Below are 115,343 nucleotides of genomic sequence, written 5' to 3'. Positions count from 1 at the left end.
GCCAGATACTCGCACTCCTCAAGATGTTCAGGAAGGCGAGCTTTTTAGGGTAACAGGTTGTGAGCTCAACCAGATTGCTCGCGAAATTGCAGATAATCAAATTCTGGTTTACCAGCTAAATCAAGAGCATGCGTCGCTTGAGGAAGCATATTTGGCTCTTACGCACGGCCAAGAGCAGTACGTAACAAAAGCATTGCCAAATACTACTGCTGCGACTGGAACGCAATATGTAGATGGAAGGAGCACAAAATGAGTGGGCAAATTGAACAAGCTGTTGAATATCCGGCGAGCAATTCTTACAAAACAGGCCGCAGCATGAACGCTCAGCACTTGCGTCTAACATTTATGCACACGCTTAAATCCGAGATTGTTAAGTTGCGCGGACTTGCGTCAACATGGTGGTGCATGGCATTAACAATTGTTTTGCCAGTAATCTTTAGCTTTATTATAGCGATTGTGCAAAAAGCAATGTCTAAAGTTGACATTAAGAATGGAGCAAATCAAGGCAAATCAAGCGCTGCAATTACTGTTGGGCCGAGCAATAAAAGTAGCCTTATTGCATCTCAAGATAGCATTTTCCACTTAGTTATTAGCTTTGCTTCTGTATCTTTGATTGTTTTGGCAATTTTTGCAGTGCTTGCTGTAACCGCGGAGCATTCTACAACTTCGATTCAGGCTTCTCTTACTGCTGTACCTAAAAGGGGTATGTTCTTTACGGCTAAGTTTATTGCGGTTGCAATCTATGTTTTTGTAGCCCAACTTATTGCAATGGCAGTTTCTTTAGCTGCTGCAGAATTAGCTTTTATGGGAGATAACATTTCCGGATTATCGGGAAGCAACGTGTGTAAATTGCCGCTTACTCTGTTCCTTGGCTCTCCTGCAATTATGGTTGTTGTGTCAGCAATGGCCTACGGTTTTGGCATGATTTGCAAGTCAACTGCTGGCGGAATTATGTGCGTTATTGGAGCCGTGGTGATTCTGCAGACCATTGTTAGCATTATTATGCTTGCAAGCAATTTTGCGAAGTGGACTTCAATACTTATTCAGATTTTGCCAGGCAGTGCTGTAAGCCAATTCTTAGGAGCCTCCGCTAATTCTGGGCTGCAACTTCCACCAAACGCATATGTTTTCACATGGTGGCAGTCCGGTTTAGTGGTTCTCGCTTGGGCTGTAGTCATGTACGCAATTGGCTACGTTATTGAAAAGCATCGCGATATTTAAACATAGTAAGTATAAATAAAAAATAAGCCCCGTTCGATTGCAATCATTACTGAGCAAACGAGCGGGGTTTATTTATTGCAACTTTTGCCGATACTAGTTTTAATTCTTTTTGCTAGAAGTAAAGCGCCCACTGCAAATAGCATAACGCCCCGAGCAACCATAGCAATAATAGATGGCACTAATTCTGGCACTAAGCTCATTGTGCATTTTCTTGAGAATCCTGATTGTTTTGTTTCTTTTTAGCAAATTGAGGATGAGCATACTCTGGCCCAATATATGAAGTATCAGGCAATGGTAGCTCGGTAGTAGGCTTAGCATACTGAGGTTGCGCATACTGCTGTTCACAATGCTGTGGTTCAGGATACTGATCTTGTTGCGCATACTGCTGCTCATAGTATGGTTGCTGACTGTATTGCGGATTGTAATATTGTGGCTGCGCGTACGGCTGTTGTCCGTACGGCTGTTGTGCATACGGCTGACCGTATTGGATTTGTTGCGGTTGCTCATATTGTTGTTGTGCATACTGATTTTGTTGCGCGTATGATTGTTGTGCGTACGGCTGCTGTGCGTACGGTTGTTGAGCGTACGGTTGTTGAGCGTACTGCTGATCGTATTGTATTTGTTGTGGCTGTTGAGCGTACGGTTGTTGCTCATATTGCTGTTGAGCATACGGTTGCTGTGCGTACGGCTGCTGAGCATACTGATTTTGTAAGTATTGTGGAGTCTCCTGCTGCGGTTGAATAGGTTGTGCCTTTTGAGCTGGCAAGTCAGTTTGAGAGGCTTCCTCTATTACGTTGGCGTGTAGCACAGGTGCAGGTTGTGGTTCAGTCTCAGGCTTGGCTTGAGGCTCAGGCTTGGCTTGTGGTTCAGGTTCAGGTTCAGGTTGTGGCTCGGGTTGTGGCTCAGGTGTTACTTGCACAGCAGTCTCAGGCGCTACCTTTGTTTCATGCTCTGTCATTTGCTGCGTATCAAGCTCAGGAAATACCTGTGCTTCAGGCTCAGTAGTCACATGCGTTTCAACCGCAATTGTTGCCTGAGGTTCAACTGCCTTAGGTTCTGCAACTGCTTGAGGTTCTTCCGCCAGCTGAGGCTTTACTTCTTCCTTTACTGCTGTCTCTACTTCTGCCTCCACAGTTGTATTCTCTGTTGTTAGTTGAGGTTCAGGAGTCAATTGTGGCTCAGGCTCATTTAACAATTGAGTATCTACTGCCGCATCTTGCGTTAATTGTTGTATTGAATTTAGCTGAGTCGTTTCATTGTTGACATTATTAGGGATGTGTTCCTGAGCATATGCTTCTGTAGAATTTTGGTATTTTTGTACATTGTTATAAACATATGGAGGTTTGGACACATATGCTGCGTTGTCTCCTATTGCCGCCATATACGCATCTTCGAGTGAAACACATTCTTTACTCAACTGATATGTAAGTAATTGTTTATCGTTAAAGAATTGCGCCAAATCTGCAATATTTGCATTATTTATAACGAAAGCTGCGCCTTCCTGTACGTCTTCGTTTTTGTGCTCAACTTGCATAATAGAGCATTCACTATGCTGCGATTGCATAATGTCAAATAGCTTTTCTGGTTCAGGAGTAACAACTCGTACAGTGTTCTGAGAATATGCAGTAAGCAAATCTGTCACGCTTGTTTTTTGTAGAATTTTACCATGTGCAATAATAACAAGATCGTCTGCAATAAGAGAAAGCTCACTAATGTTATTAGTGCTGATAAGTACCGCACCACCGCGTTCTGCATAGTATTTGCAGATATCGCGCATCCATCTAACTCCTTCAACGTCTAAGCCATAGAATGGATTATCGAGAATAAGATTATGAGGATCTGTGAGAAGTGCTGCAGCAATCTCAAGTCGTTTGCGCATGCCGGTTGACATTTCTTTAATTTTCATATTTTGTATAGAGTTGATTCCGGCAATATCCATAATCTCTGATACGCGCGTTTTTGGAATTTTGCAATACTTCGCGACGAATGTGAGCTTTTTTATAGCACTAGTATTTCTATAATTAGCTTTTAAATCTAATACTGTGCCGACTGTTTCTATTGGGGAATTAAGTTTTTTGTATGGGACGCCGTCGAATAATGCTTCACCTCCATTGGCTTTTATGAGTCCCAATGCGCAATATAGTGCAGTTGATTTTCCGGAACTGTTAGGTCCAACAAAACCTGTAACTTTACCATCTTCTGCTACAAAAGAAATATTATTTAGTACTTGCTGTTTTTTATAGTACTTAGATATATTTTGTATCTCTAACATAACTAAATCCTACTGCTAAAAATGTAATAAAAAAATCCTATTTGTGTAAAAAATTAAGGACTTCATCTCATAACTGGCTATAAGATAAAGTCCTTAATTTTTCAGTTTTATTTATTTATGCTCAATTGCAATATGAGTTCAGTCATTCTTTACAGTTTCAGCAACGCGAGGCCACAAGGTTGTGCCCCAGTTCTTGATTGTGCGCTGGCGAACCAACGGCAAATCAGTACGGTTGTACACTGTACGCCATGGTTCCCATACTAAGCCGGTCTTTTCTTCCAACTTAATGCGAAGATTGCGCACATTGCCCTTGAACTGAATCGTTGTGCTGAAGTGAGCGGTACGATACTTGCCGTTTCCTTCCCAAGCGCGAGAACGTACGTATGGAGTTCCGTCGATATCAGTGCCGTACTCATCCCAGTAGACGTAGTAGCGAGCTACATAAGCCCCACGATGATCCAAGGTCAAATAACCGTCACGGTAAGCAGAAACCTTAGTCTCAACATAATCGCTGTTGCTCTGGAGAGTTGCTACTTCGTTATCTTTTACGAAGGAAGTAGTGTAAGCGATTGGAACAGCTGGGCTAGAGGTGCTCAAATTTGCACCTTCCTGAATCAAAGCCTTTAGCGTATCGATATTGCCGGTAATAACCTTTGCTGCACCGTTAGCGCTGCCGCCGAGAATCACTGCAGTAACAGAAGTATTCTGGAGAATGCGATGGAATTCGGTGTTTGGCTTGATTTCTACGCCCTTAATTGCTGCTTCTACTGCAGCCTGGAAATCAGTGCTCTTGCTGGTGGTATCGAACTTTACGTACATTGAGCGACCATAAGCTACGTTTGACACGTAAACTGGTGGACGTTTGCTGTCAACGCCACGGTTCTTCAAGCTTTCTGGCGTGGTGCATGGAGCAAAGAAATCTGCTGGGCTATCTGGAGCGTCGACGCTTACTGTGTAGTAAGTTTGCTTGAAGTTCACAATTTGAGTCTGCTTCTCACCCTTGTGTACCGCATCGAAATCAATCTTCAGCGGTACGCCAATCTTTGCAAAATCAGCACCAAACTTAGCCTTGAGCTGGTTCATGCTTTGTGCGCTTGCGGAATCATACTGCATACGAGCTGCTACATGATGGCTTGCTGCATATTGTGCATTCCATTTAGAAACTAAACCGTTAACTGCTGAAGTAACGGAGCTCTTGGTTGGATGTTGCACAGTTACAGCACTCTCGCCGCCGTGGAAGCCTGGCAAATCAATGCTCAAAGTTAATGGTGCGCGATTTGCTGAAATCAAGCTTGGCATGTTATCCATCAAATTCTGGTCAGCGCGGAATAATGCACCAGGATACACGCGATCATTGTTGGCCGAAGTTACCGACAAGTTTGACGTTGTATTGGTGATGTTCTTCTTCTGATGCTCAACAACAACGAATTCGCCGTTCTTGTTGAAGCTGTCGCTGGAGAATTTATTGTTAATTGTTTCGCCGTGACGTGCGAGAATATTTGTTTTATCGTAATGCAAATCCCACAAGTAGTTGTTCAGCGAGTCCTTGCTAGCTGCGCAAGATGCAGCTGGTGCAGAAGGCTTTGTGGAAGAATCTGCCATTGCTGGAACTGCTAAGCATTGTGGAATAATAGTCGCGCCCGCGAGCAACAACATTGCTGCATTACGGTAGAACTTTGTGCTCTTCATATGTATCCTTCGATTTTTATTAGATTTTATTTCAAATTATTTTTCAGTGAGATGCCGCAAAATACGTGCTTCAGTGCATATATATGCTTCAGTGCATCAGCTTCAGCTTCTCACATCACATGATTATTACACACTTTTTATTTATGCGATAATTGTTTAAAATAATTTTTTTAAGTTTCAAACAAAAGTTTAAATAATGCTGAAATACCAACACTTTTTGGTTACGTCAGTTTTGTTGTTTCGGCGTGTTGACAGATAAAACGAGCGGATTTTACGTATTTTGATTCGTGATAATTTTGTGAAAATATATGCAAAATATTTGTGCAAGTATTATTTAGTGTTACGCATGCGCAATTTTTAATTGCTTCAGTCTTAAAAAATTAATTTGTAGTACTTTCTCAATAAAACAAAAATAATCAACAAATAACTCTCGTAAAGCTTTTATCCACATTGCTTTTTTCTACTAACGAAGGTCACGTATCACACATATAGTTGAGGTTATGCCTACATTCACACGCGAAGAAATTGAGCATTTGGGCGTTTTGTCCCAGATTGCTTTAAGCGACGAAGAAATCAGTCGCTTGCAAGGCGAATTAAACGTCATTGCAGAATCTATTAATAAAGTGCAGGAAGTTGCTGGCGAAGATGTGCCACCTACTGCAAATCCAGTGCCTTTGGAAGCTTATTTGCGTCCAGATGAGCCTGCTACACCTTTGACTCAAGAAGAAGCTCTTTCGGATGCTCCTAGAAGTGAGTCTGGCATGTTTGTAGCGCCTCGAATTTTGGGGGAGGAATAAAACATGACTAATACTCAAGATTTGGTAAAACTTTCTGCTGCCGATATGGCAAAGGCTGTAAAAGCTAAAGAAGTTTCTAGCCGTGAACTTGTTGAAGCTCACTTGGCAGTCATTGAATCTGCAGAGCCAGAAATTAAGGCATTCTTGCATGTTTCTGCAGATATTGCTCTCGAGCAGGCAGATGCTTTTGATGCTAAGAACGCTAAGGGTGAGACTGAAGGATTGCCTGAGTTGGCTGGTGTGCCAATTGCCATTAAAGACATGATTGTCACTAAGGGCATTCCTACTACTGCAGCATCGAAGATCCTCGAAGGCTGGGTTCCACCTTACGATGCTACTGTTATTGAAAAGCTCAAAGCAGCTGGCATGCCAATTCTCGGCAAGACTAATTTGGATGAGTTTGCTCAAGGTTCTTCTACAGAACATTCTGCTTATCAAACTACTTGCAATCCTTGGGATACTGAGCGTGTTCCTGGTGGTTCCGGCGGCGGTTCAGCTGCAGCTGTTGCTGCATTCGAAGCTCCTATTGCTTTGGGTACAGATACTGGTGGTTCTATTCGCCAGCCAGGTGCTTTAACTGGTACAGTCGGCGCAAAGCCAACTTACGGTGGTGTTAGCCGTTTTGGTGCAATCGCTATGGCAAGCTCTCTCGACCAGATTGGACCTGTTTCTCGTACCGTTCTTGATTCTGCGCTTTTGCAGGAAATTATCGGCGGTAACGATAGGCGCGATTCTACTTCTATTCCAGCTCCTGTTCCTCCAATGGCTCAAGCTGCTCGTGAGGGCGCTCGCCGTGATTTGAAGGGCTTGAAGGTTGGTTTAGTTAAGGAGCTTAGCGGTGAAGGCTTCCAGCCAGGCGTTGAAGCACGCTTTAATGAAGCTGTGCAATTGCTTAAGGATATGGGCGCAGAGGTTACGGAAGTTTCTTGCCCTCACTTCCCTTACTCTTTGGCTGCTTATTACATTATTATGCCTTCAGAAGTTAGCTCTAATTTGGCTCGCTACGACGGTATGCGCTACGGTTTGCGCGTCATGCCACCAGCAGACAAGCCTCAGACTGCTGCAAATATGATGGCTGCAACTCGTGAAGCTGGCTTTGGCGACGAAGTAAAGCGTCGTATTATTCTCGGCACTTACGCACTTTCCGCTGGCTACTACGATGCTTGGTATGGCTCTGCACAAAAAGTTCGTACGCTTATTATTCGCGATTTTGAAGAAGCGTTTAAGAAAGTAGATGTTCTTGTTTCTCCAACAAGCCCTACAACGGCATTTAAGTTTGGCGAGAAGATGGATGATCCACTTTCTATGTACATGAACGATATTGCTACAATTCCTGCAAACATGGCTGGAGTTCCTGCTTTGAGCCTCCCAGCTGGCTTAAGCGACGACGGTTTGCCTGTTGGCATTCAGATTATTGCTCCGCAATGCCACGATGAAAAGATGTACAAGCCTGCAGCAGCGTTGGAAGCAGCGCTCGAAGAGCAGTGGGGCGGTCCAATTTGGAAGTCGCTTAAAGCTGGTTGGCTCGATTCATTGGCTAAGTAAAGTGAAGTAAAGCTTAAGTAAGAAGGATATCTAATGGCTGAAAAACTTATGAAATATGCCGATGCTGTTGAGCAATTCGATCCAGTATTCGGTTTGGAAACTCACGTTGAGCTTTGCACTCGTACGAAGCTGTTCTGCCCAGCAGAAGTATCTTTTGGCGGTGAGCCAAATACTCAGCTAACTCCTGTAAGCCTTGGTTTGCCAGGCTCTTTGCCAGTTGTAAACAAGACTGCAGTTGATTATGCAATTAAGCTTGGTTTGGCTTTACATTGCGAAATTGCTGAGTGGAGCCAGTTCGCTCGTAAGAACTACTTCTACCCAGATATGCCTCGCGATTATCAGATCTCCCAGTACGATAAGCCTACTAATGGCAACGGTTACTTGGATGTTGAGCTGGAAGACGGCACCGTGTTCCGTGTGCCGATTGAACGTGCTCACATTGAGGATGATGCTGGTAAGAATACTCACGTTGGCGGCGCTGACGGCCGTATTGAAGGCGCAAATCACTCTTTGGTTGATTACAATCGTGCAGGTGTGCCTTTAATCGAGATTGTAACTAAGCCAATCGAAGGTGCAGGTAGCCGCGCTCCAGAAATTGCTGGTGCTTATATGCGTGCTATTCGCGATATTGTTCGCGCTCTCAACATCTCTCACGCTCGTATGGAGCAGGGCAATATGCGTGCTGACGTGAACGTTTCGCTCCGTCGCAAGCCAACCGATCCATTTGGTACGCGTTCAGAAACTAAGAATGTGAACACATTCCGCGGTATTGAAAAGACGCTGCAATATGAGATTCGTCGTCAGGCTGCTATTTTGAGCGAAGGCGGCGAGATTTTGCAGGAAACTCGTCACTGGGATGAGGCAACTCAGACCACTGCTGGTGGTCGTGTGAAGTCGGATGCTGACGATTATCGCTACTTCCCAGATCCTGATTTGGTTATGCTTCACATTACTAAAGAGCATATTGAGCGCATGAAGGCAGAAATGCCTGAAATGCCTCGCGAGCGCCGTAACCGTTTGCAAAGCGAATGGGGTATTAGCGATCTTGAAATGCGCGATATTTTGAACGCGGATGCTCTTGATTTGGTTGAAGAAACCGTTAAGGCTGGCGCAAGTGCGGCAGGTGCTAAGAAGTGGTGGCTTGGTGAGCTTGCTCGCGAAGCAAACACTCGTGGCGTGACTTTGGAAGAATTGCCTATTACTCCGCAAGATGTGGCTGAAGTTGAAAAGCTAATTGCAGACGGCAATCTTAACGATAAGCTCGCTAAGCAAACTGTTGCATGCGTTTTGGCTGGCGAGGGTAAGCCTGATGAAGTTGTTAAGAAGCACGGATTTAAGGTTATGAACGACGACGGTGCTTTGGAAGCTGCTGTTGACGCTGCTCTTGCTGCTGATCCTGAAGTTGCAGAAAAGCTTAAGGCTGGAAATATGAAGCCGATGGGTGCAATTATTGGTGCTGTTATGCGTGCAACTAAAGGTCAGGCTGATGCTAAGGCTGTTACTAAGATCGTGATGGCAAAAATCAAAGGCTGAAAAGTGCCGTAAAGGCTGAAAAATTTAATATTTGATAACGCTAATGTATAAACGTAAAAGCGTAATCAATATTCAAAAGTAAGTGCTGCGTACTTGCTGCATACTCAAATCAGATTTGTTTGTGTAGCAGGTGCGCAGAATTTACTATTTATCAACATTGCGAGGCATTTTTCGTCTTCTGGATTATCATATATTATGCGACGTGAGAATTATGCGAAGGGCTTAATTTTCAAAGGCACAATACAAGTAGGTGACTATGCAACAAACCAATGATGGTGTTATTAACTCTCGCGAGTTACCAAAATCTATAGTAATTCCTCAAATTCGTGGAGAGATGGCGCACCTTCGTCCAGCTACGTGCGATGATTTTCAAAGAATGGATGATTTGTGCGCATTTGATGGTGCTGCAGTTATTACTGGAAAGGATGCTAATTCAGAGCGTTCTATGGTTCATTCGTGGGTTGAAAGCTCTATGCAATGGACTAAAGATAGTCTTATTGGCGAAAATCCTTCTGAATCTTGTCGTTTTGCTGGCGATGTTCAATTGCGTCACACTATTGCGTGGGCTATTGTTCCTGATGTTTTGGATGATTCAAATAACGCTTCTGGCGATATTATTGGCATGATTTTCCTTATAGATATTGACGGATGGTCTCGCAGTGCTCGAATTCAAGTTGTTTTAGGCAAAAATTATCGAGGAAGAGGCTATTCGCGCGACGCAATGCCTAGAGTTATGACTTATGCTTTTGCATCAGAGCCGACTGGTCTAGGGTTGCATAGAATTTGGGTAGGAGTTCCGGCAACTAATACTCGCTCACTTTCTGTATATCAATCTCTTGGATTTGTAAAAACAGGCACTGCGCGCGACGCATTATGGGATGCTCAAAATCAAAAATATCAAGATTTTGTTGTAATGGACACTCTTGTAGATGAATATGATGCAATTCGCTCGCTGGATGCGTTTGGTCTACACGTTATTGAAGAAAATCCTGGTGTAGTTGAAGCTTTGAGCGCGCATGAGCATTCTGTGGCTATACCTGTGCATCGTGATAATCTTGATGAAGCATGGCCGTACAATGCAAACGTCTCTGAAGGAAGTTCATCAAAAAAAGCTTGGTGGCGCATTATAGGTCGTGGACGCAATCGTAATACGGAAGGTAAGTAATGAGCGCCGAAGATCTCGACAACTATGAAACCGATGCAGAACTTGCGTTATATAAAGAATACCGTGATGTTATTAAGCTTTTTACTTATGTTGTAGAAACAGAGCGACGGTTTTATTTAGCCAATAAAGTTGATTTTAATGTGCGTTCAGCAGGTCAGGATGTTTATTTTGATGTTCAACTTACGGACGCTTGGGTATGGGATGTTTACCGCCCTTCGCGTTTTGTTAAAAATGTGCGAATAGTAACTTTTAAAGATGTAAATGTTGAAGAAGTACAGAAAACAGACATTGACATTCCTGAATCTATCGCGTGATGCGCGTATGCTCAATAAGGATATATAGAAATTGCTTACCTAGCACGCAAAGTGTTTTCGTAAAAATTTGATGTATTAAGATGGAGGACAAGTGACGGATACACAATCCCCAAAGGAATCTGTGGTAATTATTGGTGGCGGTCCGGCAGGGTTGACGGCAGCCTGGGAACTCGTTAAGGATGGCGGATCCAGCCGCTACGACGTAACAGTACTCGAAGCCACGCGTGAATTTGGTGGTATTTCGCGTACTGTGAAGTATAACGGCAATCGTATGGACATCGGCGGTCATCGTTTCTTCTCAAAAGATGACCGTATTATGCAGTGGTGGCGTGAAATGCTGCCTCTACAGGGTGCGCCTTCATATGATGATAAAAAGCTTGGTCGTCATCACGATTTGGAAGCAGGTGGACCTGATCCTGAAGTTGAAGATGAAGTGATGTTGAAGCGTCATCGCGTTTCTCGTATTTTCTGGAATCATCATTTCTTTGATTATCCAATTTCTCTTTCTGCAGCAACCTTGCGCTCTATGGGCTTTATTTTGACAATGAAAGTTGGCTTCAGCTATTTGTGGTCTATGATTCACAAATTGCCAGAAACTAATCTTGAGAATTTCTACATTAATCGTTTCGGCAAGAAACTTTATTCCATGTTCTTTGAGGGCTATACAGAGAAGCTTTGGGGTAGGCATCCAAGCCAGATTTCTGCCGATTGGGGTGCTCAGCGCGTTAAGGGTTTGAGCATTGTGGAAGTGTTGAAGAATGCTTTTTCCAAGCTTTTCCCTAAGAAAAAAGGCAAGAAGAAGGAAGTAGAAACCTCATTAATTGAGGAATTCTGGTATCCAAAGCTTGGTCCTGGTCAGTTATGGGAAACGGTTGAGCGCCGTTGCCGCGAAAACGGTGCTACTGTGCGCACAGACGCAAAGGTAGTTGCTATTAAGCAAGCAGACGGAAAGATTTCCAGTGTTGTAGTTGAAGATGCAAATGGAGAGCGTTCAGAATTGCACGCCGACCAGTTTATATCTTCTATGCCAATTAAGGATTTGGTAGCTGCTCTTGAGCAGGGTGCAGATGGTGACGAAAAGGCTGATGTTCCAGCAGAAATGCAACGCGTTGCCAAAGGTTTGCCTTATCGCGATTTTGTGACTGTAGGCTTGCTTGTTAAGCGCGTGCGTCTGCGTAATACTACTACTATTCCAACGCTTGGTAATCCTCCTATTGTTCCTGATTGCTGGATTTACGTGCAGGATCCTGGATATAAAGTCGGACGTTTGCAAATCTTCAACAACTGGAGCCCATATCTCGTTAAGGATGTTGATAACACTGTTTGGATCGGTCTTGAGTACTTCTGCGAAGAAGGCGACGACTTCTGGAATATGAGTGATGATGATGCTCGCAAGATGGCTATTGACGAGTTGACTCGTATGCAAGTTATTAATGGTGAGGAAGACGTTCTTGATTCTCATCGTGAGCGAGTTCCAAAGGCATATCCTGCTTACTTTGACACATACGCTCAGATGCCTGAATTGATTGATTATCTTGATGGCTTCGGTAATTTGTATTGTGTTGGTCGCAATGGACAGCATCGTTATAATAACCAAGATCATTCAATGGCAACTGCTATTGAGGCTGTAGAAGATATCCGAACTGGAGAAACTTCTAAGAAGAACGTGTGGTCTGTTAACACTGAAAAGTCGTATCACGAAAAGAAGTAGTAATTAATTCTCGTATAAATTTGAGCGTTTGATTTTAAAGCGCAAATAATTTAGCGATATAGCGTCAATAATACTGGGTGTTACCCATATTATTGGCGCTTTTTGTTTATTCTAATATCGCTTTAAAAGCTTTATAAAAATTGTAATAAAAAATACTAAATACTATGGCGCGTCGCGTTGTACAGCGTCGTATAGCTGTAGTAGCATACATAATGTTCGTTGTTATGTACATATGAATTGTTATGAAATGGCAGCGAGTTCGTGACGGATTTTTCCGTAATCTTCCATGTAAAGACTTGCCGGGGCTCTATTCCGTGTGAGTTAAGGAAAGGTAAAATTGTGGCAACAGGCCAGAATCTTGAAAAAATGAAGCTTTCAGAATTGAAAGATCTTGCAAAACAGATGGGTTTGCGCGGAACATCTACAATGCGTAAGCCTGAGTTGGTGGCTACACTGACGGCTGCTCGTAATGGGGGAGAAGCGCCTGCAGGTGTAAGTGTTCGTGTTCCTCGTGATGTTGTAAATCCTAATAAAACTGCAGATACTAGTACAGATATAGAAGATGCTGGATCATCGAAAGACAATAGTGATTTAGAAGCATTAGAAGTTTTGGTTCCCAATGCTACTTCAGATCGTCGCTATAGAGACGAAGAAGATTTTGGGAATAAAAATTATCGACGCGATGCGAATCGTAATAATACATTCCAGCGTCGTCGTTCCTCAGAAGATCGTGATGATAATCGCGATCGTAGAGAAGATGGTATGGACTCGCATGAGTTGGATCAAATTTTGGCAACATTGCCTGGTGAAGATTCTCATGCAGAGGGTGAACCGCGTCGTCAGCGTGTAGCTTCTCGTGACTTTGATAGAGAAGAACAGCAAAATCGTGCTGATCGTTTCCAGCGTCGTATGCGTGGTCGTGCACGTGATTACGATGAGTCTCGTTCAGATTATTCAGATCGGCAGAATCGTTCAGAACGCATGGATCGAGTAGAACGTGAAGATCGTGATGAACGTCGTGCTGAGCGTGGAGAACGTCAAGATCGCAACGATCGCAATGTTCGTCTTGATCGCGATGCACGTGATGCGCGCGATGCTCGCGAAGAGCATGATTTACGTGAGCCTCGTCGTGAAGAGCCTCAGGAAGAGCTCGTGCCAGTAGCTGGAATTGTTGATGTCTTAGAATCTTACGCATTCGTGCGCACTTCTGGTTATTTGCCTGGTCCTAACGATGTTTATGTTTCAATGAGCCAAATTAAAAAATATGGCTTACGCAAGGGTGATGCAGTTCAAGGCTCCATTCGTGCTCCTCGCGAAGGCGATCGTCGAAATCAGCGTCAAAAGTTTGTTCCTTTGCAAACAATCGATAGCATTAATGGAATGAGCGTTGAAGAAGCTCAGTCCCGCCCGCAATTTGCTAAGTTGACGCCGTTATATCCGCAGGAGCGTTTGAAGCAAGAAACTACTCCGAATCGCATGTTGGGACGTGTTATTGATTTAGTTGCCCCAATTGGTAAAGGCCAGCGCGGTTTGATTGTGTCGCCACCAAAGGCTGGTAAAACCATTACTCTTCAGAATATTGCAAATGCAATTACTACAAATAATCCTGAAGTGCATCTTATGGTTGTGCTTGTAGATGAGCGCCCAGAAGAAGTTACCGACATGGAACGTACTGTGCAAGGCGAAGTGATTTCTTCTACATTCGATCGTCCTGCAACAGATCACACTACTGTTGCTGAGCTTGCTATTGAGCGCGCTAAGCGTTTGGTTGAGCTTGGCCAGGATGTTGTGGTTTTGCTTGATTCTATGACTCGTTTGGCTAGAGCTTACAATATTGCAGCTCCTGCTTCTGGTCGTATTCTTTCCGGTGGTGTTGATGCTCAAGCGTTGTACCCACCAAAGAAGTTCTTCGGTGCTGCTCGAAATATTGAAGACGGCGGTTCTTTGACGATTATTTCTTCTGCATTGGTTGAAACCGGCTCTAAGATGGATGAAGTAATCTTCGAAGAGTTTAAGGGCACTGGAAATATGGAATTGCGCTTGAGTAGAGATTTGGCTGATAAGCGTCTCTTCCCAGCGGTAGATATTAATGCTTCTGGAACTCGTCGCGAAGAGTTAATTACTCCAGCTGCAGATTTGCCAGTTATTTATCGTTTGCGCCGTCTCTTTGGTGGTCTTGAGGCAGAGCAAGCGTATCAGACTTTGATTCCTCGATTGAAGAAAACTGCTTCAAACCGTGATTTCTTAGCTGCTATAACTCAACAAACTGGCACTGCTACGAATAATTCTTCTTCTACGACTATTGCGTAGTTCTTATTTCGTAAGGAATTAAAATTATTGCCCTTTGGATTATCTACCAAGGGGCAATAATTTTATTTATATTTATATTTATATTTATATTTATATTTATTAATAACTAATATTTTATGCAGCATGTAAAGCTTGTTGCGCAAGTGCAAATTTGCTTATGCGCGCTACGCCTTCTTTAAGTTCTTCTGCTCTTCCAGCGTAAGATAGTCGCACGAATCCGCTTCCTTCTGCGCCAAAGGCTTCTCCTGGTACAACAGCAACTTTTTCTTCATCTAAAAGTTTTTTGCTAAATTCTTCTGAACTTAAACCAGTTGGTCGAACGTCAACAAAAACGTAGAATGCACCTTGAGGCTCTATAAGACGCAATGCATTGCAATTTGCCAATCCGTCTATAACAAGCTGACGTTTTGCGCGATATTCTTCTCTCATTTCACGCACGTGATCTTGTGGACCTGTTAATGCAGCTACGCCGCCATATTGTGCGGTAGAATTTACAGAAGAATGCATCATTTCTGCAATTTTGCTGGTTTGCTCAATAACTTGACTTGGTGCAAGAATATATCCAATTCTCCAGCCTGTCATTGCGTAAGTTTTCGATAAACTTTCTACAATAATGGTTCGTTCGTGCATTCCTTCAGCTGCTGCAATAGATGGTGCTACAGCATTTCCGCAAGGTTCAGTTTCTGGATTGCTTGCGAATACGAATGGATGGTAGACTTCGTCAGAAATTACCCAAAGATCAAATTCTTGGCATAATTTTGCAATTTTTTCGAGTTCTTCTGCGGTTGTTACTGCACCGGTTGGGTTGCATGGAGAATTGATAATGATGGCTTTAGTGCGTGGTGATATAGCTTTGCGTATTTCTTCTGCATTAATATGCATTCCATGTTCTGGCTTAAGGGCTACAGTTACTGGAATTCCTTCGCACATTAGCACTTCTGCATCGTATGATGTGAAGTATGGAGATGGAATAATAACCTCATCTCCCGGATCTATTACTGATTTAATAGCTAAATATAATCCAATAGTAGCGCCGTCAACGGCTTGAATTTCTGTGTCTGCGTTGTAGTTTAAACCTTTTACTCTATTCGTATAATTTGCAGCTGCCTCGCGGAATTCTGGTATGCCTAAAACGTCTGTGTATTTTGTTTTTCCCTCTCGTAATGAGTTGCACGCGGCTTCAACAATGTGTGAGGAAGCAGTTTCGCCTGGTTCTCCTAGGCATAGTGAAATAGCGTCTGGTATTTGTTCTACACGGTCAAATACATCTCTAATACCTGAACGAGGTATTGAAATTGCATGTTTCGCTACTTTTGCCATGCTGTGCTCCTTTTTGATTGTTGGTTTTGATTTTATAAGAATAATCTTTAAAGGTTATAGGTTTCGTTTATACGCTTATTATGCGAATTGTACAACACTATTACGGCTGATGTTAAAAGAAAAAATTATTTTTAACGTAATAATTTGTATTTTTTATTATTTTTTGAATAAATTTGTTCTTTTTCTGTAAAAAATACTGTACCATAAAAGAGACTGCAATGTGGCGCTACATAGATTCGTTTTAGATTCTCAATTCAGCGTCGACTGGAGAATGGAGGACGTATGGCTGGAAATCCTCATAAAGCTGAAACTAGTATAGCTATGGATTCAACTGATGCAATCATTGTTGATATTCTCGAGCATGATGGCCGAGCGACGTTAACTCGTTTGGCTAAGGCTTCGGGTTTGTCTGTTTCTGCGGTTCAATCTCGAGTGCAAAAGCTTGAGCGTAAAGGTGTTATTACCGGTTATCGCGCGTTAATTGACTATGAGCGTCGTGGTTTACCTGTAAGTGCATTTGTGTCTGTTACGCCACTTGATTTTGGGCAGGAAGCTACAATACCTAACAAATTGCGTGATATTTCTGGTATTGAAGCTTGCTATTCGATTACTGGTAGTCCAAGTTTTATGCTGGTAGTGCGTGTTGCTACGCCAAGCAAATTGGAAGAACTTATTAATACCATTCATCGCATAGTCCCTGTCAGTACAGAAACAACTATGGTTCTGCAAACATATTTCGATTAAATAATATGTGTGATTTTTCTGAGACAACGGTTGACGCGCGCGATACATCTCTTACGACATGTTGCAAAGTTGCTGCCGAAGAGATTATTGTGTTGCGTCAATCTGTTGATAATTTTGATAATGCAATAATTGCGCTGCTTGCTGAGCGGTTTAAAACTACGAAACGAATTGGTGAGTTGAAGGCTGAAGCTGGATTTGCTCCTGAGGATTCTAAAAGAGAGCAGCAGCAAATAGAAAGTTTGCTAAATATTGCGGAAAATGCCGGATTAGATTCTTCGATTGCGTTGAAATATCACGAGTTTGTTGTTACTGAGGCTAAAAAACGTCATCAGCAAATGCAGTTTTGAGATTAGATGTTTCTGTTATTTTAATTGAGCTGAACTATAGAATCACAATCAGTTTGTAGATTTTGAAGATAGATTTTCGCATACCAGTATGTAATGTTTTTGTGCATATGCATAGCTATCTGAGTAATAAAGGCGGATAATACAAGTATGACTATTGCAACTGTTGAACGTTATGCGCATATGCTTGATGCTGCAAGTCGAGGTGGCTACGCATACCCTGCTATCAATGTTACTAGTACGCAAACTCTTAATGCAGCTTTGCAGGGGTTCGCTCAAGCTGAATCTGATGGCATTATTCAAGTTTCTGTCGGTGGTTCTGCTTATTTTTCAGGTCAATCTCTCAATAATCGTGTTGTTGGTTCAATAGCATTTGCAAAGTTTGCGCACGAAGTGGCAGCTCAATACCCTAATATTACTATTGCGCTTCATACAGATCATTGTGCTGAGCAATATTTAGATGGTTGGATTAAACCACTAATTTCTTATGAAACAGAACAAGTCAAAAAAGGCGAAGAGCCGTTATTCCAGTCGCATATGTGGGATGGTTCAACAGTGCCTTTGCAACATAATCTAGACGTTGCAGAACAGTTGCTTGACGCTTCGCAAAAATCTCGCACAATTCTTGAAATTGAGATTGGTGCTGTTGGCGGAGAAGAAGACGGGCATCGTGCTGATATTGACGAGAGATTGTATTCTACGCCTGAAGATGCTTTGCGTGTTGTAGATAAGCTTGGCTTGGGTGAACGTGGCAGGTATATGGCAGCGTTTACTTTTGGCAACGTTCATGGAGCCTATAAGCCTGGCGTTGTAAAACTGCATCCTAAATTATTGCAAGAAATCCAAAAAACTGTATATCAGAACTATCAAAATATTTGTGATACTCGCACCTTTGGCGCTTCTAAAAAGCCGTTCCTGCTGGTATTTCATGGCGGATCTGGTTCTACTGCTCAAGAAATTGCTGAAGCTGTGCGCTACGGCGTAATTAAAATGAATATAGATACTGACACTCAATATGCTTTTACTCGTGCAATTGCTGGTCACATGTTCAGTAATTATGACTCTGTTCTTAAAATAGACGGAGAAGTTGGCGAAAAGAAGTTATATGATCCTCGATCTTGGGGTCGTGAAGCCGAAAAAGCCATGGCTCAGCGTGTAGTAGAAGCTTGTGTGCAGTTAGGTTCTGCTGGTAAAGCACTGAAATAGTAAATTTTTTAATTTTATATATTTCTTTTTCTTATTCGGTAGTGGCATAGAGATAGTCTTAACAGGTAAGAATTGTGCTTATTTGAGCAGCGTTAGCTCAAAAATGGAGGTGCGGCATGCCTGGTATTGTGCTTATTGGAGCTCAATGGGGTGACGAAGGTAAAGGCAAAGCAACAGATTTAATTGGTTCAAAGGTTGATATTGTCGCACGTTTTAATGGCGGTAATAATGCCGGACACACTGTTGTTGTTGGCGATAAATCTTATGCATTACATTTACTTCCAAGCGGAATTATCAGCCCTAATGTTACGCCTGTAATTGGTAATGGTGTTGTTGTTGACCCAGAGGTATTGCTTGAAGAAATTGACGCTTTGGAATCTCGCGGTGTAGATTGCTCGCGCTTGCTTGTGAGCGAAGCCGCGCATGTTATTACTCCGTATCATCGAGTTATTGATAAAGTAACTGAGCGTTTCCTTGGTAAACACAAGATCGGCACGACTGGTCGTGGTATTGGACCTACTTACGCGGATAAAATTAATCGTGTTGGTATTCGAGTGCATGATTTATTTAATGCTGATCACTTGCGCGACAAAGTTGAAGCAAGTTTGCATCAAAAGAATCAAATGCTTGTAAAACTTTATAATCAACATCCTATTGATATTGATGCAGTTACCGCTCAACTTGTGGAGCTTGGCAAACGCTTGAAGAAATATGTTGCTGATACTTCATTAGTATTGAATGAAGCAATGGATGAAGGCAAAACTGTGCTGTTTGAAGGTGGACAAGCCACAATGCTTGACGTCGATCATGGCACTTATCCGTTTGTAACTTCTTCAAACCCTACTGCTGGTGGCGCTTGCACGGGTACTGGTGTTGGTCCTACTCGTATTACGCGCGTAATTGGAGTAGCGAAAGCGTATATTACTCGTGTTGGTGAAGGTCCATTCCCAACTGAACTTTTGGATGAGCAGGGTGACTGGTTGCGTGAGCAAGGCCATGAATATGGTGTTACAACTGGTCGTCCTCGTCGTTGTGGATGGTTTGATTCTGTAGTAAGCCGTTATGCAACTCGCGTAAATGGTTTGACGGATATTGTTCTTACTAAGCTTGACGTTTTGACTGGTTTGAAGGAAATCCCAGTTTGCGTGGCTTATGATGTGGCTTTGTCTGATGGAACAGTTCAGCGTATGGAAGAAATGCCTGTAGATCAATCACTATTTGCTTCTGCGAAACCAGTATACGAGATGCTTCCAGGCTGGAATGAGGATATTTCTCAAATCCATAAGTTTGAAGATTTGCCTCAAAATACGCAAAGTTATGTAAAGCGTTTGGAAGAGCTTTCTCATTGCCGTATTTCTGCTATTGGAACTGGTCCGCAGCGTGATCATATCATTAGTGTTCACTCACTAACTGACTGAAATTGTTTATTATTTTATGATCAACTTAGCAAAACGGCACTTCTCGATTGGGAGTGTCGTTTTGGTTTATGACGATAATTTCAAAAAGAGTGAAAATGAGTAAAATAAGCGGAAAAAATAAAAAAAATAATTGTCGATTATACTTTTTAGTTTTTATTGGTGGTACATGTGGAGCTTTCGTGCGCGCAGTAATTTCTTCTTATGCGCACACGATTCACCAAGTAGACGGACAATCATTTATATTTGGCCAGCTTACTTTAGGGACTTTTTTGTCAAATATGATTGCATGCTTTATTTTTGCTCTTGTTACTGCAATATCTGTTAAAGCTTTAACGCAAGAAAAGCAAACTTTGTATAAATATGCGCTAGGAACAGGCTTTTGTGGCGGATTGTCGACTATGTCTACTTTCGCGTTTGAAAGTGCAATGTCTTTTATGGCTCCACGCATGACGCTTGTTGTTTTGGGCATGCTTTTTTCGCTGCTTTTTGGCGTTTTTATGGCTTTTGTTGGTAATTGGGTTGGAGCAGGAATTGCGAATTGCATGAATAAAAAGCAAAGTCGATCTGTTGCAGAAGCTAATACTAAGGTGATGAAGTGATGAATTCTTTATACGTTTTTATTATGTTTATTTTGCCTTGCTTTTTTGGTGGTTTAGGTGCTGTTTTAAGATGCGCAATGACTAAAAAAATTTCAGCTGCTCATAAAAGCGAAGTTCCAGTTGCAACGCTATTTATCAATTGCGTTGCTTCATTTGCTATAGGTGTTGTGTCTAATGTTTTCATGGTTGCAGCTGCAATATGTGGAGTACGTTTTGCTTATTTGATGATTTTGGGATTTTTGGGTGGATTTTCCACGTTTTCTACTGCAATTTTTGAAGGTGTGGATCTTATTCAAAGAAAGCGCATAAAAGATGGAGTGTTCTTGCTTTTTGCAGAACTTATTGTTCCATTCTTTGCTGCTTCTGTTGGGTATATTGTTTCGCAAATATTGTTACTGCACGTAATTTAGTATTTAGAAGTTAAGTGTTGTGCGCAGAATCGAGTTGTAGTGAAGTTTAAGAATGCATTGAGCTTTTTAAGCAATAAGTTAAAGCAAATATCAAAAACTTTTTGCCAGCTTCGTTGGAAAGTAATATTAGCTGGGATATTTGTCGGCGCTGTTTCTGGTTCATTAGTAGCTTCTTACAGGCTTGGTATTGAATACGGTACGGATTTTGCGCGTTGGATGTATTTACAAATCCGGCATAACGTATGGTGGATTTTGCCATGCTTTATTTTTGCTGTAATTGCAGGTCTAATTATTGGCTGGATGAGTCGTAAAGAAAGTATGGCTTCTGGAAGTGGTATTCCTCAAGTCGTGGGATATGTTAATCGCGGTTTGAATATGCGATGGCATACAATTCTGCCAGTGCGTTTTGTTGGTGGTTTACTTGGTTCTTTATTTGGATTGTCTCTTGGGCGTGAAGGTCCATCTATTCAAATAGGTGCATGTGGTGCTCAAATGTTGTCTCGAATTTTCCGTAAAGGTAGGCGTGACGATATTAAAGAGCATTATGTAGTAACTGCTGGAGCTGCAGCCGGTTTATCTGCTGCATTTTCTGCGCCACTTTCTGGAGTTATGTTTGCTATGGAGGAGATTCAGCACGGCTTAACTTCAATTGTTCTTATAGGAGCTGCTGCAGCTGCTTTATGTGCTGATTTTGTTTCGCAAACTTGTTTCGGATTGCGTCCAGTTCTTGATTTTGGTCAGATTCCAGATTTGCCAATGAACTTGCATATTTGGATTATTCCTCTTGGTATTTTTGCAGGTTTTGTAGGCTCGATAATGAATCGTTCGTTACTTGGTCTGCAAACATTATACGGATATTTGCCAAAGTGGATGCCTGTTGCTGTTGCTTGCTTAATTGCAATACCAGTTGGCTTGTTCCTGCCTGAAGTTCTTGGTGGCGGATCTAATTTAGTGCGACTTTCTGAATATGGAAAAGCAAGTCTTGTAATGCTTTGTTTGCTATTTGTGGCAAAAATGTTGTTTACTTCTACGAGTTTTGGCTGTGGCGCTCCTGGTGGTATTTTTATGCCTATTCTTGCAGTAGGTGCGCTCGCAGGTGGTGTTGCTGCGCGCTGTATTACTAGCGTTTCAGCATTTGGCATTGATACAAAATTTGTATCTGTGTTTGCAGTTTGCGTTATGGCTGGTACGTTGTCTGCATCTGTAAAAGCTCCACTTACTTCGATTTTGCTTACTGTTGAAATGTCTGGAACTATGATTCATACGCTCCCAGTTGCAGCTTCTGCATTTATAGCATTGCTTATTTCAGATATTCTAAAAACTAAGCCAATTTATGGTGAGTTACTTGAACGCTATATGAAAGTTAATAAAGATTTAGTATTGCCATCTGTAAATTCTGTAAAATAGATGTTTTTATAGATAATTTTTGTGCAATATTTGCTTATTCTTAATATTTTCTGAGCTTTTAACCACATTGCATGAATATTGTTGAAAACTCATTGCTGTATGCGTTTCAATAGGCGCATGAGTATGAATATGAGTGTAAACAATAAATCAATTGGCGTTAAGCAGATTGATAAGAATTATAACAATGGCGAAGCTGTAGGCGCATTTAGAGATGTTAAACGTTATGTTTATCCTCCTCAAGTTGCAGATAAATCTATATACGAATCTGCGTCTAATGGTATAAAAATTGCGCCATGTATAGCTGACGATCATACTGTTATGACTCTTTTGCCTAAGAGTTCTCAAGATGTGGAGAGTTTTCAAAATACTGAACGCTCGCAAGATATTTCTATTAAGCATAAATCTCGTATGTTTAATAATGCTGAAGAAGATAATCTTATTGCGCGTGATTCTTTAGATCCATTGCCTAAAAATATTTTGGTTGGAATGTCTGCTGCAGATGGCATTGGGCTAAGCACTTCTCTATCTATTCTTTCTCGCTATATAAGTGAACAAGGCCATAGTGTTGCTCTTGTAGATGCTGATTTGACTCATGGCGGTTTAGACGTTCTGCTTGGTTTGGAATCAGATGAAGGTCGCAGGTTGCAAGAAGTTGATGCTCCCTTAGGTAGATGCGATGGCTATGTGTTGCGCAATGAGCTATTGCATTGGGATAATGTGGATGTTTTAGCATTTTCTCCATGGCATGGTAAATATCCTGAACCTTGGGTTTTGGAGGCTGCTATTAGAGGTCTAGCTGATGCTGTTGATGTAGTTATTGTAGATATAGGTTCTGGCGAGACTGCTATGAAGTCTTACCGTAATATTCCGCAATTTATTGACAGTGCGACTCTTGCTGCGGTTGAGCTATCTGTGCTTGATTTAGCAAGGTTTAGAGCGTTGCTACAAAAATTAGATACTTTGTGTGATTCTGGCGTAAAGTTCAACAAATTTGCTGTTGTGGGATTGCCTCCTCGCGGTTTAATGCAAAAATCTTATGTTTTAAGTATCGATGAAGCTTCTGAATATCTATCAACTACATTTCTTGGTTCATTGCAACATGATGCTCGCATGTACACCGACATTATAGGGGGCTACGGTATTCGAAATGTGCCATCTTCAATGAAGGAAACCATGAAACGCATAAATAATTGGCTTATTGGAGATGTTATATCAAATACAAAAAATGTTGTAACTAAATATCGTCGTTCGCAATATCGTCGTTCGAAATATTCAAGAGGTAAATATGATCGTAAATAATATTCGTGATATCGATTTTGGGATTTTGCAGGGATTTGCCAATGACGTAAGAGTCACAGACATGGTTGTAAGCGAGTCTGGTCGTGTGTGGGTAGATTGTGGGCAAGGTCTTAAGGAACGCGCAACTCGAGTTCCACTTAACAACCCTGCTTTGTTAAGAGAATATGCTGTATGGCTCTGTGCACAATTAGGCAAAAGACTGGATGATGCGTGTCCTATTGCTGATGCTTCAAGTACTTCTGGCATTCGCATACATGCTGTTTTAGCGCCACTTGTATCTCAAGGAGCAGCATTGTCAATTCGTTTTCCTTCAATTAATCGTTATGATCTTGTTTCTTTGAGTGATCAAGGCATGTTTCCAAAAGAATTGTCTTGTATTCTAAGCGTTCTAGTTAAAAAGCGAGCAAATATAATGATCACTGGAAGTACTGGATCTGGGAAAACCACACTTATGAAGGCTTTGTTGGCTGCTGCTGATTGCGAAGATCGTATTGTATCTGTTGAAGAAATTAGAGAGCTTGGCGAGTTGACACAAAATCATGTTTCGTTAAGTGCGCGAGAAGCTAATGTAGAAGGTGTAGGAGAAATTGGCTTATCTCAATTAGTAAAAGCAACATTAAGAATGCGTCCGGATCGCATTATTCTTGGTGAATGTCGTGGGGAAGAAATTGCTGATTTGTTGAGAGTATTTACTTCTGGTCATAAGGGTGGAATGACAACTCTTCATGCAGATGAAATAGAGAAAGTTCCCGCTCGTCTTATGGCATTAGGGTTATTGGCTGGGTTGGAGCCTGCAGCTTTATGTGCTTTAGCTGCTGGAGCATTCGATGTTGTTATTCATGTAGAGAGATCCTCTAACGGGTGTCGAATGATCAAAGAACTCGGTATTTTGCAATACGTTTCTAGCGCTTCGTTGCTGTGTGGCGTTCCAGTTTTGCAATTATCTTGTGGAATTGACGGCAGTATTGTCATGAAATTTTTGCCTGCATGGGTTAAGTTTTCAAATTATTGGAATCTGCCCGAAAATATGGCCAGCATATGTGTTGACAGTTCAAATAATTAGTAGTCGATTGTGTTGCTTGGAGCATAAAAATGGATATTGAAGAAGTTCTTGCTGGAATGATTGCTGCATTACGTTCTGGTTCTACTTTTGCAATGATTGTTCACAGTGACTCTAAGTCTCAACAATGTATTTGCAGTAGTGCAGTTAATACAAAAATTATTTATAAATGGCTTTATGAACGTTGTTTTCCAAAGAAGCGCAATATGAATAAGACTCAACGTCGTCAGCTTGAAAAACATATGCATACTGTTTCTGAAAGTCTTATGGCTTCATATGAATTGAGTAATACTCTTGGTTGCGCTATGGCAGAATGTGTGGAAGCTACGGCAGCGTCATATCATGCTCAGAAGCGTGCAGAAGATTTACGTGCTGACGTAGCTGCAATGCCAAAAGCAACAATAAAATTACTTACTGCTCTACCTATTTTGGCTCTTTTTGCTGGTGAATTACTAGGTGGGCACCCTATTTTGATGTTAATTACAACAGTAAATGGATGGATTTTATTAACAATAGGTGGAATATGTTATGGATTGGGTTTGGCGTGGGTTAGTTCTATGTTGCAAATATCTCAGCATGCAATGGATGCTGCTTCTCTGGAAGGATGATTTATGGAGTCCACAAAGCAGCTTTTGTTTATTGTTCCATTGTTTGTTGTAATTGTTTGGCAATGGGTGAGTTTGAAATTAGAGTGCGATTCATTAGATAATCGTATGCGCTTTAACAGTAAAATTATGCTATTTAAATACGAATGGCGTAATTCAAAAGTTTCATATGTAGATCCTCTTCTTGGTTTACATATGATTATTGTTTCACTTCGTAGTGGTGTTGCTATTACTAGGGCTCTTAGTGCTGTTGGGCAAGTGTTTCCTTGCGGTCAAGGCATGTGGCTTTGCTCTGTTTCCAATGCTTTACTTGCAGGAGATACGTGGCATGAAGCATGGTCTTCTACTTATACTAGACAAGATAATTTTGAATTAGAAAATAAATCAAAATTTACTAATCGTAAAAACTTAGATTCTTCAGAAATATTAGCTAGATGGTTAATGACATCTTTAAAAGAATCATGGTGTTATGGTTCATCTCCAGTTCCTGTATTGTCTGCACTTGCTCAACATTATGAGAGAAATATGGCCAATATTGCTAGACAAGAAAGTTCTAGGTTGTCTGTGCGATTGCTGCTTCCTGTTGGATTATGTTTTTTGCCATCTTTTATATGCATAGGAATTTTGCCAACAGTTATGTCACTTATGCGCTAGCTTTTTAAAAATAAATTTCTAGAAAAATAAATTAGCTTTTATCCACAATGCAATTTTTTTATTTTCATTCGCAAAACAAGTTGTAATAATATTTCTATCCGAAAATTTCGGATAGTTTGAAGTGAAAGGTACAAGATGATGGTTGGGATAATGCAAAAACTTGTTGCACGATGCTCTGTGTCTATGCTTCAAGTAAATGAACAATTAGTGAATATTGAGTCATGTTTGTGTCAAAAAAGAAAGTTGTACGCTGACGGTCTTAAAAATAAGGATTCTGGAGCTGTAACAGCTGAATATGCAGTAGTTATTATTGCTGCCACTGGTTTTGCTGCACTGCTAGTTGCTATTTTGAAATCAGATACGGTTCGCACAACGTTGACAGATTTAGTTAAAAAAGCATTGAAAATCGGCTAACGGCATGCTTTAGCGGATGAAATGAGCTTATGATGCGGAAAGTTATTGTGTGCAAAAGGTTGTTGCGCAAAATTAGTGATTATGACAGAGGGACGGTAACTGCTGAATTTTCTATTGTTTTACCTTGTGCATTAATACTGTTATTTGTATTGATTGGCATAGGTAGAGCAGTTGTATGTACTATGAATTGTCATGATGCTGCTGCGCAAGTTGCGTATTATCTTGTGACTCATAAGGACGATAAAGCTGCCGCAAGTATCGTGCAGTCGGTCGCAGGTCAAGGAGCGTCGGTGAAAATAAGTCGTAGCAATAATATGGCGAATATTGTTGTTAAATGTCCTCTTATTCCTGATCCTCTTCATATTTTGCCGCCTCTAGTGGAAAGTCATGTAAGCCAGGTTTTAGTATGAGTAGGCGCAAGAATTTTGTGAAGCATTCAATAAATTTCATTCATAAGCGATGTAAGGGCATCGACTGCGGTTCTGGCACTATGCTTGGCATTATGCTAGTGATCGCAGTCTGCTCAATACTAGTGCTTTCTGCTATTTTATGTAATGTTCTCGGAGCTAAACATCAAGCTTATGCTGTTGCAACTTCTGCTGCTTTATCCGGTGCTTCTGCGTTGCAAAGGATGGAGGATAATGCGTGTGAGGTTGTTGCGCGTACTGTTGCTTCAAGCAATGCTTTTTTGAAATCTTGCAACTCTACTAGTAATGATGTAACTGTTCGTGTTTCTGTTGGGCTGAATATTCCATTTGCTTCTAACGTGGAAGTTTCTGCTAGAGCAGGACTAGAAGATTGCAATAAGTAGTAAGTAGCAAAAACGAATATAAATATCAGCAGTCGGGTGGCGGCTGCTGATAGTCTTAACTAAGATATATCGGGGAAATAGTTAGGTCGCGGTAGGTTAGGAAACATGGCACTTGCACTGTATCGTAGATATCGTCCTGACACGTTTGATGGTGTTATTGGGCAGGATCAGGTTACCATACCTTTGTCTAGAGCATTAGACCAAGGGAAAATAACGCATGCATATTTATTTTCTGGACCACGTGGATGCGGTAAAACAAGTTCTGCGCGAATTTTAGCTCGCTGCATTAATTGCGAAAAAGGACCAACTTCGCACCCATGCGGAGAGTGCCAAAGCTGTAAAGATTTAGCTACTGGCGGTGCAGGTTCTATCGACGTTGTAGAGATTGATGCTGCAAGCCATAACGGTGTCGATGATGCTAGAGAGTTGCGTGAGCGTGCTGGTTTCGCTCCTGCTCGTGACCGTTATAAGATTTTCATTCTCGACGAAGCTCATATGGTTACACAGCAAGGTTTTAATGCTTTGCTTAAGATTGTAGAAGAGCCGCCTGAGCATGTAATGTTTATTTTTGCTACCACTGAGCCGGATAAAGTTATTGGCACTATTCGCTCGCGTACACACCATTATCCTTTCAGACTTGTGCCTCCAGAGGTAATGTCTCCATATCTTGAAGATATTTGCAAAAAGGAAGGTATTCTGCCGCAGCCGGGAGTTCTTCGCCTTGTTATGCGCGCTGGTGCGGGATCAATGCGAGATACGTTATCTGTGCTCGATCAGCTTATGGTGGGTGCTGTTGATGGTTCAATTTCTTTGGATTCTGCGGTTGCTTTATTAGGTTTTACGCCTAATTCATTGATTAGCGAATTCATTGACGATCTTATTAATCATGATGGTGCTTCGATATACGATGTAGTTCGTCGCGTTATTGTTGGAGGTTACGATACTCGTAAGTTTGTAGAAGATTTATTAGGTAGAGTTCGTGATTTGTTGCTTATGGTATCTGCAGGTCCTAAAGCGGCTTCAAGCTTACTTAATGATGTTTCTCCAGAAGATTTGGAAATATTGAATAAGCAATCTGCAAGCATGACATTGCATGATTTAGCACGTATGGCTCAAACAATTAATGATGCTTTAAGTGCAATGGCTAGTGCAATTTCTCCTCGCATGAATTTGGAAATTTTAGTTGCTCGTTTGCTTGCGGACAGCGAAACTTCAAATACTGTTGCAACTAATTTGCGCATCAATAACGTGCAACAACAAAATATTTCCACTTCTACGCAGAATATTCAAAATAAAGTATCTTCTGGTGCTCATTTCGTAGGTTCTACAAGCAATAAGAAATATGTTTCTGCAGATAGTGAGAATAATAGTACTTCAAATTCTTCACTACCTTCTGAAACTACAGCATCTCCTATTGCTAAAGCAGAAACGCAATCTGCTACAAACACAAAAGAAACGGAATCTAAAAAAGTGTTTTTGAACGATGCGCATAATGCTAATTCAAAGAATGATTCCATGGATACTGATGCAATGTGGGATAAAGTAGTTTCAAAATTGCCTGATGACGTACGTGAGTATGTAACTCGTGAGTATGTTCCTACAGTGCAACTTACTTCAGCACAATCAGGTCGACAGCGTCTTATTTTGACTTTTAATGAGCCTATGAGTCAACATGCGTTTGCGCTCGCAGTATGCACTACTTCTCCATATGATGGACAAAAAGTGCCAAAAGTAGTAATGAATGAAGTGCATGAGATATTTGGCACGCAAGTAATGATTGCTCCTGCACCAGTTGCTGCTAATGGTGAACAAGTAGAATCTGTTGCTCGAATGGATCCGCAGAAGCTTGCAAAAGTTAAGCGCGATATTTTATTGCGTAAAACAGGTATATCTGCTGGTTTTAGTAATAAAACTGATTCTGATAGCAGCGGAATAAATAAAAATCCTACTAAAAAAGAATCTTCGGGTTTTAGTGGCGCTGATGGCTCCGCAGCATCAGTAGCTTCTGAAAATACTGCGGATGAGTTAAGTGATGTTGCGAATGCGGATGATGATGTTTGGGCAGACATGTCGTCTATGCCTATGTCGGATGTGATTGCAATGCCAGAAAACTCTTCTTCTGAAGAGTCTTCTTCTAAAGGCTCTTCTATTGAAGATGAGCCTATGAATCATGATGACGAGATTACAATACAGAAGAGTTCGCATTCTCATAACCAAGATGAAGCTATTTCTGGTGTCTTGGATCAAGATAAACTACAGTCTCAAGTTCAGAATGCAACTAATACTTCAGAATTGTCTGCTGAATCAATTCAGACTACTGTTTCTCCTACGAATGGAGCTACTGCTGACGAATGTTCAATGGACGATGCTTCATTAGAATCAGCAACATCTGTAAGCACTGATGAGCTTAAACAAATTTTTGAAGTTAAATCTGTTGAAGAATTTGCTTCCACTGATCCTAAAAATCCTAAAAATGCGATTATGAGCGTTAAGAAAAAGCAAGAGGAGTAGTTTACAGTGCATAATTCATCGTCATATGATGGAGCAATTGGTCGCTTAATTGAAGCATTTTCAAAGCTTCCAGGGATTGGACCTAAAGGCGCTCAGCGTATTGCGTTTTACTTACTTTCTTCCTCGGATAAAGATGTTCAAGAGCTAATAGACGCAATTAATAACATGAAAGAAAGTGTGCGTTTTTGTGATGTATGCGGAAACGTATGTGAGCAGAGTCCTTGCATAGTATGCGCAGATCCTCGGCGTGATCATAGCAAAATTTGCGTAGTTGAAGAACCTAAAGACATTATGAGTATTGAGCGAACTCATGAGTATTCAGGTGTTTATCATGTTCTTGGTGGTGCAATTAACCCAATGGCAAATGTTGGACCTGGGGACTTAGCAATTACGCAATTACTTGAACGTCTTAAAGATGCAAAAGTTCAAGAAATTATTCTTGCGCTTGATCCTGATATAGAAGGTGAAGCGACTGTTACGTATTTGGCTCGATTGCTCGATCCTCTAGGAATTAAAGTTACTCGCTTGGCAAGTGGATTGCCTGTTGGTGGAGATTTAGAGTATGCGGATGAGATCACTTTAGGTCGTGCATTTTCTGGCCGTCAATCTGTGTAATTTTGAATATTGTTTTTATGTGCACAAATCATTATCAATAAATAGGGCATAGTTGGTAGTCTGATATCGAAGCCATTATTCGGCATATCCTGTGCGTTTATCAATATTGACATGAGCAAGGGGTAAAAATTGGCGCTTATCGTACAGAAATACGGTGGTTCTTCTGTAGCGGATACGGATTCCATACAACGTGTTGCCAAACGCATTCTTTCTACAAAAGCAGAAGGCAATGATGTTGCTGTTGTAGTTTCAGCGATGGGAGATACAACTGACGATTTAATTGATCAAGCAATGAGTGTAAATACTAATCCTCCTGCTCGCGAAATGGATATGCTTATGACAGCAGGCGAACGAATTTCTATGAGTTTGCTTGCAATGGCTATTCATGCTCAAGGATCTCATGCTTATTCTTTTACTGGTTCTCAAGCTGGATTTATGACAGATACTCAGTTCGGAGCTGCGCATATTCGTGCGGTTAAGCCTGATCGTGTCAGAAGAGCTCTTAGCAAAGGCAGTGTTGCAATTGTTGCCGGGTTCCAAGGAATTAACGAAGTTGGAGATGACACGACTCTCGGTAGAGGTGGTTCGGATACTTCAGCTGTAGCTCTTGCGGTTGCTTTAGGTGCTGATATATGTGAGATTTACACGGATGTAGATGGAGTATTTACTGCAGACCCACGTATTGTGCCAACTGCAAAACGTATTCCTGTAATCGATTATGATTCGATGCTTGAAATGTCATCTTGCGGTTCGCGCGTACTTGCGTTGCGTTGTGTTGAGTACGCTCAGCGTTTTGGTATGCCTCTTCATGTTAGAAGTTCATTCTCACATAGGAACGGAACGCTTATAGTTCCAAATAATATTAATCCGAACGATTTGCCTAATCTGAGTTAGAAAATACGAAACTAAATATTAATAGATAATGTCAAATAATCTTCGAGCTTAAAGGCGGTAACAATGGTAAACCACGATATTCTTTCGACTATGGGCGATTTATTTCCTGATTTAGGTCCGGAAACTCCTGTTATTTCTGGCGTTGCTCATGATCGCAGTGAGGCAATGATTACGGTTCGCGGTATTCCAGATATTCCTGGTATGGCTGCGAAAGTATTTACAACTCTTGCAAAAGCAAATGTAAATATTGACATGATTGCGCAAGCAAGTGCTTCTACTGGTACAGCAGATATTTCTATTACTGCTCCAGGAGCGTCAATGGAAGCAGTCCGTAAAGTTCTAGAAGAAGCGCATGATGAATTGAAATTTACTTCTATGGATGTCGTTCCAGTAGTAGGAAAAGTAGCTGTTGTTGGCGTTGGTATGAAAACACATTCAGGTCTAGCTGCTACCTTCTTCACTGCGCTAAGTGAACATGGTATAAATACTTTGATGATTTCTACTTCGGAAATTCGTATTGCTGCCATGGTTCCTGTTGAACAAATTGATGAAGCTGTTCGTGCTTTGCATACTGCTTACGGTTTGGACGCAAGCCAAGTTGAAGCAGTGGTGTACGGTGGAAGCGGGCGCTGAAGCAATTTAAATTATTAAATTATTAAATTATTAAATTAACTAAATTGTAGAATTGTAAAAACTGTAGAAATTATACGTACTTACTTTTAGGGGAGTCTCGATGACAATTATCAACGAAAAAGGCGTGAACGTGGCAGTGCTCGGCGCAACTGGCCAAGTTGGTATGGTAATGCGTCGAGTGCTTGACGAGCGCGATTTTCCAATAAAAGATTTACGTTTTATGGCTTCCGCTCATTCTGCTGGCACAGTTTTGCAATATCGTGGCAAAGACGTAGTCGTAGAAGATGTAGAAAAAGCAGATTTGCACGGAATTGACATAGCTATTTTTTCTGCAGGCGGCGGAACTTCAAAAATTTGGGCTCCGAAATTCGCTGAAGCTGGCGCAATTGTAGTAGATAATTCTTCGCAATGGCGTATGCATAACGATGTGCCTTTGGTAGTTGCGGAAGTAAACCCTGAAGATTTAGATACTATTCCAAGAGGAATAGTAGCAAATCCAAATTGCACAACTATGGCTTGCATGCCTGTATTAAAGCCGCTTGCTGATGCTTTTGGATTAAAACGTTTAATAGTTTCGTCTTATCAAGCTGTTTCTGGCGCCGGTCGAGCAGGTGCTTTGCAACTCATGAATGAGGCTCAAGCTGCATTAAACCAAGGAGCAGATAAACTCGTTTTCGACGGTAGTGCAATAGATTTCCCTGAACCTACAAAAGTTGCTCGTACTATTGCTTTTAATGTAGTGCCTTTTATTGGTTCAATAGTTGATGACGGTTCTGAAGAAACTGACGAAGAACAAAAATTGCGCAATGAAAGCCGTAAGATTTTGCATTTGCCAAATCTTGCAGCCTCATGTACTTGTGTGCGCGTAGGTGTTTTCACTGGTCACGGCATGAGTGTAAACGCTGAGTTTGAGCATGATGTAACTCCAGACATGGCTCGCGAAGTATTAAGCAAGGCTGAAGGAGTTGAGCTTAACGATATTCCTACTCCTCAGCTAGCGGCAGGAAAGTCTGCAAGTTATGTTGGTAGAATTAGGCAAGACCAAGCGATCGATGGAAATAAGGGATTGGCACTTTTCATCACTAACGATAATTTGCGAAAAGGTGCTGCACTAAATGCTGTGCAATTGGCTGAAATTATTGCTAAAAAGCGTAATTTCCTAAACTAATTATGGTTATATTGCGCTCGCGATTATGTAAGATTTTGCGTAAACTGGAATTATGTCAATAGCATCTGAAGAAATACAGCAGCAACTCGATCGTATAGTGGCACTTGGGTATCCAGATGTGGCTGATATGAGTGCCGATGCTTTTCGTAAGTTGGCAAATCCTATATTGTGTGCGCTTGAAAATAGTAGTTTAGGTGCGAATATTTTATTGGTTCCTACGCGTGAATTAGTTTCGCCTGAATCGTTGATTTCTCGTACGAGTATTAATCGCATGGCTGGATTCACCACTATGCCTCCGCGAGATATCATAAGTTTTCTTCCCAAAGACGGGTATGAGTTTCCTAAAGGCCCGTTCTATATAGTCGTCGATCCACATACTGGCTCATCGTATTTGAATCGAGAGCCTGATGTCGCTCGTAAGCTTATTGATTCTGATGAACGTTTGCCTCTTACTCTTGAGGAAGGGCTTGCTATTGCAACACAGCATCCAGATTGGCTTGAAAGCAAGAATGGATTTAATTTGCTTGGTTCGCAAAGCGCAGATGGGCGTGTGCCAAGTATATGGATGAGTCAGTGTGCTCCGCGTTTAGGTGCTGTTTGGCCAAATTCTCGTCATACTTGGCTTGGTAATGCATATTGCATGGAAAGATGTGGAGTGTCGTCGCTGAAGTAAGTTAGCGAATTTTGCGCTCATTTAGTAAAATAGTACGAAATATAACGGTAGATAATACAAATAAAGAGAAGTTGAATTTTTATAGTTTCTCATATTGTGAAGGTGCATTGTGGCATATATAACTTTTGATCATGTAGTGAAAGAATACCCATCAGGTTCTGGTGCTGTGCGAGCTTTAGATGATGCCAGTTTTACTGCACAAAGCGGTGAGCTTACAGTAATCTTAGGTGCATCTGGCGCTGGAAAAACTACAGCATTAAATATTTTGGGCGGTATGGATACTGCGACAAGCGGTCGTGTTGTTGTTGGCGATTGCGATGTTACTAAGCTAAAAGGTCGTAATTTGGTTCGCTACCGCAGAGAAGACATTGGTTTTGTTTTTCAATTTTATAATTTAGTTCCAAATTTAACTGCTCTTGAAAACGTAGAGCTAGCTTCGCAAATTTGTGCAGATCATTTTGACCCTGCTCAAACGCTTATTGATGTTGGCTTGAAAGAAAGGCTTCATAATTTCCCAGCGCAACTTTCTGGCGGTGAGCAGCAACGCGTATCTATTGCGCGCGCTCTTGCTAAAAAACCTAAACTATTGCTATGTGACGAGCCTACTGGTGCTTTGGATTATGAAACAGGTAAGGCAGTATTGCAATTATTGCAAGATATTTGCCGAACTGAAGGCATGACAGTGCTGATTATTACTCATAATGCTGCCATTGCTCCGATGGCTCACAAAGTTGTTCGTTTCCGTTCTGGGAAAGTTGTAGACGAAACTGTGCAAGAACATCCTATGGCTATAGCCGATATTGAGTGGTGATTAGGTGGTTGTTATGCGGAAAGTAGCAGCAGTTTCAAAGCAATCTGATAATAAAAATGCCAATAATGGTGGTGAAGTTAAGCGCATGCATTCGTTGCTGCCAATAGTATTTATTAGCGCAATTAGAATGTGGGTTCGCGAATGGCGCCGCTTTTGCGTTCTTGCGGTTATTGCAATGCTTGGCGTTGCTGTTATGACTGGTATTTATGCAGGATGCAACGACATGTTTCTCGCTACTAACGATATGTATGCGAAATTGCATGCTTATGATTTGCAAATCGTATCTACTCTTGGTTTAACTAAAGACGATGTTGCAGCATTACGCGCGTTGCCAAGTGTGAGTGAAGTTGAAGCAGAGCGTTCTTGGAAAGCAACAGCGCACGCAACAGATGATGCAAAGTCTTCATACGCAATGAATTTCGTGCATTATGTAGAATCACAAAAAAATCTTAATCGCTTGCATTTGCTTAAGGGCAACATGCCTAAAAATAATAGTGAAGCTGTTGTAACTCAGCGATTTTTACACGATAGTGGATTGAGCATTGGCAATGTGATAGTAGTCAACGTGCAGCAAAATGCGGGCGTTGGAAGTCTTGGTTCTTCTAATTCAAAGTCTAAAACTTATCGTTTGCGCATAACTGGTAGCGTGCTAGATAGCAACGATTTAAACAATCCTGATGGCTATCAATCTAAAGCATTTCGTAACTCTGTGACGTCTAGATACCCAATATTTACTTCTGCTGCTCCTGATAACGTGACTAGCTTGCCGTATACAGCAATGTCGGTGCGTTTGAATGATGCTCAACGTGTCAATGTTTTTTCTAAAGATTATCGTGGCATTGTTGACGATGCATCTGAACAGATTCAGGAACTCGTGCAATCTAAACGCGAAAAAGCTCGACGTAATCAAATTATCGACAAACAAGTTAATTTAGAATTAAAAAATATTATTGCAAATGATCCTAGGCTTCAGCGCGCTCCAAATTTTGTTAAAGAGCAAGCAAAAAAGCAAATTTGTAAACAAATTAAGTCAGAGATTCAAAAACGTGTTCCTCAAGCTCAATGGCATATATCTACTCGCATAGCTAACGATAGTTATGCAAGTTTGCGTTCTGACGTTGCTTCAATACAGTCACTTGGATACGCTTTCCCAGCGGTATTTCTTGTTGTAGCAATGATGATGAGTTTAACTGCTATGGCTCGTATGGTTGAAGAAGAGCGAGGGCTTATTGGTACATACTTAAGTTTGGGATACGGTCGTTCTACTGCAGTAACAAGACATGCTTTCTTCGCGATATTTGCGTGCTTTGTTGGCGGCGGAATTGGCGATATTATGGGTTTTCTTGCAATCCCTTCACTTTTACTAAAAATCTTGCGTGGTTTATACGCTGTGCCAGACGTTAGGTTGAAGTATGACTGGCTATATGGCTCTTTGTGTGTGCTAGCATTTGTGATTCCTGTTGCAATATGCACAATCGTTGTTAGTTGGCGAGAAACAAAGCAAGTTCCTGCAGCTTTGTTAAGACCAAAAGCTCCAAAAGCTGGTTCTCGCGTTCTTCTTGAAAGGTTGCCTTGGATTTGGAAGCGAATGAGTTTCTTAAATAAGGTTACCGTTCGCAATTTGGCGCGATTTAAAGGCAGATTGTGCATGACTATTGGTGGAGTTGCTGGTTGCACAGCGCTTATTGTTTGCGGTCTTGCTTTGAACGATACTGTTGCGACCTTGGGTATTCGCCAATACGAGGGAATTTATCGATACGATATGATTTCTATCTCGGCTCCAGGATCTTTCCAAAATATGAAGAAAAGCGTTGAGCAAGACAAGTCAAACAATAAAGTAGAAACTATACTTCCGGCTTATGTGGGCTCTGGAGAAATAGCTAAAAGCCAATCAAATAAGTCGAATAGTCGTCATGTTGAGGATGCGGAAAGCGTGCAGTTGATTGTTGTAAAAGACACAAAAGCTTTGTCTCATCTTGTAAATTTGCAGGATGTGAACAATAATTTGCAAACTATTAAACTTACGGATGAAGGTCCGTTGCTTTCTCAAAGCGCTGCTGCATCTCTGGACATTACTCGTGGTAGCGAAATTAATGTGACGAATACTAGTTTTAAACGTGCGAAGGTTAAAGTTAAAGCTATTGTTCGTAATCTTATCGGTTCTAATATTTACATGACTGAACGTTGCTACGAACGCTTATTTAATGGTGAAAACAGTAAGCTTCTGAAACATAATGCGTTAATTTTGCGTTTGCGCGGTAGCGATAATAATAAAATTAAATATGCTGACAAGGTTTCTGAACGTGACGGTGTGCTTGCTGTTATGAATATTACGCGTATGAAGCATGCTTTTAGTTTTGATCTTATGAATGCTGTTGTTGCTTTAATCGTAACTTTGGCTGCTGGCTTAGCTTTAGCTGTGCTTTTTACTCTTGCAAGTACTAATATTTCGGAACGTACTCGCGAAATGGCTACGCTGAAAGTTCTTGGTTTTTATCGTAGAGAAGTTCATTCCTATGTGCATAAAGAAATGCTTACTTTAACTGTTATCGGCATTGCAGTTGGATTGCCATTAGGAAGGCTTATTGCAGGATTGTTGACTAGCGCGCTTCGTATGCCGTCTTTGTATTTTGAAGTTGAAGTAGCTCCTTTAAGCTATTGCATTGCTGGCGTTGCAACACTAATTTTTGCGTTAATTGTGCAATGGGCTACCAACCCAGCTTTGGATCGCATAGATCCAGTAAGCTCACTTAAAAGTGTGGAATAGTTGCGCGAATTGTAGAATGCGTAATGAATAGTTAAGGGTTCCTATAAAATTAGAAATTCGTGGCTATTAAGGAACGGAGTTGTAACAATGAGTGAGACTGTGAATAGTGACATTAATGTAGGTTCTAAACAAACAGAATCTACAGAGACGCACAATAGCACATCTTCTCATAATCAATCTTCTAGCGTATCTGCGCAAGAAAATGCAAGTAGCAATACAAACCAAATGGAGCGTAGTCTTACCAAGCGTCATGTGCAATTTATTGCTATTGGCGGCACAATTGGAACAGGTTTGTTCCTTGGTTCTGGAAAATCAATTAGCTTAACAGGTCCGAGTATTGTATTCGTTTACATTATTGTGGGCTTGATTATGTTCCTGCTGATGCGTGGTATTGGTGAGCTAATGTACAAGGATCCAAACCAGCATACTTTTATTAGTTTTATTACGCGTTATCTTGGCAGAGGTTGGGGTAATTTTGCTGGATGGTCGTATTGGTTTGTGCTTGTACTTATTGGTATGAGCGAAATTACGGCAGTTAGTACGTATTGCGTCACATTCTTCCAAACTTTCGATATTGACGTAAGTCATTGGAAATGGCTTATAGAAGTAGTATTTTTAGCGGCTTTAGTGTGCATAAATTTGGTAGCTGTAAAGCTATTTGGGGAAACTGAGTTTTGGTTCTCAATGATTAAAATCACGCTAATTGTTGCTCTTATTGTTACAGCCGTAGTTATGGCTTTAGTTGGTTACCATTACTCTGCAGCTCCTTTGCATGGTGGCGTAATAAGTCCTGCTGGTCACGCTGGATTAGATAATATTTTCAACAATTTTTCGCTTATGCCAAACGGATGGCTTTCTTTCTTAATGAGCTTCCAAATGGTGTTTTATGCGTACCAGCTTATTGAGTTTGTTGGTGTGACTGTTTCGGAAACTAAGAATCCTCGTCAGGTTTTACCAAAGGCTATTAACGAGATTATTGTGCGCGTACTAGTTTTCTATGTTGGCGCTCTTATAGCGATTATGCTTATTGTGCCGTGGCAACAGTTTAAAGCTACGAATGCGGAAGGCGTATTTATGTCACCATTCATTATGGTGTTCCAATACGCAGGATTGCATTGGGCTTCTGCGCTTGTGTTCTTTGTGGTTATTACAGCTGCTTCTTCTGCGCTTAATTCTTTGCTGTATTCTGCTGGTCGCCACATGTATCAGATTGCGCTTGAGTCACCTTCGCCTCTTTTGGGTAAGTTGCGTAAGGTTTCACGCACGAAGGTTCCTGCTCGCGCGATTTTGTTCTCGTCTGCTTTGATTCTTCTTTCGCCAATTATTAATTCGATCCCTGGCATTCATGGTGCGTTTATTTTGTTTGCTTCGGCTTCTTCTGCAGTGATAATCATGATTTATATTTTGATTATGGTTACGCATCGTAAGTACCGTGAATCTGCTGATTTTATGCCAGACGGTTTCGTTATGCCGCATTATAAGCTTTTGAATTCTATTACTATAGCGTTCTTTGCTTTTGTGTATGTGACTTTGTTTATTAGTGACGATACACGAGCTTCTGCAATTGGTGGACTAGTGTGGCTCGTATTGTTCGGCGGATACTGCGCCTTACATCAGCATTGGCAGAATCGCGATTTAGCTGAAGCTTTGGGGAAGTAGGGTACTTCTTTACTTGATTTCTGTTATGCTTGCTGTGTGCGAATTATTGTTGCAGATTGCAGTGCAGAGTATACAGGTAGGTTAAATGCCACGCTTCCTTTAGCTAAGCGAGTGTTGCTTATTAAAGCAGATGGCAGCGTACTTATTTTTTCTGAGCTTGGTGCGTATAAACCTCTTAATTGGATGGTAGCTCCTTGTACTATGCGTGTTTTACGTAAAGAAGATAGCGGCGAATCCGATGCTGGCATTGTTGTAGATGGCTGTATTTTGCGTGTTGCTGCTGCTAAAAGCGATGATTTGCTTATGATTTCGCTTGAGCATGTTTATAGTGATAATACTTACGATTTGGGTGAGGATCCTGGCTTAGTTAAAGATGGTGTTGAGGATCATTTGCAACGTTACTTGGCTGAGCAGATTGAACGAATCGGCGATGGTGCCACGTTGGTGCGCCGTGAATATCCTACGGCTATCGGCCCAGTGGATATTATGGCTCAGGACGCGGATGGTGTACATGTCGCTATTGAGATTAAGCGGCATGGCGGTATCGACGGCGTTGAGCAACTTACGCGTTATTGTGAGTTGCTGAATAGAGATCCGTTACTTAAGCCGGTTAGAGGTATTTTTGCTGCGCAAACTATTAGTCCACAAGCCCGTGTTTTGGCTGAGGATCGTGGATTTACTTGCTTAATATTGGATTACGATGAAATGCGTGGAGTCGAGTCCAACGATCTTCGTCTGTTCTAAATATGTGTTCTAAATATGTAAAAACCCCTCGGGAAGGAGGGGTTTATTATTTATGAATCGCTAGTTAATTTTGTAACAGTTTGCAAAATTACAAATCTCACGAAGCATAAAGAATATCGACTACAAAGTACAGTGTGGCATTTGCAGGAATAGTTACGTTTCCGCGCGCATCCTTCTTTTCTTCTTTACCGTAGCCATCTTCTGGTGGAATTACCAAAAGAACTTGGGAACCGACTTTCTTGCCAGTTAAGCCTTTAGTCCAACCAGGGATTACTCCTCCCGCAAGTTGGAAGTCTGCAGGTATGCCACGCAGCCAAGAAGAATCAAACTGATGGAGTTTGCCGTCTTTATCGGCAGTCCAACCAGTGTAATGAGCGGAAACTGTGTCTTTTGCAGTTACTTTTTTGCCGGTTCCTTCAATCAAAGTCTGAGAAACAAGCTTTCCGTCTGGAACGTAGTTATTTTTATCTAAGGTTGGTGCTCCAGATTTATCAAGAGTTACCTTCGGCAAATTTGCGGGAATATTCGTAACAGCTTTGCCTGTTGCTCTAGTTAGAGATTTTGATCGCGAAACCATTGTAAGAACCATAATATATGAAGGATTTTTGGCTCCTCCGCTTACGCCCAAAGCAATAGTCGTATTAATTTTTTTGCCCTTAATTAAAGCGTAATATGGTCGGCTTGTAGAGTTTTTATTAATGGAAATTGAGCAATCAACTTTGCCTTCTTTCCAAGTATTCATAAGCTCTTTGCCGGTTTTGGAGTCGAACACAATGCCCTGAGAGCATACGCGATCGCCTTCTTTAATTGTTTCTCCGTTGCCTCGTTGCAAAACGGCATAAGTATTTTGCTTTACTTTTACAGGCGTTTTTAGCGTTATTTTAGGCTTTTTGCCCAGCTCTCCCGATGCGCTTACGCCTTCCAGCAACTGCATTCCAGCTTTTTGAGCGTTTTCATCAGTTAAATTGTTATTGTCAGAATTTTCTCCGCATGAAGCAAGCACTACGCACATTGCTACTGCGCTAATAGTTGCGAAAGCGCGAAGTAAAAGAGATTTTTGTCCTAATGTTTTGATTTTTTTCATAGCCTCACATTACCGCTTGACGCTGATTTTTACATCAAAACATGCAAGTAATATTAAAAGACTGTAGAATGGTATCGTTATGACAAATATAGAAGATGCTTCTGATACAGAAGGACGACCAATGCGACGACCAATGCGACGGCTCACTTTGCGCAGTAAAATCATGCGCGGCGTTGTAGCTCCATTTTTTGCTTTGCTTGCAGTATTAAGTGTTGTTCTTGGTGTTGCCAACTCAACATTTTGGAAGCCTAGTAATGTGGTTATTGCGTACGCTAAAGTATCTGGAACTCGTTATATTGTCACTGATCCTGGTGTTTTGAATCTTGTAGATAACAGGGTTCGTATTAGTGTCGCTGCTTTGCATACGCGTAAGCCTATTTGTGTTGCTGTAGGTTTAACGAAAGACGTAAGAGGCTGGGTGGCAGGTTCTCCAGTACAAAGAATTACTGGTTTGCGTGATTGGAATAATCTTTCAGTTTCTGAAGTGTCTGGTAGAACCTCTGTGCAAGCGGGTGACTCTGTGGACATTAAGGATCCTGACGTAAAATTCCAAGAATCTAATTTATGGCCTATAGTTACATGCCAGCTTGGTTTAGCTAAATTGGCAATAAATACTGCAGATTATGTTCAATCTTCTGGTTCTGCGTCATACGATCATGCTGTTGCAAACGGCACAATGTCTAAATCAGGCACTCGCTCTAGTAAGTCAAATAGCTCTGATACTGCTTCTTCTGCACTGCGTTCGCAGGCTGCTAGACGTGTTTTGCTAATTGATTTGGGGGATAATGTACCGGAAGCTTCCATAGAATTGCGGTGGCGTCGTAATCAAATTCCAGATTTTGCAACGCCTTTATATTTTGTAGGAGCACTTTTTGCAGTATTAGCTATACTTTCTGCAACTATTTTTGCAATGGCTCCGCATCGTCGTCGTAATAAGCAATTAATAGCTAGCCGTTCAGGAGCGTTGGCAGTAAAGTCTGCACAGCGTGACGAAGTCACCTTTGCTGAGGCGATTTCTGGAACCATGTCTGGTATTTTTGGTCACAAACGACACAAGAAGGATTCTGGAAGTCACGCAAGGCATGGGGATCATGCGCGTCGTCGCAAAGATTCAATGCAAAGCGGCGACTCAAATGGTATGCAAACTCGAATTGCGTCTGCTTCTACAGCGGTTGCATCTACTGATTCTTTGGCTGAAACTACTGTTATTGCACAAGATGAAATGCTTGCGTTTGCCGCGCGCTTTATGCAGCAACATGACGATAATTCTTATTTAGATGACTTAGGCAATGTTGATGATGAATTTAATGATTTGCACAATCAGGATGCTGCGGCAAACGGGGAAGATTTAGCAAATGCGGAAGATATAGGAAATGCGAAATATTCTGGAAATTCAGCAGAATCAGCAAATTCAGAAAATAAGCAATATAAGCGGAATTCTCAGAATATTAAGACTCCGCGAAATAAGAAAAAATCTTACGCAAGCGCGTCGGATGGCAATAGTCTGAACGATCATAAGGATAAGCATCAGCAGCAAAATAAGTATGCACAGCAGAATAACAAGAGGCGTAACCGTCAGAACGATAGAAACAATGCTAATAATTCTGAAAAGTTTGCAAAGAAACGTTTAGAAACGGTCAAGCCTTCAGATAGTAATAGCAAGATTTCACATGAATCTAGTAAGAAAAAGCTTAATGATCACGAAAACTATCGCAACTCAGAATCAAACAAACGTCAAAATTCGTCTAAAAATAGCAACGATAAGCAGTCTCGCATAAAACGAAATGGGTTTAGAGGAGACGGCAGTAACGGTCGCTACAGAAAAAATGGGAAAGGCTACCGCGGTAATTCTTCAAGTGAGCGAGGAAATGAATAAAATGCGTAATACTAATGTCGATATTCACCGCGTAAACAGTAAAAATAGAGGCGTATTGCGCAACAACATAGTCACATTAATAGCATGTGTTGTATCAACGGTTATGGTAACCGGATTATCTGCTTGCGATGGGCAGGTGCCGAAACCTGCTGAAGCGCGTAGTAATCAAGAGTTGCCTAATGTGACTATGCTGCAAGAAAAAGATATCCGCTTGGGGTTGCTTCGCACTCTAGAAAAGGCAAACGACGAAAAAGATGTGGATTCATTATCTCAAGCAGTTTCTGGACCTGCTCTCGATATTCGTACGAGCGAGCTCACTATTGCAAACAAAACTGGAAACTTGGATCCTAAGACCACTATTCCGCGTGAAGCCGCGCAAACTATTGTGCCAACTAATTCTGGTTGGCCAAGAGATTTAATGACTATTACAACTACTACTAAAGATCAACAGTCAAAACGTTTGCTGGTTTTACGTCAACAGAGAGCGCGTTCGAATTATAAACTTTGGGCTGTTGCGCGCTTATTCCCTGGAGTGCATCTTCCTAAATTTGCTGTGCCAAGTATTGGTTCTTCAATGGGTAAATCTAATGATACTGGTTTGGTGATGACTCCAGATGAAGCGGTAGCTGCGTATGCAGACGTTTTACAAAATGGTGAAAACAGCAAGTACGCGAAGCATTTTGCTGACGATTATTTGCGTAAAAAGTTAGTTGAACTTTCTAAAGCAGTGCAAGCTGGAATGGAGCGAAATAAAGGCTCTCAAGAACAAATCTTTACACCAAATCTCAAACAAATAAGCATTATGCGTTCAAGCGATGGAAGCGATTTGGTTGTTGCGCGCATAGATTCTGTGTGGACTCGTAAAGCTGGTGAAGGGCGTGAATCTCGTCCTGCTTCTGATGAAGAAAAAGCATTATTTGGCGATGGTAAAGCAAAAGGTACTATGCGAGTAACTTACGTAAATGTTATTGCTCTAGTAGTTCCTCCAGCTAGTTCTCATATGAAGATTATTCCTGTTGGTGCTGAGCGTCAGCCTATTAAGGTAGAAGCTTTATAAATTTTGTAAGTACAATTTAGTGTGCTTGGAAAAGAGGAAAAATGGTGAGTAGTAAAGCGCAAGGCATGAATCCTGGCGGATTTTCGCTTGCTGGGGCTGTAGATTTAGAAGGCGTAAAGCGTCGCGTAGAAGCTCAAGCTAAGCAAGCTGCTAAAGCTGCATCGGGCTCTACTGGTTCTTCTGCTCCAAAAGCTGGCGGCTATGTAATCGATGTTAATGAGCAGTCTTTTCAGGCGATGGTGCAAACGTCTGTAAGTTTCCCAATTGTTATTTTGCTTTGGCAAGCTAATGACGAGGCCTATTATGATGTGGCACAGAAATTAGCGGATGCTGTTAACGCGCTTGACGGTCGTATGCAGTTAGCTCGTATCGACTCTGATGAAAGCCCAAGTATTGCTCAAGCATTGCAAGCGCAGCAGCTTCCTGCAATTTACGGTTTAATTGGCGGACGTCCTATGCCTATTGCGCAAGGTTTACCTAGCGACGAGGAATTACAGCAGATTTGTGGCACTATTTTGCCGCAATTGGTTCAGGTTGCTGAACGCTCTGGTGTTGCTGGAACTGCTCCTTTTGTGGAATCCTCGGTTGAGAAAAAGTCTGAAATGTCTAAAGACTCAGATCAAGATAGTTCCGGGAATAACTCTGTTGAGAATGTTCCGCCTGCTCATGAGCAAGCTCATTCGCTTGCTATGAAGGGTGATTATGAAGGTGCTGCACGCGAGTATGCAAAAGTAATGGAAGCAGATCCTCATGATGTGCTTGCATCGCGTGAACATGCAAAAGCTTTGTTGCTTTCGCGTAATACTAATACTGATGTTGCTGCGGTTAGAAAGGCTGCTGGCGATAATAAGGATGATTTAGATTCGCAGCTTGCAGTAGCAGATGTAGATATGATTGACGGTCATATTGATGACGCTTTTGGGCGACTGCTTGACTTCCTTGCATCTGGTCATAAGAGTGATGCGGATGCTATTCGTTCTCGTATGCTTGAGTATTTTGCCATACTTCCTGCAGATGATGAGCGTCTTGCGCGCGCTCGTCGCCGTCTTGCAATTCTTCTTTATTGATTATTGCGCGATGACGCTTTTGGGCGACTTATGTAGTATTAAACAAAAAAGCCAAGAACCACAACAATCGTGAGAAATTTGTGTGATTCTTGGCTTTAGTAGCGGGGCATGGATTTGAACCATGGACCTCTGGGTTATGAGCCCAGCGAGCTACCGAGCTGCTCCACCCCGCGTCGGCTACTTTTAGCAGCTCTATCTACGATAGGTGCAAATTTAGATTTGTCAACTTTCGGGCGTGTCTCGCTGTATTTGGTTAGAATTTTACGATTCGTGTACATGAGTGACATAGACATAATAAACATAAACAAGTGTGGAGTATAATAAACACATGCCTATTAAGATTCCTGAAGGATTGCCAGCGCGAAGCATATTAGATGCTGAGCGAATTTTTGCATTGGAACGCCCAGAAGCAGAACAGCAGGATGTTCGACCACTTCGTTTGTTGATTTTGAATCTTATGCCCAAAAAAATCGAGACAGAAACTCAGCTTTTGAGACTCATCTCTAAGTCTCCTTTGCAAGTTGACGTCGATTTTATGAAAACTTCTACGCATGTATCGACACATGTTAGCGCTGATCATTTAGTAAAATTCTATGAAAATCTTGACGCACTTCGTAACAACTATTACGACGGATTCGTTGTGACGGGCGCTCCTGTTGAGCATATGGAATTTGAAGAAGTCGACTACTGGCACGAATTTACGCAAATTCTTGACTGGGCATCAACACACGTTTTCTCAACAATGTATTTGTGCTGGGGCGCAATGGGTGCGCTTTACTATCGATATGGCGTAAAAAAGCATGTTCTCAGCAAAAAAGTTTTTGGCGTGTTCCCGCAATATTTGCAGGATGAGTACTGTTTTCTTACAAATGGTTTTGATGAAATCGCTTTACAACCGCATTCTAGAATAGCGAGTGTTGATGTTGACAGCATTTCTGCAGATCAGCGTTTACAAATTCTTACGTATGGTCCCGAATCTGGTCCGGGATTAGTTGCTACGCGTGATTTTTCTGAAGTTTTTGCGCTAGGACATTGGGAATATGGCAAAATGACTCTTGCGCAGGAATATGAGCGTGACATGTTAAAAGGTTTGAGCAACGTGCCATTCCCTTACAACTATTTCCCTCATGACGATCCAAAATTAGAGCCACTATTTTCTTGGCGTGCGCACGCGAATTTGCTTTGGCGCAACTGGCTTAATTGGGTGTACGAAACTACGCCTTACAATCTTTCTGATATTCCTCATTTAAGAGCTGCTGGAAGGCTTGGAACTGAACGTTCTATAAGGCATGAGCCGGCTTCTCCGCGCTCCGATAATTTTTATCCATTTGACGGCATTAAGTACGGTATGAACAAATAAATTTTGAAGTTGCGTAATTATGTACAAGCAAAGAGTACAATCAGCAATTAGATATATTTTTCGTTTCGTGCCCCGCGCCTTACGAAATATGAAACATATGATCTAGTTGATATATATGCCGCGAGAATGATTGAATTGAGTATGTGAGTGAGCGGCACTGAATTGAGGCGTGTGAACGGATTGCTATAAGGAGGCACTTATGGATGTGATGGTTGATGTTTTACAGAAGACCACGACTGTAGCTTCTACTGTAGCTTCGAATAAACCAGAGCTACCTGATATTAGTGAGTTTTTGCCTCCAGAGATTTTGTTCCAAGGCACTCCATTTGCCATGAACCGAATTGTTATGGTGCGTATTATTATGGCCGTAATCGTTATGATTATTTTTGGCATTGGAGCAGCTCGCGCAAAAGTGGTTCCAGGAAGATTCCAAAGCGTGCTAGAAATTCTAATGGACTTTGTGCGATTTAACATTGTGTACGAAATGATTGGCGAAGAGCGCGGCAAGCGTTATGTGCCAATGATAACAACTCTTTTTATAACAATATTTTTCTTTAATCTTTGCTCAGTTATTCCAGGCTTAAATATGGCTGCAACAGCAACTATTACAGGGCCATTAGTGTTTGCTCTTTGGGTTGTATGCCAATACTTAATAACTGGAATTAGAGAAAAAGGATTCCTAACGTTCTTCCGCGAATCCTTGTTCCCAGCAGGCGTGCCATGGCCAATTTACTTTATTCTTACGCCATTGCAGCTTCTGGAATTGTTGATTGTGCGACCACTTTCGCTTACAATCCGTTTGTTTGCGAATATGATTGCTGGCCATTTGCTGGTGGCCACTTGTCTAGTATTCACCAACTTCTTTGTGGTGGATTCCAGCAATAAACTCCTTGCCTTAGGCGGTGCATTATGGCTGCTTGGTGGCATTCTGTTTACAGTATTCGAAGTAATAGTCGCAGGCTTGCAGGCGTTTATTTTTACCGTTCTTGCATCTGTGTATATTTCGGAAAGTTACCCCGAGAAAGAAGAAAAATCTGCTGTTGCTATTGCATAAATAGGTAAAACTAATTAAAGCTAGTTAAAGCAAACAGATAAAACAGGTTTAATAATCTTAGGGTTTATAACTGGTTACTGTTCCTAAAGAAAGGAAACCAATGAATAGTATCATCGCTCTCGCAGGATTGACGGGCAACCTTAGCATTCTCGGCTTTGCCGTTGCTACTCTTTCCCCTGCTATCGGAATGGCAATGGTTGTATCCAAGGCTATGGAATCCACTGCACGCCAGCCAGAAGTCGGCAGCCGTATTCAGTTGTTCATGTTTATTGGCTTGGCATTCATTGAGGTTCTGGGCTTGCTCGGATTCGTTGCCTACATTATGGGAAGCTGAACCGAACGAAACAACTCGTTCCAACGCATACAAGTGTTGAAAGAATAGAAAGGACAAGCCATGGCATATGCAGCCGAAACTAATAAACTGGCGTTGTTCTTGCCGGAGCCTTACGACGTTATATGGTCGCTGGTTGTTTTAGTTGTTCTTGCAGTGTTTTTCTACAAGTTCGTTATGCCTAAATTCCAGGCAATTCTTGATGAGCGTGCAGAAAAAATTGAAGGTGGAATGGCTAAGGCTGCTAATGTTCAGCGTGAAGCAGACGAGTTAAAGAGCCAGATTGAAAACGAACTTTCTCAAGCTCAAACTGATGCTGCAAATACTCGTGAAGAGGCTCGATCGGAAGCTTCAAAAATTATTGGCGAAGCTAGACAACGCGCTGAAAAGGATGCTGCGAAGATTATCAGTGAAGCACAGCATTCTATTGAGGCTCAGCATAAGCATGCCATGTCCAGCCTCCAAGGAGAAGTGTCGGTTCTTGCAGCAGCTTTAGCTGGCAAGATTCTTGCATCCAAATTGGATGACGATACCGTCAGTTCCAAGATTATTGATCATGTGATCGATGAAGTTGGAGACACTAAAAATTCGGATCAAAGCAAGTAAAGTAATGTGCAAAACTGAATAATCGCAAAATAAAATTACGGTTATTTCATTTTGTATTATTTGCGTTACTTCGTTTTTACAGAAACGAGGAGGTAAGAATGCCAGAAAAGGCAGCGCGAGTAAACGATAGTTTGTCGCGTTCTTCGCTTGCTCAGGCCATCTCAGATGCGCACGATGAAGCGCAGCGCATTTCGGACGAGCTTTCGTCAATGATGGACATGATTGATAAGTATCCTGAGCTTTCTGATGCGATTACTGATCCGAATAGGTCTTCGGAAGATAAGTCTCGCCTTATTGACGAGCTTATTGGAGGTAAGGCGCACCCTGTTGTATTGCGCATTATGCGTTATCTAGTAGGAACTTGGCACGGAGGTGCCGAAAGCGGTAAAACAGGTAGCTTCGGTGGCGCTTGGTCAGGATTTGAGCGTGAAGCTGGAGAAACATTGGTTACAGTCACTACTGCTCAGCCGCTTACAGATAAGCAAATTAAGCGTTTGATTGAAATCTACAGCGATAAGTTGGGTCATCGTGCATACATTAACCCAATTGTGGATCCAAACGTGCTTGGTGGCATGCGTATACAAATCGGTGATCAAATAACCGATCGCACCATGTTGATGCAGCTTAAGCAGTTGCAGCGTTCTGCGCGAAATGGTGCTTGGACACAGGCAGTGAAGTAGTAAATTAAGGAGAATTATGGCGGAACTATCTATTGATCCCGCCCTGATACGCAAGGCACTCGACGGGTTCGTTGACTCGTATAAGCCTGCAGACATGCCAACGCAAGAAGTTGGCTATGTTGTTACGGCTGGTGACGGCATTGCGCACGTAGCTGGATTGTCCGGCTGCATGGCAAACGAGCTGCTCACATTCGAGAACGATACCTTGGGTCTTGCGTTCAACCTTGATGCACACGAAATCGGCGTTGTTATTCTCGGCGATTTTACAGGCATTGAGGAAGGGCAGGAAGTATACCGCACAGGCGAGGTGTTGTCTGTGCCGGTTGGTGACGCTTATCTTGGTCGTACCGTTGATCCGTTGGGTAATCCAATCGATGGTTTGGGTGCGATTGAGTGCAATGAGCGTCGTATTCTTGAAGCCCAGGCTCCAGACGTTATTCACCGTCATCCAGTCGATGAACCATTGTCTACTGGTTTGAAGGCTATTGACGCAATGACGCCAATAGGTCGTGGTCAGCGCCAGTTGATTATTGGTGATCGTCAAACAGGTAAAACTGCAATCGCAATAGATACGATTATTAACCAGCGGGCTAACTGGGAAACTGGAGATCCAAAGAAACAGGTTCGCTGCATTTATGTAGCAATCGGTCAAAAGGGTTCCACTATTGCTTCAGTGCGTCAAAGCCTTGAAGAAGCAGGAGCTATGAAGTACACCACAATCGTGGCAAGCCCAGCTTCTGATTCTGCAGGTTTTAAATACATTGCACCTTACACTGGTTCTGCAATCGGTCAGCACTGGATGTACAACGGCAAACACGTTTTGATTGTTTTCGATGATTTGTCGAAGCAAGCAGAAGCATACCGTTCAATTTCCTTGCTTTTGCGTCGTCCACCTGGGCGTGAAGCTTACCCAGGCGACGTGTTCTACTTGCATTCTCGTCTGCTTGAACGTTGTGCTAAGCTTTCTGACGATTTGGGTGGCGGTTCTATGACCGGTCTTCCAATTATCGAAACCAAGGCAAACGATGTTTCTGCATACATTCCAACCAACGTGATTTCTATCACCGATGGTCAGATCTTCTTGCAGTCTGATTTGTTCAACGCAGGTCAGCGTCCAGCAGTAGACGTTGGTATTTCCGTGTCTCGTGTTGGTGGCGCAGCTCAGGCTAAGGCTTTGAAGAAAGTCTCCGGCATGTTGAAGATTTCCTTGGCTCGTTACAAGTCTTTGGAATCCTTCGCAATGTTTGCTTCTGATTTGGATGCAGCCTCAAAGGCACAGCTTACTCGCGGTGCTCGTTTGACTGAGCTACTTAAGCAGAAGCAGTTCTCTCCTCGAGCAATGGAGCAAGAAGTTGTTTCTGTGTGGGCTGGTACTCATGGAAAGCTTGACGATATTCCTGTGAAGGATGTGTTGCGTTTCGAAAGCGAATTGTTGGATTACTTGGATAAAGGAACCGACATTTTGCAAGTAATTCGCGATACTGAAGACTTCACTAAGGAAACTGAAGCTAAGCTTGATGCAGCCATTGATGATTTCCGTAGGACGTTTAAGACATCTGCTGGCAAACCTTTGATTGTAAAGGATTCTTTGCCGCCGGCTGAAAACCCTGCTCCTGTTGAGAAGGAACAGCTTGTAGCTAAGCCAAAAGCAGACAGTCGCGAGCCTGAGGGGAAGTAGCGTATGTCCTCCCAACTTGCATTGAAATCGAGAATTATTTCCACACAGTCTTTGGGTAAAATCTTTAAGGCTCAGGAAATGATTGCGTCTTCTCATATCGCTAAAGCGCGAGATATTGCGCTTAATGCTAAGCCTTATAGTGACGCAATTTTCGATGCCGTGCAGGCGTTGGTAGCTCATCACGAAGCAAATATTAAGCATCCTATTTTTGGTAAAGAGCATGCCGGCAATCGCGTAGCAGTTTTGGCTCTTACTTCTGATCGTGGTATGGCAGGTGCGTTTACGTCTTCGATTATTCGTGAGACTGAAGCACTTCTTGCAAAACTCGATGCAGAAGGTAAACATGCAGAACTGTACGTGTACGGTCGACGTGGTGCAACTTACTACAAGTATCGCAATCGCGATGTGGCAGGTACTTGGGAAGGTTCTACTGACCATCCTGACGTTACTATTGCTGAAAAGATTTCCGATACTTTAATGGACGCTTATATGACGCCGGAAGCAGAAGGCGGAGTTTCGGAACTGTATATTGTGTTCACTGAATTTATAAATATGGTGAGGCAAAAAGTTCGTACGTTACGCATGCTGCCAGTTGAGCTGGTTCCTTTGAAGGACGGTGAAGAGTTTTCTATGCATCGTCCTGACTATGAAGCAGCATCTGGTCCTTCAGCAGCGTTGTCGTCTACGAGCGCAGTTTCGGCTCGTGAAGAAGCAGTTAGCCGCAGCAATCCAGAAGCTGTGGAGTATTGCTTCGAACCAAGCCCGGATGAAGTATTGGATGCTGTTTTGCCGAAGTATATTCAGTCTCGTATTCACGAGTGCTTACTTACTTCTGCTGCTTCCGAAACGGCAAGCAGACAGAACGCTATGCATACGGCTACAGATAACGCCCGCAATTTGGTGGATGATTTGACAAGAAAGCTTAATGCTTCTCGTCAGGCATCCATTACTCAAGAACTTACCGAGATTATCGGCAGCGCTGATGCGCTGAATAATGAGGAGGATTAGGAGCATATGGCTGAAAATCAGACCACAGCGCCTCCAGAAGCTGAGCAGGAGGTCGATCCAACAGCTGGTCGCGTAACCCGCGTTCAGGGTTCCGTGATTGACGTTGAATTCCCAGTCGGCTATCTGCCGGATATTTACAATGCTCTCAAAGTCGATATTGCTACCGTTGGTAACACGGAAGGTGATACCGTTCACGAGATCACGCTGGAAGTTGAGCAGCACCTTGGTGATTCGACTGTGCGTGCAGTTGCTTTAAAGCCTACTGACGGTTTGGTTCGTGGTGCTTTAGTGCGAGATACTGGCGGTCCAATCTCTGTACCTGTTGGTGACGTTACTAAGGGTCACGTGTTCGATGTTACAGGCAACATTTTGAATGCTAAGCCTGGCGAGCATATTGAAGTAACTGAGCGTTGGCCAATTCACCGTAACCCACCTGCTTTTGATCAGCTTGAGTCTAAGACTCAGATGTTCGAAACTGGTATTAAGGTTATCGATTTGCTTACCCCTTACGTTCAGGGCGGTAAAATTGGTCTGTTCGGTGGTGCAGGCGTTGGTAAAACTGTGTTGATTCAGGAAATGATTCAGCGCGTTGCACAGAATCACGGTGGTGTGTCTGTGTTTGCTGGCGTTGGCGAACGTACCCGTGAAGGTAACGATTTGATTGGCGAAATGGCTGATGCTGGCGTTTTGGAGAAAACAGCGCTTGTCTTTGGTCAGATGGATGAGCCTCCTGGGACTCGTCTTCGTGTGCCTCTTACCGCTTTGACTATGGCTGAGTACTTCCGCGATGTGCAGAATCAGGATGTGTTGCTGTTCATCGATAACATATTCCGCTTTACTCAGGCTGGTTCTGAGGTGTCCACTTTGCTGGGTCGTATGCCTTCCGCAGTTGGTTACCAGCCAAACTTGGCAGATGAAATGGGTGCATTGCAGGAGCGTATTACTTCTACGCGCGGTCATTCCATTACGTCGCTTCAGGCTATTTATGTGCCTGCAGATGATTACACTGATCCTGCACCTGCAACAACCTTTACGCACTTGGATGCAACTACTGAGCTTTCACGTGATATTGCAGCTAAGGGTATTTACCCAGCTGTGGATCCTTTGACTTCTACTTCTAGAATTTTGGATCCGCGTTACGTTGGTCAGGCTCATTATGATTGCGCAAACCGCGTTAAGGCTATTTTGCAGCGTAACAAGGAGCTTCAGGACATCATCGCTTTGATTGGTATCGATGAGCTTGGTGAGGAAGATAAGACTACTGTGAGCCGCGCTCGTAAGATTGAGCAGTTCCTTGGTCAGAACTTCTATGTGGCTGAAAAGTTCACTGGTCGTCCAGGTTCTTATGTGCCAGCAGACGAAACCATTGAGGCATTCACTCGCATTTGCGATGGTGTTTACGATGAGATTCCTGAGCAGGCATTCTCTGGTATCGGTGGCATTGATGATCTTGAGCGTCGTTGGCACGATATGCAGCAAGAGTTTGGTGCGTGATTATGTCGGAGAAGCAAGTAAAATCGCTGCACGTTAGTGTGGTGGCAGCCAGGCATCCTGTTTGGGAAGGTGACGCCAAGTTCGTGGTTATTCCTTCTGTGAATGGCGCTATGGGCGTGCTTCCTGGACATGAGGCTGTGCTTGCGTTGATTGATCACGGTTTTGTGAAGGTTGACGATTTGAAGGGTGTGCGTCACGTTTTTAAAGTGACAGACGGCTTCTTCTCTGTTGATTCTGATCATATTACTATTGCTGTTGAGCATAGTTGTAACGTTGATAAAGACGGCAACGTGCTGCCTAACGCTAAGGTGATTTAGGCTTACGTATAAGTGAAGTAAGCGAAAAGGCAGGAGTTTGGGTATCCCGAGCTCCTGCCTTTTGTTTTTGGCGCGCGTTGTAAAGTTTCTGACGTTTTTTGGTGTGTAGACGACTTTTTCTTTACTCGCGTGTAAAGTTTCTGCCGTTTTTCTGCTATTTCGCGACTGTTTCTTTACATGACTGTAAAGTTTCTGACGTTTTACAGCCTTAATCCGACCGAAACTTTACGCCGCTGTAAAGTTTCTGCCGCGCAGTGGTGCGAGGTTTGTTATGAGCTTTGGCATGGTTTCGGTTTGAGCTTTGGTTTGGGTTTAGGCTTTGTTTTGGTTTGAGCCTTGGTTTGAGTTTAGGCTTTGGTTTGGGTTTTGGGATTGTGTTGGCGATAGTAGCAGTATCGCGCTCCAATTTGGGATCATCGTTAATTTTGTTTTCAGAATCGCAGTATGTAGTATTTTTCACTTTTGAAAATAGATGCGTATTTTCACTTTCAAAACTGTAATATTTTTTCACTTTTGAAAGTGAGTGCCTATTTGTGTTCGCGTTCGCTTGTTTGTTTTCTTGCTTGCGCTTGCGCGAAGGCTCTTTTCTTTATGCATTTTCCGATTGCGTTCTGTTTTTTGTGTTTTGCGGCTTGTGCAAATATCATCTGACTTCGCAAAATTAAAAAATTTTCAAATTTGCGAAGTGGGATTTGCTTAGTTTTAAAGTGCGTAAATCATGTTGCACCGAAACTAGTGGCGTTATGTTGCCGATGCTGGATTCGTCAAATCGCAAAATATGATGCAACAAAAATGTGTTGTAAGCAGAATATGCAGTAATCAAAATGCGTTGCGAATAGTAAAATAGTGCGTAGTTATTTTTGATTTGGGTGCGTGTGTTGGCAGGGAGAAGAAATGATTGATAAAGAAACGCAACGTAGGCGTCAAGAAAATTTGGGTCTTGCAATAGCTTCAGGCAGACTTGAAGGCAATTCGCCTTCAAAAGAGTTTCTTTATGACGCAAATCAATATGCTAAAGGTCTTATAACCAGTGACGAATTTGTTGCTAGAATGCGTTCTAGATATGGCGTAATGGATTAAGTTATTGGGTTATGTGTGTCGTGGAAACAGTTTTTGACCCTTATCTTATTCCTCACACAAGGGTATTGAAGAACAAATCTAATATAAATAATCAGATTGAATTAGATAAATATGAGAACGATGCTGTTCTCACGAGATGTTCTATTTTGTACGAAAACTTGCCACATGCTGAAGGAACTGTTAAGCAATTGCAGTGGATTCATCATTATCTTTTCCAGGATGTTTACGATTGGGCTGGTCAGATTCGCACTATTGACATGTCTAAAGGCGGTGGCGAGCCGTTTCATCCGCTTGAATATATGGGCGTTGGGATTCGCTACTGTGAGCAAACGCTTAAAAATGATAATTTATTGCAAGGTTTATCTATTGACGAGTTTATTAGTAAGCTAAGCGTAAATTACAATAATTTTAATGTTTTACACCCATTTCGTGAGGGCAATGGTAGAACGCAACGCGTTTTTTGGGATATAGTTGCGCGAGATGCTGGATACCATTTCGATTGGGGATTAATAACGCAGCGTGTTAACGACGAAGCTTCAATCCAGGCTAAAGATGCTAACGATACAAAGCTTCTTGAAGATATGTTCCACATTATTACAAAGCCTTTGCAGGTTGAGCTTTTAGCGCAGCAGCAGTTTGCGCATCTTGTTGAAGAAGAATACGAATACGCGCCGAATGTGGCTAGTGTTTTGCAAGATAAGGATTACGCTGCGTATAAAACTCGTTACGGCATAGATTGAATCTAGCAATTATGTATCGCTATAGTGTGCAATCTAAACTTGCAAAAATACAAAGTTTGAGTTATCAATAACCTAAACTTAGGAAAAATCGAAGTTTAGGTCATGAATGACTTAAACTTGTGAAAAGTTGATTTTGTTGCGACTTCTGCTTGCGAAAAGCTTTATATTCAAGTAACTGAAAGCATGATGGATGAGTCTGTGCGCGAGCGAGAGTTAAAGCCGCTTCGGAAGATTCAGAATAATTATGAAAAGCTGGTTATTACTTTGAGCAAGGCTTTGGACGATGATTACGACGGCATTCGCGTTGAAAGCATTGTTGATTGGTTGCTTAAGTAGCGTTGTTTATTTGTTTCTTAGCTAGTTGTTATGGGTATTCATTAAAACGCGTAAATCGTGCTACGCAGAAACGAGTTGCGTTATGTTGCCAGTGCCATAAATATTTCTATAATGCGTTTTTGCAAAAATTTTGGTATAGATGAATATTTTTTGCACGCTATGCCTTCATTTTGCCAGAATGTAGGTATAGGCGAATGTTTTTGTGTGCTATGCTGCTATTTTTTAAAAATGTCGGTATAGAATGAGACTGTCTGTAAACTATGTCGACATTTTGCTGTTTTTGTTGTTTTGTTGCGGATTTTGACGAGTAACAGAGAGTTTTGACTTAGGGATTGAAGCAAGCGATGTTTGAAAATGTTACTGCGATTGCGCGCGCGCTTGGAACGGGGATTATTATCTCTAGCAGCAAGCCGATTTCGCAGCGCGTGCAGAAGCGGATTCGCGCTTTTGTTGAAGAGTATGAATCGGTGCTTTCGCGCTTTCGTGAAGATTCGCTTGTTTCGCGTATGGCTTGTGCGGAGCATGGCGGCGATTTTGAGTTTCCGTCGTGGGCTGGGTCGCTTTTTGCAATTTACGACGAGTTTTACGATGCCACTCGCGGAGCTTTCGACGCTTGTATTGGCGCGGATCTGCTTGCGCTTGGCTACGATAATTCTGTGCAATTCGTTCCGGAATCTACTGTTAGCGCGAGCGAGAATAGTGGCAGTGTCAGCTGCAGCTGGAGCAAATATCGCCGCTCTCTTCCAGTTAAGTGGGCAGATATTTCTCGAGATGACAGCGGCACAACGCTTCACACAAATCAGCCAGTGCAGCTTGATTTTGGGGCAGCTGGGAAGGGTTATTTTGTAGATCTTGTAACGAATATTCTTAAAGACGAGCTTGGTGACGATTCGCTTTCGGATTGCGATTTTTTGGTAAATGCCGGCGGTGATATGCGCGCTTGCTTTAGCGATGAAGATTACCAAATAAAAGTTGCGCTGGAAAATCCTTTTGATACAACGCAAGCAGTTGGAGTGGCATCAATTGCAAGCGGAGCGTTGTGTGCTTCGTCTGCTGCAAGAAAGCGTTGGAAAGTAAAAGACGCAAATTGCCTTGCAGACAATGCTTTTGAATCTAATTTAATTGCAACTCATCTGATTAACGCTTTAGACGGCGTTCCTTCGCAAAAACTTTCTGCAAGCTGGGCGTATATTCCTGCTAAAACTTGTGCTTTTCCAACTGCTTACGCTGATGCGCTCGCAACTGCGTTGTTCGTATCGCAAGAAAGCGATTTGCAAAAAATCGTGCAAACTACCGGCTCTGAGTTTGCTGTAATCTCGCCAAATTATGCGCTTCGCAAAACGGCCGCCTTTCCAGCGTATTTTTTTGCTGCATAATCGCAAAAAGATTGATAATTATCGTTATCAATATCATTTTTGTAATATTTGCGTGTTTTTTGCGTAGAACTATATCAATCTACATGATATGTCGATATTATGTACCTGTGGGGCCTTTGTAATGGCAAGTTTTAGTTGGGTGCGCTCAATTTGGGGTAGAGCGCGTAGATATGCAGAAATGCGTTAACGCAAAAGGCGTAAAACGCGTGAGAAGTGCGGAATCGCAAGAAGACGCGGAAGAACGCGAGGAGATGTTATGCGCGCGTATGTAAAAGTGCGCCGAATTATTCGTGACTCGGCTGCACTGATTCTGGCTGTGTGCATGTTGGTAGGTTGCATAGTGAGTTCGTTCGCTACAACTATTCCAGCTTTTGCAACAGATGCGGATCGTTCATATACTAGCTGGACAGAAGTTTCTAAAGCAATTAATAAAGAATTGCTACAAGGTCAATCAGAATACAATAGTGGCAATAATTCTGGAGCTGCAACTCGATTTGAAGCAGCATACAATTCCGTTTATGTTGCTTCTAACATGATTACGGTTGTGCGAGATGCAATCGGGCAGAATAAAGTTCAGGCACAAACTGATCAATTCCAGCAGCTACAAACGCTTGTATACCAGCAAAATCAAGGTTCACAAATAAGTGCTGTTTCAACGGCTCTTTCAGTGGATGTTGCACAAACTGCATCTAGTCTCGATGCCAACTTAAAAGTGGATAAGCCAAATGTTTATGCACAAAAGTTGCGTGCGCAAATTAAAGCAGAGCGCAAAAAGCTTGATGCTGCAAAAAAGAAAAACCTCGGGCGCAATGGTCGTACGTGGGGTCAAGTTGCTCGAGAAATGAACGTTATTCTCGACAAGTCTGTTGCAAAATACAAGTCTGCAAAAGGTAATAAAACTCAAGTAGCATCTGCAGTTGATTTAATTAACGAAGCCTATTACCAGTATTACGAAAAGCTTGGTTTCGAGAAGAACGTGATGAATGCAATAAGCGGAAGTCGCGTTTCGACTGTCGAGTATCAATTCAAAGAGTGCCGCCAAACAATGAACAACGGCGGAACTATTGAGCAAGCTAAAAAGTTCGTAACGGATCTTAAAGCGATGCTTATTGAAGACGCAGCAAAATTAGACAAAGGCGCATCTTCAAGCGCAAATCCATTTATGCAATTCATAACTAGCTCATTCGGTCAGGCTTTCGTAATTTTGCTTCGTGAAGGTTTGGAAGCGTTGCTAGTTGTTGCAGCAATTATTGCTTACCTTGTTAAATCCGGTCACAAGAATATGGTGAAGTATATTTACCTAGGTATTGCGGCTGGAATTGTGGCATCTCTTGCTGTAGCTGCACTATTCGGCTTGCTATTTAATGGTTCTGGTCCGCAGCAGGAGATTACAGAAGGCGTTGTTGCATTGTTCGCAATGCTTATGCTGCTTTACACGAGTAATTGGATGATTTCTAGATCTTCAGTGCAAGCATGGAATAAGTATATTAGTGAGCAAACAACGGCAGCAGTTTCTAAGGGAAGTTTGGTTTCTTTAGCGTTATTGAGTTTCCTTGCGGTGTTCCGCGAAGGTGCTGAAACTGTAATCTTCTATCAAGCAATCTTTGCAGTTTCAAACGGAGCTGACTCTATGATTTGGGGAGGCTTCATTTCCGCTGCTGCAGTTCTTGTAGTGATATTCTTGCTGATTCGTTTCGCATCTGTGCGCATACCAATTCGCCCATTCTTTACTGGAACAAGCGCTCTTATGTCTGTTCTCGTAGTAATTTTTGCGGGCGGTGGCGTGCACGCGTTAATCGAGGGCGATGCTCTCGAAGGAATGTATATTCAAGGCTTGCCAACTAACGATTGGCTTGGGTTCTATCCGTATGTTGAGACGATTGTTGCTCAAATTGTGGCAGCAATTGTTGTGATTTCACTGCTTTGCGTATCTATTGCGCGAAGTCGTGGGAAACGCGCGATAGAAAATAAATAAGCAAAACAACAAATAACCAACTAATAAATAATTAATAAACAACCAATAACAACAATTAAATAAAAGTAACTAACAACAAATACAGAAGGTTAGATATGAAGAATAATAAAATGACAGCAATTGCAGCTTTAGCTCTTGCTGGACTGCTTGCGCTCGCTGGATGCGGTTCCAATGGCAATTCAGCTAAAACTGATGCTAAGTCACAAGCAACCGAGCAGAAGTCTGATAACAAGTCTGATGACAAGGGCGGCGATAAGGGCTTTGAGGAGGTTCCAGTTGGTCCTCACCAAGATCAGAACATTGGACCTCTTACTATTGGTGCCGTGTACTTCCAGCCAGTTGATATGCTCCCAGCCGGTATGGGTTTGAAGGCAAGTGAAGCAAGCTTCCACCTTGAAGCCGATATCCACGCTAACCAAAAAGGTACAAAGCTTGGCTACGGTAAGGGCGAGTTCATTCCAGATTTGACTGTGAATTATGAGATTGTCGATAAGGCAAGCGGTGAATCCGTTGGCAAGGGTACTTTTATGCAGATGAACGCTTCCGATGGCCCTCACTACGGTGCAAACGTTAAGCTTGACAAGGCTGGAAATTACAAGCTCGTGCTTTCTATTGAATCCCCAGAAAAGAAGGGTTGGATGCTTCACGTCGATCCTGCTACCGGCGTAACCGGTCGCTTCTGGACTGAGCCAATTAAGGCAACCTTCGACGATTGGAAGTACACTCCTCGTCAGTGGTAGTGATAGCTAGTTAATAATTAGCGATTAATTAATAATTTTAGTAAATAATAAGTAACAGCAAAGGAGGGAGTTATGCTCAGACTGTTTGTGGCAGTTATGCCTGGGCTGCTCCCTCTTACGCTACTCACAATGGGATTAAGCACATCGCTCACTGTTGGCGAGGGGCGAGATAAGCCTCTAAGCGCACGTTGGAGATTGTATGGGCTGTCTGCAGGCACAGTTGCAGCTCTTATTTTTGCTATACTTCGCGCATCTGTGGTAATTAATCAGCGAAACTTTATTAATATGCCGGCGTTGTGCATTGCAGTTCCGCTTGATATTGCTGCAATTATTGTGGTTATCTTTTCACACAAAATAGTAAGAAATTGGCGTAATTGCCCGCTTTTAATGCACATAAGTAACGCAATTGGTGCATGTTGCTTAGCGTTTACTGTGTTTTATGCTTTGCCAGATGTTATTTTGCAGCTTACTATCTTCGTGGATTCAAGCACTCCGCCTTTTACATCAGACATGTTGCTTCGAGCGCTTGGTTTTGTGCTTGGAGTTATTGCTGCTATTTGCTTAAGCCTTATGGTTCGTTCTTTGCGCACTACATCTAACGCGATTTCTTTCAAAATCGCTGTAGTTTTAAGCATGATTATTTTGCTAGTGCAGCACATAACTTCACTTTTGCAGATTATGCAAGGAAGCATTCTGCTTTATATGGATGACTTTTCTTTCAGCGTGCTTGTTTGGCTAATTAATAACGCTCCGTTAATGATTATGGCGCAAATTAGCGTGTTTATGATTCCTGCTGCTGCATCCGTAATAATCGGCTTTAAAACGGCTGTAGTTGGTGAAAATGCTGCAGAAATTCGCACGAAGCGAGCGTTTAAAAGGAAATCTCGAAAGTCTGCGCTCGCAGCTCTTTTGGCTGCTATCACAGTAATACTTACGCTTACTGTAGGCGTATCTATTATGAATATTAAACCAACTCTTACGCCTCCAGAACCGTACGAATTGCACGATGGTGTTGCGACTATTAATTACGTTCAAGTTTCAGATGGTCATTTGCATCGCTTCCAATACAAAGCAAAAGACGGCACTGTTATGCGCTTTATAATCATTAAAAAGAATGGTGGAGCGTATGGCGTTGGCTTGGATGCTTGCGAAAACTGTGGAGATGCAGGCTACTATGAAAAAGACGGTAAGATTATTTGCCGTAAATGTGACGTAGCAATTAATTTGGCAACTATCGGTTTTAAAGGTGGTTGCAATCCGATTCCGTTCCCGTATAAGGCTGGGCATGGCAAAATCACAATTCATACTGCTGATTTAGACGTGCTCAGTTCGCATTTTAAGTAAGGGAGAGTTGCTATGTTTATGATGCGCATGGTTGCTCGATCTCTTGTGCGGCAATTGAAAAAGCGTGTGTTAATTGCGCTCGTAGTGTGCTTAAGCGCGTGCGTTAGCGTGTCAATGCTTAGCGTTGTGTATGACGTTGGAGACAAAATTAACGCAGAGCTTAGTTCATATGGTTCAAATATTGTGGTTCAGCCAAAATCTAGCGCTGTTGTAAATGATTTGTATGCTTCTCGAGAGCAGATTGATACTAATGGTTCTGGGAGTTTAAAGGCTGCGGAAAGTCACGAGTCTACTGCTTCGCTAAAAGAATCTGATGCTGCAAAAATAAAAATGATTTTCTGGGCGTTTAATATCACTAATTTTGCGCCGAAAATAAAAGTTCACGCAAATCTTGAAGCGAAATCTTCTGGCGATTTGGTAGTGCCTATTATTGGAACTTGGTTTAATCGTAAGCTTGCGCTCGCTTCCGGGGAAACAACGGTTGTTGGTGTTAGGGGTTTGCGCTCTTGGTGGAAGATTAATGCAGGTCGTTGGGCAAAAGATAATAAATCTGAAGCAATGGTAGGTGCGCAGCTAGCTGAGCGTTTGCACTTAAAAATTGGTCAGCGTTTGCGTTTGATTCGTGACGGGCGCGAGGTTTCGTTGCGCTTGGTTGGCATATACGATTCTGGCGACGACGATAATAACGCAATCTACGCAAGTTCTAGCGATGCTCAAAGCCTTGCAAATAAGCCGAATAAGGTTGATTCGATTGAAGTAAAGGCGCTTACTACTCCTGAAAATGATTTAGCGCGAAAGGCTGCTAAAAATCCGGCAGCGCTCAGCCAGGAAGAGTGGGAAACTTGGTATTGCACGGCTTACCCGAGTTCGATTACTTACCAAATTGAGGAGGTAATTCCTGGAGCTGTTGCAAAGCAGGTTCGTCAAGTTGCAGCTCTTCAGGGTAACGTATTAAATAAGACGCGCGCTGTTATGGTTTTGATGACTGCGTTAAGTTTAATTGCTGCGGCTGTTGCTGTGGCGAATCTTATGGCTGCTTCAATTTCTGAGCGTTCCGGTGAGCTTGCATTGCTTAAGGCTTTGGGTGCGCGTGATGGTGCTGTTGCTCGTCTTATGCTTATGGAAACTGCGGTTATTGCGTTTGGTGGAGCGTTACTCGGCATGGCTTTGGGATTTGCAGTGGCGCAGATTATTGGTTTTACAGTGTTCGACTCTGCGATTTTGTTCCGACCGATGGTATTTGTTCTGGTGTTCGTGCTGCTTGCGTTGACTGTGCTTGCTGCTGCAGGCTCGTCGATTCGTTCGATTTTGAGTGTGCGTCCTGCGGAGGTGCTTCATGGCAGGTAAATCTTATATGACTTCCAACAATTCTATGTTTATTACCATGCTATTTAGCGCGGTATTTCGTAGAAAATCGCGTGCTTTGATGGCTGTTATTGCAACGCTTGTTGGTGCTGCCACGCTGTTTTGTTTAGCTGCAATCTGCCTTGTTGTGCCTCAGCAAATGAGCGATGAAATGCGTGCGTATGGAGCGAATATTATCGTAACTCCAATTGAGGGCGAGTGGAAAAACGGTATTGATCGCGCAATGGTTTTGCACACAAATGATATGGTTCTTGCAAAAGGTGCTATGCGCTCTGCTACGTATCGTTACGAAAACGTGCGTATTAACGCAGCTCCGTATGTTTTAGCAGGAATAGACGTTCGTTCAGTAAAGTCGCTTAATAAGCATTGGAATGTAGACGGCTCTTGGCCTAGCAGTGGAAATGTTATGGTTGGGCGAGATGTAGCTCTTGCGATGGGCTTAAAAATAGGTTCTCGAATTGCGATTGCGTATAGATCCTCGGATAATACTGCTGGCTCGCATAAGCCAGCAGAGAAGTCTGAAAATAAGGCTGCAAATAAATCTGCAGATAAACCAGCGCAAAATTCTGTTGCAAATTCTTCAGAAGAATCTGCACAAAATTCATCTCAACAAAAGCTCGTTGAAGGCAGAGTCTCAACAGATATTATGGATACTCACGGCACAACTTTCCGCGTTTGTGGCATTTTGGACACAGGCGGCGCAGAGGATTCCATGTTATATGCGCTAAACGCAGATGTAAATTCTCTTACAGGAGTTAAGCGTGGTACGGATGTTATTGCTTACTCGTCTTCTGCTCCTAGTGTTGATGCTGTTGTGAGAAGTATTAACGACATGACTTCTATGCGTGTGCGCGCTCAGCAAGTTACTAAAGTTACTGCTGCTGATACGGGCATTATTACTATGTTGCGCAGCCTGTTCTGCATTGTGTCGCTAGTTGTTCTAGTGTTGATGATGGTTGGCGTGAGCACTACGATTTCTTCGATTGTGCAACAGCGTCGAAATGAAATTGGTTTGCGCAAAGCTTTGGGTGCGAGCGCACGGAGTATTGGCGTGGAGTTTACTGCTGAAGCTGGATTATATGGCTTCGTTGGTGGCGTTGCTGGTACCGCAGTAGGGTATGTGTTTGCACGTTTGCTTGCAGCAATGGTGTTCTCTAGAGATTTGGGCGTGAATTGGTGGCTTGTTGCGTTCTCGGTGGCGTTTAGCATTATTGCATCTTGCGTTGCTGCGTTGCCGCCTGTTTTGCGCGCTTCAAAGATCGATCCTGCGATTGTGCTTCGAGAAGAATAATTTTAAGCGTAAATTTAGAGATTGTTTAAGATTTGAGTTAAGGATTTAATATGACAGAGAATGTAGAAAATAAGTTGGAAGGCGCGGAGTCTAAGCCAAAAATGCTGTTGACTTTGGATCATATTTCCAAGATTTACGGATCTCTTCGCGCGGTTGACGATTTGTCGCTTACTGTGCCAGAAGGCGAGTGGCTTTCTATTGTTGGCTCGAGTGGCTCTGGCAAAACAACACTTATGAACATTATTGGCTGCATGGATTCGCCTTCCAAGGGTTCCGTGTCTTTGCAAGGTCGCAAACTTGAGGATTTGAATGCCGGTCAGCTTGCTGACGTTCGTAAAAACGTAATTGGCTTAGTTTTTCAAAAGTTTTATCTTGTGCCGCATTTAACGGCAGTTGAAAACGTGATGGTTGCGCAATACTATCATTCTGTTGTTGACGAAGCTCAGGCAATGGATGCTTTGGATCGAGTTGGCTTGAAGGACCGCGCTCACCATTTACCAAGCCAGCTTTCTGGCGGCGAGCAGCAGCGTGTGTGCGTTGCTCGCGCGCTTATTAACTGTCCGAAGTTGCTGCTTGCGGATGAGCCGACTGGTAATTTGGATGAAAAAAATGAGCAGATTGTGCTCGATTTGTTTAAGCAGCTGCACAATCAAGGGACTACGATTATTGTTGTAACTCACGATTCTCTGGTTGCTCAATGCGCGGATCGCGAAATTATGCTTAATCACGGTGTGCTTGTTGGTGAGCGTTGGAATAATGAGAGTGCGCGCAAAGCGTACGAGGCGATTGGTGGCAAGCCTGCGTTTACGAGTGCTCACGTTGATGAAAGTGTTGTGGAAGCTTTGCAAGACCATGAGCCTACTAAGTCGCCTAAATTAGCGAATTTAGATGATTAGTTGCGCAAGATTTTAAAATATACAAGATTTAAAGGCGATGATTTTATGATTTCAGATAATATGTTTCACGATGTTTCACGCGATGATTTGAAATCCAAAAAAGTTGCAAAAACCGTTGCTACGCTTGCAATTGTAGCTGCATCTTCTGCTATGTTGTCGGCTTGCGGTGAACCTAGTGCTGTGCCAATGAATGATGAGTTTGCTGGCAATTCTGGTCAGAGTGCAGATGATGGTGGTAATCCTTCAGGCAAGTACAATGCTGGTGCTCAGCAATCTAAGTCTTCAGCTCAAAGTGAAGATTCTGGGGATTCTAAAAACCAGTCTAAAACTGATACTGGCAATTACAAAGATGGTGACTATAAAGTCAAATCCACGTATGGTCCGGTTTCAGAAGACAGTTTTGATGTACGCTTAAGCGTTGCAAATGGAAATGTTAGCGATGTGCAAATAACGCCTCATCCGTTTACGCCGATTTCAAGAGGTCATATGGATGCATTTTCAAAGGCTATACCTGGAAAAATTGTTGGAAAGTCGTTGAAAAATTTGCATATTTCGGTTGTTGCTGGAGCAAGTTGGACTAGCGATGCCTTCAACAAAGCGCTTGATGTTGCTCGCCAAGAGGCCTCAATTCAATCCGTGCAATAAATGTACTCAAAAGTTAGTGCTCAACGTAATGGTAGATTGCCAATAAGTTTAAATCCTTAAAAATCGCTTTTATCCGTAGGGTGACCTTGTGGGCGCTTTATGACTCGACACAAAATCACTAATGCTAAGACACCATTTGCAATTCCGTAGTAATAAATCCAAGGAACGTGAATAAGCCCACAAATAAAGCATGTAATAATATTTGTTAAATTATTTGAGTAATTGTTAAGTATTTGCTTATTTTGCAATTCGACTTTTTTGCGTTTTAGTGCGACAACTTTGTTTTCTTTGGCACTTTCGCTTTTGTCGTTTTCTGAGCCGTAGCTGTTTTTAACATTGTTGTCATAGTTATCGCAATTATCGCAGCTATCGTAATTTTCAGTATCGCAAGCCTTTTTGCTGCCTGTGCTCTTAAGTTCACTATCTCTACTTATACTGTTAGTGTTATCGCTATCAAGCTCAGCTATATTATTTGTGTTACTTGCATTTTCGCCTTCAAGAACATTCTTGCGCAAGAAAAAATATGCATAAGAATACATTGCAACAGAAAGAAGTCCTAAAACAAGCCACAAAACAAAAAAGCCAAAACTACGCATAAAAGCAGCTGCCGAGGCAAACGCCATCGCAGCTACTTCTGCGGAGTGCAATACTACTAATCGTTTTGTCATATAATCCTGCTGCAATCATTATTGAAAATGAGTTTTCAACGCAACCAAAAGTCGCATACTGTCACTTATTATAATCACATTTGACTTACATGCATTACTTGTAATCATTTCTTGCTACACAATTTGCTCTATTTTGTGCGCACTTATAAAGTAAAATATAAGAAAAGTAGCGTGAAATTGCAAGAAAGCCATTATGCCAAAAACGTATGCAATAGTAGATAACGATCCATTAGTTTTAGCGGTTATGCGAAACGTGCTCAGCAAGCTTTTGCCAAGCGAGTACGCGTGCAAATGGTGCGTAAAATCTGGAGCGCAAGCTTTGGAATACTGCCAAGTAGCAAAAACTACTCCGGATTATATTTTGATTGATATGTCAATGAAAGACATGTCTGGAGTAGACGTAATACGCGCAATTCGTGAGAAAAACAATAGCATTATTTTAATTGGTATGACTTCGTATGACTGCAGATCCTATGCTTCGTCAGTAGCGCAAGTTGGTGGGCAGGCAATGGTTGCTAAAGACAATTTCAAAGGTTTGGCAGAAGCTTTGCAATATTGCGATAATCAGCACGTGTATGGCTGCCGTTGCGTTAAAGACGTTGCTTACGATTTTGCTACACCGCAAGAATCTTTTATTAGGCTTTCTAAATCAAGATCGCGTAGCGTTTTGCCGCCTCAAGAACTAAAAATCATGGATCTGCTTGCTAAAGGCTACACAACGAATCAGATTGCGGCTCAACTTGGTCTTATGTCAAACACTATTAACACGCATATTCATAGAATTTACAAAAAATTGCATGTTTCTAACCGAGTGCAAGCAATATCCGCATTTGCTGCAATGCAAAATCGTGAGCAAAATAGCAATCTGTCGTATGCTTATAATTCGCCGCAGAATCATCCGAATTTTTTGCAAGAAACGGATAGTGCATGTTAATGAACACATTTTCGCGCGTTATTGAGTTGGTTAAAAGCTGGAAAATTCAGCGAACTTTATTCATAATATTGGCGATTCTTGTAGTATCAATGGACGTGCAATCTTGCAATACAGCTGGTTTGTGGCACAATCCATTACAATCTGCGTGCCAATACGTTTGGATGTTTGCAACTTTTCTTATGATTGCTTTTCCGCGTCAAATATCACTCGTAACTCCGATTTTTTATTGCGTAACGTTAGCAGTACCAGGCGTAAATGCAACTTGTGTGCTTTTTGCGCTGCTCGCTGGCATGCTTGTTGCAGGCTTTTACGATTCGTGGAAGTATTTGCTTTGCGCTTACATAGTTTCGCTTAATATTATGTACTTTGCAAAAATGGCGTACATTCCGCTTACTTTTCCTTGTTTTGTTCTTATTTCTATGATTTGTGGCTACGCTTTGCGCAAATATTTGAACATGTTGGAAGAAAATAATCGCGCAAAAATGGATATTGTACGGAGTAAGTTCCAGTCTTATATTGCGTCTGTTGCGTTGCAATTGCATGACGATGTGAACAATGAGATTACTGATATTACGTTGCTTGCGACGGATGCTTTATATGTTGAGAACAATGAACATACAAAAGAATCGTTAGAGCAGATTATTGAACATTCGCGTAATGCACTTTCCAAAGCGAGACTTGTTATCAGCCTGCTTGAGCAAGCTGAACAAAAGTATGATGATTCTTTAGATTCAAATATTGCTAGTACGCAGTTTGTTTATAGTTCTAATAGCAATGATTGCATGAATTTGACTGATCTTTTATGCAATATTCGTGCGCGTTTACAGGCTGAACGGCAAATTTGTGAGCAGCTTGGGTACTATGGCTCTTTAATAGTGGTTGATAAAAGTTCGGGGAGTGGTGATTTTGCTGCATCTGCAACTGTTAGTACTGAAAAAGCTCAATGTGCTATTCGCATGTGCAGCGAGTTGCTTACTAATATTCGCAAGCATTGCAATACTAGCGTTGACTTTTCTATGAACGTTACTGTTGATGAGCGAGAATGCAAAATAATGTGCATGAATTCGTTGTCGAATAAGTTTGGTGGAAGACTTGTTTTTGGCAAAGGGTTACTATTCCACAAAAAATCTGTGGAACGTTTAGGTGGATCTTTAAACGCGCAAAAAGATGATGACACTTGGCTGGTCAATGTTGTTATTCCACTAAACTAGCAGTACTTAAACTCTCGAGTTATCGTGGCAGTTTTTGCGAATTTTGCAATTTTTGCCACGATAACGTGTGATTTTTGTGTTTTATAAGTCTTGTAATACAATTCTTTTATCTTCTGCAGACTGCTTAGATGACTTATCGTCTTTCTTAAGAGAATGCGCATATCGAATAAGACTTCTTGCAATAAAGAACACTAATACGCATATAACAAGTGCAATAAGAATGTCAATTATTGGACCAAATAATGCATAGCTCATGATTCATCCTTTCTTTTTCTATATTCGTTTATGAGTGTTCGAGCTGTGTCAACATCGTATTTATCGTCAATAGCAAGACTCTTTACTAAAAGAACGAACGGGTCTTCTGGTTCATTGTCGCTTATGCGCAGCTTTTCAATGAGCCGGTTAAGCCTGATTCTCATCGTTGGGTAAGAGACTTGATACATTTGCGACATTTCTTTTAACGATCCAGACGATAATACAAAGTTCTTTATAAACGACATATCTTCGTCTGTGAGATTAGCCATCCATTTTGGAATATGATCCATATCACCCCTTTCGTCAACCTATAAAACTTTAATTAAATTAAACTTTTATTAAAAATATTAAAGTTGTTATATGAGTTTGTCAAGAATAAACATGAGAGATATGACACAAAGCGGCATTTTTATGTCGCCAAAATTGTCGCTTTGTCGCCAATGGATACAAAATTTAGTCATTTTGCTTAGAGCTAAGAACGTTCAATAAGTTTATAATTTCATCAAGTTCGCTTGAAAATGTTATTCCTTTTGTATAACTATATTTTTTAAGCAAGTTATCGTGGCAAAAATTGCAAATCTTACAAAAACTGCCACGATAACGTGTATGACATAGCAACGAAACAGCATTCTGCATTGCAAATTAACCGCTTACTTGCATCTTCTGTGCAAAGCTTCGTCCAAATACTCGATTAAAACGTGTCCAAATACTCGATTAAAGCGCAAGAAAGCACAATGACTATTTCTCTACATGAAGTGGAACATGTACATTAATAATCCACGAATCGCCATCTTCAATAACTTTAAAAGTTCCGCCAACTCGTTCCGCAAGCATCTTATGAAAACGCAGTCCATATCCTAATTGCAAGTTAGCAAGAACGCCTCGTTGCGCACTATTTATACACGTAATATGACATTCATGGTCATTAAGCATTACATTCATGGCGTATTCTTTAGGTTTTGCAGCATGCTTTTTTACGTTCGCAAGCAGTTCTCTGCAAATATATTCAATTTGAGCACATTCTTCAAAAGGTAAATGTGCTGATCTCGAATTTTCAGTAGCTAAATCACTACTCAAGTCAATGGAACCAATATAGTCAAGCTTTTCAAATGACTTTTGTTCACAGTCAAATAAAACACGTAAGCCTGTGCAAAAATCTTTATAAAATGTAGTCGATTGCATAACATCGCCAGTGCTTGCAGTTGTAGCATTGTCAAGAAGAGAAATAATATTACGTGCTCTATGAACAGTTGTAGTAGCACGTTGAAGAATCTCTCGCGAATTTTCATGTTCTTGGTCATGAGTTGTTTGAGGTTCAATAGATTGTTGAGCCATCATCATAATGCTGGAAAGCTCATTAGTTACTTCATCGTGCATGCGAATTGCTGCAATAGTGGCATATTTTTGAAAAATGTTGTAACGCTGTGCAAATAACTGTTCCTGCTGTTGGTGAATAGTGGAAATATAGTATTTTACGATTGCGCTAGAAATAAGAGTGATAAGAAGCCACCACGCTAACACATAAGCGTTTTGAAAATCGCAGATAATAAAGAACCATGAAGAAACTCCGCAAGAAGAAAGCACAGTGTACCAAGGTTGAGTAATTACAGCAATTGCTAAACAAATCAATATGGTAAGCATCATAGATGAGTAGTTGATATTTGGCGCAATAATTACCAACGGCATCCAAATAAGCACAATAAAAGATGCTTTACGAGGCCATATTGCAATACATAAGCAGATTACAATCCATACTATTTCAACCGTAATTGCATGCCAATTAGAGTAGTAATGAAGATTATTATAGGAACAAATTTCAAGAATCAAAGTACAACTTATGATTGCGCCAATTCCAATTTTCTGCCAGGCATCATGCGGCAAAAAATTGATCATACGCGTTAATAATTTCATAACTACCTACTTTTACATGTTAATTTCTTACACGTTATATGTCATGCGAATATTTTGCGAGCGCAGCGAGCGCTTGCATACGACTTTTAACTTGAAGTTTTCCATAAATACGCCGTAAGTGCGTGTTGACTGTTGAAACTTTCACATTAAGCTGATCTGCAATCTCTTTCGTAGAAGATCCCTGTTTGCACAAGCGCATAATTTCCGATTCTTGAGGAGACAAAACTGAAGTCTTCGGAAGTTGAGAAATCATATTGAATGATTCTTGCGGAGTGTGAAAATAGTCAATATATTGTGGCAATTCTGGGCAACCGTAGCTTGTTGTGCGCGATTGAATAGCTGCAACTATGTCTGCTAAATTGTCTTTATGTACTAGCGCTTGACCACCCGACTTAGCAACTTGCAATACGTATTCATCCAGCATGTAGGAAGTAATGCCAATCAAAACAATATTGCTATTGCGCTCGCGAATTGCCTTAATTACATCAACACCACTCATTTCTCTCATTGACATATCTACTAAAAGTATGTCAGGAGTATTTTCTGTAACGCAACGATGAATAGCTTGTTTTGCAGAAGAACACATCCATGCACAAACAAAGTTTTCAGGCAAACGACTTCTCAGAAGAAGTTGCATATATCGCAATACAAGCGTGTCATTATCAACAATTGCGTAAGTAGTGTTCATACAATATATGGTATCTTGTTTTGGAATCCGCTTATCAAGAGATGTGCGATTGTATTGTTTTTCTCAAATTATCAAGATTGTACACATTAAAGTGCCATACGCTAGCACTTTCCGTTGGCACACTCCATTCTTCGGTTTTACCATTCGCAGTAAAGCGAATTATTTGAGTTGTTGGCTTATTTATAACTTCAAAATTAGTGAGTTGATTCCACGGAATGCGATGAAGATGCTTATCGTCTAATTTAGCTAGATTACCCGAGCCTAAAATGGTATTCGGATTAACAACAATAAACTCATTATTAGTGGCAGCAACAATACGCGCATCAACACTTTGCGCTACATAGAATAATTTAGGTAACAAAAATAGTTTGAGTAAATCTTTCCACCAAGGGTCGTATTTCATGGTAAATACATACGTCTTATCAACTGAAAGATTGTGATCTTTAAAGTACTTGACGATATCTTCTTCTCGTATACCGCGCAAAGGATTGGTCATAATAAGCACCTCCTTGTGATTCTTGTTTTGTAAATTACCAACATACTAACGTTCAAATTTTATCTACACAAATAGGCGTACTTATTTTTAACGATAGCGTTTTTAGAAAACTTTTTAAAACTTTTACGATTAGCAGTTTGTATGTTCTCAACAATCAACATTTAAGAACATTTCCGTTTTGGAACCATTCTTAAATAAAGACATATTTATGGAGTTATCGTGGCAAAAATTGCAAATCTAACAAAAACTGACACGATAACGGATGTGTTTGGGTTGATTTTTGCAGCATAAAAATTTCTACTGAGCCCAAAAATAACAATCACAAGTATTGCCAATTTTACTGTGTCACTAAATATAGTTACAGCTGATTACATGACAGTATTTTTTTATTACACTGAGAGCCATTGCACAATTTATTTGTACAGCAAAATAACGTTTTAAGGAAAGGAATTATGCGGTGAAGCGCTTAGCAAAGACAGTGTTAAAGAAACTCGGTGGTTCTGTTGGTATTGCATTTCAATTGGGTATTGCGCATGGCAATGTCGTGACCAGTGGGGTAGGTGAATCATTATGAAAAAGCAAATTTTGGCTTATTTTAAGCGACTTATCAAACGAGAAGCTACTTATATGCCGTTGACATTTATTGGCTTGCTTGGAATTTTTGCAATATTTAGTGGCAATACAATTGCTTACATTTCATCTCCAAATAGGTGGATTGAAACATTTGTTTTTACACTTATTGTTGCTTTTGCACGTGCCTTCATACCTGATGATCGTTATTGAACAATTTATTTCATAAAGATTAGCGAAATGCACACAGCACTTCGCTAATCTTCTATTTCATATTTTCTAAGTTATATTACGGTAGATTTTAATCCTATTTAGTTGTTTTTTATTTATCAGTAACTTTTTGGTTGCTGTCTAGGATGCTAATATGCAATATTCATAGATTACATTAAGAAGAAGGAATATCATGAGTCAAGATTTTGGAGTAAAAAATTGGAATCCATCTGCTGCAGCAAATACTAGTGACGATGACGATGAGCTTTCTGAAGAAGATTTTGATAAATTGGCTGCAGAGCTTGAGCAATTCTTTACCAAGTATGTAGTGTTAGAAAATAATAAGTTTGTAGTTCATGACGATGCGATTATTGCCGATGGTTATGGAGAATATTTAGAAGGCTTTCACATCTTAGCAGAAAAATTCACTGCTGGTCTTGAAGAGGACAGATAGCGTAAATTAACCACGATAACGCGTATAACATAGCGAATGTGCAATTAAAGTTATACGATACAGTCGCGTAATCAGTTAAAAAATATTGCCTGTTCATCAACGATATTGATTAACAGGCAATATTTTCAAAACAACAAAATTTGGCAAATAGCCTAAATTTTGTGGCTAAACCATTTACTATTTTGCTACGTCAAGAACTACTAAACGTTGTCCGCCATAAGTTCTGGCATCAAGACAGGTTTGAATAAAGTAAGCAGATTTAGGGAATTGCTCAACATATCCTTTGAACTGGCTTAACAATTTATCCGCGCTGCCTCCTCCTTCAAAGTCTTTATAATCTGCCACTTTATAGTCTTTGCCGTTTAATTTAACTGGTGTGCCCTTTTGAAGTTTCTTTAATAACATTCCTGAAGTATTTAAACGGTCGACGACCATGTAGTGACCAGTAATGACTTGGAACCAGTCGTCTTGAAGTGTCCAATGATAAAAAGCATCTTTCACGTAGGCCAACTTATCAGGATAAGCGTCCCAAATAACGGGTTTAGTTTCACCTAGTGCTTCAAAAGTTCCTTTTTCGCCTTTCACAAAAGCCTCAGGAACGTTCTTTTCTGAAGGTTTTTTGATTGATTTTGAATGTTTTTTAGTTGACTGATGGGTTATTTTCGTAGACGCTGAATTGTTTGCTTTGGAGCTACCGCAGGCCGCTAGCCCCACCAGCGAACTGAATAGCACTACAACACAAAGTACTTTTTTATAAGTCATTTTCCCCATAACTGACCTTCTTTCTTCGTATAGATGTGACTAACAACTGCTAGGCATCCTTATCAATTTGGATTCCAAACTTGAGCGCCTGCTCAGTTCAGCCCAAAACGCTTAGTTTAAACGGAGGATGAATTGATAGTCACTGCTGATTTTTGCATAAAGGGATTAACAAAACCAGTTTCTTTTCCATAGTGTACCATAAAGGCTGAGGGGGCTCATGTTACTTTCTAATTTTTCAGTTTTTATGTATACGATATTTTGGTTCAATAATTGACTTAGATAAATTAAATTGGTTAACTAATTAAATTAATTAGTTAACCAATCGAACAGTCAGTTAATCAAATAAACAATCAATTATGCGACTAGAAGTCCCAATCGTCGTCGTCGGTTTCAACAGACTTTCCCATGATGTAGCTGGAGCCAGAGCCGGAGAAGAAGTCGTGATTTTCGTCGGCAGCAGGAGATAGAGCTGCGAGAATTTCTGGGCTTACGTGAGTTTCTTCTTCGCTGTACTTAGCAGGATAGCCAAGATTCATCAAAGCCTTGTTAGCGTTATAACGAACGAAGTCAAAAACGTCATCGTGGAAGTCAAATCCTTCGTAAATCTGACCAGAATACTCAACTTCCAAATCGTACAAAGTATCGAGCAAGTTCATAGTGAACTTTTCAAGATTCTTCTTATCGTTCTCGCTTCTAAGCTCCAAACCGCGCTGGAACTTGTAACCAGAATAATAGCCGTGAATCGCCTTATCGCGCAAAATCAAACGAATCATATCGGCAGTGTTCATCATCTTTCCGCGAGAAGCAAAATAAAGCGGAAGGTAGAATCCCGCGTAAAGAAGAAGTGAAGAAAGCATAGTTGCAGCAATCTTGCGTTTAAGCGGATCTTCGCTCTCGTACTCGCAAAGCACAGTGGTGACGCGCTGCTGCAAAACATCGTTGCCAACAGCCCAACGGTAAGCTTCGTCAATTTCCTCGCTAGAGCAAAGAGTAGAGAAAATAGAGGAGTAGGAGCGCGCGTGAATCGACTGCATAAAAGCAATATTCGTGTAAATAGCCTGCTCATGCTCGGTGCGAGCGTGCTCAATCTGGCAAAGTTCGCCAATAGTTGCCTGGCTAGTATCAAGCAAAGTCAAGCCCGTAAAAACGCGAGTAGTGGTCTTGCGTTCAAGATCGGTGAGGGAACGCCAAGAAGGAATATCGTTGCTCAGCGGCACCTTTTCAGGAAGCCAGAAGTTAGCAATAAGACGATTCCAAACGTCCAAATCCTTGTCGTCAACAATATTATTCCAATTAACTGGGCGTACACGCGATCCGTGATGGTAGCGGTACTGAGATGGTGTGATAGAAGCTGCCATCATAGCGTCATCTGCGATTACGCGATTTGTGCCGAAAGGCTTATCGAGGCTACTGCGCAATGCTGTTGGATCGAGCGCAGTTGTATCGAGTTCTGTCATAATTACTCCTGATCTTGTGTTTACGTTTTACAAAATTTTTAAGTTTTTTTATTTAATTTGGAAATATCTACGTAGCTAAAATTTTTATCACTACTACTTATAGTGTGCAGCTTACGCAACCTTCAATTTCCGTACCTTCCAAAGCTTTCTGGCGAATACGAATGTAGTAAAGAGTCTTAATGCCCTTGCGCCATGCGTAAATCTGAGCCTTATTCAAATCGCGAGTAGTCGTAGTGTCTGGGAAGAACAAAGTAAGCGACAATCCCTGATCCACATGCTGAGTTGCTTCAGCGTAAGTATCAATAATTGCCTTCCAGCCAATCTCGTAAGCATCCTTAAAGTACTGCATATTGTCGTTCGTCATGTATGCTGCAGGGTAGTAGACGCGACCAACTTTGCCCTCTTTACGAATCTCAATGCGAGAAGCAATTGGGTGGATTGAACTCGTGGAATGGTTGATGTAAGAGATTGAGCCAGTTGGAGGAACAGCCTGCAAATACTCGTTGTAAATGCCGTCGCGCAAAATCTCGTCGCGCAGTTGCTCCCAGTCTGAAACACTTGGAATCGCAACATTGAAACGAGCAAACAAATCGCGAACCGCTTGAGTGCGAGGCTCAAGAGAACGACTTCCATCAGTGTATTTATCGAAATAGTTGCCTTTTCCTGCAGGCTTAGCGTAGGCACTCGTTTTAAAGCTTGCAAAAGCGTGTCCGCGCTCTACAGCCAAAGCGTGAGAAGCCTTATAAGCGTGGTAAGCAACAGTCATAAAGTACATGTCTGTAAAGTCAAGAGCTTCCTCGCTTCCGTACTGCATGTGCTCGCGAGCAAGGAAACCGTGCAAATTCATTTGACCCAAGCCAATAGCGTGACCTTCTGCGTTTCCGCGACGAATCGAAGGTACAGAATCAATCGAAGTGTGCTCCGAAACAGAAGTGAGCGCACGTACCGCCAAATCAACGCTTGCACCCAAGTCACCATCCATTGCCTTAGCAATATTAAGAGAGCCGAGATTGCAAGAAATGTCGCGGCCAACGTGACTATAAGATAAGTCAGCGTTATAAGTGCTTGCTTCCTGAGTTTGCAAAATCTCGGAGCACAAGTTGCTCATAGTAATGCGACCCTTAATAGGATTTGTGCGATTCACAGTATCCTCAAACAAAATGTAAGGGTAGCCAGACTCAAACTGAATTTCCGCAAGTGTCATAAAGAATTCGCGAGCGTCGATGTACTTCTTGTGAATGCGAGGATTTGCAACCATCTCGTCGTAATGTTCAGTAACAGAAATGTCTGCAAAAGGCTTGCCATATTCGCGCTCAACATCGTAAGGGCTAAACAAAGCCATCTTTTCTTTGCGCTTAGCAAGCTCAAAAGTAATATCTGGAATAACAACGCCTAAAGAAAGCGACTTAATACGAATCTTCTCGTCCGCGTTCTCGCGCTTAGTGTCGAGGAAACGCATAATATCTGGGTGGTGAGCGCTAATATACACAGCACCAGCGCCCTGACGAGCGCCAAGCTGATTAGCGTAAGAGAATGAATCTTCCAAAAGCTTCATAACAGGTACAACGCCACTCGACTGATTTTCGATGCGCTTAATAGGAGCGCCAAGCTCGCGCAAATTCGTAAGCAAAAGAGCCACGCCGCCGCCTCGTTTAGAAAGTTGCAAAGCAGAATTAATTCCGCGCGCAATAGACTCCATATTATCTTCCAAACGCACGAGGAAGCAGCTCACAGCCTCTCCGCGCTGAGCTTTACCAAGATTCAAGAACGTTGGAGTGGCTGGCTGGAAGCGACCTGCAAGCATTTCGTCCAAATAGTTGAGCGCTGCTTTTTCGTCGCCGTCTGCGAGTTCCAATGCAACAGCAGCTGCGCGCTGAGCGAAGTTTTCCAAATACTGCTTGCCGTCGAAAGTCTTTAAAGCGTAAGAAGTGTAGAACTTAAAAGCACCTAAGAATGTGCCAAAAGTGTGGTGAGCGGCTTCTGCATGCTCGTAGAATTTATCGAGAAACTCATCGCTGTATTTGTTGAACACGTTGCCGTTGTAGTAATAGTTGTCAATCAAATAGTTCAAGCGTTCGCGAGTTGAAGCAAACTTCATGCTGTGTTCTTGCACGTAATCCGAAACGTAAAGCTTTTCTGCTTCCTGATCTTTATCAAACTGAATGCCTTTTTCTGGGTCAAAAAGACCGAGCATAGCGTTAAGAACGTGGTAGTCGCGGCTGTTGCGAATGCGCTCTGCTGTTGTGCTGGCAGTTGTGCTTGCAGAATCAGTGTGATCAAGATTAAGCGAAGTAGATTCGCTCATCGGATCTGTGCTATTCATGGGGTTTGTTCCTTTCTTCATGCGTTATTTTTGTTTTTCAAACGCTGTTTGTTTTGTTTCTTTTACTTATTTCGTTTATTTCGTTTGTTCTGTTTCTTTGAGTTGTTTTAAAAATCTCGGTATCCCATGCGCTACTTTTTCTATATCTTCTGCAGTTCCCGTGAGTTCAAACGAGTACATATTTGGGATTTTGCACTTTCCTGCAATTTGACCGCCTGCAGCGCAATATGCTTCTCCAAAATTTGTATTTCCGGAAGAAATTACCCCGCGAATAAACGAACGATTTTCGCGATTATTTAAGAATTTGCGAACTTGCATTGGTATTGCTTTCGCAATATTTCCACCGCCGTAAGTTGGAACAATCAAAACGTACGGTTCGCGCACGTTTAATTCCGGCTCTTTAGGGCGAAGTGGTATGCGGTACACGTTTACGTTATTGCTTGGAAAATCGCAATTTTGCACAAATCTTAACGTGTTTTCGGAAACTGAGGAAAAGTAGACTACAGCTCCGATTGATTCGCCTTGTGCGCGCGATTCAGGCTCGCTTTGTTGTGTTATATTTTCTTGCTCACACATTTCTTATGCTTCTTTTGCTGCCTCTGCGGAAGTTCCGAGTTTATCCGCAATTTGCGCAATTAGATCTGGACGGTACCCACTCCAGGATGCGTCGGGAGCAATGACTACTGGAGCTTGACGGTATCCGGCATTTCTTAACTGTTCGAGTGATTCAGGGCTTTTTGACAAGTCTACTGTTTCAAAGTTCACGCCAAGTTTTGTGAACTGTCGCTTAGTTGCATCACACTGTGGGCAATGAGGTTTAGTAAACACTGTGATAGTCATTTCAATCTCCTCTGGTGATGGGGGAATTTTGCAATTCCGTGTTGTATCGACAAAAGCCAAGTAGTTAGCTTACTCTGAATAAGCACTATTTATAGTGGTGTGTCGACTGTGTAAACACTATATATAGTTATTATTTAAAATAGCTAAAAATAGCGTGTTTGTAAGCGTGTCGTGTTTTATGAAGTGAATATGAGCTTAGTTTTAACGATTAAAAATGTAATCTATTTCACAGAATTTATATTTGGAACTACTTAACTTGCATATTGTTAAGCCTTGTGCATATCCGCCTATAAAATTATTAAGTGCGTTTCTTGAAGGGGCGTAACGCAAAATAAAAAGTTGTGCATTTTGTAGATAATGCAGATTGCTTGGGTGCGCAAAGCATGCGTGCAAATAACAAAACAAGTACAAGATAAGAGGTGTCATTATGACTCAAGCTCAGGCAAATATTGGTGTTGTTGGTTTGGCTGCCATGGGTTCGAATTTAGCGCGTAATCTTGCGCATCATGGAAATACAGTAGCTGTTTATAATCGTCATTATTCGCGCACTGAAACTTTAATGAATGAGCATGGCAGTGAAGGTGCTTTTGTGCCTTCAAAAACTGTTGAAGAATTTGTGGCTTCTCTAAAGCGTCCGCGCACCGCAATAATTATGGTAAAAGCTGGTGCTCCTACTGATGCTGTGATTGAAGAACTTGCAAATGCTATGGAGCCTGGAGATATTATCGTCGACGGCGGAAACTCTTATTTTGAAGATACGATTCGCAGAGAGCGTGACATTCGCGCGCGTGGTCTTCATTACGTTGGTTGCGGTGTTTCTGGCGGCGAAGAAGGTGCTTTGCGTGGTCCTTCGATGATGCCTGGTGGCACTGAGGAATCTTGGAAGACTCTTGGTCCTATTTTGAAGTCTATTGCTGCTGTTGCTGAAGGTGAGCCTTGCGTAACACATATTGGTACTGACGGCGCTGGTCATTTTGTGAAGATGGTTCACAATGGCATCGAGTACTCGGATATGCAGCTTATTGCCGAAAGCTACGATTTAATGCTTCGCGGCTTGGGCATGAAATCCGACGAAATTGCAGACGTGTTTAGCGAGTGGAATAAGGGCGAACTTGATTCTTATTTGATTGAGATTACGGCTGATGTGCTTCGCCAGAAGGATGCTAAAACTGGTAAGCCTTTGGTTGAGATGATGGTGGATCACGCTGGCATGAAGGGCACTGGTACTTGGACTGTACAGTCTGCGCTTTCTCTCGGAATACCAGTTACCGGTATTGCTGAAGCCGTGTTTGCTCGCGGACTTTCCAGCCAGGTTGCTTTGCGAGAAGCTGCTGAAAGCCAAGGTTTGACTGGTCCGGATGTGCATTTTGATTTGAACGATGCTGAGCGTAAGGCGTTTATTGAGGATATTCGCCAAGCTTTGTACGCTTCTAAGATTGTTTCTTATGCTCAGGGATTCGACGAGATTGCTGCTGCTGCAATTGAGCATGATTGGAAGATTGACCAGGCTGCGGTTGCTCGCATTTGGCGTGGTGGATGCATTATTCGCGCTCAGTTCTTGAACCGCGTTTCTGAGGCTTTTGAGTCCGGTGAAGCGAGCGTTTCTTTGCTTTTTGCACCGTACTTTAAGGATGCTATTGAAAAGTCGCAGGCTGCTTGGCGTCGTGTTATTGCGCGTGCAGTTGAGCACGGGGTTCCTGTGCCAGCATTCTCTAGCTTGCTTGCATACTACGATGGATTGCGTTCCAAGCGTTTGCCAGCTTCGCTTATTCAGGCTCAGCGTGATTTCTTCGGCGCTCACACTTACGGTCGCATTGACGAGCCAGGCGTATTCCACACTTTGTGGGCAGAGCCTAATCGCCCAGAAGTAAAGCAAGATTAAAACAAATAATATTTAGAGATAACAGACCTTTGCATTATTATGCAGAGGTCTGTTATTTATTGTTCTGAGTATTATGCATGTTGCTAGAAAGCTATACAAGTTACTTAATAGCAGCTTGCAAAGTTTCCGCGGTGGTTAGCCAAGAGATTTCGTCAGTTCCGTTTGCAAAAGACGCAGGATATTCTGGATTATTATCACCAGAAAGTACATTCATTAAAGCAGCGCCTTTTTCTACTCCGGCAGTCAAGAACCAAGTGCGGTGGCTGTGAGCCAGCACAGGAACTGTAAGAGACAATCGCATTGGCGGAAGTTTAGGGGAGTGATTTACTCCAACAACAATGCGATCGCGATTATTAACCTGCGGTAATCCTGGGAAAAGTGAAGCCATATGCGCATCCGGCCCCATGCCAAGAATTGCTAGATCAAACACTGGCTCTTTGCCAAGTATGCTCACGATTTCTTCCTCATAGTCGCGCGCTGCAGCGTCTAAAATAGCGTCATTTTCAGCGTCGCTGGCTGCTACAATTTCCTCCGCATTACGCTCATCTGCAGGCATTTCGTGAATATGAGATTCTGTCAAAGCTTTGTTAGAAGTAAGTAAGTTAAGAAACATTTCGCGAGCCTTGCGCGCATTGCGATCCTCGCTATCATAAGCTACGAAACGCTCATCTGCCCACCAAATATGCACTAAATTCCAATTAATTGCTGGTAAAAGCGGGTTATTAGCAAGCATTTGGAACATGCGTATTGAATCTGTGCCACCAGTAAGTAATAAATGAAATGGTTTATTGAGATTTTGCACATCATTCTGTGATTCCATAATAAGCGTTACTAGACGTTGGGCTGCAACGGCTGCAAGCACATCGCGATTATCGTATCCGTAAATACTTGCGTTATGTGCAAAAGTAACTTCATTATTTGTCATAGTTGTTCCTTTTATGCAATTAAAAATATTTCACGAATTGTTTCACGTAATGTTTCACGCATTTTCTGAAGGATTATCTCGCACCAGCTGCGCATAAATTTCGTCAGGATCAATGCGTCGCAATTCTTCGCTTAAGCAATCATCCAGAGTGCGAATAGGAAGCGCAATAGGTTGTGCAGCCTGTCCAGGCAGGCTAATCAAAGCTTGATCTCCGCCAGCAGGGCGAGTGAGTGACAATGTGCCATCCTTGCGTTCTAAAGTTACGGAAGTAATAGCTTGAGCTTCAGGATTTTCAACTATTTCTACAGGAACGTGCAAGCTACTCTTAATCCAAGCTGCTAGTAAATGCAGAGATACGTAATGAGTAGGACCCACAACCTTCGCGCTAAGAATAGGCAAATGTGGAGGTTGATCGAGCATAGAAGCAAGTAACGCGCGCCAAGGAGTTAAACGCGTCCAAGACAAATCTGCATCTTGCGGAGACCAGTTTTTACGCAAGTTTTGCACAGTTTTAAGAGTATCGTCTGCTCGCTGTGCGTCAGTAATTCTGCTACTTGCCATAGCTCCAAGCAAATCGTGAGCAGGATCTTCCGGAGCGTTTGTTGGCCACCATGCAACAACCGGTGCATCTGGCACAAGTAGTGGAATGACAAGCGTATCCGGATGACGAACTAAACCGTTGTGCGGATACAAAATAATAATTTCGCCAGCTCCAGCATCTGCCCCAAAACGTACTTGAGCATCGAGATTCGGCACAACCTCACCGCGCTCAGCAGCGTGCTCGCTAGACCAATCTCGAACCATTGCAATAACTCGGCAAGGATGCTCGCGGCTAGCTGTGTTTGCTGCATCAAGTGCATGCTCTAACTCTTTAAGAGTTGTATCAATAAGCAAAGTGAGCACTCGACCAGTAGCAGATTCGCCGCGCTCTTCGTGCAATTCGTCGATTTTTGCTGCAATTTTGCTTGTATTAGTATCAGGAAGGTTGATAATCATGGCAGCCTCCAATGGCGATTATCTCGAGCAAGCATAGCATCAGCTTCTGCTGGACCCCATGTTCCAGCGCGATATGGTTGCGGTTGTGTGCCAAGCGAACTCCAGAATTCCTCAATAGGGTCAAGAATTTTCCAACTTAAATCTACTTCTTGCGTAGTTGGGAATAGCGGTGGTTCGCCAAGAAGTACGTCAAGAATCAAGCGCTCGTAAGCTTCAGGGGAACTTTCAGTAAAAGAGCGTCCGTAACTAAAGTCCATAGAAACGTCTCGAACTTCCATAGCAGTTCCGCCAGGGACTTTCGCACCAAAGCGCATAGTAACGCCCTCGTCTGGTTGCACTCGAATCACAATAGCATTGCTACCAAGCTCTCGAACTGCAGTAGACTCAAACGGCAAATGCGGAGCACGCTTAAAAATAACAGCAATTTCCGTAACGCGCTTGCCTAAACGTTTTCCGGTTCGCAAGTAGAACGGAACTCCAGCCCAACGGCGAGTATCAACGTCAAGTCGCACTGCAGCGTACGTTTCAGTAGTGCTTTTAGGGTCGATTCCTTGCTCTTCCAAGTATCCAACAGCTTTGTAAGAGCCTTGCCATCCTGCTGCATACTGTCCTCGAGCAGTATTGGCAGCCAAGTCTTGAGGTAGTCGGATTGCGGATAGAACTTTCGTTTTTTCAGCAGTCAAATCGCTAGCGCGGAAACTTACAGGCTCTTCCATAGCAGTAAGCGCCATAAGTTGAAGCAAATGGTTCTGAATCACGTCACGTGCAGCACCGATTCCGTCGTAGTATCCGGCTCTTCCGCCAATGCCAATATCTTCAGCCATCGTAATTTGCACGTGATCGACGTAATTTGCGTTCCAAATCGGCTCATACATTGCGTTAGCAAAGCGGAAAGCCAGCAAATTTTGCACAGTTTCCTTGCCTAAATAATGGTCAATTCGGAACACAGAATTAGGATCAAAAACTTCAGAAACGACGCGATCCAATTCTCGTGCGCTCGCTAAATCGTGGCCAAAAGGCTTTTCAATAATTACGCGTCGCCAAGCATGCTCAGAAGAGTGCGAAAGACCTGATGCTGCAAGCTGTTGGGCAACAACTGGGAAGCTGGAAGGCGGAATAGACATGTAAAAAGCGTGATTTCCGCGAGTACCTCTGTCTCGATCAAGTTCGTTCACTGTTTTGCTTAAACGCTCAAACGCGGACGCATCGTCAAAGGTGCCGCGTACGAAACGTATGCCTTTAGCGAGATTAATCCAAGTTGACTCACGAAATGGCGTTCTGCAATGCTGCTCAATATTTTCGCGCACAAAGTTTACGAAATGTTCATCCGTCCAATCGCGTCTCGCAAAACCAGTTAAACCAAATCCTGGAGGCAAAAGCCCGCGATTAGCTAAATCATATACTGCTGGCATAAGTTTTTTGCGTGCTAAATCGCCAGTAATGCCAAAAATTACTAGGCTGCACGGACCCGCAATGCGAGCTAAACGCAAATCACGTGGATCGCGCAAAGGATTCGTCCAAGTAGATACGCTTTCCCCAGCGTCTTGCAAATCACGTAGTGTCCTCAACTCAGTCATAGATACTATCGTAATATTTCGTAGCTATTTTCACCACGCAAAACACAATTTATTATGCTTAATAACAGTATTAAAAAGTTTTAGCGCGTTATAACTCTAATTTTCAGCCGCCGCATACAGCTAAACGAATCATCTTCGCGTATTGTGGACCGCCAATTGGAGTTAAGTGAACTCCATCGTCAGTCAAATATTCCGAGTGACCATTACTCAAACCATGCCAGTCTATAATGCCAACATTATGATGAGTTGCTGCGAACTTGCGTAAGCTATCGTTCGTTGCATCCTGCCAAGGTTGCGGAACTCGTGTGGTAACGAAATAAACAGGTCTACCTTTTGCGACATCAACCATGTGTTGAAGCACGCTATCGTCATGAGGAGGACCGTTGGTTCCAAGAGCGAAAATCACCACATCTCCAGCGTGTTTTGCCGAAATATCTTTCTCGTATTCATCAGCTCCGTGGAAAATTTGTCTACTCACTTTTCCATCTATATAAGCGTTAGGCATAACTTGCATCAAATATGGTTTAGCGCCTTCAGTAATGGAATCTCCAACCATAGTTAAGTTTACGGAACAAGTATTGCGTCGTTTGTCGATCCGCGTATGAGTAGTAACAAGATTTCGTGGAACTTTTTCTGCAATAGGGAAGAGAATACGATACTTCGATGGTGTAGGTGGAAGAGACTGTTTTACTACATTCTTTTGCACACCTTTTGGAACTGCTTTTTCTTTTGTTTCTTGCTTAGAATTAGTTTTGTCAAAAGCAGTAGGTTTTTTATTTGACGATGAAGATTGCTCTACTTGTGCTGTCAATTCTGGGCGAAGCTGCATTGACCTATGCTTGGCTATATCCTGCCAATTTACTGGCAAGATAATTAACGACACAATAATTATGCAGCACAAAGTTAGTGAGACAGAGCGAATAAGCTTAAATAATTGTTGATCTTTTATTGGCTTTTCAAATAACTGATACAAGCATTCTGCAAGTGCAACTATTACTAGTGCTTGCAAGATTTGCTCTCCTGTAGAAATAGCAGTTGTTCTATTTGCTGGGTTGAATAATTCAAGAACAGGGAAGTGAACTAAATAAATTGCAAAAGAGCGTCTGCCGATATAGGCGAGTGGAGTCCATGCAAATATTCTTGAGCAAATATTATCAGTTTGCGTGCAAGACCATAGTATTAGTGTGCAAGCGGCTGCTGTTATTGTGTATCCGCCAAAAACAAATACTGAAGATGTGCCTTCTGCATACACGAAGCAGTAGCACAACACAATTGTTGCCAATAACCCAACGCAAGATCGCTGCCATGCACGAAGTGGATTATAAAAAACAGTTTTTGGCTTATTGAATGCGTTATTTGGAAGTTCTTGTATATCTGGAGTTACGCCATTATCTGATAAATCAATTTGTAATCCTTTACGCAAGTCAGCAGGTATTCCATCTTCAATAAACTCTTTTTCTTTATTTGCGCAGGATTTATCTGATTTTTTCGTTAGTGCTGAATTATCTACACTACTGTCTAACTTAACTGATGAAGCTAAGCTGACCGATATGTTCTTTTTGCCCATTAGCAAATGTAATGCATGAATAAGCCACGCGTGGAATGAATGTTTGACAAACCAAGCACCGTACATTGCTAGCATTGCACCCATTAAGAATTCTGATGCTCTCGTATCTAGAGAATAGTAGACGCGAGCTGGAGTTGTGTAATTGTTAAATAAGTAGGCAAAAGTAAAAGTAAGAATAGAAGAAAGTATGGCTAAGCCTGCTGTGATATACATGCGTATTAGCTTGCTACGCACGAATTTAATAAGTGCAGCAAGGATAATAGGCCATATAACAAAAGCCTGCATTAAAAGTCCGAGATACCAAAGATGTTTGATAGGAGAAGGTAGTCCGGACTGTTCAAAATATGAAAGTTTACGGGCAACATACATTATATTGCTAAAGAATCCGGAGCCTGAAAGAGCATCCGCTTGTAACTTTGGTAGTAGACTTGGCGAAAAAAGCCACATAATTGGTGCTGTTATAGCGATAATTCCAAGTGTTGACGGCCAAATTCTTTTTACGCGCTTTAGTAAATACTCCCAGTAATGCTTGATTCCTTGAGTATTTTTATTATTATCTCCGATATTTTTTGTATTTTTTGCGTTTTCATCTGCGTTTAAATAGCGCAGAACTGATCTCGTACAAAAATATCCTGCCAATACCAAAAATAGTGTTACTCCAAGGAATCCTCCCATAAGAAGGCTTGGACGCATATGAAAGCATACAATACCAATAATTGCTAAAGCTCTTAAACCGTCTATTGCTTTATTTCGCTTCGAAACAGTATTTGTAGGTAAAGTAGATGATTGTTTATTTTCAGCTTTTGCGCTATGAATAGTTTTTTCTACGGTATTATTTGCGTTTGCTGAAAGATTAGTTGAGGTCGTTTTACTAGCATTTTTTTCTGCAGGAACCTTCTTTGTTTTGAAGGATTGATCTGCTTGTGAAGCAGTGGAAGTGTTCACGCATCTCTTTTTTGTCATCTTGCCTACGCTTCGGTAACCATACTGGTATGTATGCAACATATCGTGTGTAAAACGTAGCAATAGTAACTGTGTATTAAGACACTTTTATAGCTTAAAGCGTGTCTTGTTGCTATGCCTAGGATGTGCTAGAAATATGTGATTTTATGCTACTTCTGTAAGTGATACAAAACGTTTATCATTTAACGAAATTTGTTAACAAAAATTTTGTTTTATATGCTCTATTGCTGTCGTTCGTCGGTGCGCGCTAAAGTGAGATAGAACAGTTATATGAATTGTTATTAAAGTTATCAAAGGAGCCAATATGGCAGAAACTTTTAACGTTGTGGTAGAGATTCCACGCGGTTCTAAGAACAAGTATGAAGTGGATCACGAAACTGGTCGCGTATTCTTGGATCGCACCCTTTTCACAGCTATGGGTTATCCAGATGATTACGGTTATATTGATGGCACTTTGGGCGAAGATGGCGATCCACTTGACGCTCTTGTTATGATTCCAAATTCTGTGTTCCCAGGATGCGTTGTTGAGTGCCGCGCCGTTGGCTTGTATCACATGGTTGATGAAGCTGGCGGAGACGACAAGGTTTTGTGCGTTCCAGCAGACGTTCGTTTTGACGACATCAAGGATATCGATGACGTGAACGAGTATCATAAAGCTGAAATCAAGCACTTCTTCGAGCAGTACAAGGCTTTGGAGCCAGGTAAGGAAGTTCTTCCTGGTGACTTCTGGGCTGGTGTAGAGCAGGCTGAGAAGGAAATCGTCGCAGCTCGCAAGCGCTTGGAAGAAAGCGAAAAATAAGTTTCGCTTTTAATGAGTAAAACAATAAAGATTAAAAGCTAATAAATAAAACGTCGAAGACACATACCGTGTTTTTCGACGTTTTTATGTAAGTGCGTGCTGCTTTCAAAAGTAAATTAAAATGTAACGTTGCATACGCTTTTAAATAATTTTAAGCAGCTACTAGCATTCCAAGGCCTGCAATATACACGAGCATTCCTGAAAGCATTATTGGCAATATAGAAATGGCGATATCGTGCGAAACTATTCCAGTTTCGTATTCTTCATAATTGTTGCGAACCCACAAATATGAAAGTCCTGATAGCGCGATTAGCATAAATATGCACAGTACTATAACGAGTATTCCACCGTCTAAATTGCGAAGCGATGGCATAAAGCTAATAATTGACGGCAAAAATAGCCAACCCGGAAGTGCTGCACAAGCAATACTTGCAGTAAGCGTGTGCGAAAGATTTCGTACTAAATTTGTGCGATTCTCGCGCAGCATTTGCCTCAAGAATGTTACAAATGTTGCTGCTACAAGAATTAGAGCAAAAGATACAGCCCAGCGTTCGTAAGGGTGAATTGCAGCAATGAACTTACTCATCGACACAGTTTCGTTATCAATAATGACGCTTTTTGGTAGCCATACCTTTAATACTCCGGTTGCAAACCATGTAGAAGCAATTCCTGCGCATAATGCAATAGCTCGGTCAATTACATTTCCGTGCAGTGGCCACAACGCTATAAATGTAAGCATTATGATAAGGCATAATATAAGTGTTATTTTTGCTGTTGCGTTTGGCAATATTGCTGCAATTGCGAGAAGTACTACAACAAAAATTTGGCTTACAAACATCGCTAATGCGTTCATGCTAGGTATACGGGTATGTTTTTGAACATTTACGCAAGAATTATCATTTTTCTGCATCTTATTATTGCAGATACGTGTTTCATTGCTCATACACACTCCCTAGTGCTGTAAGTTTTATATTTATAAAGCGTAATATGTCCATAAAATATTAACAAATTACTTTGTTTATTTACTAATGTAGCCTATAACCTGCACTGCGCTTTATTGTGTTGATATTTTTTATCTTTAGAAGATGCAAGTGTTGCAGTTGTCGCTATTTTTCGCAGTATGGTTTACAATTCCTGTAAAGGCTGAATTTGCTACTACATCAATTGTTTGTTGGAGGCATCATATGACTGATATCACATTGATGACTTCGTGTGCTTCTCCTTCTTCAGTTTTACCTTCACTTACTTTGTTATCTCATAAAGTGCGTTTACTTTCTTTGGATACGTCAAGTTTGGCAAAACTGCCCGCACAAACCATTCTTTTGCTTGATGCGCGTGAGGATTTAGCTCTCGCTAAATCAATGTGTTCTTCTCTGCGTGTTGCAAATATTACGGTTCCTGTCATATTAGTTATAACTGAGGGTGGTTTTACTGTAGTAAATCCTTCGTGGAACATTTCTGATGTTGTGCTTACTAATGCTTCTCCGGCGGAAGTAGAGGGTCGTTTGCGTTTGGCTTCTTTGCAACACGGATCTTCTGATGATTTGTTTGTGCATTCGCAAGGCTCTGAAATTGATGATTCTTTCAATTCAGACAATGGAACTATGCGTTCTGGAGATCTTGTTGTAGATATGCGTAGCTACACAGTGAGTTTGCATGGTCATCCTGTTGATTTAGCTTATAAAGAATTTGAATTGCTGAAATACTTTGTGCAGCATCCGCGCAGGGTGTTTACTCGTGCTCATTTGTTGCAAGAAGTATGGGGTTACGACTACTACGGTGGCACTCGTACTGTAGACGTTCATATTCGTAGGCTTCGTGCAAAACTTGGTGTTGAATATGAACATCTAATTGGCACAGTGCGTAATGTTGGCTATCGCTTTGATCCTTCGGAGTCTGATGAGAATAGCGAAATTTCCGAAAGCAGTGTTGAAGATGATTCTGAAAATGATGCAGATAAGCAGTCTGCGCAATAATGATTTATCGAAGCTCTAATATGCGAGAATCAAAACAAGCGAAATTAGCTCGTATTTATGCAGAGTACGATTTATTGTGCAAAGAAATACCGGAGCCGAAGTGTGCATTAAATTTCAAAAATCCATTTGAGCTACTAATCGCTACTGTATTAAGCGCGCAAACTACGGATAAGCGCGTGAATATCGTGACGTCTGAACTCTTTTCTATTTTTCCCAACGCGAGTTCCTTAGCTGCTGCTCCTGTATCTCAAGTTGAGTCAATTATTTACCCTCTCGGATTTTATAGAGTAAAAGCACAGAATATTATTTCATTATCTGCATGTTTGCTTAATAATTTTTCTGGTATAGTGCCATCAAATATGGAAGATTTAATATCGTTGCCGGGTGTTGGTCGTAAAACTGCCAATGTTGTTCTTGGCAACGCATTTGGATTACCGGGGTTTCCTGTAGATACTCACGTAATACGTGTTACAGGTCGTCTTGGTTGGCGTAAGGTTCAGAATCGTCCAAATCCTGTTGCTATTGAGCGCGAAATAACTGCTTATTTTGCTCCTAAAGAGTGGACTAATCTTTCTCATAGACTTATTTTGCATGGCAGAAAAATTTGCACTGCTCGGAATCCAAAATGTGTTTCATGCCCTTTAAATACAACATGTCCGTCGGCAATTATTTAAAGCGTGTTGTTTCCAATTCAGATATTGATATAGACTGTAGGTTATGTCAAGAACAGGCAAATATGCGTATCGCACTTCCAGGTCAGCTCATGCTCGCACTAATGCAGACTGGATGCCATGGGTTGTGTTTGTAGTTGTGTCTGTAATAATGAGCGGCATTTTGTGGTGTGGATGGCAAATATACCAGGGTCATTCGCCTTTTGCTGCAATAATGCATCCAGCTAGTAACTCAGTGCTAAAAGTTGGTTTACGTACTGCTCCTGAATCTCTTGATATTAGAAACGACGACAGTGACGCTTTACAGCAAGCTTTAATTGGTAATGTTTACGAAACTCTTGTTAAACGTGGCGATGATAATAGTTTGCAACCAGGTCTCGCGAAGTCATGGGATATTTCGAAAGACGGCTTAACATATCGTTTTAATTTGCGTCAAGGTGTGCGTTTCTCTAACGGTAGTGAGATGACTTCGACTTCCGTATTACAATCTTTGAAACAAGGCATCACAAATAATTATCCTGGTTATAGCGCACTTACAAATATTAAAACTGTTAATAATCCGGATGATTACACTTTAGTAATTACACTTAATAATCCAGATGCGTTACTTTTACGTCGTCTTGCTGGACGTGTTGGCATTGTCTATGACACAAAATCGATGATTGACTATGCAAGTGCTGCTCTTGGCACAGGTCCTTTCACTGTAAGTGACTACAATAAAGGCAATTCTTTAGTATTACTTCGCAACGATAAATACTGGGGAACCCCTGCTTCTTGTGCAAGTATTACTTTGCAATATTTCAATAGCGATACTGCTCTAGCTGAGGCAATGGAAAAGGGCAATATTCAAATGGCAGTTCCGCTTGAAGGTAACGAAAATAAGCGTCTTGCTGCTGTTGCTAATACGCAAATGGTAGAGGGTCAGAGCACAAGAGTGCGATTTATTGCAATAAATACAACAGTTTCATCGATTTTCTGCGATGAGCAGGCTCGTAAAGCTGCGAGATACGCTTTGAATGCGCAAACTGTACTTGCAGCTGATGGCAATGGTGGTGTTCCAGTAGGAGGACCTATTGATCCTCTTTCAACTGGTTATGAAGATTTAAATGGATTGTATCCTTATAATCCAGGCAAAGCTGCTCCCCTGTTCCATTACTTTAGCGCAAGCTATTTAGGAACTATTAATTTTCTTGTTCCACAGGGCGAAGGTGGAGTTGGGCGCGAGCTTTCAAAACAGATTAGTTCCGTGAGTGGTTTTAAGGTCAATCTTGAAGAAGTTGATCAACAAACTATGCGTAAGCGTATTAGTGAAGGTAAGTATGATCTTGCGCTTACTACGAGCAATCGTACTTTAGATGAAGGCATGTTTGCAGAAAGCGGTTCTCCGTTCGTTTTGCAAGACGCGCGTGCTCAACAAGCTTGGGCCGATGCGGTTCATTCTAAGAATGCAAACGAATATGAGGCAAATGCTCGTGCATATGCGCGCGAAGTAAGCAATAATGCTGCAGCTCACTGGTTATATGCTCGAAAGAGCATTATGGCTGTGAAGTCTAATGTAAGCGGCTATACGAAAAATATGACGGATCAGCTTCTGCCATTGCAGAGCGTAGTGGTGAAATAGAAAAGCGTAAAGATTTGCGTTGTCGCGCTGAGTTTCTAATATTCAGTTCATGAGTGAACAGGATAATAACACAGTAAAGCACGCACATTTAACGCCTCTTCCTAACAAAGTTGGCGTTGATGGTCTTGAAGACAAGTGGCGTAGCAATTGGGACGAAGCTAAAACTTACGCATTCCATAATTCTCGCGACCGTAAGGCCGTATATTCTATCGATACTCCACCTCCAACCGTTAGTGGCCACTTGCACGTAGGTCACGTATTCTCTTACACGCATACGGATGTCATTGCGCGATATAAGCGCATGCAAGGCTTTGACGTGTTCTACCCAATGGGTTGGGACGATAACGGCTTGCCAACAGAGCGCCGCGTACAAAATTATTACGGTGTGCGAGTGGATACTTCGTTGAAGTATGACCCTGATTTTAAGCCGCCTTTTGAAGGCACTGAAGGCAAGAAGATTGAGGCTAAAGATCAGGTTCCTGTAAGCAGGCAGAACTTTATTGAGCTTTGTGAGCGCTTGACTTCTCAAGATGAGAAGCTTTTTGAAGCATTGTGGCGCAGGCTTGGTCTTTCTGTAGACTGGTCGCAAACTTACCACACGATTGGTGAGCAGCCTCGTCGAGTTGCGCAAAAAGCATTCCTTCGCAATCTTGCTCGCGGAGAAGCTTATCAAAAAGATGCTCCTGGATTGTGGGATGTGACTTTCCAGACTGCAGTTGCACAAGCAGAGCTTGAATCACGCGAATATCCTGGTTTCTACCATAAGATTGCGTTCCGTTTTGAAGATGGTACGCCAATTTATATTGAAACTACGCGTCCAGAATTGCTTGCTGCATGCACTTCTTTAATTGCAAATCCAGAAGATGAGCGTTACAAGAAGTACTTTGGTCAGGAAGTTTATTCGCCACTGTTTAAGGTGAAGGTTCCAATTTTGGCGCATTCTGCTGCTCAAATGGACAAGGGTGCTGGTATTGCAATGTGCTGTACTTTTGGTGACGTAACAGACGTTGAGTGGTGGCGCGATTTGAATTTGCCAACTCGACCAATTATTCAGCGTAACGGTCGCATCGTTATGACGACTCCTGATTGGATTACAGATGAATCCGGCCGTGAAATGTTCGAGAAAATTGCCGGCAAAACCACGTTCTCTGCTCGTAAGGAAATTGTTGAAGCTTTGCAAGCAGCTGGAGACATGGAAGGCGATCCAAAGCCAACAAAGCGTATGACGAACTTCTACGAAAAGGGCGATAAGCCTTTGGAAATCGTCACTTCTCGCCAGTGGTATTTAAAGAACGGTGGCACGGACGAAAAGTTGAATGCTGAACTTATTGAGCGAGGCAAGGAACTTAACTTCCACCCAGACTTTATGCGCGTGCGCTATGAGAATTGGGTTCACGGCTTGAATGGTGACTGGCTTATCTCTCGCCAGCGCTTCTTCGGTGTGCCATTCCCACTTTGGTATCCAGTAAACGAAAATGGGGAAGTGGATTACGAGCATCCTTTGACTCCTAGCGAAGATCGTTTGCCAATCGATCCAACTATTGACGTTCCAGAAGGATTCGATGAATCGCAGCGAGACCAGCCAAATGGATTTACTGCTGAGCAAGACATTATGGACACTTGGGCTACATCTTCCTTAACTCCACAAATCGTGACTCGTTGGGAAGAGCCAGGTGAGGAAAATCAAGCTTTGTTTAAGGCTACTTTCCCAATGGATTTGCGTCCACAAGGCCAGGATATTATTCGTACTTGGCTGTTTAGTACTGTTGATCGCGCACATCTTGAAAACGGCTGCTTGCCTTGGAAGCATGCTGCACTTTCTGGCTGGATTCTTGATCCTGACCATAAGAAGATGTCTAAATCTAAAGGCAACGTTGTTGTGCCAAATAAGCCAATCGAAGAGTTTGGTGCAGATGCTGTACGCTACTGGGCAACTTCTGCAAAACTTGGCTTGGACGCAACTTACGACGAAGGCCAAATGAAGATTGGCCGACGCTTAGCTATTAAGCTTTTGAATGCTACTAAGTTTGCGCTCGCGATTGGCCGAGAAGATGAGGAGCATCAGGTTCTTGAGCCTGCTAGCGCGGACTGGAATTTTGCTGACGTTACGGAAGTTTTGGATCGCTCTGTTATGGCAAAGCTTGCATCCGTTATTCGTACAGCTACTGATGCGCTTGAATCTTACGAGCATTCCAAGGCTTTGGAAGCAATCGAAACATTCTTCTGGGAGTTCTGCGACGACTATATTGAGCTTGCAAAGAATCGCGCTTACGGTACTGCAGAATCGACTGGACGCACTCCAAGCGAAGCTGCTGTAAAGTCTGCTCGCACAACTCTTGGCCTTGCGCTCGATGCTTTGGCTCGCTTGCTTGCTCCTTACTTGCCTTACGCTACTGAAGAAGTGTGGAGCTGGATGCATGACGGCGAAGGCTCTGTGCATCGCGCTAGCTGGCCATGCGCTAAGGCGTATGAGGCTGCTGCAAACGGTGTTTCTGCAGATACTTTGGCTTACGCGGGTGAAGCTTTGGCTACTTTGCGCAAGATTAAGTCTGAAGCAAAAGTTTCTATGAAGACTCCTATTTTGCAAGTGACTTTGAACGTAGCAGAAAATGCTTACAAGGCTGTCGAGGAGACTTTGGATGACGTTGCTGAAGCTGGACGCGTTACTGGAGAAGTAAATCTTAACGCTGTTAAGGCAGCAGTTGCTGGAGATTCTTCTGATTCTGAATCTGATTCCGCGGAATCTGATGCAGCTAACGTAAACGTTTCTGTTGCTCAAAGCGAACTCGGCGAAGCTCCTGCAAAAAAGAAGTAGCTGTAAGTAGTTGCAAGTAATCGAAAATAATTAATCGCAAAACAAAAGCGCTGGAAGTCAATCTTCGACTCCAGCGCTTTTTGTGTATTGTAATCGCGAAGCATCGCGCGGTAACGCTAGACTGTAAACCATGAATCCAGAAAGCTTAAGTGAATTAATTGAAAAAATTGCTAAAGATTTAGTAGCAAGCGGTAAAGCTGGCAGTCTAACAGAAGATTTGATTCCTGCTGCCGAAAAACTTGCAGTTATGCGACCAAAGGATCGCGCACACGGCGATTGGGCTACGAACGTTGCTATGCAGCTTGCTAAAAAAGCTGGTATGAAGCCTAGTGATTTAGCCGAGCTTTTTGCTGAGAGTTTGCAAGAAGCGGAAGGTATTGCGTCTGTAGAAGTTGCAGGTCCTGGCTTTATTAACATAACGCTTGATTCTGCTTCTGCAGCGGCAGTTGTAGACGAGGTCTTAAAGCAAGGTGCTGATTTTGGCAAAAATACGCACTTAAGCGGCAAAACTTTGAATCTTGAGTTTGTTTCCGCAAACCCAACTGGTCCAATCCACATTGGTGGAACTCGCTGGGCTGCAGTTGGTGATTCTATGGCTCGAGTCTTGGAAGCGAACGGCGCAAAAGTTGTGCGCGAGTACTACTTCAACGATCATGGCGAGCAAATTAACCGTTTTGCAAAGTCTTTAGTTGCTGCAGCTCATGGTGAAGAAACGCCTGCAGATGGTTACAAAGGCGCGTATATTAACGAAATCGCAGACGCTGTTATAAAAGAAGCGCAAGCAGACGGCGTTGATGTTCTTTCTTTGCCAAGAATTGATCTTGGAAAAGACGAGGAAGGTTTGCCTCTTGGCGAAGGCGATTCCGAGCAGCGCGAAGAGTTCCGCAAGCGCGCAGTGCCAATGATGTTTGCCGAAATCCGTAAGTCCATGCGCGATTTTCGTGTTGATTTCGACGTGTGGTTCCACGAAAACAGCCTGTACGAGGATGGCGAAGTTGAGCGTGCTATTGCAGATTTGCGTTCTCGCGGAGACATTTTTGAAAAAGATGGCGCAACTTGGTTTGAATCCACTAAGCATGGCGACGACAAAGATCGCGTAATTATTAAGTCTGACGGCAATTACGCTTACTTTGCTGCAGATATTGCGTACTATCGCAACAAGCGCCATCGCGAACAGAATCCTGCGGACGTAGCGATTTACATGCTTGGTGCGGATCATCACGGCTATATTGGCAGAATGATGGCAATGTGCGCGGCTTTTGGAGACAAGCCAGGCGAAAACATGCAGATTCTTATTGGTCAGCTTGTAAACGTTATGAAAGATGGCAAGCCTGTACGCATGAGCAAGCGCGCAGGAAACGTTATTACGATTGACGATTTAGTTGATGCAATTGGTGTTGATGCTTCGCGCTACTCGCTTGCTCGCACAGATTACAATACAAGCGTTGATATTGATTTGGATTTGCTTGCTTCTCACAGCAACGATAATCCTGTGTATTACGTGCAATACGCGCACGCACGCAGCTGCAATGTGGCTCGTAACGCGGCGGACGCTGGAATTACGCAAGATGGCGCTGATTTAAGCTTGCTTAATACCGAGGCTGACGGCGAAGTGTTGGCTGCTTTGGCGCAATGGCCTGCAGCTTTGGCTCAAGCTGGCGACTTGCGCGCTCCTCACAGAGTTGCGCATTACCTTGAGGATTTGGCAGCAAGTTACCACAAGTGGTACAACCTTGAGCGCGTTGTGCCAATGGAGTTAACTGACCCTGAAAATCGTTTGCCAGAAGCCGAGCGCGAAGCTCAGCGCATTGCAAAGTGCCCAGAGCCAGCTCGTGCTGCAGCTCGCTTAAAGCTTAACGCTGCTGTGCGCACAGTTATTGCAACTGGTCTTGATTTGCTTGGAGTTTCTGCTCCGGAAAAGATGTGATTTTGCTTATTTTATATAAGATTTAGAGCAAAGCTATAGAGCATTTTTGATTACATAGGACGTTGGTAGTTTGCCAGCGTCCTTTTTATTTTTTATTAGAGACACGCACGAATTATAAGTTTCTATCGATTAAGTACATGCAATTTATTAATATACCCTCTAATATTATTTTCGCTTTAAATCCACAAAATTACAAAGTAAGAGATTTAGCTGAATAGTATATAAATACAAATTTATCCTTATGGGAGGTGTAAGCATGAGCGTCACAACACAAAGTGTCAGCACAGATAGTGCCCCGAAAAAAAGGAACTTGACCATTATTGAGTCCGCGTACGTGGCGGTCATGTTGTTTGGTATGTTCTTTGGCGCAGGAAACCTGATTTTCCCTGTGTTCCTTGGAGCTAATGCAGGAAACAATTCCGCTCCTGCAGCATTAGGCTTTATTATTACCGGCGTTGGTTTGCCATTGCTTGGTGTTACGGCTCTTGCGATGAGTCGCGCAAACGGTCTTTTTGAACTTTCTAGTAAGCCGAGCAAAAAATACGGCATGTTCTTTACTTGTGTGCTGTATTTAACAATCGGACCATTCTTTGCAATTCCTCGCTGCGCAACAACTTCGTACACTGTTGGTTTGGAGCGCGTCGTTCCACAAGACGGAAACGGTCAATTGTATTTGTTCTTGTTCTCTGTGGTTTTCTTCGCGTTAGCATTCTTCTTTGCTATGAAGCCTAGCGGAATACTTACATGGGTTGGTAAAGTTCTTACGCCGATATTCCTGGTTTTCTTAGGTATTCTGGTATTTACTGCACTGTTTTCTCCTGTAAGCGGCGCTTCTGCGGATGCTGCTCCTATAGGGAAGTATGTTAATGAATCATTCTTTACAGGATTCTTAGATGGCTACAATACAATGGATGCTTTAGCTAGCTTGGCTTTTGGCATTATAGTTGTTAGTACTATTCGATCCTTTGGCGTAAAAGACCCTAAAGATGTGGCAGTGAATACTGTGCGATCTGGATTCTTTAGCTGCTTGCTTATGGCGTTGATTTACGTCGCAATTGTTGTTGTCGGTGTGCGTAGCCGTGCACTGTTTAAGCCTGCTGAAAACGGTGGCGTAACTTTGGCGCAAGTTGCACGCTACCATCTTGGAAACGTTGGTTTGCTTGTTCTTGCTGCAACTGTTACTCTTGCATGCTTAAAGACGGCAGTTGGTTTAATTGTAAGCTGCTCGGAAACCTTCTCTAAGTTATTCCCTAAGGGCCCTAGCTATCGCGTTTGGTCTGTGTTGATTACGCTTGTTTCGTTTGGTCTTGCAAACTTTGGTTTGAGCACAATCATCGAATATGCAGTTCCAGTATTGATGTTCTTGTATCCACTGTCAATCGTATTGATTCTTTTGGCTTTGTGCGGTCGACTTTTTGGAAATTCCAAAGTCGTGTACGCTTGGACACTTGGTTTTACTGGTGTTGCAGCTGTATTTGACTTTTTGAATAGTTTGCCAACAGCTTTGCGCAACGCATTGCATATGAACGATATGTTGGTGGTTGCTCAAAACTGGTTGCCGTTCTCGGAATTTGGCATGGCTTGGGTTTGCCCTGCTGTTGTTGGATTTGTTGTTGGCTATGTCCGCATGGTTTTATTTGAAAACAAGGACATGGAAGAGGTGGCTCGTCTAGCTGCTGGTCCAGATCTTGAAGGCAGTGTTGCTAGCGAAAATGATTCATATGCTTCCATTGATTCTCAGTTTTGCGAGCAAAATTAGAAAATCATGAAATAACCGTATAAGCTAAATAAACCGCCATATTTTGTTGCGTAATTTTTCGTAGCAAAGTATGGCGAATTTTATATAAAACGCACGCTTGACTTATTTATTGGAACGATTTAGTATATTTCAATAACGAACAAAATAATGTGCAATCTAAAAGTAATTCTCGCTTAGCCAGTAAAGCAAGATACGAAAAGGCACACGTCTAGTGCTCGGCGCTGAGGCATTAGCAAAATGGTTGTTCATGAGTGAAAGGAGTAAACGACGCTGTTTGCGGCAGAAGTCTGGCGTTGCTATATATCAAATGGTGCATTGGGCGGTATGCCCAAGAACCTTTAAGTTTCTCTAAATATTTCTAAGGAAGAACAACGATGTTGAAACTAAAAAAGTTTGGAGCAATCTCTGTGATGCTCGTTGCTGCGCTTTCGCTTACCGCATGTGGTGGCGGCACAAGCTCCACGAGTAATGCTCAAGGTAAAACAACCGTTTCTGTTTGGCATTATTGGGATGGCGCTAATGCAGATGCCTTCGATAAAAAAGTAAAAGCATTTAATGCTTCGCACAAGAACATTGAGATTAAAACTACAAATGTTCCTAATGCTGATTTCTTAACAAAATTACGCGCATCTGCTACGTCAAATACTTTGCCTGATATGGCCATAGGTGATTTGATTTGGATGCCTCAAATGGCACAAATTGGTAAGTCTGCAGACTTAAAAAAGCTTCTCAAGCCTGAAGTAATTGACAATATTAACCCTGCATTAAAGAATTTTGGGTCAATTGATGGTCGCTTAGTATCCGTTCCAATGTCAGCCAATAATCTTGCTTATATGTACAATCGCACAATATTTAAGAAGGCTGGTTTAGATCCAGATAAGCCGCCAAAAACTTGGGCTGAATTAAAGCAAATGGCAAAGCAAATCAAAGATAAGACTGGTCTTCCAGGATACGATTTGCCAACCGAAGCAGGAGACAGCGGTGAGGCTCTTACCTGGAACTTCCAAGTCAATCTTTGGCAAGCTGGGGGTGAATTCTTAAAGAAAGATAACTCTGCTGCTGCTTTTAACACTCCTGCAGGTAAGAAAGCTGCCAATTTCTGGATGGATCTTATTAAAAGTGGAGTGAGCCCATATGCTGGATGGGGCAAGTTTGAAAAAGGTAAAGGTGGTTCTGCGCAGGAAGGTTCTTGGATGGTAGGTATTTGGGCAGCGGATCCTCCATTTGATTTTGCTGCAGCTCCTTTACCAACTCCTGAAGGTGGTAAACCATCTACTAATCTTGGCGGAGAACAAGCCATGTTGTTTAACAATGATGATGCAAAAGTAAAAGCTGCTGCTGAATTTGTGACTTGGTTCTTGCAGGACAAACAAGTGCTTGATTGGTGTGAATCTACTGGTTTCCTGCCTGCGACAAAGAGTGCTGCTAACAATGCAGAGTATCGTTCATGGGTTGAAAAGAAAGAGCCTCGCTTACTTCCATATATTGAACAAATGGCAACTGCTCATACTCGTCCAAACACCAAACTATATCCACAGATTTCGTTGGCATTCGCAAAGGAAATGGAAAAAGCATTTTCTGGCGAAGTAAATGTTGGAACTGCATTAAAGAATGCAGAAAAAGCAGTCAACGAAGTAATATCGCAAGGTAAGTAATCATGCGTAATCCGATAGTACAGTTGAAAAAGAACAAGTCAGCTGCTAATGCAGAAGCAAAGGCTAGTAATGGTAAGCTGATTCGTGATAGTCGTAAAACTGTAGGTAAATGGGAGCAAATTCTCACAGCATGGGGATTGTTGCTTCCTGGATTAGTGATTCTCGTCATCTTCACTTTTTATCCAATTATTTCTGCAGCTTATACGAGCTTAACAAATTGGAACGGGTTTTCTGTAAATCCAGATTTTATTGGATTGAAGAATTATGTGAAACTATCTCAAGATCCAGAATTTTGGAATAGTTTAACCGTGACTGTTATCTATGCATTTGGTGTAGCTGTGCTATCGGTTGTTTCGGGGTTGCTTTTTGCGGTATTACTAGATGCGCCAATTCGCGCTCGCGGATTGTATCGCACTATATATTTCCTTCCTGTCGTTACCTCCTCGGTGGCTGTAGCAATTGTGTGGAAATATATGTTGGATCCATCGGGTCTTGTAAATTCTGTACTCTCATCCCTAGGTATTGCAGGACCCGACTGGCTCCACAACAAGTGGCTAGCATTACTTGCTACTACACTCCTTACAGTTTGGAAGAACTTAGGTTTTAATATCATTCTATATTTGACTGCTTTGCAATCTCTTTCTAAGTCGACTTATGAAGCTGCAAGTCTTGATGGTGCTACGAGCTGGCAACAGCTGCGTTATATTACAGTTCCTCTGCTTAGACCAATGACATTCTTTGTGGTTGTGCAAGCGCTGATTAGTAGTTTCCAATCATTTGATTTAATTTATGTGTTTACTGAAGGCGGTCCTCGAGGTGGCACTGACGTACTAGGAATGTTTATGTATCGTCAAGCATTTAGGTTAGGCAATTTCGGTTATGGTACGGCAATTGCTATAGCGTCGCTGGTGTTAGTTCTTATCGTAACTCTTGTGCAATGGAAGGTAAGTAATGCAGAAAATAAGTAAGGTTTTTACGAGATTGCGTTCGTTGCATCTTGCTCGGCATATTGTACTCATTATCGGTGCAGCTTCGGTACTTATCCCATTTATGTGGATGTTTACAACGTCGTTGCAAACAAAAGCCGAAACGTATGCCGTTCAGTCAGTGATTCCAACATCATGGCATTGGGAAAATTATCTGCATGCGTGGCAAAGCGCTCCGTTTGCAAACTATTATATTAATAGCTTGATCATGTCGGCAATTATTGTAGTTGGTCACCTTGCGTTTGATGCTATGGCAGCTTTTGCTTTTGCGCGATTAGAGTTTCCTGGAAAGAAAATATTATTCGTGCTGCTACTTTCTGCTTTCATGGTTCCTGCTTTCGTAACAGTTATACCTATGTACGGTATTATCGCTCAGTTGCGTTGGATTGATACTATGGCAGCTTTAACAGTTCCGCGTTTGGCTGATGTATTTGGCATTATTTTGCTACGCCAACATTTTACTACTATCCCGCGTGAGCTAGATGAGGCTGCAAGAATTGACGGATGTTCAAGCCATGGTATTTTTATTAAAGTTATTCTGCCGCTTTCTAAGCCAGCTCTTGCAACTCTTGGTGTATTCTCATTCCTATTTGCATGGAATGATTTTCTGTGGCCTCTGTTGGTTACAAATGCAGAAGAAATGCGTACTATTCAAATCGGCTTGAGTGGTTTTGTTGGACGTTATGGTACGTCATGGAACTATTTAATGGCTGGAACTTTGACGTCAACTTTGCCATCAATTATTATTTTCTTCTTCTTCCAAAAAGCTCTTGAACGAGGAATCGCTTCTACAGGTCTTAAAGATTGAAGAAGTGCTAAGACGTTTACAATTTGTAAAATTTACTATTTGTTAGGAACAAGTCATGCAACCTGAATGGGTAAAATCAAGTGTATTTTATCAGATTTTTCCGGAGCGTTTCGCAAATGCAAATGCCTCTATTAACCCTAATCCTGTAGAATCATGGGATAAATCTCCAACTAGGGACAATTTTTTCGGTGGTGATTTGCAAGGGATCAGTGAGCATCTGTCATATCTTGCGGATATGGGTGTCAATGCTTTGTATCTTACTCCAATTTTCCAAGCGGATACGAATCATCGCTATGATGCCACTGATTATTTCAAAATTGATTCACGTCTTGGTAATGACGCAGATTTTGATGAGTTTATTAAGCGTGCTCATGAATTGCAGATTCGTGTAGTTTTAGATGGTGTATTCAATCATTGTGGAATAGGCCACTGGGCGTTTCAAGATGTTGTACGTAACGGCGAACAATCGCAATATGTTAATTGGTTTTCGGTAGAGGGCTTTCCTGTAGTGTCTCATCCGGAACCGAATTATAAAACATGTTCCGGCTGTTACTATTTACCAAAATGGAATGTATATAATCCAGAAGTGCGTAGACATCACTATAACGTTGCTAAATATTGGTTAAATCGTGGTATTGATGGCTGGCGTTTAGATGTTCCATATTTCGTCAATAAAACATTTTGGAAGGGTTTCCATAAAGTAGTGAAATCTTTTGGGGATGATAAATACTTAGTAGCTGAAGAATGGCGTAACCCTTCTCAATGGCTTACTCCGGAACTTATGGATGGAACCATGAATTATACAGTTCGTGATTTAGTCCTAGGTTTTTGCGCTGATGAAACGTTGGATGCTTATGATTTTGCAGATGGTATGAATGCTTTGTATAACGATATTCCAGAAGAACATCGTTCTTGTATGTTGAATTTGCTTGGGAGTCACGATACTGAGCGATTGCTTACGCGTACAAAAGCTCATGAATATGCTTGGGATACGTCTGCTGAAGACGCTGAGAATTTAGCTTATGCGCTGTTATTCGCTGCTGATGGTGCTCCTATGGTGTATTACGGCGATGAAAATGGTATGGAAGGAGAAAATGATCCGGGTTGCCGCGCTCCTATGATTTGGAATGAGAATGCTTGGAATTTATCTGTTCGTAAAACAGTTTGCAAATTAATGCGTCTACGTAGAGAAAATGCTGCTCTCCAATATGGCAGGCAGCATGTAGCTGCTTTAGGTAAACATACTGTGTGTATTACGCGCAACTTACCTTCGGGGCGTGCATGCTTATGTTTAGTGCATCGCGGATCTGGAGCTTACATCAATTGTGATGATTTGCCGGTGCGTATGGATCGTTCGCTATTTGGTGTGCCAAGTATAATAGGTAAGCAATACCGTATGGGAGAAAAATCCATTATATTGTATGAAGGTGAAGCAGTGGGGAAGCTATGAATGTTCGTAGAGTGACTATTAAGGATGTTGCAGAAAAAGCTAATGTTTCCAAGTCTGCAGTATCTTTTGCATATAATGATCCGTCAAAACTATCTGAGGCGACGGTTGAACATATTATGCAAACTGCTGAAGAAATGGGATATGTGCGAAGTGCAACAGCTAGAGCATTGCGTACGAATTCTTCGAATGCTTTGGGCTTGTTGCTGCCGCAAGGTATTGATACGATTTTGCAAAATCCCTATTATTCACTTTTGATTCAGGGCATTGGGCAGGTTTGCCAGTCGGAAGGCTACACTTTGATGCTTGTTCCTCCGCTAAGAGGTTCAATGTTAAAAGCTATTCCTACAGCTGCAGTAAGTGGTTTTATAATTTGCGGCTTGGAAGCTGAACGTGCAGAAGTTGTTGAAATTTTGAATAAGCATGTTCCTGTAGTGATTGTGGATCCTGCTCAACCTATTAACGTTCCGACTGTAGAAGTTGACGATGAGCATGATTTTGAAGATTTAGTAGATCGACTTATTGATTTAGGTCATAGGAATATTGGTATTGCAGCAATTGAAACGAAATCGCATACTGATTATCCTGGGTGGCAAGGAATAGTTGGTAGGCGCATGGCAAGTGTTGTGCGCGCGCTTAAAAAGCATAACTTATCGCCGGAAGATAAAGAGATTACCGTTATAGAAACGCCTTGCACGTATCAGGGTGGCGCTGATGTTTTCAATAAAATGTGGAATGATACTAATCTCGAATACAGACCTACTGCGATTGTGTCGTTTAGCGACATTATTGCGCTAGGCGTGCTTGGAGCAGCTCAACAACAAGGGCTACGTGTGCCTGAGGACCTTTCCATTACTGGTTATGATGATTTGCCTTTGTCTACAATTTGTACGCCACGATTAACTACGGTTCATCAGCCAATTACTTCAAAAGGACGTTTGGCTGCAGAAAGTTTGATTGATCAAATACGCTTTGATGAAGAAGCTTTGCCTGTTTCGCATAAAAAACTAGGAACTGCCCTCATCGTGCGTGAATCGGTTGGGGCAGCTCCTCTTAAGAAGTAATTGGCTTAATATATTTTGCAGTTTTGACTAGAAGTTGCCGCCGTTCCAACCCCAGTCAGTAGTTGCAGTGTAACGAATATAAGTGCGATCCTGTGGAATCCCAAGCTCTCGCTCTAAAGCTGCCATAATCTGCTCAGTTAACTTTTCCCAAGCAGACCCTGGCACGCTGGAACCAAACACGTTCACCTCAACGTAAGCTGCAGGCTTGGAATCGTCTCCTGCAAAATAAATCGGCATATTGTCCTCGAATGGGCACATGAGCCAATGCTCGCTTTTTCCTGGAACTGCGCTAATTGCTTTGCCATAAGCAGTTTTTAATGCGTCACGCTGGGCAGGTGTTGTGCTTACAGAAATATGAGTATGAATAACTGGCATAATCGCTCCTTTGCTAAATTTAGTAAGCTTTATTACGTAACAATTATATGTTATTTGTTAGCAGCCGCGTGTTTAATGGATATTATGAAAAAGCTTATTGAACAGGTTGTAAAGTTTGGAATTGTGGGCATTATTGCCCTTATTATTGACGTTGCGCTACTCAATTTATTAATGCTTGCGCACTTAAATAATGTGGTTGCGGGTACGATTTCTTTCGTAATCTCACTTATCTTCAACTATATTGCCAGTATGAAATACGTCTTTAAACATCGTGAAGATATGGCAAAGTGGATGGAGCTTCTGATTTTTGTTATTTCCGCAGTCATAGGTTTGCTTATAAATGATTTGATTATTTGGGCTAGTACGTTAGGAATGGCTGAAACTTTACGCGGATCTGCAGTATACGTTTTGCGCACAAATATAGGAAAACTTGTAGCTACTGTTGTTGTTGCTGTGTGGAATTTTGTTATACGAAAGTGGCTGCTCGATGATACTAAATCTCAACAGCCTGGGTATGTTGCGCAAGAAGATACGAGTTTTGCTCACCGCTTGGGAATGTGGTCGCTTAATCATACAAAAAACCGCAAGTAATTGGTTTAATCTTTTAAACAGAAAGTAGAACGCAATGCCAGCTACGACAATTCATTTTGTGCGTCATGGAGAAGTTGATAATCCAAATCACGTGTTGTATGAGCGTCTTCCTGGATTTCATCTTTCGGCTCGCGGAGTGAGGATGGCGCAAGCTACAGCAAAATATATTGCCACTGTTCCGCAAATGCGCGGAATTACTGCAATTTATTCGTCTCCTCTTGAGCGGACTCGTGAAACAGCGCGTGAAATCGAAAATGCTTTGCGCAATATTGCAGATTCTGCCTATGTAAAAGCGCACTGTGATGAAGATTCTGCGCAATCTTTTGCGCAATCTCAAGAAAGCGACATTATTTTAGATAAACGCTTAATTGAAGCTGGAAATAATTTCCGCGGAAAACGCATAGGCTACGGTGAAGGCGCACTGTGGAAAAACAACAATTGGAAGCTTGTTGCGAATTTGTGGAAGCCAAGTTGGGGAGAAAGCTACCGCAGTATTGCTACTCGCGTTGGTGATTTTGCGCGCGAGCAGGTTCGTAAGCATCCTGGTGAGCAAATCGTTGCAGTTACTCATGAGTCGCCAATCTGGTCTTATAGACACCTACTGGAAACCGGTCACGCTGAACATAATATGCTTCTTCGTCACACGGCTTTAGCTTCGATTACTTCTATTACTTACGATTGTGAGACTTTGCGTGTGCTTTCAATTACGTATGTTGATCCTGCTGGGCGAGTGAAGTAAGTAACATATAATGCGAAGGAGCATTGAAATGGTTAATTCTGTTGATTCTGTCAAAGATTCTGAAGATATTAAAAATAATGAAAAAAGTATGCTAATGCTGAATGATGCAGCGCAATCTGCCGCAAAACTAACAGAATTATGGCCATTGACGGAAGCGCGACACTTAGATAACGACGCAAAATATGCGGAAAATCTTGAGGTGCGCTCAATGCGAGCAATAGCACGAATACTCACGAATCTTGACGTTACCGTTCCGGATGCTGAATTTGTGTATGAAGGCGCGGATGAAATTCCTGGACGTCCGCAAGAAATAGTAGACGCGCTACTTGCTGCCGCCGATGCTTACGACAATATGGATTCATGCTATGAGCCTAACTATGATGAACCAGAAGAAGAAATACTAGAAAATAGTAATAATATAAATTCTATTTTTAGTAAGATTGCATCTCATTCTGCCGAAGATTCTAATGCAATAAATGCAGCAGCCGATACGTTAAATGTTGAAGGTAATTGGAGTATTAACAATATCGACTTTGCAATTAATTATGCGAAACAAATGGTTTCTTGTTATGAAAATAAATCATTGGAAACGCAAAAAATTATTGTAGTTTTAAGCTTATTAACAAATCTAATTAAAAAAACTAACGAGATTTGCGAAACTTTACCAATCTTCTTATATATTAACGAAATATGTGAGTGTGCTGGTTTGCCGCGAATGATGTTCAAGGATGCTCAATGGCGTGAGATTGTTGATTGTGTGCGCAATTCTAGTGATAAGTGTAATTGTGATATAAGTGCGTTGGTCAATTTTATTTCGCCGCTGCTTATTTCAGAGTGGGAAAAGCATCGTGAAGACGTGCTGTGGGATCCTGAAGTTGCGAAGAAGCTCGCAAAAGAAGAGGATGATAGAAAGTCCCGCGAGGCTCTTGCTGCGAAGTTTGCGCACGTTGAGGGTAATAAAGAATCTACGCAGGCGCTTGATTAGTTTTTAGGTTGACTTATGTTTGATGCGAATGCTGCACGTCCGTAACGCGCGGCACAATGGAACCTATGACTGATATCGAGGAAACTCAAGAAGTTGCTAATAATGCAACAAAATCCGCAAAGCCTGAACTTCCAAAGAATGTTCGCGTGCGTTTTTGCCCTTCGCCAACCGGTACACCTCACGTAGGTATGGTTCGTACCGCGCTATTTAACTGGGCGGAGGCTCGCCATACTCACGGCAAATTGCTGTTCCGTATTGAAGATACCGATAATGAGCGCGATAGTGAGGAAAGCTACCAGCAGATTATTGAGGCTCTTCGTTGGCTCAATATTGATTGGGACGAGGGCATTGATGTTGGTGGAGGTAACGGACCGTATCGCCAGTCCCAGCGCATGGAAATTTATAAAGACGTAGCACAAAAGCTTTTTGAAGCAGGATACGCTTATGAATCCTTCTCTACTCCTGAAGAAATTAAGGAGCGTAATATTGCTGCTGGTCGTCCTGCTGAATTTGGTTACGATGGCTACGATCGCAATCTTACGGAAGAACAGAAGCAAGCTTTCCGCGACGAAGGTCGCAAACCTGCACTTCGCTTGAAGATGCCAAATGAAGACATTACTTTTAACGATTTAATTCGTGGCGAAATCACCTTTAAAGCTGGATCTGTTCCAGATTATGTGATTGTGCGCCCGAATGGCGATCCACTTTATACGCTTACAAACCCTGTTGACGATGCGTTAATGGATGTGAACGTTGTTTTGCGCGGTGAAGATATTCTTAGCTCCACGCCTCGTCAGATTGTGCTTTACCGTTACCTTATGGAGATGGGCATTGCTAAGGAAACTCCACTTTACGGCCATATGCCTTACGTTATGGGCGAAGGTAAGAAGAAGCTTTCCAAGAGAGACCCTGAGTCCAACTTGTTCTTGCATAGAGATAACGGATTTATTCCAGAAGGCTTACTGAACTACTTGGCTTTGCTTGGCTGGTCGATCGCTCCTGATCGTGACGTGTTCACTATGGACGAAATGATTGAAAAGTTCGATGTGCGAGACGTTAAGGCAAATCCTGCACACTTTGACTTAGACAAGGCGATTTCCATCAACGCTGAGCATATTCGTATGCTCGATCCGCAAGATTTCTTGAATCGTTCTGTGCCTTACTTGCATAAGGATGGCGTAGTTAGCGCAGATAATTGGGATGCGTTAACTGACCGCGAGCGTGAAGTACTCACAGCTGCAGCTCCTCTTGTACAGCCTCGCGTGCGTTTGCTTGGTGAAGTCGCTGGAATGGTTGGAAGCCTGTTAAGCGAAGATGGCTACATTGCTCCAGATGACGACGCTCGTAAACAGTTGAAGGAATCTGCAGGCGAGGTTCTTGACGCTGCGCTCGCTGCTTTGAAGGGTGTTGATGCCGCTGATTGGCACACTGATTCCTTGCATGAGCTTTTGAATAAGAAGCTTGTTGAGGAAGCTGGTTACAAGCCGCGCTTGGCATTTGGTCCTGTGCGAGTTGCACTTTCTGGCCGTCGCGTTTCTCCGCCACTGTTTGAGTCCATGGAAATCGTGGGCAAAGACGTGACTTTGGCGCGTTTAGCTGGATTGCGTGAGCATTTGTAAATCACCAATAATTTATAAGCTCAAATAAAATTTGAACAAGGTGGGAACGTGGCACTATTGCCACGTTTCCACCTTTTTATTTGTTTTATGTTTCGTTTAATATATTTTCGACACGCCGCGGTTGCGTATTGAGTTGTTATGTTGTAAAGTCGCTATTTGTTGCGTCAAGAGGCGTAGCTGATAAATGAAAGCCCCCGTCGTCTAGCGGTCTAGGACTACGCCCTCTCACGGCGCCAACACCGGTTCAAATCCGGTCGGGGGTACGAAGACGGAACGGTCCCAAGAGCCGCGAAGCCTGCCAATTGGGGTATGGTGTAATTGGCAACACAGGTGATTCTGGTTCATCCATTCTTGGTTCGAGTCCAGGTACCCCAGCGAATAGCTCTCGTAGAACGAGGGCTTTTTTGTTATCTATCTGTATTCCTGCGATTTGCCTCAGCGCGCGGCTGTTTCTTTACGCGGCTGTAAAGTTTTTGTCGGATTAAGGCGATGAAACGGCAGTTTCTTTACATGCGTGCTCAGTTTTTGCCGTTTACCGCGCTTGTACACGCTTATCCCGTTTACTACGCTTGCCGCACGCTTCTTATGCAGCCTTAAAATCAAAAACCCCGGTGCGTGACCGGGGTTAGAGAAAGAAGAGAAGAAGAGAGGTTTAAGTTATTAAAGTCAAATTCAACTACTTGCTTGTAGTTTATTTCCTTTTGATGTATATATAATAACCACCTTATGCTGAGTGCAGTAATGCGATTACCTGTGAATTGTCTGTGAATTTGTAACTATTTTACTGAAATTGCACGTTTTTATCGCTTTTGGGTTATTTCTTATCAGTATTTGCTTAATTTAGTATTTTTGAATGTAAATAATTTATGTAAACTTGCGAACAAAATTGAGTGAGTCGCGGCATATCTGCCGTATGCTTAAAGTATGACTGATTCTGCACAATCCGAAGCTAATGCATCTGCGGCACTTCCTTTATCTGTTTCGGCGCGTTTAGGACGTTTGCAGTTCCATCTTTCTGGTAAATTCCGAGTGCTTCAGTGTGCAGATGTTCAAGATGGGTTACGTATTTCACAAGACACCATTCGACTTATTGCTTCTGCTTGCGATGCTGTGCGACCAGATCTTGTAGTTTTTAGCGGAAACCAGATTGCAGGTTATGAAAAAGTATTTGCAAAAACTTTTCAGCGTAGACGCTGGCAGGAATCTTCCAATATTTCGTCTTCTGATAAGAAGCAATTGGTTGATAAAGTGCACGAATTCGTTGCTAAGTTAATGAAGCCGTTAGAAGATCGCAGTATTCCATGGGTTGTTACTTATGGTAATCATGATTTCCAGTGCGGTCTAAATAATGAAGAGCTTGATAAGATATATCAAGATTTTCCATGTTGCATGAATCGTAGTGCTTCTAGTGCATCTTCTGCAAGTGCTATGCAATCGACAAAATGTGTGTTGCCAAAGCAGATTATTTTTACATGCGAGCCTGGTACTTTTGCCTTGCCTGTTATGGATGAGAAGCATGAAAAGGTTGTTTTTTCAATAGTTTTAGTTGATTCTGGAGATTATGCTAAATCAGGCGGCTATGGTAGCCCTTCTAAAAAAACTATCGAGTTTATTTCTGGTCTTTCTTCTTATTTGCCTGAGCATATTTGTGTTTTTCAGCATTTTCCATTGCCGCAATATTATCGTGTTCTTCGTGAAGTTCCGCAAGAACTTGCTGCGCGCGAACATGCTATCGAGGGGTATCGTACTTTTGCTGGCCGCTATTATGCTCTTGACGAAAAACATGTTCTGCCCGATGGGTATTTAGGTGAAGGAATTAGCTGCCCTGACGTCGATAGTGGCGAATATGCTGCTTTGCTTGATGCCGGAGCTTTTGCGCTAATTGCCGGTCACGATCACCGCAATTCTTTCGCAGCTAAAGATCCCGAGAGTAATATGCTATTTGTTGCTACTCCTACATGTGGTTTTGGATCTTACGGTCCTGAACCTGCTAAAAGAGGCGTGCGCTTGCTCGAATTTGATATTCGTCATCCGTTTGAACCGCGTACGCAAATGCTTGAATTTGGGAATCTTGTTGGCAAACCTTCTTCCAAAAAAGCCTATACTTATGCTCTTACAGCTGAGTCTGAGCATGAATTGCCAGAAGTAGATTTATTGCGTAAACCATCATTGCTTACTAGATTGATTCGTCGATGGCGTCAACGATCTACGCGCTAATTTAATCAGTTTTAATAGATTGCATGAGCGCGTTGGCAAATATGCCGGTATTATAGTGAATAGTGTTTTAGCGCGAACGAAAGAGGTAAATGTGTCCGCACACAATACGGCTGAACAGAACAACAATAGTGGCATTGACGCTGCAGATGTGTTGCATGTAGAAGGTGGTAAGCCGCTTAATGGCACTATTAAAGTGCGTGGCGCAAAAAACTTTGTTAGCAAAGCTATGGTTGCAGCTTTGTTGGCACCAGGTAAGTCTGTTCTAAAAAACGTTCCTGAAATTCGCGATGTTCATGTAGTTTCTGATCTGTTGCGTTTGCATGGTGTTGACGTTGAGGTTAATGGGCCTGAAGGCATTGTGACAATTGATGCCACAAAAGTGCAGCTCGCAGATGTAGCTGACGTCGACACTCTTTCTGGTTCGTCTCGTATTCCAATTCTTTTTTCTGGTCCTCTTCTTCATCGTCTTGGAGAAGCGTTTATTCCTGCGCTTGGAGGATGCAATATTGGTGGTCGTCCAATTGATTTTCATCTTGAGACGTTGCGTAAACTTGGTGCAAATGTAGATAAAGATCATGAGGATGGTATACATATTACTGCACCTAATGGCTTACATGGCACTAAAATTCATTTGCCTTATCCTTCTGTCGGTGCAACCGAGCAGACTTTGCTTGCAGCGGTTCTTGCAGAAGGTCGTACAGAGCTTTCCGGAGCTGCAATTGAGCCAGAAATCATGGATTTGGTAGCCGTTTTGCAAAAGATGGGTGCGATTATTTCTGTAGACGTTGACCGTACTTTCCGTATTGAAGGAGTAAAAGAGCTTCAAGGATACACTCATACGTCATTAACTGATCGCATTGAAGCAGCTTCTTGGGCTTCTGCTGCTCTTGCAACACACGGAGATGTGTTTATTAAGGGCGCAACTCAGCCAGAAATGATGACTTTCTTAAACGTGTTCCGTAAAGTTGGCGGACAGTTTGATGTTACAGATAAAGGAATTCGTTTTTGGCATCCGGGTGGGGATTTGCATCCTGTTGCTATTGAAACCGATGTGCATCCTGGTTTTATGACTGATTGGCAGCAGCCTCTTGTTGTTGCGCTTACTCAAGCGAAGGGCTTGAGTATTGTGCATGAAACTGTTTATGAAAATCGTTTTGGCTTCACGAAGCCACTTGTGCAAATGGGAGCTATGATTCAGCTTTATCGTGAATGCTTAGGTTCGCTTCCTTGCAGGTTCCAGCAGCGCAATTACAAGCATTCTGCAGTTATTTTCGGACCTACTCCGTTGACAGGTCAAGATATTGACGTACCTGATTTGCGCGGAGGCTTTAGCCATTTGATTGCAGCTCTTACTGCTCAAGGTCCGTCGAATGTGCGCGGAATTTCGCTAATTGATCGAGGATATGCAGATTTTAGAGGCAAACTTTTAGCTTTGGGCGCTAATATCGACTGATATATTCTTCTACTTCTTCTACAAAACGTGAGTTTTGTAGGTTTATAAGCTTTTATCCACAATGCTATAAAAAGCTTTTTTACGCATAAATTTATCGGTACAGTAGTCGCAACTGTAATTCAATTACTCAAAAAATTAACTGAAATATTTGATGAGTAGTTGTAGTTTTCAATATTGCGGAGGCGTAACGATGGTTTGTGTAGGCGGACGCTATCAGCTGCTTGGTGAGCTGGGGCGTGGTGGCACTTCAACAGTCTTTCTTGCTGTTGACACCGTTTTGCACAAGCAATGGGCTGTTAAAGAAACGCTTCTGCAAGGAGACGAAGAGTATCAACAGCATATTATTCAATCCTTACGCGCTGAAGCGAATGTTTTAAAGGAATGCGATCATCCAGCTATTCCGCGAATTGTTGATTTTTTTGAAGAAAATGGTAGAGCTTATGCTGTTCGCGATTATGTAAAGGGGCGTTCTTTAAAATCTATTGTAGAAGAATCTGGATTGCAAAATGTTGAAATTGTTCTTGATTTAGGTATGCAACTTTGCTCAATACTTTCTTATTTACATTCGCATTATCCGCCAATTATATACGGTGATCTTAAGCCTTCTCAGGTTATGATTTCAGAAGATGGCACAGTCCGTTTGATTGATTTTGGTGCTGCAACGCAATTATATGCAAACGGGGGAGTGCTTGATTTACGCACAATAGACCAGTGCGACGCTCGATTTGCTACTAATATTTTTACTGCTCCTGAAATTTTGAATGAAAACTCTGCAGCAACTACTTCAAGCGATGTGTATTCGATTGGAATGACATTGCGTTACGCATTATTACCAACTGAAGTGCCTAAAACAAACGTGCAATCTGCTGTACTATTGCCTCATGAGAATCGTGAAGTAGTAGAACAATTAGTGTCTGTGCTCGCAATAGCTACAGCTACTAAACCATCTCATAGATATAAAGATTGCGACGAAATGTTTTCTGCACTGGAAGCGTGTGAGCATACAGAAAAACATTCACAACAATGCGACACTTCTACGAATGTATTGCGACGCAAACAATGCAAAAATAGTTCTAAGCCTAGAAAAAAGCGCTATGCAATTACGGCATTAATTGTTGTAGTGCTAGTTTTTATAGTAATTTTATTCAACTGCTTAGGTTTATTTGTGGGGAATGCTTTTGTAAATCGAAATAAGCAATCTTTTAATGGTGAGCCAAGTAGTAAAAGAATTGAAGCAATACGCAAAAATAATAAAAGTTACGATTCTTACATGCAATTAGCTGAGCGTGAAAGCAATTCGGATATTGCGTGTCGATATATTTCTCATGCAATGCAAGTGCAAAATAGCATGCGCAATAAGAAATATATAAGCAAAATGTCATTTAAACCTCTCCAAATTTTATTGCAAATTCAACTTGCAGATCAGCAATGGAGTGTCAACGAAGAGCAATGTTTTGTTGGTTTGATTAATAAATACGAGCAAAACTTGCGTCCTGTAAATAAAGATTGGTCGAATATTTCTATAGAAATAGGCAAAGCGTATTGGTACTATTTTGCAGGATTTTCTGGAAAAGTTTCGCAAACAGAACGATTATCTCGTATGCGAGTAGCAAAAGTATGGTTCCAAGAGGCTCAAAAATATGAGAAGGATGCGAATGAAACGTCTTCGCAAACTGTAGAAACTAATTCTGATGACATATCGCATACTGTTTCAAATCAAAAAATGTTAAGCGCGTACATCGCTATTTCTGACGCTTATGCGCAACTTGTTGATGTTTCTAAAGATTGTGCAAGCGTAGAAAGATATAAAAATTATGTGAATCAATTACAGCAGTTAATGCAAATTGTTGAGAAAGATCACGGAGACGTCTTATTCGTGGATACTGGAGAACTAGTTTTGCAATCAATTCATTCGTGGTTGCCAATGTTCCTAGAAAGTGGATCCAGTAAACAAGAAATTCAGCAAATGTGCGAAAAGGCAGAATATCTTCTTAAACAAGCGCATGTGTCAAATGATGAAGCTGTAAGTAGAAAGAAAAACGCAATCGACAGTGTCAAAAAAGTTCAAGACGAAATTAATCTAGCTTTTTTGCAAAAGAAATAAAAGAAATAATAAAAAAGGGGGGAATAAATGTGTAAACAAAGAAATTTGGGGGATATGTGTTTTTTCAAGCGACTTAAATGCGGTTGCGCTCGCATTGGTGTCTATATTGGGATTATTGCATTTATTAGTGTTGCTATAGTTGCTGCATTATTGCCACTTAATTCTATTGCGTATGCGAAAAACAGCTATAACGCAGCCAAAGGATTGCATATAGCAAATGTTTCTGTTATGACAAAACAGAAAACTGTTCGCACTCAAGGCGAGTACATGTTTACTAAACGTTCTGCTTCGCTACTTATAACTTTTGATGGATTGGACGCTTCGGAAATTAGGAACGCGCATAAAGCTACTGTTAGCGTTGGAAGATATCAAATAGTGAGTGCCAAAGCTGATTTAGCTAAGATTGAGGCGGTGTCGTCGCTAGTTAATATTCGTTATAAGATCCGACCTCGAGTATTAGGAATAGTAAGAGTTGAATTGCAAAAAGAAGGAATATATGATTTGCAAGATATCTCTATAAGACTTGCTGCTGTAACAATGCATCCTAAACGCATATGGGGAGGAGTTGACTCTAATCCTCATGTTTCAAAGCAAACTAACTATATTTCTAATGAAAATAGACTTTCTGGCAACAAATTGTGCTCTCGTAAGCCAATATTAAGCATTCCTGATTCAGTTCTGAATGCCTCAGATTTAACAAAAGATAACTCTTATAGCAAGCGTTCACGATATATTGTTATTGATAAAATTGCTCCTCGCTTGAGTGTTAGCTATGATAACAACGCATCGTATGAAGGCAAATATTTTCGTAATAATCGAGCTTCAAGAATATTAATACAGGATGATTCGTTCGTTTTCTCGTATTTGCTTCATGATTCTTATCCTATTGCGAAAGTTTTTGCTGATGGTAAACAGGTTATGGTACTTACAGCTAAAAGCTTTAAAAACGATGGCGTGCATACAAATATGTGGTATGCTGATGTTTCTTTTTCGGGGGATGCTTCTTGGAATGTTCGCTATTGTGTTGAAGATCTATCAGGTAATGTGAGTTCTTCTATCAGTAATAAATTCATTATTGATACGCTTGCGCCAACTGTTTCTATTACTGGAGTGCAACAAGGCGGAGCATATTCTCATGCTGTAGTTCCAACATTAGTTATAAAAGATCGTTGGTTAAAACCTGAAAGCGTAACGTATTCTCTGAGAAGAATGCGATATGCTAAGGAATTGCGTTCTTTTGTGCCTAGAAAAGCCGATTCGCAAAGCGTAAGTGTGCAATACGCAGGTTTTTATAATGGAATTCAAGACGATGATGTGTATCAACTTCAGTGGAGTGCTAAAGATTTAGTAGATCATGTTATTTCTGGTAAGTTGCAATTTTCTATAAATAGAAGCGGTTCATCATTTAGTATAGATAGTTCCACTAAAGCAATGAATCGTAAACAATTGCAAAATGCTAAAGATATTCATATTGAAGAACTCAATCCTAGCGGATTGGCAAGTCCTGCAAAAATTAGTGTTATGCAAGACGGTGTAGAGAAGATTTTGTCAAAACAGGATTTTTCTGTAAACAGTCGCATAGATCATGGCTGGCAACGATTGACTTACACTATTTTCAAACGGAATTTTGCCGATAATGCTCATTATCGTGTACGTGTTATGTCAGTAGACAAAGTAGGAAATCATTCTTGTAGCGAAAGTGCAGTTAGCAAAAAAGAAGGAATGTTGCAATTTGCACCAGCTTCCGTGCAATTTACAGTAGATAATCTTGCTCCAATCGCAACAGTGTTTGATATGCAAAATAATTCTACTTATCGCACTAATAAAGAAGGAAAAACTTTACGTATTAGTGCAAAAGATAACATAGCATTGCAATATGTAACAATCGATGTTGATGGTAAAACAAATCGCATTTGGAACGGTAAAGATGTGAATAAATCAGTTTTATCTACAAAACTAAAACCAGACGGTTTTACTCATGACGTATTAGTAAAAGCTGCAGATTATGCGGGAAATATAACAATTTTGCAATATAAAAATGTAAAAATTGTTTCTATTGCAAATAAGCTTGTAAAAAAATCTGAAGCAGATAAAAAATCTAAAAATAGCGAGAGTAAAGACACTGATAGTTCTGATGATGGTTCAGATGATGGCTCCGACAATAGCTCCGATAACGATGATTGGATAGCTCGTTCGCAAGTGAAAAAATCGGAAAAATCTTTTGAAAATGCTGATTCCTTTAAACGAAACTCGGTAAATTATATAGGAATTGTGGCTTATATTTGTGCTGGAATTATAGCAATTCTTTGTGCTGTATTAG

102 protein-coding genes and 3 tRNA genes (2 of these 105 running past the window's edge) are annotated in these 115,343 nt (G+C 41.9%); 83 read left to right on the top strand and 22 right to left on the bottom strand.

Annotated features, from left to right (window positions below; genetic code table 11):
* Positions 1-253, top strand: partial view of an ATP-binding cassette domain-containing protein gene (locus HXT43_RS05665; protein WP_410297488.1) — the final stretch only. 740 nt of this gene lie to the left of the window's left edge; the window shows 253 of its 993 coding nt (coding positions 741-993); its start codon lies beyond the left edge, outside the window; the stop codon is at positions 251-253.
* Complete coding sequence (locus tag HXT43_RS05660) at positions 250-1,221, top strand: ABC transporter permease subunit (protein ID WP_421780969.1); 972 nt, start codon at positions 250-252, stop codon at positions 1,219-1,221. The genes HXT43_RS05665 and HXT43_RS05660 overlap by 4 nt, the downstream gene beginning before the upstream one ends.
* Before the next feature lie 196 nt (positions 1,222-1,417).
* Here the strand turns inward: HXT43_RS05660 and HXT43_RS05655 are convergent, their stop codons facing one another.
* Complete coding sequence (locus tag HXT43_RS05655; RefSeq protein ID WP_415707240.1) at positions 1,418-3,493, bottom strand: ATP-binding cassette domain-containing protein; 2,076 nt, start codon at positions 3,491-3,493, stop codon at positions 1,418-1,420.
* Between the two features lie 138 nt (positions 3,494-3,631).
* Positions 3,632-5,182: a cholesterol-dependent cytolysin vaginolysin gene (gene vly / locus HXT43_RS05650; protein WP_004574203.1), complete on the bottom strand. Its 1,551-nt coding sequence runs from the start codon at positions 5,180-5,182 to the stop codon at positions 3,632-3,634.
* 500 nt (positions 5,183-5,682) lie between these two features.
* On the opposite strand from vly, the gene gatC reads away from it, so the two are divergent.
* The 7 genes from gatC (at position 5,683) to rho (ending at position 14,557) form a co-directional block, all read left to right on the top strand.
* Positions 5,683-5,979 carry an Asp-tRNA(Asn)/Glu-tRNA(Gln) amidotransferase subunit GatC gene (gatC, locus tag HXT43_RS05645; protein WP_004105888.1) on the top strand — a complete coding sequence of 99 codons (297 nt, stop codon included), beginning with the start codon at positions 5,683-5,685 and terminating at the stop codon, positions 5,977-5,979.
* A 3-nt stretch (positions 5,980-5,982) separates the two neighbouring features.
* A complete protein-coding gene (gene gatA / locus HXT43_RS05640; RefSeq protein WP_004105890.1) occupies positions 5,983-7,524 on the top strand; it encodes an Asp-tRNA(Asn)/Glu-tRNA(Gln) amidotransferase subunit GatA in 1,542 nt (513 codons plus the stop codon).
* Between the two features lie 33 nt (positions 7,525-7,557).
* On the top strand, positions 7,558-9,057 hold the full coding sequence (gatB, locus tag HXT43_RS05635; RefSeq protein ID WP_004105892.1) for an Asp-tRNA(Asn)/Glu-tRNA(Gln) amidotransferase subunit GatB: 1,500 nt from the start codon (positions 7,558-7,560) through the stop codon (positions 9,055-9,057).
* A gap of 256 nt (positions 9,058-9,313) precedes the next feature.
* Positions 9,314-10,222: a GNAT family N-acetyltransferase gene (locus tag HXT43_RS05630; protein WP_032842369.1), complete on the top strand. Its 909-nt coding sequence runs from the start codon at positions 9,314-9,316 to the stop codon at positions 10,220-10,222.
* Positions 10,222-10,536, top strand: a complete 315-nt coding sequence (locus HXT43_RS05625; RefSeq protein WP_004105898.1) for a DUF2469 domain-containing protein — start codon at positions 10,222-10,224, stop codon at positions 10,534-10,536. Before HXT43_RS05630 ends, HXT43_RS05625 begins: the two co-directional genes overlap by 1 nt.
* 91 nt (positions 10,537-10,627) lie before the next feature.
* A complete protein-coding gene (locus HXT43_RS05620; protein ID WP_101885833.1) occupies positions 10,628-12,247 on the top strand; it encodes an NAD(P)/FAD-dependent oxidoreductase in 1,620 nt (539 codons plus the stop codon).
* Between the two features lie 339 nt (positions 12,248-12,586).
* Positions 12,587-14,557, top strand: coding sequence for a transcription termination factor Rho (gene rho / locus HXT43_RS05615; RefSeq protein WP_162720544.1), 1,971 nt, complete (start codon positions 12,587-12,589; stop codon positions 14,555-14,557).
* Between the two features lie 114 nt (positions 14,558-14,671).
* Here rho and HXT43_RS05610 read toward each other — a convergent pair whose 3' ends face one another.
* Positions 14,672-15,877, bottom strand: a complete 1,206-nt coding sequence (locus HXT43_RS05610; protein ID WP_064340313.1) for a pyridoxal phosphate-dependent aminotransferase — start codon at positions 15,875-15,877, stop codon at positions 14,672-14,674.
* Positions 15,878-16,159: 282 nt separating this feature from the next.
* On the opposite strand from HXT43_RS05610, the gene HXT43_RS05605 reads away from it, so the two are divergent.
* The 24 genes from HXT43_RS05605 to nucS all read left to right on the top strand — a co-directional run bounded on the left by HXT43_RS05605 (position 16,160) and on the right by nucS (position 39,323).
* On the top strand, positions 16,160-16,621 hold the full coding sequence (locus tag HXT43_RS05605; protein WP_004105907.1) for an Lrp/AsnC family transcriptional regulator: 462 nt from the start codon (positions 16,160-16,162) through the stop codon (positions 16,619-16,621).
* Positions 16,622-16,626: 5 nt separating this feature from the next.
* Positions 16,627-16,968 (top strand): chorismate mutase, encoded by a 342-nt coding sequence (locus HXT43_RS05600; protein WP_004574199.1) that lies wholly within the window; start codon positions 16,627-16,629, stop codon positions 16,966-16,968.
* A gap of 147 nt (positions 16,969-17,115) precedes the next feature.
* A complete protein-coding gene (fbaA, locus tag HXT43_RS05595; RefSeq protein ID WP_101892179.1) occupies positions 17,116-18,171 on the top strand; it encodes a class II fructose-bisphosphate aldolase in 1,056 nt (351 codons plus the stop codon).
* Between the two features lie 116 nt (positions 18,172-18,287).
* Positions 18,288-19,589 (top strand): adenylosuccinate synthase, encoded by a 1,302-nt coding sequence (locus HXT43_RS05590; RefSeq protein WP_012913739.1) that lies wholly within the window; start codon positions 18,288-18,290, stop codon positions 19,587-19,589.
* Positions 19,590-19,684: 95 nt separating this feature from the next.
* Complete coding sequence (locus HXT43_RS05585) at positions 19,685-20,188, top strand: fluoride efflux transporter FluC (RefSeq protein WP_004574196.1); 504 nt, start codon at positions 19,685-19,687, stop codon at positions 20,186-20,188.
* A complete protein-coding gene (locus HXT43_RS05580; RefSeq protein ID WP_004574195.1) occupies positions 20,188-20,598 on the top strand; it encodes a fluoride efflux transporter FluC in 411 nt (136 codons plus the stop codon). The genes HXT43_RS05585 and HXT43_RS05580 overlap by 1 nt, the downstream gene beginning before the upstream one ends.
* A gap of 39 nt (positions 20,599-20,637) precedes the next feature.
* The gene (locus HXT43_RS05575) at positions 20,638-22,005 is read left to right on the top strand and encodes a ClC family H(+)/Cl(-) exchange transporter (protein WP_421780965.1); all 1,368 of its coding nucleotides are present in this window, start codon (positions 20,638-20,640) and stop codon (positions 22,003-22,005) included.
* Positions 22,006-22,128: 123 nt separating this feature from the next.
* On the top strand, positions 22,129-23,304 hold the full coding sequence (locus HXT43_RS05570; protein ID WP_421780964.1) for an ATPase: 1,176 nt from the start codon (positions 22,129-22,131) through the stop codon (positions 23,302-23,304).
* Positions 23,291-24,367: a CpaF family protein gene (locus HXT43_RS05565; RefSeq protein ID WP_004574192.1), complete on the top strand. Its 1,077-nt coding sequence runs from the start codon at positions 23,291-23,293 to the stop codon at positions 24,365-24,367. The genes HXT43_RS05570 and HXT43_RS05565 overlap by 14 nt, the downstream gene beginning before the upstream one ends.
* Before the next feature lie 29 nt (positions 24,368-24,396).
* The gene (locus HXT43_RS05560) at positions 24,397-24,972 is read left to right on the top strand and encodes a type II secretion system F family protein (RefSeq protein ID WP_004574191.1); all 576 of its coding nucleotides are present in this window, start codon (positions 24,397-24,399) and stop codon (positions 24,970-24,972) included.
* Between the two features lie 3 nt (positions 24,973-24,975).
* Positions 24,976-25,623: a type II secretion system F family protein gene (locus HXT43_RS05555; RefSeq protein ID WP_004574190.1), complete on the top strand. Its 648-nt coding sequence runs from the start codon at positions 24,976-24,978 to the stop codon at positions 25,621-25,623.
* A 138-nt stretch (positions 25,624-25,761) separates the two neighbouring features.
* Complete coding sequence (locus HXT43_RS05550; protein ID WP_004574189.1) at positions 25,762-26,037, top strand: DUF4244 domain-containing protein; 276 nt, start codon at positions 25,762-25,764, stop codon at positions 26,035-26,037.
* Between the two features lie 29 nt (positions 26,038-26,066).
* Positions 26,067-26,447, top strand: a complete 381-nt coding sequence (locus tag HXT43_RS05545; RefSeq protein WP_032835337.1) for a TadE/TadG family type IV pilus assembly protein — start codon at positions 26,067-26,069, stop codon at positions 26,445-26,447.
* Positions 26,444-26,848, top strand: a complete 405-nt coding sequence (locus HXT43_RS05540; RefSeq protein ID WP_004574187.1) for an Rv3654c family TadE-like protein — start codon at positions 26,444-26,446, stop codon at positions 26,846-26,848. The genes HXT43_RS05545 and HXT43_RS05540 overlap by 4 nt, the downstream gene beginning before the upstream one ends.
* Positions 26,849-26,953: 105 nt before the next feature.
* Positions 26,954-29,359: a DNA polymerase III subunit gamma and tau gene (locus tag HXT43_RS05535; protein ID WP_004574186.1), complete on the top strand. Its 2,406-nt coding sequence runs from the start codon at positions 26,954-26,956 to the stop codon at positions 29,357-29,359.
* 6 nt (positions 29,360-29,365) lie between these two features.
* Complete coding sequence (gene recR / locus HXT43_RS05530) at positions 29,366-29,974, top strand: recombination mediator RecR (protein ID WP_004105782.1); 609 nt, start codon at positions 29,366-29,368, stop codon at positions 29,972-29,974.
* Positions 29,975-30,103: 129 nt separating this feature from the next.
* Positions 30,104-30,868 (top strand): aspartate kinase, encoded by a 765-nt coding sequence (locus HXT43_RS05525; protein WP_112928851.1) that lies wholly within the window; start codon positions 30,104-30,106, stop codon positions 30,866-30,868.
* A 63-nt stretch (positions 30,869-30,931) separates the two neighbouring features.
* A complete protein-coding gene (locus HXT43_RS05520; protein ID WP_004105778.1) occupies positions 30,932-31,501 on the top strand; it encodes an ACT domain-containing protein in 570 nt (189 codons plus the stop codon).
* Between the two features lie 100 nt (positions 31,502-31,601).
* Positions 31,602-32,669 carry an aspartate-semialdehyde dehydrogenase gene (locus HXT43_RS05515; protein ID WP_112928852.1) on the top strand — a complete coding sequence of 356 codons (1,068 nt, stop codon included), beginning with the start codon at positions 31,602-31,604 and terminating at the stop codon, positions 32,667-32,669.
* Between the two features lie 52 nt (positions 32,670-32,721).
* Positions 32,722-33,342: a DUF5701 family protein gene (locus HXT43_RS05510; RefSeq protein WP_004105772.1), complete on the top strand. Its 621-nt coding sequence runs from the start codon at positions 32,722-32,724 to the stop codon at positions 33,340-33,342.
* Positions 33,343-33,451: 109 nt separating this feature from the next.
* Complete coding sequence (locus HXT43_RS05505) at positions 33,452-34,153, top strand: ABC transporter ATP-binding protein (protein WP_004105770.1); 702 nt, start codon at positions 33,452-33,454, stop codon at positions 34,151-34,153.
* A gap of 85 nt (positions 34,154-34,238) precedes the next feature.
* Entirely contained in the window at positions 34,239-36,920 is a 2,682-nt protein-coding gene (locus tag HXT43_RS05500; RefSeq protein WP_241760345.1) for an ABC transporter permease, read from the top strand.
* A gap of 225 nt (positions 36,921-37,145) precedes the next feature.
* Positions 37,146-38,579, top strand: a complete 1,434-nt coding sequence (locus tag HXT43_RS05495) for an amino acid permease (RefSeq protein ID WP_100066591.1) — start codon at positions 37,146-37,148, stop codon at positions 38,577-38,579.
* Positions 38,580-38,615: 36 nt separating this feature from the next.
* Complete coding sequence (gene nucS / locus HXT43_RS05490; protein ID WP_004105764.1) at positions 38,616-39,323, top strand: endonuclease NucS; 708 nt, start codon at positions 38,616-38,618, stop codon at positions 39,321-39,323.
* 97 nt (positions 39,324-39,420) lie between these two features.
* Here nucS and HXT43_RS05485 read toward each other — a convergent pair whose 3' ends face one another.
* The gene (locus tag HXT43_RS05485) at positions 39,421-40,407 is read right to left on the bottom strand and encodes an FKBP-type peptidyl-prolyl cis-trans isomerase (RefSeq protein ID WP_064340281.1); all 987 of its coding nucleotides are present in this window, start codon (positions 40,405-40,407) and stop codon (positions 39,421-39,423) included.
* A gap of 79 nt (positions 40,408-40,486) precedes the next feature.
* On the opposite strand from HXT43_RS05485, the gene HXT43_RS05480 reads away from it, so the two are divergent.
* Genes HXT43_RS05480 through HXT43_RS05470 form a run of 3 tightly spaced genes read left to right on the top strand, consistent with a single transcriptional unit; the run spans position 40,487 to position 44,407 of the window.
* Complete coding sequence (locus HXT43_RS05480) at positions 40,487-42,283, top strand: hypothetical protein (RefSeq protein ID WP_116971223.1); 1,797 nt, start codon at positions 40,487-40,489, stop codon at positions 42,281-42,283.
* Complete coding sequence (locus HXT43_RS05475; protein WP_004574176.1) at positions 42,276-43,340, top strand: hypothetical protein; 1,065 nt, start codon at positions 42,276-42,278, stop codon at positions 43,338-43,340. The genes HXT43_RS05480 and HXT43_RS05475 overlap by 8 nt, the downstream gene beginning before the upstream one ends.
* A gap of 41 nt (positions 43,341-43,381) precedes the next feature.
* On the top strand, positions 43,382-44,407 hold the full coding sequence (locus HXT43_RS05470; RefSeq protein WP_004574175.1) for a tetratricopeptide repeat protein: 1,026 nt from the start codon (positions 43,382-43,384) through the stop codon (positions 44,405-44,407).
* Between the two features lie 99 nt (positions 44,408-44,506).
* On the opposite strand, the gene HXT43_RS05465 is transcribed toward HXT43_RS05470, so the two are convergent.
* Positions 44,507-44,580: transfer RNA gene (locus HXT43_RS05465), tRNA-Met, on the bottom strand.
* A gap of 155 nt (positions 44,581-44,735) precedes the next feature.
* Between HXT43_RS05465 and HXT43_RS05460 the strand changes: the two genes are divergently transcribed.
* The 20 genes from HXT43_RS05460 (at position 44,736) to HXT43_RS05365 (ending at position 64,723) form a co-directional block, all read left to right on the top strand.
* Entirely contained in the window at positions 44,736-45,767 is a 1,032-nt protein-coding gene (locus tag HXT43_RS05460) for a homoserine O-succinyltransferase (RefSeq protein WP_032842366.1), read from the top strand.
* 199 nt (positions 45,768-45,966) lie between these two features.
* On the top strand, positions 45,967-46,821 hold the full coding sequence (gene atpB, locus HXT43_RS05455; protein ID WP_004105753.1) for a F0F1 ATP synthase subunit A: 855 nt from the start codon (positions 45,967-45,969) through the stop codon (positions 46,819-46,821).
* A 100-nt stretch (positions 46,822-46,921) separates the two neighbouring features.
* Positions 46,922-47,155 carry an ATP synthase F0 subunit C gene (gene atpE / locus HXT43_RS05450; RefSeq protein ID WP_421780960.1) on the top strand — a complete coding sequence of 78 codons (234 nt, stop codon included), beginning with the start codon at positions 46,922-46,924 and terminating at the stop codon, positions 47,153-47,155.
* 60 nt (positions 47,156-47,215) lie between these two features.
* Positions 47,216-47,758 carry a F0F1 ATP synthase subunit B gene (locus HXT43_RS05445; RefSeq protein ID WP_004105751.1) on the top strand — a complete coding sequence of 181 codons (543 nt, stop codon included), beginning with the start codon at positions 47,216-47,218 and terminating at the stop codon, positions 47,756-47,758.
* 98 nt (positions 47,759-47,856) lie between these two features.
* The gene (locus HXT43_RS05440; protein ID WP_415707235.1) at positions 47,857-48,438 is read left to right on the top strand and encodes a F0F1 ATP synthase subunit delta; all 582 of its coding nucleotides are present in this window, start codon (positions 47,857-47,859) and stop codon (positions 48,436-48,438) included.
* Between the two features lie 16 nt (positions 48,439-48,454).
* A complete protein-coding gene (gene atpA / locus HXT43_RS05435; protein WP_032842365.1) occupies positions 48,455-50,116 on the top strand; it encodes a F0F1 ATP synthase subunit alpha in 1,662 nt (553 codons plus the stop codon).
* Positions 50,117-50,119: 3 nt separating this feature from the next.
* Positions 50,120-51,124 carry a F0F1 ATP synthase subunit gamma gene (locus HXT43_RS05430; RefSeq protein ID WP_004574170.1) on the top strand — a complete coding sequence of 335 codons (1,005 nt, stop codon included), beginning with the start codon at positions 50,120-50,122 and terminating at the stop codon, positions 51,122-51,124.
* 6 nt (positions 51,125-51,130) lie between these two features.
* Positions 51,131-52,618 (top strand): F0F1 ATP synthase subunit beta, encoded by a 1,488-nt coding sequence (atpD, locus tag HXT43_RS05425; RefSeq protein WP_004105740.1) that lies wholly within the window; start codon positions 51,131-51,133, stop codon positions 52,616-52,618.
* 2 nt (positions 52,619-52,620) lie between these two features.
* Complete coding sequence (locus tag HXT43_RS05420; protein WP_032835331.1) at positions 52,621-52,935, top strand: F0F1 ATP synthase subunit epsilon; 315 nt, start codon at positions 52,621-52,623, stop codon at positions 52,933-52,935.
* Between the two features lie 894 nt (positions 52,936-53,829).
* Positions 53,830-54,015, top strand: coding sequence for an antitoxin VbhA family protein (locus HXT43_RS05415; protein WP_004105736.1), 186 nt, complete (start codon positions 53,830-53,832; stop codon positions 54,013-54,015).
* Positions 54,016-54,035: 20 nt separating this feature from the next.
* On the top strand, positions 54,036-54,755 hold the full coding sequence (locus HXT43_RS05410; protein WP_116442577.1) for a Fic/DOC family protein: 720 nt from the start codon (positions 54,036-54,038) through the stop codon (positions 54,753-54,755).
* Between the two features lie 183 nt (positions 54,756-54,938).
* Positions 54,939-55,091, top strand: a complete 153-nt coding sequence (locus HXT43_RS05405; RefSeq protein ID WP_415707233.1) for a hypothetical protein — start codon at positions 54,939-54,941, stop codon at positions 55,089-55,091.
* 344 nt (positions 55,092-55,435) lie between these two features.
* Positions 55,436-56,467 (top strand): FAD:protein FMN transferase, encoded by a 1,032-nt coding sequence (locus HXT43_RS05400; RefSeq protein WP_415707232.1) that lies wholly within the window; start codon positions 55,436-55,438, stop codon positions 56,465-56,467.
* 256 nt (positions 56,468-56,723) lie between these two features.
* Positions 56,724-58,442, top strand: a complete 1,719-nt coding sequence (locus tag HXT43_RS05395) for an FTR1 family iron permease (protein WP_112928856.1) — start codon at positions 56,724-56,726, stop codon at positions 58,440-58,442.
* Between the two features lie 95 nt (positions 58,443-58,537).
* On the top strand, positions 58,538-59,182 hold the full coding sequence (locus HXT43_RS05390) for an iron transporter (protein ID WP_004105701.1): 645 nt from the start codon (positions 58,538-58,540) through the stop codon (positions 59,180-59,182).
* Positions 59,183-59,254: 72 nt separating this feature from the next.
* Complete coding sequence (locus HXT43_RS05385; RefSeq protein WP_410294578.1) at positions 59,255-60,526, top strand: Fe-S-containing protein; 1,272 nt, start codon at positions 59,255-59,257, stop codon at positions 60,524-60,526.
* 12 nt (positions 60,527-60,538) lie between these two features.
* Positions 60,539-61,873, top strand: coding sequence for an ABC transporter permease (locus HXT43_RS05380; RefSeq protein WP_004105697.1), 1,335 nt, complete (start codon positions 60,539-60,541; stop codon positions 61,871-61,873).
* Positions 61,863-63,182 carry an ABC transporter permease gene (locus HXT43_RS05375; protein WP_004574159.1) on the top strand — a complete coding sequence of 440 codons (1,320 nt, stop codon included), beginning with the start codon at positions 61,863-61,865 and terminating at the stop codon, positions 63,180-63,182. Before HXT43_RS05380 ends, HXT43_RS05375 begins: the two co-directional genes overlap by 11 nt.
* Positions 63,183-63,232: 50 nt before the next feature.
* Positions 63,233-64,078 carry an ABC transporter ATP-binding protein gene (locus HXT43_RS05370; RefSeq protein ID WP_004105693.1) on the top strand — a complete coding sequence of 282 codons (846 nt, stop codon included), beginning with the start codon at positions 63,233-63,235 and terminating at the stop codon, positions 64,076-64,078.
* Between the two features lie 45 nt (positions 64,079-64,123).
* Complete coding sequence (locus HXT43_RS05365; RefSeq protein ID WP_004574158.1) at positions 64,124-64,723, top strand: FMN-binding protein; 600 nt, start codon at positions 64,124-64,126, stop codon at positions 64,721-64,723.
* Positions 64,724-64,779: 56 nt separating this feature from the next.
* Here the strand turns inward: HXT43_RS05365 and HXT43_RS05360 are convergent, their stop codons facing one another.
* The gene (locus HXT43_RS05360) at positions 64,780-65,391 is read right to left on the bottom strand and encodes a hypothetical protein (RefSeq protein ID WP_415707230.1); all 612 of its coding nucleotides are present in this window, start codon (positions 65,389-65,391) and stop codon (positions 64,780-64,782) included.
* Positions 65,392-65,584: 193 nt separating this feature from the next.
* On the opposite strand from HXT43_RS05360, the gene HXT43_RS05355 reads away from it, so the two are divergent.
* Both HXT43_RS05355 and HXT43_RS05350 read left to right on the top strand, forming a co-directional pair.
* The gene (locus HXT43_RS05355) at positions 65,585-66,325 is read left to right on the top strand and encodes a LuxR C-terminal-related transcriptional regulator (RefSeq protein WP_421780955.1); all 741 of its coding nucleotides are present in this window, start codon (positions 65,585-65,587) and stop codon (positions 66,323-66,325) included.
* A complete protein-coding gene (locus HXT43_RS05350; RefSeq protein ID WP_174164275.1) occupies positions 66,319-67,536 on the top strand; it encodes a histidine kinase in 1,218 nt (405 codons plus the stop codon). Before HXT43_RS05355 ends, HXT43_RS05350 begins: the two co-directional genes overlap by 7 nt.
* Positions 67,537-67,617: 81 nt before the next feature.
* Here HXT43_RS05350 and HXT43_RS05345 read toward each other — a convergent pair whose 3' ends face one another.
* From HXT43_RS05345 to HXT43_RS05325, 5 genes are all read right to left on the bottom strand, one after another.
* Positions 67,618-67,791, bottom strand: coding sequence for a hypothetical protein (locus HXT43_RS05345; protein ID WP_004105682.1), 174 nt, complete (start codon positions 67,789-67,791; stop codon positions 67,618-67,620).
* Positions 67,788-68,081 (bottom strand): DUF2089 family protein, encoded by a 294-nt coding sequence (locus tag HXT43_RS05340; protein ID WP_004110367.1) that lies wholly within the window; start codon positions 68,079-68,081, stop codon positions 67,788-67,790. Before HXT43_RS05340 ends, HXT43_RS05345 begins: the two co-directional genes overlap by 4 nt.
* A 448-nt stretch (positions 68,082-68,529) precedes the next feature.
* Positions 68,530-69,702 (bottom strand): exodeoxyribonuclease V, encoded by a 1,173-nt coding sequence (locus tag HXT43_RS05335; RefSeq protein WP_004105679.1) that lies wholly within the window; start codon positions 69,700-69,702, stop codon positions 68,530-68,532.
* Positions 69,703-69,736: 34 nt separating this feature from the next.
* The gene (locus HXT43_RS05330; protein ID WP_004105678.1) at positions 69,737-70,390 is read right to left on the bottom strand and encodes a response regulator transcription factor; all 654 of its coding nucleotides are present in this window, start codon (positions 70,388-70,390) and stop codon (positions 69,737-69,739) included.
* Positions 70,391-70,424: 34 nt separating this feature from the next.
* Positions 70,425-70,886: a hypothetical protein gene (locus HXT43_RS05325; RefSeq protein WP_004574152.1), complete on the bottom strand. Its 462-nt coding sequence runs from the start codon at positions 70,884-70,886 to the stop codon at positions 70,425-70,427.
* 570 nt (positions 70,887-71,456) lie between these two features.
* Between HXT43_RS05325 and HXT43_RS05320 the strand changes: the two genes are divergently transcribed.
* Entirely contained in the window at positions 71,457-71,669 is a 213-nt protein-coding gene (locus HXT43_RS05320) for a hypothetical protein (RefSeq protein ID WP_004105675.1), read from the top strand.
* Between the two features lie 190 nt (positions 71,670-71,859).
* Positions 71,860-72,120 carry a hypothetical protein gene (locus tag HXT43_RS05315; RefSeq protein ID WP_004105674.1) on the top strand — a complete coding sequence of 87 codons (261 nt, stop codon included), beginning with the start codon at positions 71,860-71,862 and terminating at the stop codon, positions 72,118-72,120.
* A gap of 177 nt (positions 72,121-72,297) precedes the next feature.
* On the opposite strand, the gene HXT43_RS05310 is transcribed toward HXT43_RS05315, so the two are convergent.
* From HXT43_RS05310 to nrdH, 5 genes are all read right to left on the bottom strand, one after another.
* On the bottom strand, positions 72,298-72,891 hold the full coding sequence (locus HXT43_RS05310; RefSeq protein WP_004105672.1) for a hypothetical protein: 594 nt from the start codon (positions 72,889-72,891) through the stop codon (positions 72,298-72,300).
* Positions 72,892-73,244: 353 nt separating this feature from the next.
* Positions 73,245-74,339: a class 1b ribonucleoside-diphosphate reductase subunit beta gene (gene nrdF / locus HXT43_RS05305; RefSeq protein WP_004105670.1), complete on the bottom strand. Its 1,095-nt coding sequence runs from the start codon at positions 74,337-74,339 to the stop codon at positions 73,245-73,247.
* A gap of 97 nt (positions 74,340-74,436) precedes the next feature.
* A complete protein-coding gene (gene nrdE, locus HXT43_RS05300; protein WP_100066576.1) occupies positions 74,437-76,662 on the bottom strand; it encodes a class 1b ribonucleoside-diphosphate reductase subunit alpha in 2,226 nt (741 codons plus the stop codon).
* Between the two features lie 75 nt (positions 76,663-76,737).
* Positions 76,738-77,238: a class Ib ribonucleoside-diphosphate reductase assembly flavoprotein NrdI gene (nrdI, locus tag HXT43_RS05295; protein ID WP_064621463.1), complete on the bottom strand. Its 501-nt coding sequence runs from the start codon at positions 77,236-77,238 to the stop codon at positions 76,738-76,740.
* Between the two features lie 3 nt (positions 77,239-77,241).
* Positions 77,242-77,502, bottom strand: a complete 261-nt coding sequence (nrdH, locus tag HXT43_RS05290; RefSeq protein WP_004574150.1) for a glutaredoxin-like protein NrdH — start codon at positions 77,500-77,502, stop codon at positions 77,242-77,244.
* A gap of 427 nt (positions 77,503-77,929) precedes the next feature.
* Here nrdH and gndA point away from each other — a divergent pair, with 427 nt between their 5' ends.
* Positions 77,930-79,384, top strand: a complete 1,455-nt coding sequence (gene gndA / locus HXT43_RS05285) for an NADP-dependent phosphogluconate dehydrogenase (protein WP_004574149.1) — start codon at positions 77,930-77,932, stop codon at positions 79,382-79,384.
* Between the two features lie 100 nt (positions 79,385-79,484).
* On the opposite strand, the gene pgl is transcribed toward gndA, so the two are convergent.
* The 4 genes from pgl to HXT43_RS05265 form a co-directional block, all read right to left on the bottom strand.
* Complete coding sequence (gene pgl, locus HXT43_RS05280) at positions 79,485-80,309, bottom strand: 6-phosphogluconolactonase (protein WP_004574148.1); 825 nt, start codon at positions 80,307-80,309, stop codon at positions 79,485-79,487.
* Positions 80,310-80,363: 54 nt separating this feature from the next.
* Positions 80,364-81,305, bottom strand: a complete 942-nt coding sequence (locus tag HXT43_RS05275; RefSeq protein WP_004105661.1) for a glucose-6-phosphate dehydrogenase assembly protein OpcA — start codon at positions 81,303-81,305, stop codon at positions 80,364-80,366.
* Complete coding sequence (gene zwf / locus HXT43_RS05270) at positions 81,302-82,882, bottom strand: glucose-6-phosphate dehydrogenase (RefSeq protein WP_004105660.1); 1,581 nt, start codon at positions 82,880-82,882, stop codon at positions 81,302-81,304. Before zwf ends, HXT43_RS05275 begins: the two co-directional genes overlap by 4 nt.
* Before the next feature lie 103 nt (positions 82,883-82,985).
* Entirely contained in the window at positions 82,986-85,394 is a 2,409-nt protein-coding gene (locus tag HXT43_RS05265; protein ID WP_112928861.1) for an acyltransferase family protein, read from the bottom strand.
* 322 nt (positions 85,395-85,716) lie between these two features.
* Here HXT43_RS05265 and HXT43_RS05260 point away from each other — a divergent pair, with 322 nt between their 5' ends.
* A complete protein-coding gene (locus HXT43_RS05260; RefSeq protein WP_004105658.1) occupies positions 85,717-86,211 on the top strand; it encodes an inorganic diphosphatase in 495 nt (164 codons plus the stop codon).
* Between the two features lie 151 nt (positions 86,212-86,362).
* Here the strand turns inward: HXT43_RS05260 and HXT43_RS05255 are convergent, their stop codons facing one another.
* On the bottom strand, positions 86,363-87,154 hold the full coding sequence (locus HXT43_RS05255; protein ID WP_174164273.1) for a beta-carotene 15,15'-monooxygenase: 792 nt from the start codon (positions 87,152-87,154) through the stop codon (positions 86,363-86,365).
* Between the two features lie 241 nt (positions 87,155-87,395).
* Here HXT43_RS05255 and HXT43_RS05250 point away from each other — a divergent pair, with 241 nt between their 5' ends.
* The 11 genes from HXT43_RS05250 (at position 87,396) to HXT43_RS05200 (ending at position 102,940) form a co-directional block, all read left to right on the top strand.
* A complete protein-coding gene (locus tag HXT43_RS05250; RefSeq protein WP_032835323.1) occupies positions 87,396-88,187 on the top strand; it encodes a response regulator transcription factor in 792 nt (263 codons plus the stop codon).
* Positions 88,188-88,207: 20 nt separating this feature from the next.
* On the top strand, positions 88,208-88,861 hold the full coding sequence (gene nth / locus HXT43_RS05245) for an endonuclease III (protein WP_415707258.1): 654 nt from the start codon (positions 88,208-88,210) through the stop codon (positions 88,859-88,861).
* Between the two features lie 112 nt (positions 88,862-88,973).
* Positions 88,974-90,479, top strand: a complete 1,506-nt coding sequence (locus tag HXT43_RS05240; protein ID WP_064340652.1) for an ABC transporter substrate-binding protein — start codon at positions 88,974-88,976, stop codon at positions 90,477-90,479.
* A gap of 49 nt (positions 90,480-90,528) precedes the next feature.
* Complete coding sequence (gene valS / locus HXT43_RS05235) at positions 90,529-93,294, top strand: valine--tRNA ligase (protein WP_004105649.1); 2,766 nt, start codon at positions 90,529-90,531, stop codon at positions 93,292-93,294.
* Positions 93,295-93,424: 130 nt separating this feature from the next.
* The gene (gene argS, locus HXT43_RS05230) at positions 93,425-95,221 is read left to right on the top strand and encodes an arginine--tRNA ligase (protein ID WP_004105648.1); all 1,797 of its coding nucleotides are present in this window, start codon (positions 93,425-93,427) and stop codon (positions 95,219-95,221) included.
* 256 nt (positions 95,222-95,477) lie between these two features.
* Complete coding sequence (brnQ, locus tag HXT43_RS05225) at positions 95,478-96,980, top strand: branched-chain amino acid transport system II carrier protein (protein WP_080550923.1); 1,503 nt, start codon at positions 95,478-95,480, stop codon at positions 96,978-96,980.
* Positions 96,981-97,354: 374 nt separating this feature from the next.
* Positions 97,355-98,635: an ABC transporter substrate-binding protein gene (locus HXT43_RS05220; RefSeq protein ID WP_004105646.1), complete on the top strand. Its 1,281-nt coding sequence runs from the start codon at positions 97,355-97,357 to the stop codon at positions 98,633-98,635.
* 2 nt (positions 98,636-98,637) lie between these two features.
* Complete coding sequence (locus HXT43_RS05215) at positions 98,638-99,603, top strand: carbohydrate ABC transporter permease (protein ID WP_004105644.1); 966 nt, start codon at positions 98,638-98,640, stop codon at positions 99,601-99,603.
* On the top strand, positions 99,587-100,429 hold the full coding sequence (locus tag HXT43_RS05210; RefSeq protein WP_415707228.1) for a carbohydrate ABC transporter permease: 843 nt from the start codon (positions 99,587-99,589) through the stop codon (positions 100,427-100,429). Before HXT43_RS05215 ends, HXT43_RS05210 begins: the two co-directional genes overlap by 17 nt.
* 55 nt (positions 100,430-100,484) lie before the next feature.
* The gene (locus HXT43_RS05205; RefSeq protein WP_004105641.1) at positions 100,485-101,879 is read left to right on the top strand and encodes a glycoside hydrolase family 13 protein; all 1,395 of its coding nucleotides are present in this window, start codon (positions 100,485-100,487) and stop codon (positions 101,877-101,879) included.
* Complete coding sequence (locus tag HXT43_RS05200) at positions 101,876-102,940, top strand: LacI family DNA-binding transcriptional regulator (RefSeq protein ID WP_101885864.1); 1,065 nt, start codon at positions 101,876-101,878, stop codon at positions 102,938-102,940. The genes HXT43_RS05205 and HXT43_RS05200 overlap by 4 nt, the downstream gene beginning before the upstream one ends.
* A 27-nt stretch (positions 102,941-102,967) precedes the next feature.
* Here HXT43_RS05200 and HXT43_RS05195 read toward each other — a convergent pair whose 3' ends face one another.
* Positions 102,968-103,315 carry a phenylpyruvate tautomerase MIF-related protein gene (locus tag HXT43_RS05195; protein WP_101885865.1) on the bottom strand — a complete coding sequence of 116 codons (348 nt, stop codon included), beginning with the start codon at positions 103,313-103,315 and terminating at the stop codon, positions 102,968-102,970.
* Positions 103,316-103,399: 84 nt separating this feature from the next.
* Here HXT43_RS05195 and HXT43_RS05190 point away from each other — a divergent pair, with 84 nt between their 5' ends.
* From HXT43_RS05190 to HXT43_RS05145, 10 genes are all read left to right on the top strand, one after another.
* Positions 103,400-103,906 (top strand): GtrA family protein, encoded by a 507-nt coding sequence (locus HXT43_RS05190; protein WP_032835361.1) that lies wholly within the window; start codon positions 103,400-103,402, stop codon positions 103,904-103,906.
* Positions 103,907-103,940: 34 nt separating this feature from the next.
* Positions 103,941-104,645, top strand: coding sequence for a histidine phosphatase family protein (locus tag HXT43_RS05185; protein WP_101885866.1), 705 nt, complete (start codon positions 103,941-103,943; stop codon positions 104,643-104,645).
* Positions 104,646-104,673: 28 nt separating this feature from the next.
* Positions 104,674-105,630, top strand: a complete 957-nt coding sequence (locus HXT43_RS05180) for a hypothetical protein (RefSeq protein ID WP_004105628.1) — start codon at positions 104,674-104,676, stop codon at positions 105,628-105,630.
* 56 nt (positions 105,631-105,686) lie between these two features.
* Positions 105,687-107,249 carry a glutamate--tRNA ligase gene (gene gltX / locus HXT43_RS05175; RefSeq protein ID WP_004105625.1) on the top strand — a complete coding sequence of 521 codons (1,563 nt, stop codon included), beginning with the start codon at positions 105,687-105,689 and terminating at the stop codon, positions 107,247-107,249.
* Between the two features lie 190 nt (positions 107,250-107,439).
* Positions 107,440-107,512 (top strand) — tRNA-Glu (locus HXT43_RS05170).
* Between the two features lie 40 nt (positions 107,513-107,552).
* A tRNA-Gln gene (locus HXT43_RS05165) sits at positions 107,553-107,624 on the top strand.
* Positions 107,625-108,173: 549 nt separating this feature from the next.
* The gene (locus HXT43_RS05160; protein WP_064621461.1) at positions 108,174-109,466 is read left to right on the top strand and encodes a metallophosphoesterase; all 1,293 of its coding nucleotides are present in this window, start codon (positions 108,174-108,176) and stop codon (positions 109,464-109,466) included.
* A 91-nt stretch (positions 109,467-109,557) separates the two neighbouring features.
* Positions 109,558-110,919 (top strand): UDP-N-acetylglucosamine 1-carboxyvinyltransferase, encoded by a 1,362-nt coding sequence (gene murA / locus HXT43_RS05155; protein WP_004109784.1) that lies wholly within the window; start codon positions 109,558-109,560, stop codon positions 110,917-110,919.
* A gap of 190 nt (positions 110,920-111,109) precedes the next feature.
* On the top strand, positions 111,110-113,023 hold the full coding sequence (locus HXT43_RS05150; RefSeq protein WP_174143420.1) for a serine/threonine protein kinase: 1,914 nt from the start codon (positions 111,110-111,112) through the stop codon (positions 113,021-113,023).
* 27 nt (positions 113,024-113,050) lie between these two features.
* Positions 113,051-115,343, top strand: the 5' portion of a protein-coding gene (locus HXT43_RS05145) for a hypothetical protein (protein ID WP_174143421.1). Its footprint extends 50 nt past the window's final position; 2,293 of the gene's 2,343 nt are visible here — the first part of the coding sequence; its start codon is at positions 113,051-113,053; its stop codon lies beyond the right edge, outside the window.

The organism is Gardnerella sp. DNF01195 (assembly GCF_049244175.1).
In the GTDB taxonomy this organism is placed as follows: Bacteria; Actinomycetota; Actinomycetes; order Actinomycetales; family Bifidobacteriaceae; genus Bifidobacterium; species Bifidobacterium leopoldii.
This window is presented reverse-complemented; position numbering and strand designations above follow the sequence as displayed.

What these genes read in the sequence shown, in the direction of transcription:
- nrdE (WP_100066576.1), bottom strand. Translation starts at nt 76,662, where the DNA reads ATGAATAGCACAGATCCGATGAGCGAATCTACTTCGCTTAATCTTGAT.
- HXT43_RS05510 (WP_004105772.1), top strand. Translation starts at nt 32,722, where the DNA reads ATGTCAATAGCATCTGAAGAAATACAGCAGCAACTCGATCGTATAGTG.
- HXT43_RS05350 (WP_174164275.1), top strand. Translation starts at nt 66,319, where the DNA reads ATGTTAATGAACACATTTTCGCGCGTTATTGAGTTGGTTAAAAGCTGG.
- HXT43_RS05475 (WP_004574176.1), top strand. Translation starts at nt 42,276, where the DNA reads ATGAATAAAATGCGTAATACTAATGTCGATATTCACCGCGTAAACAGT.
- gltX (WP_004105625.1), top strand. Translation starts at nt 105,687, where the DNA reads ATGGAACCTATGACTGATATCGAGGAAACTCAAGAAGTTGCTAATAAT.
- HXT43_RS05390 (WP_004105701.1), top strand. Translation starts at nt 58,538, where the DNA reads ATGAAGAATAATAAAATGACAGCAATTGCAGCTTTAGCTCTTGCTGGA.
- HXT43_RS05565 (WP_004574192.1), top strand. Translation starts at nt 23,291, where the DNA reads ATGATCGTAAATAATATTCGTGATATCGATTTTGGGATTTTGCAGGGA.
- atpE (WP_421780960.1), top strand. Translation starts at nt 46,922, where the DNA reads ATGAATAGTATCATCGCTCTCGCAGGATTGACGGGCAACCTTAGCATT.
- HXT43_RS05555 (WP_004574190.1), top strand. Translation starts at nt 24,976, where the DNA reads ATGGAGTCCACAAAGCAGCTTTTGTTTATTGTTCCATTGTTTGTTGTA.
- HXT43_RS05200 (WP_101885864.1), top strand. Translation starts at nt 101,876, where the DNA reads ATGAATGTTCGTAGAGTGACTATTAAGGATGTTGCAGAAAAAGCTAAT.
- HXT43_RS05600 (WP_004574199.1), top strand. Translation starts at nt 16,627, where the DNA reads ATGTGTGATTTTTCTGAGACAACGGTTGACGCGCGCGATACATCTCTT.
- HXT43_RS05220 (WP_004105646.1), top strand. Translation starts at nt 97,355, where the DNA reads ATGTTGAAACTAAAAAAGTTTGGAGCAATCTCTGTGATGCTCGTTGCT.
- HXT43_RS05405 (WP_415707233.1), top strand. Translation starts at nt 54,939, where the DNA reads ATGATGGATGAGTCTGTGCGCGAGCGAGAGTTAAAGCCGCTTCGGAAG.
- HXT43_RS05480 (WP_116971223.1), top strand. Translation starts at nt 40,487, where the DNA reads ATGACAAATATAGAAGATGCTTCTGATACAGAAGGACGACCAATGCGA.
- HXT43_RS05275 (WP_004105661.1), bottom strand. Translation starts at nt 81,305, where the DNA reads ATGATTATCAACCTTCCTGATACTAATACAAGCAAAATTGCAGCAAAA.
- HXT43_RS05355 (WP_421780955.1), top strand. Translation starts at nt 65,585, where the DNA reads ATGCCAAAAACGTATGCAATAGTAGATAACGATCCATTAGTTTTAGCG.
- HXT43_RS05630 (WP_032842369.1), top strand. Translation starts at nt 9,314, where the DNA reads ATGCAACAAACCAATGATGGTGTTATTAACTCTCGCGAGTTACCAAAA.
- HXT43_RS05655 (WP_415707240.1), bottom strand. Translation starts at nt 3,493, where the DNA reads ATGTTAGAGATACAAAATATATCTAAGTACTATAAAAAACAGCAAGTA.
- nrdF (WP_004105670.1), bottom strand. Translation starts at nt 74,339, where the DNA reads ATGACAGAACTCGATACAACTGCGCTCGATCCAACAGCATTGCGCAGT.
- zwf (WP_004105660.1), bottom strand. Translation starts at nt 82,882, where the DNA reads ATGACTGAGTTGAGGACACTACGTGATTTGCAAGACGCTGGGGAAAGC.
- gatA (WP_004105890.1), top strand. Translation starts at nt 5,983, where the DNA reads ATGACTAATACTCAAGATTTGGTAAAACTTTCTGCTGCCGATATGGCA.
- HXT43_RS05345 (WP_004105682.1), bottom strand. Translation starts at nt 67,791, where the DNA reads ATGAGCTATGCATTATTTGGTCCAATAATTGACATTCTTATTGCACTT.
- HXT43_RS05210 (WP_415707228.1), top strand. Translation starts at nt 99,587, where the DNA reads ATGCAGAAAATAAGTAAGGTTTTTACGAGATTGCGTTCGTTGCATCTT.
- HXT43_RS05585 (WP_004574196.1), top strand. Translation starts at nt 19,685, where the DNA reads ATGAGTAAAATAAGCGGAAAAAATAAAAAAAATAATTGTCGATTATAC.
- HXT43_RS05400 (WP_415707232.1), top strand. Translation starts at nt 55,436, where the DNA reads ATGTTTGAAAATGTTACTGCGATTGCGCGCGCGCTTGGAACGGGGATT.
- HXT43_RS05205 (WP_004105641.1), top strand. Translation starts at nt 100,485, where the DNA reads ATGCAACCTGAATGGGTAAAATCAAGTGTATTTTATCAGATTTTTCCG.
- HXT43_RS05320 (WP_004105675.1), top strand. Translation starts at nt 71,457, where the DNA reads ATGAAAAAGCAAATTTTGGCTTATTTTAAGCGACTTATCAAACGAGAA.
- HXT43_RS05610 (WP_064340313.1), bottom strand. Translation starts at nt 15,877, where the DNA reads ATGGCAAAAGTAGCGAAACATGCAATTTCAATACCTCGTTCAGGTATT.
- valS (WP_004105649.1), top strand. Translation starts at nt 90,529, where the DNA reads ATGAGTGAACAGGATAATAACACAGTAAAGCACGCACATTTAACGCCT.
- HXT43_RS05150 (WP_174143420.1), top strand. Translation starts at nt 111,110, where the DNA reads ATGGTTTGTGTAGGCGGACGCTATCAGCTGCTTGGTGAGCTGGGGCGT.
- HXT43_RS05470 (WP_004574175.1), top strand. Translation starts at nt 43,382, where the DNA reads ATGGTGAGTAGTAAAGCGCAAGGCATGAATCCTGGCGGATTTTCGCTT.
- HXT43_RS05380 (WP_004105697.1), top strand. Translation starts at nt 60,539, where the DNA reads ATGTTTATGATGCGCATGGTTGCTCGATCTCTTGTGCGGCAATTGAAA.
- nrdH (WP_004574150.1), bottom strand. Translation starts at nt 77,502, where the DNA reads ATGACTATCACAGTGTTTACTAAACCTCATTGCCCACAGTGTGATGCA.
- HXT43_RS05420 (WP_032835331.1), top strand. Translation starts at nt 52,621, where the DNA reads ATGTCGGAGAAGCAAGTAAAATCGCTGCACGTTAGTGTGGTGGCAGCC.
- HXT43_RS05545 (WP_032835337.1), top strand. Translation starts at nt 26,067, where the DNA reads ATGATGCGGAAAGTTATTGTGTGCAAAAGGTTGTTGCGCAAAATTAGT.
- HXT43_RS05415 (WP_004105736.1), top strand. Translation starts at nt 53,830, where the DNA reads ATGATTGATAAAGAAACGCAACGTAGGCGTCAAGAAAATTTGGGTCTT.
- HXT43_RS05590 (WP_012913739.1), top strand. Translation starts at nt 18,288, where the DNA reads ATGCCTGGTATTGTGCTTATTGGAGCTCAATGGGGTGACGAAGGTAAA.
- HXT43_RS05315 (WP_004105674.1), top strand. Translation starts at nt 71,860, where the DNA reads ATGAGTCAAGATTTTGGAGTAAAAAATTGGAATCCATCTGCTGCAGCA.
- HXT43_RS05185 (WP_101885866.1), top strand. Translation starts at nt 103,941, where the DNA reads ATGCCAGCTACGACAATTCATTTTGTGCGTCATGGAGAAGTTGATAAT.
- HXT43_RS05440 (WP_415707235.1), top strand. Translation starts at nt 47,857, where the DNA reads ATGCCAGAAAAGGCAGCGCGAGTAAACGATAGTTTGTCGCGTTCTTCG.
- HXT43_RS05195 (WP_101885865.1), bottom strand. Translation starts at nt 103,315, where the DNA reads ATGCCAGTTATTCATACTCATATTTCTGTAAGCACAACACCTGCCCAG.
- HXT43_RS05160 (WP_064621461.1), top strand. Translation starts at nt 108,174, where the DNA reads ATGACTGATTCTGCACAATCCGAAGCTAATGCATCTGCGGCACTTCCT.
- HXT43_RS05540 (WP_004574187.1), top strand. Translation starts at nt 26,444, where the DNA reads ATGAGTAGGCGCAAGAATTTTGTGAAGCATTCAATAAATTTCATTCAT.
- HXT43_RS05260 (WP_004105658.1), top strand. Translation starts at nt 85,717, where the DNA reads ATGGCAGAAACTTTTAACGTTGTGGTAGAGATTCCACGCGGTTCTAAG.
- HXT43_RS05520 (WP_004105778.1), top strand. Translation starts at nt 30,932, where the DNA reads ATGGTAAACCACGATATTCTTTCGACTATGGGCGATTTATTTCCTGAT.
- HXT43_RS05180 (WP_004105628.1), top strand. Translation starts at nt 104,674, where the DNA reads ATGGTTAATTCTGTTGATTCTGTCAAAGATTCTGAAGATATTAAAAAT.
- HXT43_RS05605 (WP_004105907.1), top strand. Translation starts at nt 16,160, where the DNA reads ATGGCTGGAAATCCTCATAAAGCTGAAACTAGTATAGCTATGGATTCA.
- HXT43_RS05325 (WP_004574152.1), bottom strand. Translation starts at nt 70,886, where the DNA reads ATGACCAATCCTTTGCGCGGTATACGAGAAGAAGATATCGTCAAGTAC.
- pgl (WP_004574148.1), bottom strand. Translation starts at nt 80,309, where the DNA reads ATGACAAATAATGAAGTTACTTTTGCACATAACGCAAGTATTTACGGA.
- HXT43_RS05240 (WP_064340652.1), top strand. Translation starts at nt 88,974, where the DNA reads ATGCCATGGGTTGTGTTTGTAGTTGTGTCTGTAATAATGAGCGGCATT.
- gatC (WP_004105888.1), top strand. Translation starts at nt 5,683, where the DNA reads ATGCCTACATTCACACGCGAAGAAATTGAGCATTTGGGCGTTTTGTCC.
- HXT43_RS05375 (WP_004574159.1), top strand. Translation starts at nt 61,863, where the DNA reads ATGGCAGGTAAATCTTATATGACTTCCAACAATTCTATGTTTATTACC.
- brnQ (WP_080550923.1), top strand. Translation starts at nt 95,478, where the DNA reads ATGAGCGTCACAACACAAAGTGTCAGCACAGATAGTGCCCCGAAAAAA.
- HXT43_RS05255 (WP_174164273.1), bottom strand. Translation starts at nt 87,154, where the DNA reads ATGAGCAATGAAACACGTATCTGCAATAATAAGATGCAGAAAAATGAT.
- atpD (WP_004105740.1), top strand. Translation starts at nt 51,131, where the DNA reads ATGGCTGAAAATCAGACCACAGCGCCTCCAGAAGCTGAGCAGGAGGTC.
- HXT43_RS05660 (WP_421780969.1), top strand. Translation starts at nt 250, where the DNA reads ATGAGTGGGCAAATTGAACAAGCTGTTGAATATCCGGCGAGCAATTCT.
- HXT43_RS05495 (WP_100066591.1), top strand. Translation starts at nt 37,146, where the DNA reads ATGGAGCGTAGTCTTACCAAGCGTCATGTGCAATTTATTGCTATTGGC.
- gndA (WP_004574149.1), top strand. Translation starts at nt 77,930, where the DNA reads ATGACTCAAGCTCAGGCAAATATTGGTGTTGTTGGTTTGGCTGCCATG.
- HXT43_RS05535 (WP_004574186.1), top strand. Translation starts at nt 26,954, where the DNA reads ATGGCACTTGCACTGTATCGTAGATATCGTCCTGACACGTTTGATGGT.
- atpA (WP_032842365.1), top strand. Translation starts at nt 48,455, where the DNA reads ATGGCGGAACTATCTATTGATCCCGCCCTGATACGCAAGGCACTCGAC.
- HXT43_RS05430 (WP_004574170.1), top strand. Translation starts at nt 50,120, where the DNA reads ATGTCCTCCCAACTTGCATTGAAATCGAGAATTATTTCCACACAGTCT.
- HXT43_RS05580 (WP_004574195.1), top strand. Translation starts at nt 20,188, where the DNA reads ATGAATTCTTTATACGTTTTTATTATGTTTATTTTGCCTTGCTTTTTT.
- argS (WP_004105648.1), top strand. Translation starts at nt 93,425, where the DNA reads ATGAATCCAGAAAGCTTAAGTGAATTAATTGAAAAAATTGCTAAAGAT.
- HXT43_RS05515 (WP_112928852.1), top strand. Translation starts at nt 31,602, where the DNA reads ATGACAATTATCAACGAAAAAGGCGTGAACGTGGCAGTGCTCGGCGCA.
- HXT43_RS05335 (WP_004105679.1), bottom strand. Translation starts at nt 69,702, where the DNA reads ATGAAATTATTAACGCGTATGATCAATTTTTTGCCGCATGATGCCTGG.
- HXT43_RS05250 (WP_032835323.1), top strand. Translation starts at nt 87,396, where the DNA reads ATGACTGATATCACATTGATGACTTCGTGTGCTTCTCCTTCTTCAGTT.
- HXT43_RS05570 (WP_421780964.1), top strand. Translation starts at nt 22,129, where the DNA reads ATGAATATGAGTGTAAACAATAAATCAATTGGCGTTAAGCAGATTGAT.
- HXT43_RS05330 (WP_004105678.1), bottom strand. Translation starts at nt 70,390, where the DNA reads ATGAACACTACTTACGCAATTGTTGATAATGACACGCTTGTATTGCGA.
- vly (WP_004574203.1), bottom strand. Translation starts at nt 5,182, where the DNA reads ATGAAGAGCACAAAGTTCTACCGTAATGCAGCAATGTTGTTGCTCGCG.
- HXT43_RS05560 (WP_004574191.1), top strand. Translation starts at nt 24,397, where the DNA reads ATGGATATTGAAGAAGTTCTTGCTGGAATGATTGCTGCATTACGTTCT.
- HXT43_RS05365 (WP_004574158.1), top strand. Translation starts at nt 64,124, where the DNA reads ATGATTTCAGATAATATGTTTCACGATGTTTCACGCGATGATTTGAAA.
- atpB (WP_004105753.1), top strand. Translation starts at nt 45,967, where the DNA reads ATGGATGTGATGGTTGATGTTTTACAGAAGACCACGACTGTAGCTTCT.
- HXT43_RS05190 (WP_032835361.1), top strand. Translation starts at nt 103,400, where the DNA reads ATGAAAAAGCTTATTGAACAGGTTGTAAAGTTTGGAATTGTGGGCATT.
- HXT43_RS05360 (WP_415707230.1), bottom strand. Translation starts at nt 65,391, where the DNA reads ATGACAAAACGATTAGTAGTATTGCACTCCGCAGAAGTAGCTGCGATG.
- gatB (WP_004105892.1), top strand. Translation starts at nt 7,558, where the DNA reads ATGGCTGAAAAACTTATGAAATATGCCGATGCTGTTGAGCAATTCGAT.
- HXT43_RS05485 (WP_064340281.1), bottom strand. Translation starts at nt 40,407, where the DNA reads ATGAAAAAAATCAAAACATTAGGACAAAAATCTCTTTTACTTCGCGCT.
- HXT43_RS05340 (WP_004110367.1), bottom strand. Translation starts at nt 68,081, where the DNA reads ATGGATCATATTCCAAAATGGATGGCTAATCTCACAGACGAAGATATG.
- HXT43_RS05445 (WP_004105751.1), top strand. Translation starts at nt 47,216, where the DNA reads ATGGCATATGCAGCCGAAACTAATAAACTGGCGTTGTTCTTGCCGGAG.
- HXT43_RS05370 (WP_004105693.1), top strand. Translation starts at nt 63,233, where the DNA reads ATGACAGAGAATGTAGAAAATAAGTTGGAAGGCGCGGAGTCTAAGCCA.
- fbaA (WP_101892179.1), top strand. Translation starts at nt 17,116, where the DNA reads ATGACTATTGCAACTGTTGAACGTTATGCGCATATGCTTGATGCTGCA.
- HXT43_RS05385 (WP_410294578.1), top strand. Translation starts at nt 59,255, where the DNA reads ATGCTCAGACTGTTTGTGGCAGTTATGCCTGGGCTGCTCCCTCTTACG.
- HXT43_RS05395 (WP_112928856.1), top strand. Translation starts at nt 56,724, where the DNA reads ATGCGCGCGTATGTAAAAGTGCGCCGAATTATTCGTGACTCGGCTGCA.
- HXT43_RS05500 (WP_241760345.1), top strand. Translation starts at nt 34,239, where the DNA reads ATGCATTCGTTGCTGCCAATAGTATTTATTAGCGCAATTAGAATGTGG.
- HXT43_RS05215 (WP_004105644.1), top strand. Translation starts at nt 98,638, where the DNA reads ATGCGTAATCCGATAGTACAGTTGAAAAAGAACAAGTCAGCTGCTAAT.
- nrdI (WP_064621463.1), bottom strand. Translation starts at nt 77,238, where the DNA reads ATGTGTGAGCAAGAAAATATAACACAACAAAGCGAGCCTGAATCGCGC.
- nth (WP_415707258.1), top strand. Translation starts at nt 88,208, where the DNA reads ATGCGAGAATCAAAACAAGCGAAATTAGCTCGTATTTATGCAGAGTAC.
- HXT43_RS05625 (WP_004105898.1), top strand. Translation starts at nt 10,222, where the DNA reads ATGAGCGCCGAAGATCTCGACAACTATGAAACCGATGCAGAACTTGCG.
- HXT43_RS05550 (WP_004574189.1), top strand. Translation starts at nt 25,762, where the DNA reads ATGGTTGGGATAATGCAAAAACTTGTTGCACGATGCTCTGTGTCTATG.
- HXT43_RS05310 (WP_004105672.1), bottom strand. Translation starts at nt 72,891, where the DNA reads ATGGGGAAAATGACTTATAAAAAAGTACTTTGTGTTGTAGTGCTATTC.
- HXT43_RS05460 (WP_032842366.1), top strand. Translation starts at nt 44,736, where the DNA reads ATGCCTATTAAGATTCCTGAAGGATTGCCAGCGCGAAGCATATTAGAT.